Here is an 82,159-nt window from a genome sequence, read left to right as displayed (position 1 = left end):
CTGCGCAGGCTTGCATCCGGGAAAAATGGGAGTGGGAAGAAAAAGATGCGCTGATGCTTCCCCCGGATTTATTCCGGGGTCTGGCGGCGTTTCAGATGCAGGCTCAGCCGGGCCCCGGCGCGGAGGCCGGGGGAAGTGGAGCGGGTCGGGGAAGAAAGAGAGTGACGCTTTCCCCGGATTTATTCCGGGGTCAGGCGTGTTCCGCTTCCACCGTACCGTCCGGGCGCACGCCCGCCTTTTCCAGTTCGGCGTCGAGGCGGCCCGTCAGAAAGAGGCCGAACATGCGGTAGTCGCTGATCAGTGACCAGAGCGGATAGGTGAAGGTCGCCGGCTTGTTGCGCTCGACAAAGGCGTGGCTCACCCAGGCGAAGAAATAGCCCGCGACCGGAACCGCCAGCAGGCCCCACCAGGTCTGCGTCGCCAGCGCCGCGATCAGCACCAGGATGGCCAGGGTGGACCCGACATAATGCCAGTTGCGCGTCGCCGGACGGGCGTGCTCACGCAGGTAATAGGGCCAGAAAGAGCTGAAAGTCGTGTGTTCGCGCATCGTCACCTCCCCGTGTCGAACTCCCGTATCGAATTCGTGTATCGGCAGGACGAATCACTAGCACGGCCGGGGCCCGAACCGGAAACCGCGAAAAACATGGCTAACGAAATCTCTCCGGAAAGCGGCTCATTTCCATGAATCCATTAGGAAGCCGGCAAGGACGGTGAACCATTTTCCCAATTTTCCCGACCCCGTTAACTCCGCCTTAAGGGTTCTCAACCAATTCTGTACGCGTCTTCCCGTGAAGACACCCCACCATCCACCCAATGCCTTTTCGGGAGCCTTCGTGGCTCCCGATTTTTTTTGCAGGAAACCGGCAGGTCTTGAGCAGCAGGGTGCTTGCGCCCCGAACAGAAGCTCTGATAAAAGCCGGTCCTCGCTTGAGAGAACGGTATTCCCCGGTAGCTCAGTTGGTAGAGCAGGTGACTGTTAATCACCGGGTCGGCGGTTCGAGCCCGTCCCGGGGAGCCATTCTTCTCCTGATAGCGAATTCCCCCGTCACAGGCCGGTTTTCCGAACGCCCTGCGCGTTCTGATTCCGCACACTTGCCCCCGCCCGCAGAACCGGTGTTCCCGGCATGAAACTCGCATGATCCCTGCTGCGGCGCGGATAATTCCCGCACCGGCACACGAGGGGTGAGCGATGCGCGAGACATTCCAGCTGGTCGAGGCCGCCGCACTGAGCGAGAAGGACTGGCAGTCCCTCGAACGCCTGCGCGCGGCCTGCCCCGGCTGTGAAAGCCCCTTCCTCGATCCTGCTTTTGCCCGCGCCGTCGCGCAGGTTCGCCCCGACACTTTCATCGGCCTTGCCTTCGAGGACGAGACACTCGTCGCCGCCTGGCCTCTGCAGGTCGCCCGCGATGGCTGGACGCGGCCCGCCGGTGCACCCTTTGCCGACTGGAACGGCCCGCTGATCGCGCCGGGCAGCGCGCTGACCCCGGCCCGCCTGATCGATGCGCTGGGCCTGGCCGGTCACACCGGCTCGAACATGACCTGCCGCCCCGGCGGTCCGGCCCTGCACGAGGAAACAACGCGCTCGCTGGTCACCGACCTGACCGCCGGCGCCCGGGCCACGCTCGACGGTCTTGCCGGCCGTCATCCACGCCATTTCAAGAAACTGCGCCGCCTCGGCCGCAAGCTCGCCGCCGATCATGGCCCGGTCACCCTGACCCGTGCCGGACCGGACAGCGAGGCGCTGGGCCGGCTGCTCGACCTCAAGCGCGCCCAGCTGGTGCGCTCGGGCCTGCACGACGTGCTGGCGCCGGCCTGGGTCCGGGCCCTGCTGGAAAGCCTGCACCAGCCGCGCACCGGCAGTGATTTCGGCGCCGAGCTTTTTGTGCTGGAAGCGGGCGGTGAGTTCGTCGCGGCCGAGTTCAACCTGCGCTCCGGCCCTGTCATGCATGGCTGGCTGGCGGGATATGAGCCGCGCTTTGCCGCCTATTCGCCCGGCCATCTTCTGGTGATGCATCTCCTGCCCGAAATCGCCGCGCGCGGCATCGCGGAATACGATGCCGGCACGGCCGAGCACGGTTACAAGGATTATTTCGCCAATGGCGAACGCACCGGCGTGTCCGCGACCCTGTTCGCGGAAAGCCGCCGCACGGCCTTCCGGCCCGTGCACCGCACGCTGCACCGTCTGGAACATGCCGGTCCGGGCATGCTGGCCCGCCTGATCGGCCGCACCCGCCGCCGGCTCGACCAGATCTGTGCTGCGGAAACCAGCCTGCGCGGCCGCACCCGCGGCACACTCAGCGCCCTGCGGCGCTTCTTCCCGGCGGGGTAGGTGCGTCTGCGCCTTGTCATCCCGACCGAATGGCCTGCGCAGGCAGGCCGCAGGGCCGGGACCCATACGCTCGCTTTGGGCCGGAAGCCGGCTCAGTGTTCGCGATAGCTGGATATCACCGGGATTATAGGTCCCGGACTTGCGCCCCGCATGCGCGGGGCATTCATCCGGGATGACAAATCGAAGAAATTTCCCCTACCGCATCAAGCCCGGCGGCGTGCGGTAGGCGAAGAAATAGTCGGCATCGCCAGGGCGCGGCGTCCAGGCCTGGCGCATGGCGTCATCGCGGAACTGGACATGGCAGGGATCATAGTCGAGCTGGCGCGTCAGACACCAGCCGCCGGCCTGTGTGACAGCCTCGGGAACCGCGCGGGGGAAATGCAGCCGTACCTTGGCCACACCGGCCCGCCGCGCACACGCCAGGATATGCCGCAGGACCGCGATCTGGGCGGCAATCCCGTCCTCATCGTCAACGCCCAGCCAGTCGACAATCTCGACATGCTCCAGCCCGTCGGCCGACGGTTTGGTCAGCAGCGTCCCGGCCAGCAGCGCGGGCACACCATCGATGCGTGTGAGGAGATAGTCGAACCCGCCGGCCCGGTCGGGGTCGCGGCGGCGATAATCCAGGCGCTCACGGTCGAAAACCCGCACGGCTTCACCCGAAGCGGCCAGCCGTTCGGTCAGGCGGGCGAGATCGACATCGTCAGCCCGGTCCAGCGGCTCTACCGTGACACGCGGTGCCGGCCGGTCGGCGGTATCCAGGCCCAGCTCGAACACCCGGCTGAAGCGCTCGCGGTCCGGCGGCAGCCGGTGCAGCGCCTTCTGCAGACGCGTCAGCGCGATACGCAGCGGCGCGGTCGGCCATTCCAGCCACAACCGCCCCGCCTCGCCCAGCCAGGGCGCGGCGCCGATCCGCGGCAGGATGCGGGCAGACAGGCCGTTATTATTGAGGGTGGAATAGACGTCGACCCCGGTCTGGCGCAGGCCGTGACGCGCCAGGGTGATCCCGGCCTGACGCCCCGCGGAAAGGTCGGTCACCAGCGTGTGGCCGATGGCAGCGCGCAGCGTGCGCTCGCCGATCCGGTAGCGCGAGGCGAAATTGCCGATCAGGCCCACCACAACGCCGTCGCGCTCGCACACCCAGCCGGACGGGATGCCGTCCTGGTCGGGATTTTCGAACAAGACCCAGTGCCAGCCTGCTTCAGAGCGTTCGGGAAAGCCGCAATCGCGCACGATACGGGTGATCGCCGGAATATCGTCCGGTGTGACCGGACGGATGTCGCCGCGTGCCATGGCCCTCCCCTCCGGTCCGCGCACTCATGTTCCGGACGCTGCCGTCCGGTTGCTGATGACCAGAATGCCCCCCGAAAGTGAGCAAGCGCTTAAGCCGGTGCTATTCGGCCAGACGCTTGTCCAGCGCGCGGGCCGCCTCGAAGAAGCGGCGGCGCAGATCGGCCGCATGCGGGTTGTGCCGCTCGATCGCCCGGAACAGCGCGTCACTGTCCTGCGAGACCAGCCGGGCCGCCTCCGCCAGAAGCTCGAAGGAGCGCGTCGTATAGGGCGCGGGCGGCAGGTCGAGATCGGTGATCACCTTGGAGACGAGGTGGGTCAGCGCCTGCACGCTGGCCATGGTACGGTCATGCGTGTCGGCGTCGGAGAGGTGCACGTCCAGCGCCAGGCGTTCGCGCAGGAAGGTGGCGGCACAGTCCGGGTCTACGCCCGGCTCCGGACACAGCACGATCGACTGGCCCGCCACGCCCTGCGCCGCACTCTGCGGCCCGAAGAGCGGATGGGTGCCCAGGATGCGCGTGCCCGCCGGCAAGATCTCGCGCAGGATACGCATCGGCTCCAGCTTCACCGAGGCCACGTCGATCACCAGCGCGCCCGGCCGGATATGCGCTGCGATCGCGGCGGCGGCCTCGCCCAGCGCCTGCACCGGCACAGCCAGGATGACCACCGGCTGCGCTGCCGCCTCGGCCAGCGTCCCGGCCCGCACACCGTCCGGCATGGAGGCATGGGGATCGTGACCGGTCAGGTCGGCATGGGGCGCCAGATGCTGCGCGGCCAGCTGTCCGAACGCACCCAGACCGATGAGGCCGATGGCGGGACGCCCGTCAGGCATGGTTTGCGGGGCACTGGCCATGGCGTCTCCGTGGGACCGTGTAGAGCGGTCAGGCGAAAAGGAGACCGGCTCACCTGATCACGCGACCAATCGAGATTCTGCTCCAGGGTCCGATTATGCACGCCGACGCAGGCGTGTGAACGCGGCAGCACTGCGCGATCCCGGACGGGAGAAATGCTTCGCCCCGGCGACGCACAGCACGATCCCGGCTGCCGTGGCGAGCATCGCACCGCTGATCTGCTCGTGCAGCAGCAGGGCCGCCAGCATGAGACCGAAGAAGGGCATCAGCAATTGCAGCTGGCTGACCGCCGCAATGCCGCCCTGGGCCAGGCCGCGATACCAGAAGATGAAGCCGATCAGCATGGAGAAGACCGACACATAGCCCACGCTCAGCCAGACCGGCAGGGCGATGCCGTCAAAACTGGCCGGCGCGGTGAACAGCGAGAGGGCGAGCATGGCCGGCAGGGCCAGCACCAGCGCCCAGGAGATCACCTGCCAGCCGCCCAGATGCCGCGACAGGCGCGCGCCCTCGGCATAGGCCATGCCGCACAGGATCAATCCCGCCATCATCATGCCGTCGGCGATCAGGTCGGAACTGCCGCCGCGGCCGAGGGCAAAGCCGGCCACCAGTGCCGCGCCGAGGCCGGAGAAAATCCAGAAAACCGGATGCGGACGCTCGCCGGCCCGCAGAAAGCCGAAGATCGCCGTGATCAGCGGCAGGAGGCCGAGAAAGACCAGCGAGCGGGCGGCATCCACCCGTTCCAGCGCCAGGGCCGAGAGCAGCGGAAAACCGATCACCACGCCGGCCGCCGTCGCGGCCAGCGGCAGGAGATCGCCCCGTGCCGGCCGGCGCTCGCGCAGCACGACGAGCAACAGGAGGCCCAGCATGCCGGCAATACTGCCGCGCATGGCGGTCAGGAAAACCGGGTCGAAGCCCGATACCGCGATCCGTGTCGCCGGCATGGATCCGCTGAAGATCAGCATTCCGGCAAATCCGCTGGCCCAGCCGCGATACGCACCACTCATGACGCTCTCCTGTCTGTAACCACATCATGAGAGCGGCGTCGGACTGGAAAGGCGAGAGACACTCCGATACAATTTGGCAAAACCGTACTGGTACAAAGAGCAATACAGATGGCCGATGGCAGCCCCCTCTCCCACGCCGCAGACACCTCCCTCGTCGGCAAGGTCATGGCAACGATCGAAAGCCGGATCGCTTCGCGCAGCCTGACGCCCGGCGCCCGCCTGCCCTCGATCCGTGCCCTGGCGGAAACGCTGGGCGTGTCCAAATCCACCGTCGTGACGGCCTATGACCGGCTCGCCGCAGAAGGCACGATCCAGTCGCGACCCGGTTCCGGCTTCTATGTCGCAGCCCCGCTCGCCCCGCTCGCCGTTGCCGACCTCGGTCCCAGGCTGGACCGCGAGGTGGACCCGTTCTGGATTTCCCGTCAGGCGCTGGAAGCCGGTCCGGAGGTGCGCATGCCCGGCTGCGGCTGGCTGCCCGACAGCTGGATGCCGCACGCGGATATCCGCCGGGCGCTGCGTTCGCTCGCCCGGGCCGATACCAGCACGCTGGTCGAATACGGCTCGCCGCGCGGCCTGCCCGCCCTGCGCCAGATCGTGGCCCGGCGCCTCGCCGAGCGCGGGATCGAGACCTCGCCGGACCATGTCGTGCTGACCGATTCCGGCACCCAGGCGATCGATCTCGTCTGCCGTTTCCTGGTCGAACCGGGCGATACCGTGCTGCTGGACGATCCGAGCTATTTCAACTTCCAGACCCTGTTGCGCTCGCACCGGGTGAAGATTGTCGGCGTGCCCTACACGCCCGCCGGCCCGGATGTGAAAGCGTTCGCCGAGATCCTCGAGCGCGAGAAACCGCGCCTCTACATCACCAATTCCGGCCTGCACAATCCGACCGGCGTGACCCTGTCACCGACCGTCGTGCACCAGGTGCTCAAACTGGCCGAACGCGCCGGACTGACCATTCTGGAAGACGATGTCTATGCCGATCTGGAAGTGAACCCCGGCCCGCGCCTGGCGACCTATGACGGGCTGGAAAACGTCATCCATCTGGGCAGTTTCTCCAAGACGCTCACCGCCGCCGGCCGCTGCGGCTTCATTGCGGCGCGGCCGGACTGGGTCGAGGCGCTGGTCGATTTGCGCATCTCCACCACATTCGGCGGCGGGCGGATGACCTCTGAGATCGTCCTCCACCTCCTGCGCAGCGCCGCCTATCGCAAACATGTCGAAGGCGTGCGCACGCGCCTGGCCCAGGCCATGGCCCGCACCGCCGACCGGCTCGCCCGGATCGGCATCGATCCCTGGGTGAGACCGGCGGCGGGCATGTTCCTGTGGTGCCGCCTGCCCGGCGACACGGACGCGGCCGACCTTGCCCGTTTCGCCCTGAAACACCAGGTCGTCCTGGCGCCCGGCAACACATTCAGCCCGTCACAATCGGCCCGCAACTTCCTGCGCTTCAACGTCGCCCAGTGCGACGATCCGCATATCTATGAGGTGCTGCAGAAGGGGCTGGAGCGCGGCTAGAGCATTTTCAGCAAAAGTGGGAACCGGTTTTGCGGTTCGAAAATGCGACCACTCAAGAAGCAGAACTATTTCATCGACCGCAATGGCGATGAAATAGCTCTAACTCGCCGCGGTGTCTCCGGCATTCACCGGAAACGGCACGACACTGCCCTCGCCGGCCTCGCTCTGGCGGCGCCACATGGCGGCGTAGAGACCGTCGCGGGCGAGCAATTCGTCATGCGTGCCGCTTTCCGCGACCCGGCCATCGTCGAGCACGAAGATCCGGTCGGCCCCGGCAATCGTCGACAGGCGGTGTGCAACGGCAATCGTGGTCCGCCCGCGCGCAGCGTCGGCCAACGCCGCCTGGACCTCTTTCTCGGTCTGGCTGTCCAGCGCCGATGTCGCCTCGTCGAGCACGAGGATGGCCGGGTTTTTAAGGATCGCCCGCGCCACGCCGACGCGCTGCTTCTCGCCGCCGGAGAGTTTCAGTCCGCGCTCGCCCACCCGGGTCTCCAGACCATCCGGCAGGCCGCGCACGAAAGCGGCCAGATGGGCACGCTCCAGCACCTGCCAGATCTCGTCCTCCGACGCGTCCGGACGGCCATAAACGATATTGGAGCGCAGCGTGTCGTTGAACAGGACAACATCCTGCGGCACCAGGCCCAGCGCTTCGCGCAGGCTCTCCTGGGTGACATGGGCGATGTCCTGGCCGTCAATCTCGACCCGGCCGCTGTCGGGATCGTAGAAGCGGAACAGGAGACGCAGCACGGTCGACTTGCCGGCGCCCGACGGTCCGCAGATGCCGACAAAGCCGCCGGCCGGAACGTCCAGCTCCACACCATTGACCGAGCGCGAGCGGCCATCATGGGTGAAGGTCACATCGCGCAGCCGCACGGCCCCGCCTGAAAGACGCAAATCCTGCGCATCCGGTGCATCTGCGACCTCCGGACGGAGCGCCAGCGTGTCGAACACCCGCTCCATGTCGATCGCACCCTGCTTGATCTCGCGATAGGCCCAGCCGAGGATGTTGAGCGGCTGGTACATATTCATCAGCATCATGGTGACAGCGGCGATATCGCCCGGCTGCAGGACGCCATTCCAGGCCTTCCAGCCGGCCATCAGCGCCATCGCCAGAAGACCGCCATTCATCACGAAGGCCTGGGCCCCGTTGAGCAGGGCGAGCGAGGATTGCGACCGTGCCGCGGCGTGGGCATAGCGGGTCATCGCATCGTCGAACGCGTCGGATTCGCGCCGCTCGGCGGCAAAGGCCTTCACCGTCTCAAAATTGATCAGGCTGTCCACGGCGCGGGCCGAGGCCTCATTGTCGGCCTCGTTCATCTGGCGGCGGATGCGCACCCGCCACTCCGTCACCGACCAGGTCAGCACCATGTAGACCGCAACCGTTACCACGGCGATGGCGGCAAACTCCCAGCCATAGTTCACGCTCAGAACAATCGCCGCCAGACCCAGTTCCAGCAGGGTCGGCGCAATGTTGAAGATGAGGAAGCGCATCAGGAAATCGACGGCCCGCGCACCACGCTCGATGATGCGGTTGAGCGCGCCGGTGCGCTTGGTCTGGTGATAGCCGATCGACAGGGTCTGCACGTGGGCAAAGGCATTCACGGCCGTCAGGCGCTGGGCGTCCTGGCTGACCGGCGCAAACAGGGCGTCGCGCAATTGCGGTGCCCCCACCGACATGAAGCGCGCCGCGGCATAGGCGAAGAAGGCCAGACCGAATGTGCCGGCGAGACCGGACAGGAGGCCCGTCGCCGCATCGGCGTTCCCGCCTGCGCCGGCACTGCCCTCGCCCACCCGGGCGGAAATCAGGTTGATGCCGTCACCGAAAAAGACCGGCGCCGCGACGGCGAACAGTTTCGCCACCACGGTCAGCGCCAGCGCCACGCCCATGCGGAAGCGCCATTTCGCCATGTCCGGCGAGGCCAGCAGCGCGAACAGGCGCACCATGGTCTTGCCCAGCGAGCCCTGGGGCGCGGATTTCGCTTCGTCTTCGGTATCGCCGGGAAGAGGTCTCATCGCGACGAGACATAGGGCGCGCGGCCGCGCCGCGCCAGTGCGGGAGACTGCATGTCGATACTTCGAAAGCGCCCGCTTTCCCCGGACTCGTTCCGGGGCCTGCCAGTCAACGACAAACCGCGTCGGCTATCTGTGCAGTGCCAAGTGGCTCCAGGCGGCAACAGTTCTTCTTGAGCACGAGGCCCCGGAACGGGTCCGGGGGAAGCAGGATATCCTTGTCGCCCAAGCGCGCGTCCTACCCGTCGCCCTCGCCATCGGCACCGTCGGCGTCACGCGGGGCCTGGAAGACCTGGCCGGGATAGATCAGGTCGGGATCGCGGATCTGGCTGCGATTGGCCTCATAGATCACCGTGTACTGGATACCCTCGCCATAGAGACGGCGGGCCAGGCGCCACAGCGAATTGCCCGGCTGGACCACGACGGAATCGGGGCCCAGATTGAGCGCTTCCGGCGCGACGCGCTCGAAGGGCAGCACGATCACGGCGGAGACATTGCCGTCCGGCTCGACCTGGTCGATCTGAAGATCATAGACACCCGGCGCCAGGAGGGAGCCGGCCTGCATGTCCCAGCGGCCATCCCGGCCGACTTGGGTTTCACCGACCAGCGCGCCATTGGCGAATATGCGGACAGTCGTGCCGGTCTCGGCCCGGCCGGAGAAGATCACGGCACCGGTGGAATCATAATCGACGGTTTCCAGCACCAGCGTGCCCATTTCCGCATCCAGGCAGGACGGGCATTGCCAGACACGGCTGGCTTCGCCGGGACGGCCCACAACGACCAGCGGCGTCGGACCGCGCTGTTCGGGAATGGACACGACGACGACCTGTTCGGACATCATTTCCCGCCCGTCCGGCGCCACCATGCGCAAGGACAGCTCGACCGCGCCCGAGGGCAGTGGCTCGTCGGGAATGATCACCCATTCGCCGCGCTCATTGATGGTCTGGGTATCGGTGCGCTCACCCGCTTCGCCGGTGAATGTCAGGGGTTCGCCATCGGCCAGGAGCTGGATCGTCGCGCCGGGTTCGCCGCGGCCGGCCGTGACGGCAGAGCCGACGGGCGCGACGCGCACGATGTCGAAGACGGGCGGCGCGATCATGGCGGCCGGTGTGGTACCGCGCTCGCCACCGGTCTCGCCGGACCGAGCGGTCTCGGCCGGCTGTTGCGGCACACTCTGGTCGGCAGAAGGCCGGTACATGATGAAGGCCATCGCGGCAGCGATCGCCAGGGCGGCGAGTACGGCGGCTATGATGAACGACCGCGTTGCGGTCATGGCGGACCTCCTGTCATCGGCCGGCGGTGTTATGGCCGGCTGTCATGGCGTGCCGGCGCGGGCATTTCGTCAGACTGCTCTACCGGATGCAAGACCCGCGCCGCCGGAGCTGCGCGGGTCCCCCATTCCCGGACCTGCAGTATGAGCGATGTTCGATGGCAAAAGTAAGGTCTGCTTGTGCATTTTGCCATTCACATCCGGCGCGACAGCCCTAATCCGGCTCGCCATGCGGGTCGAACACGTCCTCGATTGTCAGTTCGAAGGCGTGTGCCAGGGCAAAGGCGAGGGTCAGCGAGGGGTCGTGCTTGCCGGTTTCGACCGCGTTGATCGCCTGGCGCGACACCCCGACCCGCTCGCCCAGCTCGGCCTGGCTCCAGCGGCGTTCGGCCCGTAGCACGCGCAACCGGTTCCTCACCGGTTTTCCCGCCAGTAGAGGTAACACTGTGCGACGCCGAACGAGCCGGCCAGGGCAGGCAATACCCAGATCAGGCTGATCTCGGGCACCTCCACGGCACCGGCCAGGAAGCCATAGCCGAAACTGGCAAAGCCGACGATGCCGGCGGCCCACAGGATGGCCTCTGTGGCGATGCGCCGCTGGTATTCGTCCATCTCGCGGATGCGCACGATGAAGGCCCTGAGGGCATAGAAGGCCGGGATCAGCGGGGTCAGCGAGGCGAGCCCCGCCGACCAGCCCGACAGCTCGCCATTGTTGATCGCCGTGATCGAGCCGAACAGCACCAGCATGTAGGCGAGCATCGCAACGCCGAAATGGACGACATAGCGCCTGTTCGCGGACGGTTTCCTGTCAGCCGCCATCATTCACCCTCCCCGTTTGCGATCACAGCCGCCAGGCGTTCGGCGAACGCGTCCGGCTGGTCGATCATGATGAAGTGACGCGATCCCTCGATCACGCCGACCTCAACCGATTCCAAGCCAGCGTACTGGCTGGAATAGACACCGGCCAGCGCCTCTGCGCCCACCGGCGCGCCCGGCGCCCAGGCGACCAGGACCGTCACGTCTGCCGTCACACCGGCGAGCACGGGCGAGAAGTCGCTGCCGGCCACTTCCCCGAACGCCGTGGCGACGGTGGCCTGGTCGGAGGCCTCCATCCAGGCCAGCACCTGCGCCTGGCCTTCGTCCGAGATCGACTGGATGGGCAGGCCCATGCGCGACTGGGCCAGATAGGTGTCGCGATCCATCGCCGCCATCTGGGCTGCGGTCGCCTGACCGAAGGCCGCGGCCTGGTCAGCCGTGATGGCCGGATTGAAAAGGCGGGCGAAGAAGGGCGCACTGTCGACGACGACCACATCGCTAACGGCATCCGGCCGGGCGGCGGCGAGCTGCAGCGCAATCTGGCCGCCCATCGAGTGTCCGACGACCACGGCGTCCGTCAGCCCCTCCCGGTCGATCAGCGCTGTCAGATCGGCGACCGCTGTCTCGATCACACCGGCGGAGCGCTCAGCCGGTGCCGCACCGCCAAACCCGGCCAGGGTAACGACATACAGGTCCGCCGTGTTTTCAAAATGCCCGGCCGTTCCGTCCCAGACTTCACCCGGCGTCGCCAGGCCCGGAACCAGGATCACCGTGCGTGCACCGGCCGTGCCGGCCCGCTCGACCTGCAGCGTCTCCTGGCCGCTGGCCTCAGCCGCCATCACGGCGGTCAGCGCGGTCGCGGCAGCAATCAGAGCGCCGATCGCCGGCGGCACGGGTTTGAACTTGAACATGGAAAGCTCCATCAGGTTGATATGACTTACTGTCACGTAAACCTGACATTACGAGGCGCGCGTGTCAAGATAACCTGACTTAAAGACAGAAACTCTCGACTTTTGCGCACACACAGGGCTTCCCCTGCGAAGCGGGGGAAGTGGCCGAGCCCGGCCCCTGGGGCCGGGTGAGGTCGATGGGGGTGAGTCGGTTGCGCGCTATCGCGCTCTGCGCTGCTTTGGCAGCGCCCCCTCAGTCCGCTGACGCGGACAGCTCCCCCGCAGGCGGGGCGAGCCCTTGGTGCGACTTAGGCCGTTTCGCCCTGCAGGCGCTTGAGCACCGTGTCGCGGCCCAGCAGCGGCAGGAGGACAGCCATTTCCGGACCGCGCGGCTCGCCGGTCAGCATCAGGCGCAGCGGCATGAAGAGCTCCTTGCCCTTGCGGCCGGTCGCGGCCTTGAGCGCATTCGTCCACTCGCCCCAGCTCGCCTCGGTGAGCGTGCCGGCCGGCAGGTGTTCGGCCGCGGCGGCGGCATAGCCGGCATCCTCGATCACCGGCGTCACCGGTCCCTCGACCAGCCTCATCCAGCTCTTGGCATCGTCCAGGCGTTCCAGATTCGGGCGCACCGCATTCCAGAAGGCCTCGCCGCCATCGGCGCCCAGCATGGCCAGGCGCGGCTGCGCCTCGGCATAGGGCAGCGTGTGCAGGAGTTTGGCATTCACGCGCTTGAGCTCTTCGGGATCGAAACGCGCCGGCGAACGCGACAGCTTGCCCAGGTCGAAGCCTTCGAGCAGGCCGTCGATATCGGCGAAGGCGTCGACCGGGTCGGAAGTGCCGATCCTGGAGAGGAGCGACATGATCGCCATCGGCTCGATGCCCTCCTCGTCGCGCAGCTCGGCAATCCCCAGCGAACCGGTCCGCTTGGACAGCTTGCCGCCATCGGCACCGACCAGCAGGGCCTGGTGACCGAATTTGGGGGCAGCACCGCCCAGCGCCTCGAAGATCTCGATCTGGGCGCCGGAATTCGTGGTGTGGTCCTCGCCGCGGATGATGTGGGTGATCTCCGCCTCGATATCGTCGACCACGCTCGGCAGGGTGTAGAGATAGGAACCGTCCTCGCGGATCAGGATCGGATCGGACAGCGACGAGGTCTCGATGGCGACATGGCCGCGCACCATATCGTCCCATTCCACCGGATTACCCGACAGCTTGAAGCGCCAGTGCGGCTTGCGGCCTTCGGCTTCCAGCTTCGCGCGGTCGGCCTCGGTCAGTTCCAGCGCGGCGCGGTCATAGACCGGCGGACGGCCGTTCGCCATTTGCAGGCGGCGCTTGCGCTCCAGCTCGTCACCGGTCTCGTAGCAGGGATAGAGCAGGCCCTTCGCCTTCAGCTTTTCCGCTGCCGCGCCATAGCGCTCGAAGCGCTCGGACTGCTTGAACGTGTCGTCCCAGGTGATGCCCAGCCAGGTCAGGTCGGTGCGGATGCCGTCCTCATGGGCCTGCGTCGAGCGTTCCGTATCCGTGTCGTCGATGCGCAGCAGGAAAGTCCCGCCCGCCTTGCGCGCGAACAGAAAGTTGAAGATCGCGGTGCGGACATTGCCGACATGAAGCTTGCCGGTCGGGCTGGGCGCAAAACGGACTTTGGTCATCGGTGCAGGCCTTGGCTCGAAGATGAGCCGCAGGGCTTAGCGCCGCGCGCGCGCCGGGGCAAGCGGGGGTTCAGTGCTTCCCCGCCACCAGCCGGTAGACCCCGCCGCCGACCAGGCCGACGCAGAAGAACATCACGGTGACCGGTATGGCGTCGGCGCCGTGCCGGATGGGAAAGCCGAAGAGCTGGAAGACACCGGCGCCGGTGAGCCCGCCGAACAGGGCGCTGGTATAGATCTTCTTCCAGCCCTGGCTGTGCATGATCCAGACAAAGATAAAGGTGGGGATGGCCGTCAGCACGATCATGAAGACACCGAAATAGAGGGTGCCGGGAAGGATCGCCGCTGCGAATTCGGCGATATCCGGCGCGCTCGGCCGTTCGCCCACGGCCCCGATCATGCCGAAGGCCGCCACCAGCGCCGCGCCGCTGGCGAAACAGGCGACCAGCCAGGCGCCGACGGGGCGGAGGATGGTGCGGGCGAGGGTTCCGGCGGCTCTCGTGGCAGGCGTTGCGACAGTCATGGCGGCCTCCTTTTCATCTATTTCTGTTTTGACAGAAATTTCGGAACAAAAGGATGGGGCGGGGTGTCGCAGGGGTGAAGGGGATCACAGCACCTCTCCCCGACCGGGGAGAGGTCCGAGCGCAGCGAGGGGTGAGGGGCGCGTCCGTCAGGACGCAATCAAAGGGTTCTCTTGGCCGCAGCGCGGCGCCCCTCATCCGGCCCTTTGGGCCACCTTCTCCCCCAGCCGGGGAGAAGGGGATATCGACCATCAATCCCCCGACTTGAACCGGTTGGTGATGGGGTAGCGGCGGTCGCGGCCGAAATTCTTGGAGCCGATCTTCACGCCCGGCGGCGCCTGGCGGCGCTTGTATTCGGCGCGGTAGAGCAGGTTCTCGATGCGGCGCACCGTCGCCTCGTCCTGGCCTTCGGCGACGAGGTCGCGCACCGAACGCTCCTCCTCGACGAGGGCGAAGAGAATGGCATCCAGCACGTCATAGGGCGGCAGGCTGTCCTGGTCGGTCTGGTCTTCACGCAGCTCGGCCGAGGGCGGTTTGGTGATGATGCGCTCGGGAATGACCTGGCCGACGGGACCGAGACCGGTCGCGCGCGGATGGGCATTACGCCACCAGGCCAGCTCGAAGACTTCCGTCTTGTAGACGTCCTTGAGCGCGTTATAGCCGCCATTCATGTCGCCATAGAGCGTGGCATAGCCGACGGCCATTTCCGACTTGTTGCCGGTGGACAGCACCATCGGACCGAATTTGTTGGACAGCGCCATCAGCACGACGCCGCGGGCGCGCGACTGGATGTTTTCCTCGGTCGTGTCGGGTTCCTTGCCGGCAAACACCCCGGCGAGGGTCGATCCGAACGCCTCGATGGTCGGCTCGACATCGATGATGTCGTAGCGGATGCCCAGCATCTGCGCGCATTCGCGGGCATCCTCGAGGCTTTCCTGCGAGGTGTATTTCGACGGCATCATCACCGCCCACACCCGCTCCGGTCCCAGCGCATCGACGGCAATCGCCGCCGAGATCGCACTGTCGATGCCGCCGGACATGCCCAGCACAACGCCCGGGAAACCGGCCTTGTCGACATAATCGCGTAGCGCCAGCACCATCGCCTTCCAGTCGGCCTCGAGCCCGGACACGACCGGCGCCCGCGCCTCGCTGTCGCAGGACCAGCCGGTTTCTGTGCGCTGCCAGACGGCGAGGTCCATCGCCTCCTCGAAAGCGGGCAGGCGCTGGACGGTCTCGCCGGCGCTGTCACGGGCAAAGCCGGCGCCGTCGAAGACCAGCTCGTCCTGGCCGCCGACCTGGTTGACGAAGATCATCGCCTTGCGGCCCTGCCAGCGGTCGAACCAGGCGGAAAAAGCGGTCTTGCGCTCGCGCTCGATCGTGCGGCGCCAGGGCGAGCCATTGATGACGATCATCATCTCGGCGCCCTGGTCGATCAGCGCCTGCGGCACCGTCTCGCGCCAGATGTCCTCACAGATCGGCAAGCCGAGGCGGATGCCGCGCCATTTGACGATCTCCGGCACCGGGCCCGGCTGGAAGACACGCATCTCGTCGAACACGGCGTAATTGGGCAATTCATGCTTGAAGCGCAGGGCGACGAGATGGCCGTCATCGATCAGCGCGACGGCATTGTGCAGCTTGCGCCCCTGGCGCCAGGGCAGGCCGACCAGCACGGCCGGGCCGGACTTGGTGTCCTCGACCAGCGTATCCAGTGCGCGCTTGCAGGCCTCGACGGCCGCCGGCTTGAGCACCAGGTCCTCGGGCGGATAGCCCAGGAGGAACATTTCCGGGAAGACGACAAGGTCGGCGCCGCGGGTGCGCCCGTCGGCCATCGCGGCGCGCGCCTTGGCCAGATTGCCCGACACATCCCCGACCACGGGGTTGAGCTGGGCCGTCAGAATGGAAATCCGGTCCGTCATGAGGGCGACTTAGACCGCGCCGTGCCCCGCCGCAAGAGGCTCACGATCCGTAGACACGCGCCCCGTCGATCGCCCGGGCCGCATCCAGCGCGCGCAGGCCGGCAATGCCCGGCACCGCGACCGGCTCGCCGTCCAGCACGGAGGCGATGAAGGCGTTGACATTGGCCCTCAGGGAATCGCGCGCAACCGGGGTCTCGGCGAAATCGGCATTGAGCGCGTAGGGCGTGGAATTCTCGAAGGTCTTGGCGACGAAATCGATCTCCAGAACGCCGGTTTCGTATTCCACCCGCATCTTGCGATCGCGTTCGTGATGGACCCGGCTGGCTTCCAGCTCGGCGACGCAGCCATTGTCGAAGACGAGCTTTGCCCGGGCGATATCCGGCGTGCCGAAACGGCCCTTGTCGACCTCGCCCTCGACGGATGTCACCGCCCCGCCGGCCAGCGCAATGGCGAGATCGAGATCGTGCACCATCAGGTCCAGCGTCACCGACACGTCGAGACAGCGCTCGGACGGCGGGCCCATGCGGCTGGCGACGATGCGCTTGGGACGGTCCGGCACCGCAAACAGGCCCATCGCGTTGAACACGAAGCGCTCCTGGTGACCCACCTGCAGCACGCAGCCATGCGTCGCAGCCAGCTGGATCAGCTCTCGCGCTTCCTCGACACTGGAGGCAATCGGCTTTTCGACCAGGACGTGGCGGCCGTTTGCCAGCGCGGCCGCGGCGGCTTCGAAATGGTGGACCGCCGGCGAGGCGACCGTGACGGCATCGCAATCGGCGATCAGACGGGCCAGATTGTCATAGGCCTTTGCGCCATGCTTGTGCGCCAGCGCCCGCGCCTTCTCGATATCGGGTTCATAGACACCGACCAGATCGGCCCGCTCATGCGCCGCATATTTCGAGGCGTGGAAACCGCCGAACACGCCTGCACCGACAACACCGGCCCGCAGGCGCTTGTTTTCCGAAACCATGATACGTCCTTGTCCGTCTGTCGGCTGAATACCCCGCCCGCCCCTGCGATCAAGCCGCTCCTGCATCAAGACGTGTTTCCGCGCATTGCAGCCCGCTGCCGCCATACCGCAGCGTCGAACCGGCTTGCACGCAGATCGAAGCGCACTACCATGCTGTGCAAGGGGGAGGATGCAGACGTGGATACCGAGGAAAAGCCCGCGGCGAAGGCAAAGCCGAACGACATTCTCGACTCCGTGTCGATCGCCGCCTTCGATCTGGACGGGCGCATCTTCCGCACCCTCTGGCATTCGCTGACCCGGACGCCGGATGTGGCACTGGCCGGCGCAAAAGGCGATTTCAGCCAATATCTCTCGCCCGTTCGCGTCTTCGTCGCGCTCTTTTCCTTCCAGTTTGTCGTCGCCTCGCTGTTCGGCACGCCGCTGGCGGGCTCACTGGACCAGCTCACGGTGAGTGTCGAACCGGAAGCGGTCGAGGCCTGGCTCGCTACCGGGCAGACTGCCAGCGGTGAGGTACCGACCCACGCAGAGGTCAACCAGACCGTCGAAAGCTGGGGCGCCATGCTGCTCTGGCCGATCACGATCATCACCGCCCTGCCCTATCTGCTGCTGCTGAAGCTCTACCGCCCCGGCGTGCCGCTCTGGGGGCATCTGCAATTCTTCCTCACCGCCACCAATGCGTCCTTCGTGGTGATGATCGCGACCATTCCGCTGATTCTCCTGGGCCTTGGCTGGTTCTCGCTGGGAATCGGCTTTGCCATGATCGTCTATTATTTCTGCACCGGCCGGATTATCGTGCGCTTCTACAGCCATAGTGCGGGTGGCGCGGCCCTGCGCCTGCTGGGCCTCGTACTGCTCATGCCGGTCACGCTCCTGATGACGGGGATCGGCCAGATTCTGGGCACCGCCTTCACGCTCGACACCAACTACGATCTCAGCCTGATCCGGCTCTATGCGCCGGATCTCGAATGATCCTCCCCAACCCTGAAAAAAGGAGAGACCGCCATGAAGTCTCGCGAAATCCACCTCCTGGAATATCTCAAGGGCGATCCCAAGCCGGAGAACTACAAGCTCGCCGAGGCCGATGTCCCGGCTCCGGGCGAGGGCGAGGTGACGGTGAAGAACCACTATATCTCGGTCGATCCCTACATGCGCGGCCGGATGAGCGGCATCCGCACCTATGTCGGCCCGTTCGAGCTCGGCAAGGTGATGGAAGGCGGCGCTGTCGGCGAAGTGGTCGAGAGCAATTACGAGGGTCTCAAGCCCGGTGATTTCGTCAATTCCATGTTCGGCTGGCGCGAGGCCTATACCGCGCCTGGCAAGGCCCTGCAGAAGATCGACACTTCCGTCCTGCCGCCGCAGGCCTATCTGGGCATTGCCGGCCTGACGGGCCTGACCGCCTATGTCGGTATCAAGCGCATCATAGACCTGCAGGAAGGCGAGACGATGTGGATGTCCGCCGGTGCGGGCGCGGTCGGCTCGGCCGGTATCCAGTTTGCCAAGGCGATGGGCGCCACGGTCGTCGCAACCGCCGGCGGCCAGGAGAAGTGCGACTTCGTCAAGTCGATCGGCGCCGATGCCGTGGTCGACTACAAGGCGGCCGACAATCTCACCGCCGCCATCCAGGAAGCCGCCCCCAAGGGCATTGACGGCTATTTCGAGAATGTCGGCGGCACGCATTTCACCGCCGCCCTCAACACGCTGAAACCGAAGGGCCGGATCGCCGCCTGCGGCATGATCCAGCGCTATAACGACGCCCAGCCGGCGATGATCACCGACAATCTCACCTTCATCGTCGGCAAATCGCTGAAGATCCAGGGCTTCATTGTCACGGATCACGCCGACATGATGGACGGCTTCGTGCGCGACCTGTCGGCCTGGATGGCCGCCGGCAAGATCAAGCCGGCCGAGACGGTCATCGAGGGTATCGAAAACGCTCCGGACGCCTTCATGGGGCTCTTCTCCGGCCGCAATACCGGCAAGATGCTGGTCAAGATCTGATGAGCGAAGACAGCAGCGCATTGCGCGACATGCTGAACGCACGGGGGGCCGGGCATCTGCCCGGCCATCTCGGCGTCGTGATCGAGACGGCGACGGCCGAAGAGGTTGCCGGCTTCCTGGACGTGCGCCAGGAATTGATGGCGCCGAACGGCTTCCTGCATGCCGCCAGCGTGATCGGCCTCGTCGACACGCTGTGCGGCTATGGCACGGTGGCCAACCTGCCCGAAGGGGCGAGCGGCTTCACCACGATCGAGCTGAAGGCCAACTATCTCGGCACCGCCCGCGATGGCCGTCTCAGGGGCGTGGCAACGCCGGTCCATCGTGGCCGCACCACCCATGTCTGGGATGCGCGTGCTTTCCGGGACAGCGACGGCAAGACGGTCGCCCTTTTCCGCTGCACGCAGATGATCCTCTGGCCGAGCGCCGGATAGTTCAGCGCCGCATCAGGCGGCCCAGCGTCCAGCCGGCTGCGCAGGCCGCGATCACCGGCGACCAGGTCTCTCCCGCACCCGCGAGAAAAGCGAGCGCATAGGCGCCCAATCCTGCTGCAAGTGCGAACGGCAGCAGGCGAATCGGGCGATTCGCGGAGGCGGCGTTAGGAGTCGGTTCACCCTGATACATGCTGCAAAATGTACGCAAAACGGGTGCCGAAGGCGAGAAATGGGACTTGTCCCAAGGAAATTGCAGTGAATCCGGCCCGATTCACCTGTTATGGCTTGCAAAGGCGCCCGGTTCTCGGCCTTGATGAGGCGTCCACGAACACGCGGCACACCGGCCGGACACGATGACCGTGTCTGCCGGCGCCGCGACTAAACGGGGGGAACCCTATGAACAAGTCTGATCTCGCCAAAGCCGTCAGCGACAAGACCGGCCTGTCCCGCGCTCAAGCGGGCGATGCGGTCGACGCCGCAATCGAAGCCGTCATCGCTTCGGTCAAGGGCAATGACAGCGTTCAGCTCGCTGGCTTCGGCACCTTCTACGCCAAGCACCGCGAAGCCCGCGAAGTCCGCAATCCGCGCACTGGCGAAAAAATGATGTCCAAGGCTCGCACCCAGGCGGCTTTCCGTCCGGCTGCTGCCCTGAAGGACATCTAATCAGTCCAAACGGGTTCTGATTACACGAACGCCGCCCGGAGCCATCCGGGCGGCGTTTTTCTTTGGGCGGAGGAGTCCATCAAGAGCGAGAAGCTGGCCTACCCGGTTTCCTTGAACACCGTCATCCCACGGTCGGTGCGCAGCAGCGATCCGGGGGACCTCAGCCATCCTGCCGACAGGTGAGCGCAGGTCCCCCGGATGCCCTGCGGGCACCGTGGGATGACGGAGGGGTGAGAGGCGGGAAGAAAAAAGGCGGAGCCCGGAGGCCCCGCCTGTGTTCGTTTCGCTGTCAACGCGCCTGTCAGGCCGCAGCAGCGGAATTATTGTTGCGCACGCGCTTGAGCGATTCCGCGATGCGGAAGGCCATGTCGAGCGCCTGGTCGGCATTGAGGCGGGGATCGCACTGGGTGTGATAGCGCGCCGCCAGATCGGCCTCGGTGACCGGTTTCGCACCGCCGGTGCATTCGGTCACGTCGCGGCCGGTCATCTCGAAATGCACACCGCCCGGATAGGCGCCCTCGGAGTAGAGCACGTCCATGAAGCTTTCCAGCTCGGTCAGGATGCGGTCGAAATTCCGCGTCTTGTAGCCGCTGGACGCCTTGACGGTATTGCCGTGCATCGGATCGGACGACCAGACGACCTTGCGGCCGGCCTCAGTCACCGCCCGCGCCAGCGCCGGCAGGTTGTTGCCGACATTGTCGGCGCCCATGCGCACGATCAGCACCAGGCGGCCGGCCTCATTGTCCGGATTGATGGTGTCGATCAGCGGCAGGAGCTCGTCCGCCGTCATGGTGGGACCGCACTTCACACCGACCGGATTGGCGATGCCGCGGGCATATTCCAGATGCGCCCCGTCGAGCTGGCGGGTGCGCTCGCCGACCCAGATCATGTGGGCGGAGGTCGCATACCACTGCCCGGTATTCGGGTCGCGACGCGTCAGCGCCTCCTCGAAGGGCAGGTGCAGGGCCTCGTGGCTGGTGAAGAAGTCGACGGCCTCCAGCGACGGGGTGGAATCCCGGCCGATGCCGCAGGCCTTCATGAAGTCCAGCGCCTCGGAAATCCGCACCGCCGTCTCCGCATAGCGTTCCGCCGCCGGGCTGTCCTTGACGAAATCCTGGGTCCACTGGTGGACATTGTGCAGGTCGGCATAACCGCCGGACGCAAAGGCACGCAGCAGGTTCAGCGTCGAGGCCGACTGGTCGTAGGCGCGGATCAGGCGCTTGGGGTCCGGCTCGCGGGCCTCGGCCGTGAAGTCCACACCGTTGACGCTGTCGCCGCGATAGCTGGGCAGGGTGACCCCGTCGATCGTCTCGGTATCGGAGGAGCGCGGCTTGGCAAACTGCCCCGCCATGCGGCCGACCTTCACCACCGGCTTGGAGGCGGCAAAGGTGAGCACCACCGCCATCTGCAGCAGGACGCGGAAGGTGTCGCGCACGCCTTCGGTGGAGAATTCGGTGAAGCTTTCCGCGCAATCGCCGCCCTGCAGGAGGAAGGCATTGCCGGCCGACACATCGGCCAGCTGGCGCCGCAGCTTGCGGGCCTCGCCGGCAAAGACGAGCGCGGGACGGGCGGAAAGCTCGTCGATCACGCCGGCCAGGGCGGCTTCATCCTTGTAGGTCGGCATTTGCTTGACGGGGAAGTCCCGCCAGGATTTCGGAGACCAGGTCATATCACTCAGCTGCTTTCAACTCGGGCGGTGTCCACTTCTCCTTCATGGTCACCAGTTCTTCGGCACTTGTCGGATGCACCGCACAGGCGGCATCGAATTGCGCCTTGGTCAGCTTCGCCTTCACGGCGATACCGGCCAGCTGGATCATCTCTGGCGCATCCGGCCCGACAATATGCACGCCCAACACCCGGTCTGTCTCCCCGTCGACGACAAGTTTCATCATCATGCGGGAAGCGTCGTTGGAGAAAGACGCTTTCATGGGGCGGAAGGACGTCTTGTAAATATCGACCTTGTCGAAGCTTTTCCGGGCCAGCGCCTCGGACAGGCCGACCGATCCGACCGGCGGCTGGGTGAACACGGCCGAGGCGATATCGTCATGATCATAGGCCAGCGGCTGGCCACCGAACACGGTCTGGGCGAAGGCGGCGCCCTCGCGGATCGCCACCGGCGTCAGATTGACCCGGTTGGTCACATCGCCCACGGCATAGATATTGTCGGCCGAGGTCTTTGAATACGCATCCACCTTGATGGCCCCCGCCTCGTCAAGCTCCACCCCGGCCTTGTCCAGGCCCAGATCGGCGACGTACGGATTGCGGCCTATGGCATACATCACGACATCGGTGTCCACGTGATGGCCATTGTCGAGATGCACCCGCTTGCGGCCATCCTCGAGCTGTTCGATCTTTTCGAAGACGGTATGGGTGACAACCCGCACGCCCGACCGCACCAGCTCCTCGTGCACGGTGGAGCGGATATCGTCGTCAAACCCGCGCAGCACGGTCTCGCCGCGATAGACCTGGCAGACCTCCGATCCCAGCCCGGCGAAGATCTGGGCGAACTCGCAGGCGATATAGCCGCCGCCGGCGATCACGACATGCTTGGGCAATTCTTCCAGATGGAAGGCCTCGTTGGAGGTAATGCCCAGCTCGGCGCCCTCGATATCCGGCACGAAGGGCGTGCCGCCGACCGCGATCAGGATCTTGTCGGCGGTCACCGTGCGATCCGACTTGATCAGGCGGATCGTGTGCGCATCTTCCAGCACGGCCCGGTCCTCGATCGTGTCGACGCCGGAATTGTTGAGATTGCGCTCATAGATGCCCGACAGGCGGTCGATCTCGTTGTCCTTGGCCGCGATCAGCTTTTGCCAGCTGAATTCGGTCTCGCCGACCGTCCAGCCATAGCCCTCGGCCAGTTTGAACGTCTTGGAGAACTCGCTGGCATAGACCAGGAGTTTCTTGGGCACACAGCCGCGGATCACGCAGGTTCCGCCGAACCGGTACTCCTCGGCAATCGCCACCTTGCCGGCACCATGCTGCTTGGCCATCCGCGCCGCACGCACCCCGCCGGACCCGGCACCGATGACAAAAAGATCGTAGTCGTATTGGCTCATGGGTCAGCGCCCTTGTCTTGCTGTCCATCCGGGGCGCTGTGCCCCGATCTGTTGTGTCTGCGGCCGTCTGTTTGACGACCGACAATGTCTGTCATCCCGGACGCATGCCCGGCCTTGAGCCGGGCGTAGATCCGGGACCCATAATCCCGGTGTGAAACCGCCTTTCGCCAAAGCCGAGCCTGCTTCCGGCCAGCATCGATGCGTATGGGTCCCGGCTCTGCGCCCCGCTTTCGCGGGGCATTCGGCCGGGATGACAACGCATCAATGGATGACCTACAGCTCCATCACCCGCGCTTCGCTGTCCTCGCCGACGATCACCACCCGGGCGAGGCCCAGGAAGAGACCGTGCTCGACGACGCCGGGGATCTCCTTGAGATACCGGTCGGCCAGGGCCGCGTCGGGAATGGCGCCGCAGGCGCAGTCGAGAATGTAGTGACCGCCATCCGTGATCAAAGGGGCCAGACCGTCCCCCTTGCGGCGCAATTGCACATCCGGCGCGTTCACACCGGCCTTTTTCAGCGCGTCATAGATCTGCTTGGCGGTCAGCGAGAAGCCGAACGGATCGACCTCGACCGGCAGCGGGAATTTGCCCAGCGTGTCGACCAGCTTGCTCTCGTCGACCATGACCACCATCAGATCGGAGGCATGGGCGATGATCTTCTCGCGCAAGAGGCAGGCGCCGCCGCCCTTGATCAGCTGGAAGCGTCCGTCGACCTCGTCGGCCCCGTCAATGGTGACGGCGAGATGGTCGACATGATCGACCTCGATCAGCGGCACACCGTTCTCGCGGGCGACCTCGGCGGTGCGCTGCGAAGTCGGCACGCCGCGCACATCGAGCCCGTCCTTGATGCGCTCGCCCAGCAGGCGCAGGAAAATCTCCGCCGTCGAGCCGGAGCCCAGCCCCAGCGTCATGCCGCTCTCGACATAACCCAGCGCCGCCGCCGCGGCATGGGCCTTCTGGCGTTCTGCGCCCATCAGCCAACCCCGCCGAGCAGCACGTATTTCAGCTCGGTGAACTCTTCCACGCCCCACTTGCCGCCTTCGCGGCCGATGCCGCTTTCCTTCACCCCGCCGAACGGGGTGGAGGCAGCGCCGACCATCGGCGCATTGACGCCGATCATGCCGTACTCGATGCCCTCGGTAAGCCGGTGCACGCGGTTGACGTCCTGGGTGTAGATATAGGCCGCCAGCCCGTAGGGCGTGTCATTAGCCAGCTTGATGATGTCGGCCTCGCTCTCGACGCGGTAGATCGAGGCGACAGGGCCGAAGATCTCGTTGCAGGCGACATCCATTTTCGGATCGCCGCCATCGATCAGGGTCGGCGCATAGAAAGCCCCGCCCAGCTCGCCGTCCAGACGCTTGCCGCCGGTGACGATGCGGGCACCGGCCTCGCGGGCCTGCTGCACCAGCTTGTCGACGCGGGTCACCGCTTCCATGTGCACGAGCGGGCCCAGATCGCTGTCCTCGGCAAAACCGTCACCGGCCTTGAGCTTGGACACGCGCGCTTCCAGCGCCGCGACGAGTTTGTCGGCAATCGCCGGCTGGGCGATGATCCGGTTGGCCGAGACACAGGTCTGGCCGGAAACGCGGAATTTCGAGGCGATCACGCCGTCGGCGGCCTTCTCGATATCGGCATCGTCCATCACGATGAAGGGCGCATTGCCGCCCAGTTCCAGCGCGACACGCTTCACGCCGTCAGCGGCCTGGCGCATCAGCAGCTTGCCGACCTGGGTCGAGCCGGTGAAACCGATCATGCGCACTTCGGGCGAACCGGTCAGCACCGGGCCGATCTTCTGGGCGTCGCCGCACACCACGTTGAACACGCCGTCGGGGATGCCCGCGCGCTTGGCCAGCTCGGCCAGGGCGAGCGCGGAGAGCGGCGTTTCCGGGGCGGGCTTGATCACCATGGTGCAGCCGGCCGCCAGGGCGGGCGCACACTTGCGGGTGATCATCGCATTGGGGAAATTCCACGGCGTGATACAGCCGACCACGCCGACGGGCTGGCGGATCGTCCAGCCGCGCGAGCCCGGGAAAGGCGTGGCGAGTGTTTCACCATGGACGCGCTTGGCCTCTTCGGCCGACCATTCGATGAAACCGGCGCCATACACCACCTCGCCCATCGCCTCGCGATAGGTCTTGCCCATTTCCAGCGTGATCAGCTTGGCCAGGTCGGACTGGTTGGCGAGGATGAGATCGTGCCATTTCATCAGCAGTTTGGCGCGCTCGAAGGGCGAGACCTTCTTCCAGGTCTCGAAGGCTTCCGCAGCCTTGGCGACCGCCTGGCGGGCACCGGCCTCGCCGACATCGCCAACGGTCGCGATGACCTGGTTGTTCGCCGGGTTGGTGACTTCGAAGACGGCCGAACCGGCCACCCACTCACCGCCGATAAAGCTCTCGGTGCGGAAGAGGCTCTTGTCCGTCAGGCGGTCCGAGACGGTTTCGGGGCGGTCGAGTACGGTCATCACAGGCTCTCCTTCTTGGCCTTGCGGGCTTCCTTGGCGGCGCGGAAGCGGGCCGCCCACCCGGATTTGGTGGTCATCGGCGTGCGCGCAAGGGCCAGCGCATCCGCCTCCACATTCTCGGTCACGATGGTTCCGGTGCCCGTGAAGGCGCCGGCACCGACGGTCACGGGCGCCACCAGGCAGGTATTGGAGCCGATAAAGGCGCCCTCGCCCACCACGGTGCGGTGCTTGTCGTATCCGTCGTAATTGCAGGTGATCGTGCCCGCTCCGATATTGGCGTTCGCGCCGATGCTCGCATCCCCGATATAGGTGAGATGCGAGACCTTGGCGCCCTCGCCCAGCTGCGACTTTTTCACTTCCACGAAATTGCCGACCTTGGCCCCGGCCCCCAGCTCGGCGCCCGGGCGCAGACGGGCATAGGGGCCGACGCTGGCGCCCTGCGCCACGCTGGCCCCTTCCAGATGCGAGAAGGCATGGATCACGGCGTCCTCGCCGATCGTCACACCGGGTCCGAACACGACATTCGGTTCGATGATCACATCGCGGGCAATCTGCGTGTCGTGGGAGAAGAAGACCGTTTCCGGCGCGACCAGCGTCACCCCGTCCGCCATGGCCTGTTTGCGCATGCGGGCCTGGAAGGCCGCCTCGGCCTCGGCCAGGTCGCCCCGCGAATTCACGCCCAGCACTTCGCCCGCTTCGGCCTTCACCACGACGGCTTTCAGCCCGCGCCCGCGGGCCAGGCCCACCACGTCGGTGAGATAGTATTCGCCATTCGCATTGTCGTTGCCGACCTCGCCCAGCAATTCCAGCAGCAGCGGCGCCGGGGCGGCCAGCACGCCGGAATTGACCAGGCGCACGGCACGTTCGGCCTCGCTGGCATCCTTGTATTCGACGATGCGGTCGAGATTGCCTTCGCCATCCGTGATCAGGCGTCCATAGGCGGCCGGGTCCTCCGGCTCGAAGCCGAGCACGGCGACCGAGGCCCCGCCTTCCAGCGCTGCAAAGACCTTCGCCACGGTTTGCGGCGTTATCAGCGGCGTGTCGGCATAGAGCACGATCGCCGCGCCCTCGACATCCGCCAGCGCCTCGCGCGCGGCCAGCACGGCGTGGCCGGTGCCCTTGGGCGGATCCTGCAGCGCGGTCTGGGTGCCCAGCGCCTCGGCGGCGGTCTTCACGGCCGGGGAATGCGCGCCATAAACCGTGACGATCCGGTCCGCCCCGCTCTTGCGCGCCAGGTCGACCGACCAGTCCAGCATCGGCCGTCCGCCGACACTGTGGAGCACCTTGACCGTCTTGGACTTCATCCGCGTGCCCTGACCGGCAGCGAGAATGATGGCGGCACGGGAATGAGACATGGACCGTCCTGTCGCGAGAATCTGCACCTGTGTCTGTCAGGCGCTATAGCCTATCGGGCCGGGGCACGTAACCATGCTTGCGAGCCCGTGAGGGGCAGAAGGATGCAGATCATGCTGGAGACAGGCCAGGCCGCCCTGTTCGACAATGCCGCCATTGCCTTCGACCTCGACGGCACGCTGGTCGATACGGCGCCCGATCTGGTGCGCGCCCTCAATGCCGTGATCGTGCCGCGCGGCCTGCCGGCCGTGCCGCTGGCGGATGTGCGGGCGATGGTCGGCCGCGGCGCGCGCGTGCTGCTGGAACGCGCCCATGCCCGCAGCGGCGCCGAGATGCAGGACGGCGACGCGCTGGTCGCGGAATTCATCGAGATCTACAAGACCGATGTCGCCGCCGAGAGCCGGGCCTTTCCCGGCGTCGAGGACACGCTGGCCTGGCTGAAGGATGCCGGCGCGCGCCTGTCGGTGTGTACCAACAAACCCTCCGTCCTGTCCGATCTTCTGATCGCGGAACTGGGGCTGGCGGATTATTTCGAGCGGATTGTCGGGCCGGAGCGCACCTCGGCGAAGAAACCGGATGCGGCGCATCTGCGCGATTCGCTGGGTGCGGACTTTGCGCGGGCCGCCCTGATCGGCGACAGCGCGCCGGATGTCGGCTCGGCCCGGGCGGCGGGCCTGCCCGTCATCGTGATGAGCTATGGCTATAGCGAAAACCCGGCCGGCTCGCTGGGAGCCGACCGGGTTCTTCATGCATTTGGCGATGTACCGCGGGCGCTGGCCGAAATCTGGCAGCGCGCCAGCTGATTACGCCGTGCGACGCTCGCGACCGGTATCGTTGGCCGGACGGGTCGGCATGCCGTTGACGAGGTTGGACCGGACGTCGGTGCGCGCAGAGCGCATGGCCGGCATGAAGCCGGCTTCGACGAGGTCGACACTTACATCATAGCCGCGCTCGGCCCAGTAGGCTTCAATTCGCGCTTTGAGACGGCGAGCGCCTTCGGGCGTGCACAGATCGTTGCTCATTAACAAAACCTCCTAGTCGACCGAAGCTTCCCTCGGCCGGGAATTGTGTCCAATCGAGTGATTGACAGGACGGGCCTTCAATGGCCCCGAACCCAGCTTGGGGCAGGCTGATATATGGGCCCGGCGCATATGACGAGACCATGACGGTGTGGCAAGTTGTCGCACCTGCGGCGTATCCGATCTGCACTTCAACTTCCACATGTAGTTGACCGGCGCCAAGAGCCTGCTTATACGGCGCCCTCCGACTATGGATCGGGCGATTAGCTCAGCGGGAGAGCACCTCGTTCACACCGAGGGGGTCACTGGTTCAATCCCAGTATCGCCCACCATCCTACGCTCGCTGGCGCGAGCTTCGGCTAGGCAAGCCGAACCCCATGATCGAGCGGAGGATGTCTCGCCGGAGCCTTTGGCGAAGGCGGACTGCCCGCGACACGCTCGACAATCCCCCCCTGCGTCACCCCACCGCACCGGTTTCCTGCGGCAATAACTTGCGAAACATTCGCAAGAGTGGCAGGGATGCGGAGACTGCAAGGAAAACGGGTGACTCATGAAATATGCCAAGCTCCTGGCCGCCGGCGCGCTCAGCGTTCTCGCCGCGGCCTGCTCCCAGCCTGACACCGCCGCCGGTGCCGGCAGCGAACAGGCCGACACGCCGCGCGTGGTGAACGTCTACAGCGCGCGCCACTATCGCAGCGATGCGGCGATCTATGCGGCCTTCACCGAGCAGACCGGCATCGAGATCAACCTGATCGAGGCCAGCGGCGACCAGCTGATCGAGCGCGTGCGCGCCGACGGTCCGCGCAGCCCGGCCGACGTCATCATCACGGTCGACGCCGCCCGCCTGCACCGTGCCGAGGAAGCCGGCCTGTTCGCCCAGAGCGATTTTTCCGAATTCACGCCTGAGATCGCCGACAATCTGATCGATCCGGACGGCTACTGGATCGCCATCGCCAAGCGTGCCCGCGTGCTGGCCTATTCGAACCAGCGCGTCCAGCCGGACGAGGTCTCCACCTATGAGGACCTCGCCGATCCGCGCTGGGAAGGCCGGATCTGTGTGCGCGAGAGCGGCAATGCCTATAACCAGTCCCTGCTCGCCTCCATGGTTGCGCGCCTGGGCGAGGAGGAGGCCGAGGCCTGGGCCGCCGGCATCGTCGCCAACATGGCCCGCCCGCCCCAGGGCGGCGACATCACGCAGATCATCGGCGTGGCCGCCGGCGATTGCGATATCGCGATTACAAATCACTACTACTACCTGCTGATGCAGAATTCCGGCGAGGCCGCCAATCGCGCTGCCGCCGAGGCCGTCACCCTGTTCTTCCCGAACCAGGACACCTCCGGCGCCCATGTGAACATTTCCGGGGCCGGCATCGCCGTGAACGCGCCGCATCCGGACGAGGCCCGCGAACTGATCGCCTTCTTCCTGTCGGACGAGGCCCAGCGCATGTTCGCCGAGATGACCAATGAAATCCCGGTCGTCGAGGGCGTGGAATGGGAGAATGAGCGTCTGGACGCCGTGATGCCCTTCACCGCGGATACCCGCAATGTCTCCGAACTGGGCGACCACAACGCCACCGCCCAGCGCATCTTCGACCGCGTCGGCTGGCAGTGACGCCAGCCAGGCAGGGCGGCCGGCTGCCGGATCGCGCGACGGCTCTCGCGATCCTGGCAGCCCTGGTCTGTGCAGCGCCGGTGTTTGCCGTCGCCTGGATCGCCGTGACCGGTGAGACGGGCGACTATCTCGCCCACCTCGCGCGCACGCGCCTGCCTGTCTATCTGGTCAATTCCGCCCTCGTCGCGGCGATCGCAGCCGGCGGTGCCGGGCTGATCGGCACGGTGCTGGGCTGGCTGGTGGCACGGACCGAGTTTCCCGGACGCGCCCTGTTCAGCTGGGTGCTGATCCTGCCGCTGGCCGTGCCGGCCTATGTCGCGGCCTATGCCTGGCTCGATCTCAGCCAGGCCGGCGGACCGCTGCACGCGGCCACGGCCGGGCTCTTCCCCACCGTGCGCGGCGCCTGGGGGGCGGGGCTGATGTTCGCCCTCGTGCTCTATCCTTATGTCTACCTGCTGGCGCGCGACACGTTTACCGGCCAGTCCGCCGACGCCTACAATGCCGCCCGCACGCTGGGCGCGGGACCGTTCAGCGCCTTTGCCCGCACCTCGCTGCCGATGGCGCGGCCGGCCCTGGCGGCGGGGCTTGCCCTGGTGATCATGGAAAGCCTGGCGGATTATGGCACCGTCTCCTATCTCGGCGCGCCGACGCTCTCGATCGGGCTGGTGCGCGCCTGGAGCGGGGCGGGATCGCTGGTCGATGCGGCCCGCCTCTCCCTCATCCTCGTCGCCGTCGCGCTGATCGTGTTCGGCCTGGAACGGGCCCAGCGCAGCCGTGCGCGCTCGCACGCCGCCTCGGGACGCCACCGTCCGGCGCCGCGCTTCCATCTCTCGCGGACACAGGGCCTCGCCGCAGCCCTGGCCTGCCTCATCCCGCTCGCCCTGGGCCTGATCGTCCCGCTGGCGCGTCTGGGCTGGCTGGCGCTGAACGAACAGCCCGCGCCCAACCTCCTGCCCGCCAGCTGGCACAGCCTCACCCTCGCCGCGATCAGCGCCGTGCTGGCGGCAGGCCTGGGCCTGTCGACCGCCTACGCCCTGCGCGGCCGGACCTTCATCGCCACCGCCTCGGCGCGCGCGGCGGGTCTGGGCTATGCCGTGCCCGGCGCGGTGGCGGCGGTGGGCGTGATCGCCATCCTGTCGGGCACCCAGGCGCTGATCGACCCGGCCTGGCAATCCTTCACGGGCGAGGTCTTCCCCGTCCTGCTGACCGGCGGCGCCGCCGCCCTGATCTTCGCCTATCTCTCGCGCTTTGCCGCCGCCGCGATCGGACCGTCCGAAGCCGCCCTCGCCCGCGTCACGCCGGCGCTGGACGGGGCCGCCCGCACGCTGGGCGCCACACGGGGCGAGACCGTGCGCCGCGTCCACTGGCCGCTGATCGCCGCGGGCATCACCTCGGCCGGCCTCCTGGTCTTTGTCGAAGTGCTCAAGGAATTGCCGGCGACAATGATCCTGCGCCCCTTCAATTACGACACGCTCGCCATCATCGCCCACAATTACGCCAGCGACGAACGCCTGGGCGAGGCGGCACTGCCCTCGCTCCTGATTCCGCTGGTCGCCCTGCTTCCCATGATCTTCGTCGCCCGCTACCTCTCCCGGGCACGCTCTTCTTCGGGCCAGGTCTAGGCGGGACGGCATGACGGATACGCACACGCGCAGGGGATTGAGCATACGCGGCGCCCAGCGCCGCTATGTGAAGGAGACGGCCGCCCTGGCCGGCGCCGATCTCGATCTCGAGCCGGGCCGCATCACCGCCCTCCTCGGCCCCTCGGGCAGCGGCAAGTCCACCCTGCTGCGCGCCATTGCCGGACTGGAACGTCTCGATGGCGGCGAGATCCGCCTGGGCGACACGCTGTGGGCCGGGCCCGGCCGCCACCTCGCCCCGGAACGCCGCCGCGTCGGCATGGTGTTCCAGGACTATGCCCTCTTCCCGCATCTCGATGCCCTGGCCAATGTCGCCTTCGGCCTCAAGGGCCCCGACGCCAAAACCATCGCCATGGCCCAGCTGGAGGCCGCCGAACTGGGACACAAGGCGAAAGCCTTCCCGCACGAGCTTTCCGGCGGCGAGCAGCAGCGCGTCGCCCTGGCCCGCGCCCTCGCCCCCGCGCCCGCCATCGTCCTTCTGGACGAGCCCTTCTCCGGCCTCGACCGCCGCCTGCGCCAGGAATTGCGCGAGCGCACCGTCGACACGCTGCGCCGCGCCGGCGCCACCGCCCTCATGGTCACCCATGATGCCGACGAAGCCATGGCCGTCGCCGACGCCCTCGCCCTGATGGACCAGGGCCGCGTCATCCAGACCGGCACGCCGGAACATGTCTGGACCCATCCGCACAGCGTCACCGCCGCCCGCCTTCTGGGCGATATCGAGGTGATCGAGGCCTTCATAAAGGCCGGCGCCGCAGACACCCCGCTGGGCCCGGTCGCCACGCCGGATTTCAAGAACGGCTGCACCGTCTACGTCCTGGTGAGACCCCAGGCCATCCGCCTCACCCCGGCCGCAGACGCCCCCTTCACCGTAACCCGCCGCCGCTCCGCCGGCACACACCTCGCCTTCACGATCGAGAACGCCGAAGGCCAGAGCTTCACGACGCACACACCGGTGCCGTCCAAGCTGGCTGTGGGGGACAAGGTGGGTGTGGAGTTGGACGAAGCGTTTGTGACTGTGGTGGGGGCGTAAGGGGGGCTTTGGTGCGGGAGGGCAGCCCCCTACCCCGCACTGCCGCTCATATCCAATGCCAACGATTTAAGAATTGGCGGGGTGTTGACAGACATGCCAAAAAGTAGTGAGCGGTTGTTAGGAAGAGACATCTACAGTTTTTAGCACCTGTTTATTGTCGCCCTCGCCAATAACGATCTGCCAACGAGGAAAGCAAACACCAAACCCTCCCTGTTGGGACTGGTCGGACCCGTATATCGGCCTTGTATAAGCCCTACCATGATTTCCCAACAAGCGTATTCTCGGCTCTGTACCAACTAGTATGATGCTCCCCGGCGGGCCTTTCCTAAAACTATCATCGATCACCTTTGCAGGATCTAACTCTATAGTCACATCAGGAAAAGCAGCGCCACTCCAATCATGGTAGCCGTGCTCATAGCACACAAACGGGTCCTGCCCAGACAGCACAATATCCCAAGGGTTATCTTGGGAACCAATCGTAAGTATATCCAAGTTATCGCCCCCAGTGGCGACAAAAAATGACAAAGGAAGAACCTCATGAAGGCTTCCGGAAAAAACTTGAGAAATACCAATCATGATGAGCCTCGAACTATTGGAGCGGAGCGATGAGCATTCCCCAGAAAAGCTCCGCCGCACCCTCTTGGGAGAGCTTGGCATCGCGCTCCCTTGACGCATTAAACATCGCGATACCCATGCTGGTGAAATAGAGCGACTGACCATCCGCTTCGACCCGCAAGGATTCATTCATTGAATTGCTCTCGCTTCTTTCCCCGTGGACGTAGTTGATTCCGTCGCCAAAACCACCTCCCATAAAAACTGTGCAACTTCCGACGTTGGCGCCAGCACGGTAGATGGCCGCAGTAAAGCGGTTGGCATCAATTTGGCGAAATACACCTTCAAGATCGCTGTTTCTGGTCGTCAGCTCTTCCAGCGAGTTTTTGAAAAAGCGGGCCATGAACGCGAATGTTTCAAGCTTGAATTTGTCTTTGTCGCGTTGAGAAAAGGTCTTAGCCACACGCAAATTGCTCGAACGCGGCGGTGCGGGCGCCGCCGGCATTTCAACTGGAGACGCTAGCAGTACAGGCTCTTTTGATGCTGAAGCATTGGCGGCGCCGACGTGTCTTGCGACGGCTCGAACTTCCTTCGCGACCTCAAGAAATGCCTCATCTGTGTCAGTCCATTGCTTGATCGGCCTACCATCCCGTGGCACGGCCTTGAGGCGTCCGAATGGCGCTTCTTTCCAGTCGCAATGTCGCAGGATCACCGGGATCACAACCGCTTCCCCTGCTTCGTGTCGTTCCATCGCACGCGTCATTTCGACTTCGCAGCAATAGTCCGAGGCAATGAAGTCAGGACTGATAAGCAAAAGTATAATATCATCAGTGTTTATGTGCTGGTCGATTTCGCGATTGATCTCTCCACCGGCTGGTATGCGGCGGTCATGCCAAGCTTCAATCACGCCTTGGCGCTTCAGCATGGCCAATTGGGTTTCGAGCTGATCGCGAAGTTCCTCATCCTTGTGGGAATAGGAAAAGAACAAGCTGGGCAATAAGGACTCCCACGTCTCTAGCTGGCTATTTGGTCACGGAGAATCTGACGTTACCCATCTTAACTCATCAGCCAGGCTCTTACATGTCGCCGTTGGCGCGGAAGGACACGCTACTGTTCGCTCAGTTCGCGCGTCCAGGTCGGAGCCTTTCGCGCAGCATGGTGATCCGCACCAAGTTCTATTCCAGATTGCGACGCACGCATGCGAACATACCCCCGAACCATATTTTCTTTGAACTGATACCAGCTCCGTCGAGGTGATTCCAATATAGTTCCGTGAGCTTCTGATTTTAAACGGTTCATTCGGTTGTGAAATGTCTGCTTGGTCACGGGGTCTACATTCAACCGCTGACAGATTGGCAAGTAAGAGTTTTCGAATATTTCCGTTGACGCTCGTTGGAAATCTGTCGAATCCGCAACGGCCCAAAGAACATGTTCATATTGTTTTTTGCCATCATACTTCTGAGTGGCCTGTTCGTACGCCTGCCTGAGCGAAGTTTGCGCGTCCTGAATGGCGCCCGTAACGCCTTCATGAAAGTGTCCAAGCGCGACGTTGGTCACCTTTTCCTGCGCTTCGTATGCAGCCCAAAACATATGTTGGCCGATCAAATGGACATAGTATGGAAAACCATCACTGATTTGACCAATCCGTATTAGCGTCTCGCGGTCTACCGAAACAGAGAGGGCCTCGGCAGCCCCTTCCAAAATTGCCCATCGGGCGTCATGGGATAGTGGAGAAAGTTCTACCGGAGTAAGATATCGATCGGTGGACAAATGGACCCCAATCAACTCCTGAAGCGATTTTCCAATTCCGCAGAAAACAAATCTGATTGGGACACTCGTATCAGAAACGTGCTTAATCAGATCAGCGAACAGTTTTTTGTCCCTGTCTTCGATGAGCTGATCAAACTCGTCCACGATAACGACGACTGGCTCTCGAAAAGGTGATGCAACCTCGCGCAGGAGCTGACCAGCGTCATTGATCGTGGCGAGGCCGGGAATAATTCCGCGCTGTACCTTCTCTGACACTCCCCCTTTCAGACCGCCCAACGCGAGTTCACCCGAAGTCGTGCGCTCCTTTCGCTCCACCATTGACGCTTCTGGTGCGAGCTTTCGTGCGATATCCTGCACGAGACCATAGAATTCCGTTTCATTACTGCATGAAACTACGATTTCATTTAAATCTAGGGACTGGTGCAAGGCGGATGCGGTTTGGGCAAGCGAGCTTTTTCCCACCCCTCTATCGCCATAGATAAATACATGTTGGCCGGGCGACATCATTGCACGTCGAATTTTGGTCAATTGCGTCGTACGTCCGTGTAGCAGCTCCTCGCTGTCAACAGGTCGCGCTGGCCGCAGAACGGTAGCAAGTTTTTCCCCGAATTCATGTTCGTCCAGTTGATCGATCATGTTTGTGGTCGTCCCTTCCGTCCCCCAAACTTTCTCAACTTTGCTTTTGCATGGCAACTCTGTCGACCTTAAGCAGCAATGGAAAAGGAAAATATTCTAAATCAGACAGTTATACTCCCGCGCCCCAACAACTGGAAGAAGCACCAGAGCGAGAACCATGCCTGAACAGCGATCTGAATTCACGCAATCGGAATAGCTCCGACCAGCCGGTGACGACACCTAGTTTAGCCCTGACTTCAAGCGCTCCCCACCCCAAAAAAATCTGCCGCACCCAGGCGGGCGCGGCAGATCAAACTCGCCATCAAAACCCCGGACGCCCTCAGGCGCCCGGCGCCAGAAACTACGCCACCTTGCCCAGCTTCGCGGCGCGCTTTTCTTCGATGCGCTGGCGGGCGATCTCGTCGGCGATGATGTTGGAGGGGCGGCCTTCATTGCTGGACTGGTCGAGGATCTCGCCCAGGGTCGCTTCCAGACCGCCCAACTTGCCCTTCACCCATTCCGGAAAATGGTGTGTGTCCCCTTTTTGATGTCCCCTTCTTGACTGTCCTCGCCATCAACGAGGCCGAGCGGGTTTCCGCAAAGCTCGACCCTGCATTCGTGACGGTTGCCGCGCCGGCGTAGAGTGCTCGCTTTCAACCCTGCGCTGCACTAGGCTCGGCCCATGACACACTCGGGGCAATCATGACTTTCGGCGCAGCCATTCGCTACAATCTTGAAAACCTGTCCAATTTCAACGGGCGGCAGGCACGCGACAGCTTCTGGCCTTATGCGGGCGTTGTTCTGGCACTCGCCTTTCTGGGGGCGATGCTGGCCATGGTCCCCGAAATCCTGTCCACCTTCGAACGGGTTGACACCTTCATTGCCGAGAATCCCGAACTCGCAACGGTCGATCGATCCGCGGGCCAGTATTCCGTTCGCATCGAAGGAAGCCACCCGGAACTTTTCCCAGACTTCACAATCATCGTCACCGCGATGAGTGTCGTTGTTGCCGTCACAGTCGCGCTTCTGGCCGCAGCTGTGACCCGGCGGTTGCATGATCGCGGCATGTCGGGCCTGTGGGGCATGGCTCCGGCGGTTCTCCTGTTGTCCGGCCTGGCCATCTTCGCCACACTCTTCGCTCAGATGATGGGCGATGAGGGAATTCCCAACCCGGCATTGTTCATGTTCGGCTTCGCGAACAATTTGCTCTACCTCGTCTCGCTGATCTTCCTGCTGGTCCAGCTTGCAGGCAGCAGCACGACGCGCCCGACACGGTTCGGCCCTGCGAACGGCGAGCTCTGACATCCACGCAAAAGAAAACCCCCGCCTGTTCGGGCGGGGGTTTTTGGTCGAACCGGATCCGGCGCTTGAAACCTAAGCCACCTTGCCCAGCTTCGCAGCGCGCTTTTCTTCGATGCGCTGGCGGGCAATCTCGTCGGCGATGATGTTGGAGGGGCGGCCTTCATTGCTGGACTGGTCGAGGATCTCGCCCAGGGTCGCTTCCAGACCGTCCAGCTTGCCCTTCACCCATGCCGGATTGAAGTCGCCGGCGATCTCGCCCATCACATTGATGATGCCGCCGGCATTGATGACATAGTCCGGCGCATAGACGATGCCGCGCTTGAGGACTTCCGCGCCCATCTCGCGCGTGGCGAGCTGGTTGTTGGCGGCGCCGGCGATCACTTTCGCCTTGATGCGGTCGATCGTGTCCGGATTGATGATCGAGCCGAGGGCGCACGGGGCGAAGACGTCGACATCCTGGTCGTAGATCTCGTCGAGACCGACAATGGTGGCGCCGTATTCCGCCTTCAGCTTTTCCAGCCCGTCCTGGTTGATATCGGTGACGAAGAGCTCGGCACCGGCCTTGGCCAGATGGCCGGCCAGATAGGTGCCGACATGGCCGGCCGCGCCCTGGATGGCGATCTTGACGCCGTTGAGGTCGCGCTTGCCCAGGCCGCGCTCGGCGGACACCATGATGCCGCGATAGACGCCCTCGGCGGTCACCGGCGAGGGATCGCCCGAGGCCGCCTTGCCTTCCGGCAGGCCGACCACATGCTCGGTCGAGCGGCGCACGGCCATCATGTCGTCCGGGCTGACGCCGACATCCTCGGCGGTGATGTACTGGCCGTTGAGGCTTTCCACCGCGCGGCCGAAGGCCTCGAACAGCGCCTTGCGGTCGAAGGCGCCTTCCGGCTTCATGATCACGGATTTGCCGCCGCCGATGGGCAGGTCGGCCATGATATTCTTGTAGCTCATGCCCTGGGACAGGCGGAGCACGTCGGTCAGGGCCGCGTCCGAATTGGGATAGGACCACATGCGGCAGCCGCCGCAGGCCGGGCCGGAGGCCGTGGAGTGCACACCGATGACCGCCTTGAGGCCGGTCGTCTCGTCGGTGGCGAACAGGACTTTTTCGTGATTGTCGAACGATACGTGCTCGAGAACACTCATTACGGGCATACCCTTTTCAACGGTGGCAGCCCGTCCGCGGGCTGCGAAGTCGGGCCGTGGAATACCCGTTCGCGAGCCGCCTTACAAGCGCGCGAAAACACCCCGAATGCCGCTCAGCGTAATAATTCTTTCATGCGGCAGCGCAACATGGGGAGAATTTTTTCTTCGAACCACGGATTTTTCTTCAGCCAGACATTATTTCGCCAGGAGGGATGGGGGAGCGGCAGAAATTCCGGCCCGTAATCCGTGCCGCGGCGGACGGTTTCGGTCAGTGTTTGCTGCATCCGCGAACCCAGATGAAAGCGCTGGGCATACTGTCCCACCAGCAGGGTCAGGCGCACATCCGGCAGGGCCGCGCGCACCCGTGCCTGCCACAAGGGCGCGCATTCCTTGCGCGGCGGCAGGTCGCCGCCCTTCGCGTCGAGACCGGGAAAGCAGAAGCCCATCGGCACGATGGCAATGCGGGACGTGTCGTAGAAGGTCGCCTCGTCCACCCCCAGCCAGTCGCGCAGCCGGTCGCCGGACGGGTCGGTGAAGGGCTTGCCCGAGGCATGCACCCGCGTGCCCGGCGCCTGGCCGACAATCATGATGCGGGCGGTGGAGGCGGCCCGGACCACCGGGCGCGGTTCATGCGGCATGGCCGCCGCGCACACGCGGCAGGCGCGGATCTCGTCGAGCAGCGGATCGAGATCAGGCGCGGCCAATCCGCCAGACTCCCTTGAAATTCTCCGGATCCTCGACCGGCTTGCCCTTGCGCAGGATCGTCACCTCGCCGCGCCGGGCCAGCCGGATCGCCGCCTGGCGCACATGGCCGAACTGGCGGTTGAAGCGTTCCGGGTCGATCGCCTTGGCGACATCCGCCGGCGAGACCGAGCGCCCCTCGGGCGCGGCCGCCACGAGTTTCACGATGATCGCCTCGATCGGATCGCTGCCTTCGGTCTCGCTCATCTTGCTGTCCTTCGCTCGGTGCGCGGGGTTATCACGCCGGAGTTATCTTGCAGGCGGGATGGAATAGGTCGCACTGGCCTGTGCGATCAAGTCGTCGCTGCCGTCCGCCGTGATGTCGCAATCGGTGACGACCAGCCGCTTGCCCAGTTTAAGGATGCGGCAGCGCGCAATCAGGTCGCCGGGGCCGGCCTTGGTCAGGAAGTTGATATTGAGATTGGTGGTCACCGCCAGCGCCTGCGGTCCGATATGGCCGAGGATCACCACATAGGCGGCAAAGTCGGCCAGGGAGAACAGCGTCGGTCCGGAAACAGTGCCGCCGGGGCGCAGATGTGTGTCATCCGTGCGCGCCCGGACGATGGCGCGGCCGGGTTCGATCGTGTCGATGGTGAAGATCCGGCCCGCGCGGTTCATCTCCGGAAAAACCTCCTCCAGGAAGCCGGTCACCGCGTCGGCCGTCATCGCGACCTCATATGTCACTGGGCGTTACTCCCGTGTTGCGCCTATGGGGCCCTTATGTACCCGCTGCGAGACAAGTATGAAGCGGTATTGTCTCATGGGCGTCCAGGCCGCGAAACGCCGGACGCCGAACGCGCCGGATGGATATAGGGAGCGCCGGGACAAAATGAAACGGGACCACCGCCCCTACTGGATGCACCGCGCCTGGGAAGCGTTCGAAAACGCCTGGACGGGCCATTTCCTCGCCCCCCACTTTGCCGCGCTGGGCATCGAGCCGAAAGTCGTATGTCCTTGGCATGTCGAGGTTTTCGGCCCCAACATCACCGCCGGCGACCGCCTGCACATCGTCGCAAACAAGGCCGATCCCGTCCGCCTCACCGTCTGGTCGCCGCAGACCCAGGCCGGGCGGATCGCGATCGGAAACAATGTCTTCATGGCCGGCGGAACCCGCATTCTCGCCGCCGGCGATATCGAGATCGGCGATGACTGCCTGATCGCCAACAAGGCCACGATCTCGGATTGCGACTGGCACTCCATCCACGACCGCGTCGACCCGGCACCGGCCTGGAAACCCGTGAAACTTCAACGCAATGTCTGGATCGGCGACGGTGCCTTTATCGGCAAGGGCGTGACCATCGGCGCCCATTCCGTCGTCGGCGCCCGCTCGGTCGTCACCCGCGATGTCGATCCCTGGACCATTGTCGCCGGCAATCCGGCCAAAGTGGTCAAGCGCATCGATCCGGACGCACCGATGAAGACCCGCAGCGATCTCTACGCCGATGCCGAAGGCCTGCACCGCTTTTTCGACACCGCCTATCGCCAGGCCCTCAAAGGCAATTCCACCCCCGGCTGGCTGCGCAGCCGTCTCTGGCCGAAACGCGGCGACTAGCCGAACAGGCCTGACGGCAGAACGCCCACGGCAGCGCCTGTCATCAGCGTTGCCAGCGTGCCGGAGATCAGCGCCCGCGGGGCCAGTTGCAGAATGTCCTCGCGGCGCGACGGCGCAATCGCCACCAGACCGCCGGTCAGGATGCCGACCGAGGAGAAATTGGCGAAACCGCACAGCGCATAGGTCATGATCAGGCGCGTGCGCTCGGACAGATCGCCGCCGATCCGGGACAGCTGATCATAGGCATAGACCTCGTTCAGCGCCGTCTTCAGCCCCATCAGCGAACCGGCCTGGGTGGCCTCGCTCCAGGGAATACCCGCCAGCCAGACGATCGGCGCGAAGACCCAGCCCAGGATCCGGTCGGCCGAAAGCGGCGCACCGAACACATCCGGGAAAAGCCCGAGCAGGACGTTCACCAGCGCGACCAGGGCGGTGAACACCAGCAGCATGAAGATGATGTTGAAATACAGGCGGATACCGTCCGACACGCCGGTCGTCAGCGCGTCCATGGAGGAGTGGTAGATCGGCGTCGGGATCTTCTCTTTCTGCAGCGCCTCCTCAGAGACCGGTTCGGCCGGCATCATCAGGCGCGACAGGAGCACCGCCGCCGGCACCGAGATCAGCGAGGCGGTGAAGATATGCCCGGCCGCACCGTCGATCACCCCGGTCAGCTGGCTGACATAGAGCGCCATCACCGAACCGGCGACCGTCGAGAAACCGACCGTCATGATGAGGAAGAGGTCGGGCCGGGTCATGTCCGGCAGGCGCGGCCGGATCAGCACCGGGCTTTCCGTCATGCCCAGGAAGATATTCGCCGCAGCGCCCAGACTGGCCGAACCGGACAGGTTCAAAAGGCGCCGGAAAGCCGCCGCGAAGCCGCGCACCAGGAATTCCAGGATCCGCCAGCGCCACAGCAGGGCCGACAGCGCCGACAGTACGATCACCATGGGCAGGGCCTGGAAGGCAAAGAGGAAACCGGAACCGCCGGCCGGGTCGGTCTCCCAGGGCGCCTCGCTGCCGGCGAGATAGCCGAACACGAATTGCGCGCCCTCATTCGTCACCTCCTGCAACACGGCGACGACGCCGGTCAGCGATTGCAGGAAGGCGCGGAAGGGCGCGACGGAATAGAGCAGCCAGGCGATCAGCAATTGCAGGGCGATGGCGCCGACCAGCAGGACAATGGAGATCTTCTTGCGCGGACCCAGCAGCCACGCCACGCCCGCAAGAGCAAAAAGTCCCACAAAGCTGCGGGCCTGCAGCACCAGATCGTCCATGAATGTCCCCAGGCAGATAAAGGCGGGACAATATTCCGGCAGGCCCCGCCGCCGCAAGCACTTGCCACAATGAAGACCACACGGAATGCTGCGATGCATGGACCGCACCCCGATCAAGACACCCTGTGTGAAAGTCTGTTTCGTCGACCCCAAGGCCGGCGTCTGCCTGGGCTGTTTCCGCACCATGGAGGAGCTGGGACGCTGGACCCGCTATTCAGACGCGGAGCGCGACGCGATCATGCAGGCCTTGCCGGAGCGGGAAACGGCCTATCGCGCGACCAGGGTCAAGCAATGCTAACGAGGCGAGCGAGGCGATGCGGCTTCCTGGACTGATGGCACGAATGGCGCCGCCGGCGCTGCTGCTGGGCCTGGCCCTCCTTTTCCTCCGCCTGGCTGGCTGGCCTCTATGGAGCCATGTGCCTCCAACCCTGCGCATCGCTCTGGCATGCGTAATCGTGGCTGCCTTGCTTGTTGCGCTCATCGGTGCCGGATTTGCTCACCGGGAGAGCCGCCATCGCAACCTGATCGCCTGGGTCAGCGTACTGGCAAGCTTCGCGATCATACCGGTTGCCGACCGGGACTATGACGACTGGTGGTGGGCGAACCATGACATCGAGATCGTGGCGATTGCCCCCCTTCAGTTACCCACCGTGCTGGCGCGCAGAGCGACGGCGTTGCGCGAGGGTGCGATCATCCTCAACCGCCAACAAGACGGACACTATTACGTCAACGTGATGATCGACGGGTCGGAAGTTGGTTTCCTCGTCGATACTGGCGCCAGCGGGATCATGCTTACCCCGTACGACGCCGAGCGGATCGGCCTGCATATGGACAGGTTAGATTTCACGGTTCCAGTATCGACAGCGTCCGGCCAGACGTTTGCCGCGCCGGTCGACCTCCGCAGACTGGACCTCCATGGTCAATATTTCGAAGAATTTCCGGCACTTGTCCTGCAAGGCGGGGATGTCTCGCTTCTCGGCATGTCGATCCTGGAGCAATTCAGCTCGATCGAAATCCGGGAAGACCAGCTGATTCTACGACCCTGAACCCGGTCGTTTTCTCACGACACGCGCCGCTGGAGCCACTCGTAGATCGCAAGCTCGACCGCCGGCGCCTGCAGCCCTAGCCGCCGATCACCGCTTCACGGACCAGCATGAAGCCGACCACGACCAGTCCGATGGCAAAGAGACGCTTCAGCGTCCGCTCCGGCAAATCATGCGCCAGCTTGGCGCCCAGCGGCGCGACGAAGAAGGCGCAGCTGGCCAGAAGCGCGAAGCCGGGCCCGTTCACATAGCCCAGCGACCAGGGCACGACTTCATGCCCCCAGCCATTGACGATGAAGCCGATCGCACCGGGCGCCCCGATCGCGACGCCGAAACCGGCAGCCGTGGCCACAGCCTGCCGGATCGGCTTGCCGCACAAGGTCATCAGGGTGACGCCCATGACGCCGCCACCGATGCCCATCAACGCCGAGAACGCCCCGATCGTACCGCCCAGACCGATGCGGGCGATCCCGCCGGGCATGTCCTCGCGCAACGTCCAGTCGGGCCGGCCGAAGAAGAATTGCAGCGAGAGCAGCATCGCCATGCCGCCGAAAATGCCGGTCAGCATGCGGCCGGAGAGATAGTGCGCGATCACCGTACCGATCAGCGTGCCGGCAATGATCCAGGGCGCCCATTCGCGCAGCACCTTGAAATCCACTGCCCCGCGCTTGGCATGGGCCGAGACACTGCGCAGCGAGGTCGCGACAATCACCGCCAGCGAGGTCCCGACCGCGACATGCATCACCCGCGGGTCTTCATAACCCAGCGAATTGAAGGCGAAATACAGCGCCGGCACCATGACGATACCGCCGCCGATACCGAACATGCCCGCGATCAGTCCCGCAAACGCGCCCGTGGCGGCCATCGCCAGGACCAGAACCCAGATATCCTGCATCGCTATGCCGCCTCGTCATGCGGCACGACCGCCGCCAGTGCCTCGTCGATCACTTCAAGCCCCGCGCCACGCCTGGGCGCCTTTTCCGACAGGATACGCCGCCACAGCCGCGCGCCGGGCTGGCCGGTAAACAGGCCCAGCATATGGCGCGTCATGTCGTGCAGTCGCGTCCCCTTGCCGAGCTGGCTTTCCAGATAGGGCCGGTAGGCGTCGACCGCCTCGACACGGCTGGCAACCGGATCGACCTTGCCGAACAGCCGGCTGTCGGCCTCGGCCAGGATCCAGGGCGTGTGGTAGGCGGCGCGGCCGAGCATCATCCCGTCCAGCGGCACCGTTTCCGCGAGCCCCTGGTCGAGCGTTTCCAGACCGCCATTGAGGATGATCTCGAGCTCCGGACGCTGCGCCTTGAGACGGCGCACCAGGTCATAGTCGAGCGGCGGCACCGTGCGGTTTTCCTTCGGGCTCAGACCTTTCAGCCAGGCCTTGCGGGCGTGCACGGTGAAACTCGTCACCCCGGCCGCCGCGACCGTCTCGACGAAATCGAACAGGGCCACTTCGGGATCCTGCTCGTCGACGCCGATCCGGCACTTCACCGTAACCGGTACCGACACCGCATCCTGCATCGCCTTCACGCAGTCGGCGACGAGCGCCGGTTCCTGCATCAGACAAGCCCCGAACCGGCCCGATTGCACGCGGTCGGACGGGCAGCCGACATTGAGATTGATCTCGATATAGCCGAACCCCTCGGCAATCCGGCTGGCCTTGGCCAGGTCGGCCGGATCGGAACCGCCCAGCTGGATGGCCACAGGATGTTCGGCGGGGTCGAACCCGATCAGCTTGTCCCTGTCGCCATGGATCACCGCCTTGTCGACGGCCATTTCGGTGTAGAGCAGCGCGCCTTTCGTCAGGACACGGTGAAACGCCCGGCAATGCCGGTCGGTCCAGTCCATCATCGGGGCCACGGAAAGGCGGCGGTCGGGCGTGCGGGCTGCAGTCATGCGCGCCATTTAGCGCGGACCGCCCGCCGAACCAAGTCACGGCGGCGCACAAAGCCGTCCAGCGTCACGCGCACCCGCAAGCAAAACGTTCAAATTCGATCTGTTCACTTCACGCCATTTCAATCCCGGTCTGCTTTCCTGCAACGGCGAGGGAGGCGTTTCATGGCCAAGGCAATCTATCACAAGCATCAGCGCGTATTCGTCCGCCCGGTAGGAACCTGGGCGCTTGTCGAACAGGTCAAGCCGCAATGGGTGAAGGATGTCGAGGAGCCCGTGCGGGTCTATTACGACTGCGGGCTGGGCCGCGACTTCGTGGCTGACGAGCTTGCCGCCGAACAGGCCGACGAGATCGACACGGCGAGCTGGCGCGTCCTGCGCGCCCGCAACAAGTGGCAGTCCGTCGAGGAATGCGGCCATCACCCCTATCCCGGCACCTTCCCGGTCGTGGTCACCGAAAGCATGGACTGGGGCGGCTGGCGCGTACCGGCCGCGGAATACGATCGCGACCCCTCGCGCATCGAGGGGCAGGCCCGGCTGATCGCCAATGCCCCGCACCTGATGGCGATTGCCGAGCAGCTTGCCCGGCTGGCCAGCGAAGACGGCGAACTGCCGCCCGCGTTAGCCAAGCTGAGCCACGATGCGAGTAAAACGCTTCGCGAAATCAACACGAAACCTTCTAGCAAGGATAACGGCAAGTCACGCCAGGCCGCCTAGACGACCGGTAAAAATTTAATCGCCTTCTAACGTTTAGCTGTGAATTTGAGCGTTCTGTCTTGAACGGGGTCGGGCCGCTCTCATGTCGCTTGTCGAACAACGCAATCGCTTTTTGTCCTTCGCCTTTGCTTCGGCCGATATTCTTGTCGAAACGGATTCGTCCTGCCGCATCACCTACACGGCCGGCGCGGTCGCGGCCCTCGGCTCCAGTCCCGCCGGCGCCGATAGCGACGGTGTGGGCGATCCGCTTGAAAGCCGTATCGACCGCACCTCACGCCCGATCCTCAAGGCGCTGGTGCGCCGGCTGAAACCCGGTCACCGGCTCGGGCCCGTCCGCATCACGATCGACGGCCGCGAGGCCCAGCTTTGCGGCTGGTCGCTGGGCGATGACGATCGCATCCGCTGGTCGATCTCCTTCAACGCCATGCATGCGCCCGACGATGTCGATCCCCAGGCCTTCGAACGCAGTGCCGAAGGCGCTATCGCATCGGCCCGCAATGTGGGCACCGACATGGCGATGTCGGTGCTGCGCATCGAGGCCGGCGACGATATCGAGCGTCTGATCGGTCCGGCCAATGCCGAACAATTGCGGACCTCCGTCGCGGCCTCCTGTGCGCTGGCCATCGGCAATGACGGCGTTGCCCGGCAGATCGACGCAGCACGCACCGCCCTGATCCATGCCCGATCCGTCGATCTGGCAGGCCTGCGCGACGAGGTCATGGCGACACTCAAGGGGTTTGACCTGGGCAAGGCCGATGTCCGGATCGAGTCGGTCTGCGATGCGCCCGAGCTGGAGCCGGAAATTGCCGTTCAGGCCTTCCTGCATGCGATCAACGAAGCTGCCGACAGCGGCAAGGCCCTCGACGTGATCTCGCTGCAGGAAACCGCCGACCGCCTGATGCACGAAACCCGCAAACGCATGACCGAGCTGCGCACGACGATTGCCGGCCGGGTGATCGAGCCGCACGCCCAGCCCATCGTCGACCTGGAAACCGGCAAGGTGCACCACTACGAGCTGCTGCTGCGCCTGCCCGGCGGTCGGCCGATCGAGGAGAGTGTGGGCTTCGCGGAAAGCACCGGCCTGATCCACGAAATCGACTATGCGATGACCGAAATCGCGGCGCAGTTCCTGCGCGAGGATTTCGACCGCCCTGCCCTGGCCGTCAACCTGTCCGGCAAGTCCCTGACCAACATGGCCTGGGCGAAGAAATTCCTGGCGCTTCTCGCCGATCTGAAGATCGATCGCAGCCGGCTCATGTTCGAGCTGACCGAGACGGCGTCGGTGAAGAACATCAAGGCCGCCAACAATGTCATCGCCAAGATCCGCGAGCGCGGACATGCGGTCTGCCTGGACGATTTCGGCGCCGGCGCTGCGGGCTTCCACTACCTGCGCGACTTCCCGGCCGATGTGGTGAAGATCGACGGTTCCTATATCCGCAACGCCTCGCGCTCCGAACGCGACACCATTCTGCTGCGCGGGATGATCGACCTTTGCAACGCCTTGGGCACGGAAACCGTTGCGGAAATGATCGAAAGCGAAGCGTCCGCGAAACTGATGCGCGAGCTTGGCGTTCGGTACGGACAGGGTTTCTATTTCGGTAAGCCTGTTGCGCTAAAAGAACTCAAGGATCCGCGAATCAACAAAACGCGGGCAGCTTGAGCCAAACCACGAGACCGCCGCCATGGCCGCAGATTTCAGCCGCGTCAGGACGCTTATCGTCGACGACAACACCTACATGCTGACGATCCTGCGGACGATTCTGCACGGGTTCGGGATCAAGCAGATCTACGAGTCGCGCGACCCGGCGGAAGCCTTCGACATGGTGCGCTCGGACTCGATCGACATCATCATCACCGACTACCAGATGGACATTCTGGACGGGCTGGACTTCGTGCGCCTGGTGCGCACGGCGGATGACAGCCCCAATCCGCTGGTGCCCATCATCATGCTGAGCGCCTATTCCGAGCGCTCCAAGGTCATGGCGGCCCGCGATGCCGGTGTGACGGAGTTCTGCTGCAAGCCGATTACCGCGAAGGAGATGTTCTCCAAGATCGCGGCGGTGATCAACGAGCCCCGTCCCTTTATCCGGAACCGTCATTATTTCGGACCCGACCGGCGCCGGAACGATCCGGACAAGTCGACCTACAAGGGGCCGGAAAGACGCAAGAGCCGCCAGAAAGCGGCCGCCAAGGACGAGGGTGGGGAAACAGAAGGAACGAAGCCGGCGCAGACCGGCTCGTGACGCCAAGCCCGGTGTCGACAGCACAGGCCGACACACCCTAATTTGAGACCATGAATCACATGCGGTTCGATACGCGCCCGTCCCCGGACAAGGCGACCCGCGCCCCTTCGCCGGGCGAGACGGGGAAGGTGCGTGCGTCGAAACGCGGAACCGGCGCGCTGTGGATCGTCATGGCGGTGCTGCTCTTCACCCTGGCCTATGGCGGCATCCTGCTGGTCAAGATCCAGCAGGAACGCGAAACGCTGATCACCGAGGCCGAACGCTCGCAGGCCAATGCCGCCGGCTATCTGGCCGAACGCGTCACCGCCCGCATCGCGGAAGCCCGCTATGCCCTCGCCTTCGCCAGCGCCGACCTGCGCGACACGCCGATTGACGAGATCGTGCCGGCTGCACGCGCACGGCTGATGGCGATCGGTGACTCCGACATCGTCGAGGACGTCGCCATCCTGCTGCCGGACGGCCGCACCATCGCGGCTGCCAATCCGGGCGACGGTCTGCGTGAGATGGCCGGCCAGGCGCTCGACGCACCGTCGGGCCTGACGGCGGAAATCGTCGACGGCCAGCCTGCGCACCTGGTGCTTGCCGTACCGGTGCAGCTGTCAGACGGCACGGTCGGCGCTTTCGTCGCCCGGCTCGCGACCGATCTCGTCCTGCCGGACTGGGGCGATGAACGCGTGGTCGCGCTGGCTGACAGCAATGGCGGCATGCTGGCCATCCGCCCGCAGATGCGCAGCGTTCGGGCCGGCACGCCGCTGGCCTCGCGCTTTGGCCTGGACGATGCCTTTGTCGACCGCCTGGCGGGCGAAGGCGGCGGTGCAACCTCGGACGCCCGCTTCGGCGAGGAGCGCGTGACCTTCGCCGTTGCGCCGATCGCCGGCACCGAACTGCGCGTCTACGCGCTCGGCGCGATGCGGATCAACCAGAACGCCTGGTACCGCACCATCTCCTTTTACGGTCTGATGTTCATCGCGCCGATCTTCGTCGCGATGGGCCTCAGCGCGCTCGTTTTCACGCAGATGGGCCGCCTGCGCTCGACCCGCCAGCAGCTCGAGGACAATGAACAGCGCTTCCGCGTCGCCATCGAAGGCGCACGCTGCGGTGTCTGGGACTGGAATCCGGAGGCCGATACCGTCTTCGTCACCGACAGCCTGGCGCGCATACTCGGCATGGAGACGGCCCTGGAATGCAGCGGCAGCGAATTCCTGCGTCTCTTCTCCAAGCCCGACCGGGAGCGCCTGCGGGCTGCCATGCGCGGGGCTCCAGCCGGTGGCGAGGTCGATCTGGAAGTGCTCGCCGCGCACGCCGCGGTATGGCTGCAGATGCGCGGACGCATCCTGCCCGGCGCCGTCGGCAGCGACCAGGCACGCATCGTCGGCGTGGCCATCGACATCACCGAACGCAAGGGCGCCCAGGCCCGCGTCGTCGCCGCCGAAAGCCGGCTGCGGGCAGCGCTGGAATCCATGTCGGAAAGCTTCGTGCTGTGGGACTCGCGCCACCGCCTGGTGTTGTGGAACCGCAAATTCCGCGACGCCTTCGATTTCTCCGACGGCATGCTGAAGCCGGGCATGAGCTATGCCGCGGTCGAGCAGGCCGCCGCGCGGGCCATCAAGACCGTTCATGGCGGCACGGAAAACAAGGCGGCCTACGAGATCGAGCTCGCCGACGGGCGCTGGCTGCACTATTCCGACCGCGCCACGGCCGATGGCGGCATGGTGAGCGTCGGTGCCGACATCACCGATCTCAAACACCACGAAGCCGCCCTGACCGAAAACCAGGCCCAGCTGCGCAAGACCGTCGAGGACGTGAAGCGCTCGCAGGCCCGGATCGCCGATCTCGCACGCAAGTACGAGGCCGAGAAGATCCGCGCCGAGGAAGCCAACCGCTCCAAGTCGGAATTCCTAGCCAATATGAGCCACGAGCTGCGCACGCCGCTCAACGCCATCAACGGCTTCTCCGAGATCATGCTCAAGGAGATGTTCGGGCCGTTGGGTGACGAGCGCTACACCGGCTACATGAAGGACATCCTGACGTCCGGCCAGCACCTGCTCGAGCTGATCAACGACATTCTCGACATGTCGAAGATCGAAGCCGGCAAGATGCAGCTCCAGCCGGAGCCGACCGATGCGAGCGAGCTGATCGGGCAATGCGTGCGCATCGTCCGCGGTCGCGCCGAAGAGAAACGCCTCCAGCTGCGCGCCGATGTCTCGGACCTGCCGGAGATGGAGCTCGACCCGCGCGCCTTCAAGCAGGTGATGATCAACCTGATCTCGAACGCGGTGAAATTCACGCCGGAAGGCGGACGCGTCACGGTGCGCGGTTTCCTGTCCGGCGTAGGCGTCGCCTTCCAGGTCTCCGACACCGGCATCGGTATCGCCAAGGAAGACCTGCCCCGTCTCGGCCGGCCGTTCGAGCAGATCGAGAACCAGCACTCCAAGAGCCACCAGGGCTCGGGCCTCGGCCTGGCGCTGTCCAAGTCGCTGATCGAGCTGCATGGCGGTACGCTGACCATCGACTCGGTGCTGGGTGAAGGCACGACGGTCAATGTCGTGATGCCGATCAGCCAGGATCAGCCGATAGACCTCGACGCACTCGCCGAGATCGAGGCCGACGCCTATTCCGACATCGACGACAATGACGATATCAACCGCGTCGAGGCACTGTTGTCCGAAGCGATGGATGACGGTTTCGATGCCGATGACGAGTTCGTCGACAGCGCCACGACGGCCCGGCTCGCGGCAGGCGAATAGCGAAGGCGCTGTGCCCGGGCTGGCGGCCTAATCCGGACGCGGGCCGTCGGGCGGCGGCGGGCGATCCCCTTGCGGACCTTCACCCCGGTCATCTCGAGGGCGGCGGTGGCCGTAGCCGTCCCGTTCCCGGGTCGCCTCGAGCATGCCAGTCCGGGTCTCTGCATCGAGTTCGGACATGAGATCGAGCATGACATCCTGCAGCCCCAGCTCCAGCGTCTCGCGCGAGGCGCGTAAGCGTTCGAGTGCATCGGCGGCGGCATCGCGATCGAAGGTTTCCGCGCGCACCGCGTTTTCGAAATCCTCCCGGGCCTCTCGGCTCCGGGCGAACAGGGCCCGGATCTCGTCGATATTGTCGCGCCCGCGCTGACGCGCTTCCTCGCGGGCGTCTTCAGGCAGGGCGAACAGCATGTCGCGCATGTCAAAGCCTGCACGGCGGGAATCGTGATGGCGGCGCTCACCGCGCCCACGGTCTCCATCTTCAGCCTGCCGCCAGTCCGGACCTTCCGTGGTCCGGTGCAAAAGGAAGCCGGCCATCACGCCATTGGCGAGAACCGAGACCAGAAGGGCGGCGATCCAGGGTGTGGACGGTTTCAAACGTCGTCTCCCAGCCAGGAGATCCAGTCTTCATCCAGACCGGCATAGGCATCGGCCGCGGCGTACAGCGTCGGGGTCACGGGCTCGGTGACTGTCAGGGCGCCACTGGCAAAGCCGATAAAGGCGCCCACCAGAAGAGCCGCCGCAGCCGCAGCCGGTATCTGCCAGCGCACAGGCGCAGCGACCGGCGCCGGAAAGCGGTTCAGGATACGGCGTTCGAGCAGTTCGGACGGTTGAGCGTCGGGTCCGCCGAGCCAGTCATCCAGCAGGGCCTCGGCCTGCAAGGCGGCGTCGGCGGCATCCGGATGCGCATCCGCAAAGGCCATCGCGGCCGCACGTTCAGTCTCGGGCCAGCGGGCCGGATTGGCGCCGTAGGCCTCCACGATCTGGAAAAAGCGTTCTTCGGTCATTGCGTTGCACCGTAGCGGGCATCTCGCTGCCCTGTATAGCTGGCCATCAGGTCCGGGGCATCCCCGGTCAGAATGGCCTTCAGTTTGCGCCGGCCGCGGGCCAGCAGGGATTCCATCGCCTCGACAGAGACCGACATGATGTCCGCCGCGTCGATATTGCTCATCTCCTGGAAGTGAACGAGCTCGAGTGCCTGGCGTTGCCGGTCGGGCAATTGCGCCATCGCAGCCGCGATCCGGTCGCCGCTTTGCGCTCGGGTCATCGCGGTCTCGGCATCCGGCGCACCATCGATCTGCTCGGGTGGCGTGTCGGTCAGCACCTCGCGCCGCCGGCGCAGCCGGTCATAGCAGAGATTGATGGCAATCCGGCACATCCAGGTCGAGACCTGGGCCGAACCGGCCTGCCAGCGCGGCGCGGCTTTCCAGACCCGTATGAAGGTCTCCTGCGCGATATCCTCGGCCTCCATCTCGTCATTCAGCATGCGACGAGCCAGGCCGAGAATACGCGGCAGGTTGCGCGACATGAGCAGGCGGGCGGCCGGCCGGTCACCGCGGCCGACGCGAACGATCAGGTCCGCATCGTCCGGTTCGCCGGCCGGATCGCGAACACGGCTTGAAGCCAGGCTTTCTCCAGCCGCCGTGTCGTCGTCCATGCCGCGCCCGTCAAACATCGCGATGGCGCTTAGTTGCGCCACCAGAAACGGCGATCCTGACGGCGCTCGAGCGAAGCGTCCAGCTCCGCCGGCGTCACGACACCGTTTTCGTCGGCATCGAGACGGTTGAACAGGCGGTTCTCGCGCTCCAGGAATTCGGCGCGGGAGATCCGGCCATCCTCATCGGCATCGGCACGCATGTAGCCCGGCCCGCCGTCCGGATCGCCCCGGCGGCCCCAGCGGCGGCCTTCGCCATTCTCGGCCCGTTCGGCGCGTTCCTCAGCCCGGATGGCACGCATGCGGGCATGGACCGGCGACTGGTCGGCCTCGTCGAGATAGCCGTCGGAATTGCGGTCCATCCAGGCGAACATTTCCGCCTGCAGGCTGTCAACTTCGGCCTGTGTGATGGAGTTGTCGCCATTGGCGTCGGCTGCGCGCAGCACCATCATGGCATTGCCGTGTCCGCCATCGCGGCCGCCGCCATGGCCGCGCATGCCGCCGGGACCGGCAGCCTCGGCTGCGGCACCGGCCAGCATCAGGGTCGAGCCGGCGAGCAGAACGATCATCTTGGTGTGTTTCATGACAGAATTTCCTTGTCCTTGATCACCTCGCTGACCCTTCAACGGCGGTGACAGGAGATTCCGTCGCGGACCCGTCGTCAGATTTTTCCGACATGGCGGCGGAAGCATTTCCGCACGCGCCCCGCCCGCGCATCGAGCGCGGTTTCGAGTTCCGGCAGACTGCCCACACTGGCCAGCCCCGCAAAGCGTTCGGCAAACCCGGCACTCGCCGCAGACGGATCGAAACCGGACCCGTGCGCACTTCTCATCAGCTGCAGCAGTCCGAGATAGAGATCCAGCGACGCGGTGAGAAATTCCGCATCCTCACCCGGCAGCACACCGCAATCCGCCAGCGCCGCCAGCGCGGCGCGGGTCGACGGCCGCAGCACGTCCTTCTTCGATGCATGGGCCAGCTGCAGGGTCTGGGCGATGAATTCGATGTCCTGGATGCCGCCCGCCCGTGCCTTGAGATCCCAGGGCCCGCGTGCGGGTTTCGCCTCCTCAAGGCGCTTGCGCATGGCCAGCGCATCCTCGCGCACACCCCGGCTGTCGCGCGGCTGGGTCAGCGCGTCGCGCATGGCCGCGCTCACCCGGTCTGACAGGGCCGCATCACCGGTGACGACCCGGGCGCGGGTCAGGGCCATCATCTCCCAGGTCCAGGCCTCGCCGGGATAATAGGTCTCGAAACGCGCCACACTGACGGCAACCGGCCCGGCCTTGCCCGACGGCCGCAACTGCATGTCGACCTCGAACAGCTCGCCTTCCTCGGTCGGCGCCGAGAGCGCCGAGATCAGACGCTGGGCGAAACGGCCGAACCAGGACTGGGCATCGCCCTCGCCCTCATAGACGATCATGATGTCCAGATCGCTGTCCGAGGCGAGTTCGCGGCCGCCCAGCTTGCCCATGCCCAGCACCACGAATGTGCCCGGCATCGTGCCGAAACGGCGCTCGGTTTCGGCCCGCGCCGCCTGCGCCATCGCGGCCAGGGAGATTTCCGCCATCGACGAGAAGGCCGCGCCGGCCTGTTCGGCACTGACTGTGCCCCGCAGGACCTGGGCGCCGATCCGGAAACGTTCCTCGCGCACCAGGCGGCGCGCCGTGTTCAGGGCTTCCTCATAGCCGCCGGCCCGCGCCAGCGCGTCGGACAATAACGTGCCGAAGGCATCGGGCCCATCGTCGGCCAGCGGTGCCGTGAAACGGCGGTCGAGCATGGCGTCGAGCAGGTTGGGCCGGCGGGCCAGGTCGGTCGCCATGCGCGGCGCCAGCGTGATGATCGAGACAAGATCGGCGGCCAGTCCCGGCTCGTTGGAAAGGAGGGAAAGCGGCTGCACGCCCATGGGCAGGTTCTCGAAGAAGCCGGCAAACCGGACCAACGCCGCATCGGGCTCCCCGGTCGCGGCCATCCGGTCGACGAGCTGCGGCGCGATGCGGGCAAAGAGCGAGCGGGCCCGCGCCGTGCGGACCGCGCGCACGCGGCCGGCGGCCCAGCCATTGAGACGTTTCCAGACGGCTTCGGGCTCGGCAAAGCCGAGCCGTTCCAGCGTGGCAAGCGTATCCGGCGTCGGTTCGACACCGGTCAGGATCAGCGATCCGGCTTCCGATGCCAGCGGTTCGTCATCCTCGAACTGGTCGGAAAAATGCCCGTGCACGCGCCGCAGGCAGGCCTCCACAGCGCCATCGAAAGCCGGAAGATCTTCAAACCCGGCCATCGCAGCGATCGCGGCGCGGCCCTCATCGCACTCCGGCAGGGTCTGGCTGGCTTCGTCCTGGCGCATCTGCACGCGGTGCTCCCACGCGCGAAGCCGGCGATAGTCGGCGGTCAGGGCCTCGACCACATCGGTCTCGATCACATCGGCCTCGCACAAGGCCTGCAGGGCATCCAGCGTTGCAGGCAGGCGCAGCGCCTCGTTTCGCCCGCCGAAAACGAGTTGCGGGATCTGGGCGTAGAATTCGATCTCGCGGATGCCGCCACGCCCCAGTTTCAGGTCATGCCCCGCAGGCCGCACCTCGGCCCGGCGGCCGACGGTCTGGATCTGGCGGGCAAGGCCGCGGATATCGTCGACGGCGGCGAAGTCCAGCGAGCGGCGCCAGATGAAGGGCTGCATAAAGCGCAAAAAGGCCTCAGCCGCCGCGAAATCGCCGGCACAGGCGCGCGCCTTGATCCAGGCGGCCCGTTCCCAGGTCTGGCCGAGGCTCTCGTAATAATTCAGCGCCGCCTCGGTCGAGATCACTACCGGTGTGGCACCCGGATCCGGCCGCAGGCGCAGGTCGACGCGGAAGACATAGCCGTCTGCCGTGATTTCCTGCAGGGTACGCGCCACGGCCTGGACGAGGCGGGGCAGACGCTTGCGCGGTTCCTGGTCCTCCGGCAACACCAGCGCATCGGCGTCGTAGAGCACCACCAGGTCGATGTCGGAAGAGTAGTTCAGATCGCCCGTGCCCATCTTGCCCAGCGCAAGGACGAAGAGGCCGGGCAGCGGATTGTCGGCGGTTTCCGGCGGAAAGGCCCGCCCCTGCCCGGCCAGCAGCCGGACATGCCCCGCCAGGGCACCCGCGACGGCCGCATCGGCAAAGCGGGTCATTGCCGCGGTCACCTGCTCGACGGACCAGATGCCGGCCAAGTCTGCGAGACCAATCACCAGATGAGCATCGGCTTTCGCCTGGCGCAGGGCCCGGTCCAGCGCCTCGGTATCCGGCGCGTCTTCACCGGCGATACGGGCATTGTCGATCGCGTGATCGATCAGGCTCTCCGGCGGCTCGACCGCGCACGCGGCCAGCGTCGCCGGGCGTCGCTGGGCCAGGCGCGCCAGATAGGGCGCAGCATCGAACACGGTGTCGAGAAAGGCCTGGGCGGGTGCGACGCGCGAACGGACGGCCTCGGGAAGTGCCTCGAATACATGGACACACCGTCCGGGCTTGCGGCCCGGCAGGGGCTTGCGCTCTGCATCGAGAATGGGTGCCGTGTGTGTCATCACAGGCAAACTGGCGCGATCCGCCCTGAAGGTGAAGTCCTGCTTTGCGTTACCGGATTATCCGGCTTCCCGCGGCGCCTTGGGAAAGCAGAGCGAAGCGCGCAGCCCCGGCCCGTGACCGTCCGCCACGACACCCGGGCCTTCATTCAGTTCAAAGCGGCCATTGTGGACATCGGCAATCGCCTGCACGAGCGACAGGCCAAGCCCGGAACCCGGTTGGGAGCGCGAATTGTCCAGACGCACAAAGCGCTGCACCACGCGTTCGCGATCGACATCGGGAATACCCGGGCCCGTATCGGTCACGGAAAACTCGATCATCCCCTCGCCCGTCTCGCGCAGCCGCAGGGTCACGGCCCCGCCGGCCGGCGTGTATTTGACGGCATTGTCGAGAATATTGGCGAGTGCCTGGGACAGCAGACCGCGATCGCCCAGCATCGCCAGGCCCGGCTGGATCTCGCTGGCGAAGGACAGGCCGTCATCCTCGCAGACCGGCTCGTAAAGCTCGGCCATGTCTGCCGCGATCTCGGCCGGATCGAGGCGCACGATCGACGCCCGACTCTCACCGGCTTCCAGGCGCGAGAGCGACAGGATGGCATTGAAGATGCCCAGCAGCTCGTCGGTATCGGCGACAGCGCGTTCGAGGGCCTGTTCGCGGGCATCGAGATCGCCATCCTCGCGCAGGGCCTCGTCGAGCCGGTTGCGCATACGGGTCAGCGGCGTGCGCAGATCGTGGGCGATACTGTCGCCGGTGTGGCGCATGCGATGCATCAGCGCCTCGACCCGGTCGAGCATGTTGTTGAAATTCTCGGACAACTCGTCGAGCTCGTCGCCGGTATAATTCCGGGGGGCTCGCGGCTGCAGGTCACCGGCCCGGACCCGGCGGGCGACATTGTTGATCTTGTCCAGGCGGCGCACGAAACGGCGGCTGACGAATATCCCCGCTGCCACGCCCAGCGCCAGCGCCAGGGCCGAGGCTGCCAGGATCGTGTTGAGCATGCGCGAGATCAGGCGCGTCTCGTCATCGACATCCAGGCCGACAAACAGGCGATAGCCGGACGGGAGTTCCACGATCTGGCCGCGGACAATCCTGTCTTCCTTCTCGTTGTCGTCATCCACGCCACCTGCGGGAGGCCGCCTGTAGGTGAACTGGACCCTGCCCTCCTCGTCCGGCTGGACGTCGGGCAGGAAACTCAGATTACCCAGGGTCCGTCCCGACGGATGGATAAGCAGGTAGAGATAATCGCCACCGCCCACCGTGCGCTGGAGAATATAGAGGCGGATATTGTCGATCCCGCCGGACTGGAACCGGTCATTGAGGACCTGAACCTCGTCATTCACGACCGCGTCCGCCCGGCGCACGACCATGCCGGCCGAGGCTGCATAGACGAAGCCCAGGATGACGAAGCTGGACAGGGCGAACAGCGCTGCCGACAGGAGGGTCTGCCGGAACGCTGTCGTCCTGAGAAAGGCGGCTCTGCGCTGGGTCACGCCCGATCAGGCCTGAAGGCGGTAGCCGGCCCCTCGCACGGTGTGCAGAAGCGCCCGCGGGAAGGGTTTGTCGATCTTCGAGCGCAGTCGTGAAATGTGCACGTCGATCACATTGGTCTGGGGGTCGAAGTGATAGTCCCAGACCTTTTCCAGCAGCATGGTGCGTGTCACCACCTGACCGGAATGCTTCATGAGGAATTCCAGCAGGCGGAATTCCCGCGGCTGAAGCAGGATCTCCTCGCCGTCCCGGACAACCGTGCGGGCAAGGAGATCCATCTCCAGATCGCCCACAACCAGCTTGGTGCGGACGGTCTCCGGGTCCCGGCGCCGGGCGAGTGCCTCGACGCGGGCCAGAAGTTCGGCAAAGGCGTAAGGCTTGACCAGATAGTCGTCGCCACCGGCCTTGAGGCCTTCGACGCGGTCATCGACCTCGCCGAGGGCGGAGAGGATGAGGACCGGCGTGCGATCCTCTTCCCCGCGCAGGGTTTCAACCATGGACAGGCCGTCCATGCGCGGCATCATGCGGTCGACGACGAGCACGTCGTAGTCCGCGGCGCGGGCCATTTCCAGGCCCTCTTCGCCGTCACCGGCGTGGTCGGCCACATGGCCGCTCTCGCGCAGGCCCTTGCGGATATAGCTCGCGGCCTCGCGATCGTCTTCGACTATCAGGATGCGCACCCCGGTCTCTCCTATTCGTCTTCTTCGTCCAGCTCGAGCGCGACATAGCGTTGGCCGCCACGCGTCTCGACCAGGAGCAGAACGGCCGTTCGGCCATCTTCGCGGGCGCGGGTCACGGCAGCCCGGAACGCGTCCGGCGACGCAACCGGCGAACCGCCGGCTTCCAGAATGATGTCGCCGGTCGTCATACCCTTGCGGGCCGGTTCGGAGTCACGCGCAAGCGCGGTGACCACAAGGCCGCTATCGCTGCCTGCCAGCCCAGCCCGCTCACGGTCCTCGTCCGTCATCGGGACGAGGGTCATGCCGAAATAGGATTCCTCTGCTTCGGCCTGACCGACATTCTGCATCGCGTTGAGATCGGTTTCGCTGGGACGGTCGCCGAGGCGCACGCGCAGGGTCCGCTCCCGGCCGTCACGCATGACAAGGAAGCGCACTTCCTCGCCGGCGGCGAACGATCCGACCCGGCGGGTGAGATCGCGCGAACCTTCGACGGCCTCGCCATTGACTTCCAGGATGACATCTTCCCGCTCGAACCCGGCGTCTGCAGCCGGGCCGCCTGCGGTGATGGAGCTGACGATCGCGCCGCGCGCTTCCTCCAGCCCCATGGCGCCGGCGATGTCGTCGGTGACATTCTGGATGGAGACGCCCAGCCAGCCGCGCGCGACACGGCCGTCGCTCTTGAGTTGCTCGACGATCCGGGCGGCGACATCGGACGGGATGGCAAAGCCGATACCCACATTGCCGCCGGTCGGCGAAAAGATCTGCGAATTCACGCCGATCACATTGCCGGCGAGGTCAAAGGTGGGACCGCCGGAATTGCCGCGATTGATCGGGGCATCGACCTGGATGAAGTCGTTATAGGTCGCATTGCCGATCGGACGGCCGATGGCGGAGATGATGCCGGCTGTCGCCGTACCGCCCAGACCGAAGGGATTGCCGACTGCGACAACCCAGTCGCCGACGCGGTAATTTGCGTCTTCCTCGAGTGTCACGAAGGGGAAGTCGACATCGGCTTCGACCTTCAGCAGTGCCAGGTCGGTCTGTTCGTCGAGGCCGACAATGCGCGCCTCGTATTCACTGCCATCGCTCAGGCCGACCGTGATTTCCTCGGCGCCGGCGACAACGTGGTTATTGGTGACGATGTGGCCCTCGGCATCGATGAAGAAGCCCGAACCGAGCGATTCGCGTCCGCGCGGCATGGCGGGGCCGTTATCGCCGAAGCGTTCGGAAAAGAATTCGCGCAGTTGCGGCGGCAGGCGCTCGAGATCCGGCGACATTTCGGTTTCCCGCTCGCGCGGCGGCGTGCTGGCACGGATTGTCACGACAGCCGGGCTGACCGTCTCGATCAGGTCGGCGAAGGACATCGGCGCGCCATTGGGCACTGCGGCAGCGAAAGGCGGGCGGATTTCCGTTTCCTGGGCCATGGCGGGCGTACCGAGCGGGAGCGCCAGGGAAGCGGCGGCCACGGTGGACAGGGCCAGAAGCGAGACACCGCCAAGGCGGCGCATGCGATCAACAGAAATCATGGGACAGAACAACCTTCCTCGTTGCGAATGTGTGCTGCGTACGAGCACGAACTTCACGCCTGACGGTTATCCGGCGCGTTTCTCGAACATTACAATAACATTACTTCCGGTAAGATGCCGGACATGTTTCACCCAACGCCCAGCCCCGGCAGGCGGTTTCGTGTCAATCACACCGGACGGGTGCGGATCACGACCGGATCGTTCAGGGTGCGGTGAACCGGGCATTTGTCGGCAATTTCCATCAGCCGGGCGCGCTGATCTTCATCCAGATCGCCCTCGATCCGGATCGAGCGGTCGATGATATCGACCTTGCGGGCCTCGCCTTCGACGGTCGCCTCGCCGTCCTCGGCATGCCCCTTCTCATGGTGCAGCGTCACCGTCACCCGCTCCAGCGGCCAGTCCTTGCGCTCGGCATACATGCGCATCGTCATCGAGGTGCATGCGCCCAGCGCAGCCTGCAAATACTGGTAGGGAGACGGGCCGGAATCATGACCGCCGACCCGCTCCGGCTCGTCGGCCAGCATGACGTGATCGCCGATCACGACATGATTCTCATAGCGCCCCTGTCCGGTCTCGGCGACCACGACCCCGCCCTCGCCGGCCGGTTCCGGCACGCGGTCATCCCGCTCGTCCGCCACATAGCGCGCAGCCCAGGCGGCAATCACATCGGCGATATAGGCGGCATCCCGGCGATCGCCGATCAGGTGATCGGCATGGTCCATGCTGACGAAACTCTTGGGATGGCGGGCTTCCAGGAAGAGGCGCGAGGCATTGTCGATCCCGACCACCGCATCGACCGGCGAATGCGCGATCAGGAGCGGCTGTTCCAGCGCCCGCGCAGCGGCCTCGACATTCAGGTCGGCGATGTCGTCGAGAAACTGGCGTGTGACGGTGAAGGTGCGCCCGCCGAGCGTCGCCTCGGCCTGGCCGTCGCGCTCGATGGCATCCGTATCGACGCCCATCGACTGGATGATATGACTGGCATCGGCCGGCGCAGCGAGTGTAGCAACCGCCTTAACGGACGCGATCCGTCCGGCCGCCACGATCACAGCGGCTCCGCCCAGGCTGTGTCCGACAAGGAGCGCCGGTGCCTGATACTCGCGCTTCAGGAAGTCCGCCGCCTTTTCGATGTCGGCGACGTTCGAGGAAAAGCTGGTCTCGGAGAACGTGCCTTCCGATTCGCCCAGGCCGGTGAAGTCGAAGCGCAGAACGGCGAAGCCGCGATCGGCAAGCCGGCGCGAGATCCGGCTGGCGGCGAAATAATCCTTGGAGCAGGTGAAGCAGTGGGCAAACAGCGCATAGGCCCGCGGCGGGCCGGCTGGCATTTCCAGACGGGCGTCCAGCGTGTCGCCGCCGGATCCTTCGAAACTCACGCTCAGTGTATGCGCCATGCTGCGCCTCCGGTTCGCTCGCTCAACAGGTAGAGCCTGTGCGCCGGATCGCAAGCACCCGCGAAGACCGGTCAGTCAGTCCCGGGCTCGCCCGCAGCCGTTTCGCCTTCGCCGTCACCCTGCCAGACGCCCGCCTCGCGCAGCGCCTCGGCCACCTCGGGCGGCATGTAGGTCTCATCGTGTTTGGCCAGCACTGTCTCGGCGGACAGGAGGCCATGCTCGACAAACCGGCCCTGCACGATCACGCCCTGCCCCTCGCGGAACAGGTCCGGCAGGATGCCGGCATAACGCACGGTCACATTTGCGGCACCGTCGGTGACGACAAAGCGGATCGTGCCGTCGCTCTCCTCGTCCACACTGCCGGTCTCGACCAGCCCGCCGACACGGACGCGTTCATCGAAGGCGGGATGCTCGGCCATCACCTCGCTGGGCGAATAGAAATAGACGATGGCGCTGCGCATCGCGGTCAGCCCGAGCCCGACGGCCGCGGCCAGCACGATCCCGGCAGCGGCAATGGTGGCCAGACGGCGGTTACGGTGACGCATCACGAAGCCTCGCGCTTTCGGAAAACCAGGGAGAGATTGTTGGTCGGCATGCCGGTGCGGCTTTCAAGAACAAAGCCGGCCCGGTCGAACACCGCGACGACATCCGCCAGCGCCCGCACGCCCCAGTCCGGATTGCGGGTCTTCAGCGAGCGGTCGAATTCCAGATTGGACGGCGCCGTGGCGTCGCCCTCCTGATAGGGTCCGTAGAGATAGACCGGAGCCCCGGCCGGCAGCAGTGCGGCGGCACCGGCGGCCAGATGCTCGGTCACGATCCAGGGCGAGATGTGAATCACATTGATGCAGACGAGCGCATCCGGCGCTCCGGCGTCCGCGAACCAGTCCGCCTCGCGCAGATCCAGCGCCAGCGGCGCGGAAATCCGCCCGTCCGCCTCGCTCGCCCAGGCGGCCTGGCTGCGGCGCGACTGCGCGTCCGGATCGCTGGGCTGCCAGCGGATATCGGCACGGGCCTGACAGGCGGCGACGGCATGTTCGCCCGTGCCCGAACCGATCTCCAGAACCTGCGCGTTTTCAGGAAGAATTCCCGCCAGCAGCTCGGCAATCGGCGCACGATTGCGCGCCGCGCTGGGCGACATCAGGCGATCGGCATCGCTATCCCGCGTCTCGAGCGCGATGGTCTGAGAAGAGGACAGGGAAGAGGACGGCGTCTTCATACCGGTCGAGGTAGTCCGGCCGGGCGTGCCGTGCAAGCCGGGAGTGCCGGGCGGGACGCTATGCCGCGGCGGCGAGGCCGCGCCGGCGCAGGATGTCGGCAAGGTCTGCACGCCCGGCCGCATCGAGCAGACGCGCGGTGATTTCAAGCCCGTCCTGGGCGGTGGTCCGGTTCTGCCCCTCGCTGTCCGCGATCAGGTCCACCAGCATGGCGCCGGCCTCCTGGAGACGCTTCTCGGCCGCGTCGGCAATGCGCTTCTGCGTGCTGGCAATGGCCGCCGCCGTCGCGTGGGCCCGGCAATTGGAGAGGAAGTAAAGCAGGCCCTCGGCCCGGTCGATCGCCTGTTCCGGCGGCAATTGCGCCGGAATGATCCGCCCGCTGCGTCCACGGCGCGGTTCCGGCAGGCCGGTATCCAGCGACAGCGGCACCTTGTTGAGCGTCTTCTCGACATTGGACGAGGCCTCGGCCCGCAGGCTGAACAGGACCTGCCCCCAACGCCCGGCCTTGCGGATGCCGAACTCCTTGGTCATGCCGGTGGAGTGCGCCACGAAACGGTCGAACAGGTCGAAGGCCGCCTTGGCTTCTTCCAGGGTCTGGGGCGGCTGTTTCAGCTTGGCAGCGAAATAGCCCGTATCGGCCAGCACGGCGTCGCCGACCGCGGCCATGTCGGTCTTCGAGACGACGAGATCGTCTTCGCGATTGCCGATCTTCGCGACCGCCCGGAATATCTGCCAGGGATAGTCCAGACGTCCGATCGTCAGCAGCAGGGTCCACAGGGCCGCTTCCGGGCTCTCGGCCGACAGGCGCTCGTAATTGTCCTTGAGCGTGTAGACGATTTCCTCGTCCAGCTCCTCGATCCGCTCGGGAATATCGATCATCGCCTCGGCGATTTCCTGCGAACAGCTGAGCAGCGTCGCAGCATCGGTCAGCATGCCCTTGCCGTCGGGCCCGAAACGCTTGGTCAGCGCCGTCATGTCCTTGGGTACGCGGTCGGCAGCCTGGATAGCGGTCTTCAGGGCCTGACCGGCTTCGCGGCGGAACTCGAACCAGACCGGATCCTTCTCCGGCTTGCGGCACTTCTTGGCGCGCTCGACCGTGTCCTTTGCCAATTCCCGCGCCAGCCAGCCCCAGATCTTCGAGAGATCGTCGGGAGAGAAACGGAAGCGCGAGGGCGGCGTATCGCCGGGCGTGCCCACCATCGGGCGCAGGGGTGCCAGAATAAAGGGTTTCGCCAGCTCGCCGGCCGGCTTGCCGACGCTTTCTTCCAGGCTGGTCAGGATTTCATGGAGTGCCGCGGCCTGCGGATCGGCGTCCTTGCCAGCCTCCACCGCCGAGCACAGGGCCGCTCGTGTGTTCGCAGGCATCCTGCGCCACAATTCTTCGAGCTGAGCCCGCTTGCTTGGCGATAAAGTCACCATAGGCCAAAATAAATCCGCCTTACCCGTCCCTTACTTTTGAACACGCAAGGTTAAAGACAGTTTATCGACTGGTCGCAGGCAAGTCGATACGGGCAGAGAGCCCGCCGAGTTCTGACCGCGACAAGGTCAGCTCTCCGCCATAGGCATGGGCAAGGTCGGACACGATCGCCAGGCCCAGCCCCGATCCCGGCGCCTTTTCGTCCAGCCGGACACCGCGTTGCAGCGCCGATTGCGCCTCGCCTTCGTCAAGGCCGGGGCCGTCGTCTTCGATCAGGATTGCCAGGTTCCGCTCATCCGTGCGTTCGGCACTGACCCGCACGGTTCCGCGCGCCCACTTGCAGGCATTGTCCATCAGATTGCCGACCATTTCCTCGAGATCCTGGCGCTCGCCGCGAAAGCGCAAGTCCCCGGGAACATCGGCTGTGATCGTCAGGGCGCGGGCAGCGTTGATCTTGCCCAGCGTGCGCACGAGATCGTCGACCGTGGGGGCAATATCGGTGCGCGCACCGACCGCCTTGGCATGCGCGGCCGCCCGGGCCCGGCGCAAATGGTGCTCGACCTGTTCCGCCATGATCCCGGTTTGGCGTTCCACCAGATCGGCCAGCGGCCCCTGCGAGGTTCGCGCCTCATTGGTCAGCACGGCGATCGGCGTTTTCAGCGCATGCGCCAGATTGCCGACATGGGTACGCGACCGCTCGACGAGCTCGCGGGAATGATCGAGCATGGCGTTGAGTTCGTCGGCCAGGGGCTGGAGTTCGGCCGGGAAGGTCCCGTCGACCCGTTCAGCCTGCCCCTCTCGCACCTCGGCCACCCGGTCCCGCATGCGCAGGACCGGTGCCAGACCGATCCGCACCTGGAAGAAGACGCCGGCGGCGATCGCCGCCGCAAAGCCCAGAAACATCAGGCCGGACGTGATCGCGAACGTCCGCACATCGCGGTCCGCCGGCCGGCGGTCCTCGGCCGCCATGAAGACGACCAGGCCCGGGCGGTCGGACAGTTGCACGGCCTGGCCTGTCAGACGCAGGGGTTCGCCGCTCGGCCCCTTGGTGTCCATGATGACAACCGCGCCGGGCTCTGCCCGCAGCCGGTCGAGCAGCGCATTGCCGGGTACCAGGACCTCGTCCCAGAGCGAGCGGGACACGGCCAGCACCTCGCCGCCATCCGCGCTGCCGTCATCATCGACGATCTGCCAGTAACGGCCGGAAAAGACCCGGCCATAAGCAGGGTCCGATGGACGCCGCGCCAGCAGCACATCCCCGGCAGCATCGACTTCCACGGCGGCGACCAGCGCGCCGACGACACTCGTCAGCCGGTCGTCCAGCGTGCGCAGGATCGAACGCTGGTAGAGCGTGGTGAGCGCGATGGCGCCGAGCAACAGCAGGACCAGCGCCCAGGCTGCGGCGCCGGCAAACAGTCTGAAGGCCAGGGAGGACCGGCGTTCCGTCACGAAACCGGCCGGGCCTCCGGATCCACCAGGCGATAGCCCAGCCCGCGCACGGTCTCGATCCGGTCATTGCCGATCTTCTTGCGCAGACGGCCGACAAAGACCTCGATCGTATTGCTGTCGCGGTCGAAATCCTGGTCATAGATGTGCTCGACCAGTTCGGTGCGGGAGATCACCCGGTCCTGGTGGTGGGCCAGATAGGACAGCATGCGGAATTCGTGCGACGTCACCTTCACCGGTGCGCCATCGATGAAGACCCGCGCGCCGCGCGTGTCGATCGACAGTTCGCCACACTCGATGGTCGAGGTGGTGTGACCGGCCGCCCGGCGGGTCAGCGCGCGCAGACGAGCCAGCAATTCTTCGGTATGGAAGGGCTTGGTGAGATAGTCGTCCGCGCCCGCGTCGAAGCCGGCGACCTTCTCCGACCAGCGGTCGCGCGCCGTCAGGATCAGCACGGGAAAGCCCTTGCCGGCCTGGCGCCAGCGCTCCAGCACCGTCACCCCGTCCATCTTGGGCAGGCCGAGATCCAGCACGACGACATCATAGGGTTCGGTATCGCCCAGGAAATGGCCATCCTCGCCATCCAGCGCGGTGTCCACGGCATAGCCGGCATCCTCAAGGGCACGCCCAAGCTGGCGGTTCAGGTCCGGATCGTCTTCAACGACAAGCGCACGCATCTCTTCCCCCTAACGTTCGTAGAGAATCCGCCCGTTGCGGGCATCGGCCACAACATCCACCCGCCGGCCATCGCTCGTCAGGATCTTGATGACGTAACGCGGCGCAGCCCCGCCTTCGAGCTCGGCATCGAGCACGTCGGCACCGGGATAACGCTGGCGCACGGTATTGATCACGCGCAGGGCCGGCACGATATTGCCTTGCTGGCGCTCGTCGCGCGCCTCATTCGGCGTGTAACGGCCCCGCGGGTCCTGGTCCTGCTTCTGCACCATCGCGACCGATGCATCGGCATCGGACACTGTGGCCAGAGGCACCAGAACGCTTGCGAAGGCGCCGGCAATTATCAGCAGATGTCTCATCATGGCCCTTACTCTCGCGGACATCCCCTGAACCCGCGCTGAACAGGTTACTACCAAATCGTTCAGGTCACGACCGCATGCCCTTGCGCGGGTCGTAACCGGAGGGCGGCGTCCAGGTTTCCAGGAAATCCCGGAGTGCCTTGTCGCTCGCCGGCAGGGCCACCATCAGCCGTACCAGCTGGTCGCCGCGCTTGCCTTTGGACGTCGCAAATCCGCGGCCGCGCAGCCGCAACAGCGTACCGGAAGACGAGCCCGCCGGCACCTGCAGATCCACAGGGCCATCAATCGTCGGCACGCGCACCTTGGCGCCCAGCGCGGCTTCCTTGACGGAGATCGGCAGTTCCAGCCGCACATCATCCCCCTCGCGGGAGAAATATTTGTGCTCGGAGACTTTCACCTCGATATAGGCATCGCCCGCCGGGCCGCCCGCCGCCGATGCTTCGCCCTGCCCGCGCAGGCGCAGCACCTGGCCATCGGCCGCTCCGGCCGGCACGGCGACTTCCAGCTTGCGGCCATCAGGCAGCACCACGCGATGCTTGCCGCCCTGGGCGGCCTGCATGAAATCCACCGTCAGCGAGTAACGCACATCGGCCCCCTTGCGCGGCGGAGGCTGTCGCGTCTGCGTGCCGAAATCGGTGAACAGGTCGGAGAAAATATCGCTGAAATCGGCGCCCTGGTGGCGAGACTGGCGGAAATTGAACGGACGCCGTCCGCCAGCACCGGCCGCGCCGCCCATTCCCGCGCCGAATCCGGCCCGCGCAGCCGCATCGTATTCGGCGCGCTTTTCCGCATCGGACAGGAGTTTGAAGGCCTGAGAGACCTTCTTGAAACGCTCTTCCGCATCCTTGTTGCCCGGATTGGCATCGGGGTGCAGCTCCTTGGCGAGCTTGCGGTAGGCCTTGCGTATCTCCTCGGCCGAAGCGGTCTTGGAGACGCCCAGCGTCTTGTAGGGATCGTCCATGCTTCCTGTTACCACACCGGTCGGGGTCTACACGCCTTTCATGTAAGCGGGTTTGCCCCGGTTCGCAAAGCCACCTCACAGGTCGAGGCTCAGCGACACCGTCTCGCCGGGGCCGTAGCGGTCGGACACTTGGGCAACATTGACGGTGAGCGCTGCCGGACGACCGCCGAATGCGTCGTCTACGGCAGCCAGCGGCAGGGACAGGACAGGCTCAGCGGTTTCCAGCTCCAGCCCGGTTTCCCCGTCTGCCGAGACCGTGACACGGTAGCGCTCGAATGTCTCGCCCAGCGGCACATCGCCGGCCGCCCAGCTGTCCCCGCCTATGCGTGTCTGGCGGATCCAGGCCAGCTCGAGTGCATCGTCTGTTTGCCGTGCGCGCAGATGGACCGGTGCCAGCGGGCGCAGATGCCGCTGCTGCGGCACGAAATCCACCGTTCGCGCCTGGCTGTGATGCACCGGCAATCCGTCGGGCACAGCCGTGACGGACAGCGGCGCACCGGTTTCGTGCACGGCGACAGGCAGGACATCGCTCACGCCGGCCAGCACAACCACCTGACTGCCTGCGACATGATCCAGGCACCGGCTTCCGCCGAGACCGCGCAGCAGCGTGCGCACACGCCAGGTCTGCGGCGAAACGAGTTCGGCATCGGCAAAGGCGAGGATTTCCCATGCCCCGTCGGCTGCTGCGACAGCTAACCGGTTGCCACCGGCCAGCACGGTCCCGGGCGGCAGTGAAGCGAGCGCCCCCGAATAAAGTTCGATCCCCGCCGTGTTCGCCCGGTCCCAGCGCGCGGGCGGCCCGGCCGGCAGATCGTCGGCAAGGGCACCGATCCGTGCCGGCTGGCGGCTTTCCGCCCGGGCAGCACCGCCGGCATGATAGACGATCCGCCCCGGCCAGGGTTCGGCATGGGCCGCCAGCAAAGGCCCGGCCCGCGTCTCCGCCCCGGCGAAGAGGGGAATATCCAGCACTGCAACCAGCGGCCGCGAGGGCAGAGCCGGTCCCGGTGCATCGACGCCGCTATCCGCGCCGCTGACCGCCGCTCGGCGCAGGGATGGCGCGCAGGCCCGGGTCTGGCGGATATCGCCTCCATCGAGCGCAACCACCTGCAGGGCGTGCGTGTCGAGCCGAACCGTATCGCCCGCTTCGACAGCCAACGCCGAGGGCGGCAGGCCGAACCCGGTCACCGGTGCCTGATGGGCAAGATCGGCCAGTACCGCGCCGCACCAGCTGCGCGCCAGGGACGGGTCGGCAACGACGCAGACCTGCTGCGCCAGGGTGGTCACAGTGCCAAAGGCTTCGCGCACCGAAACCCGGCCCGGCCGGTAGGCGGCCGTGTCGTCGAAAAAGCCCAGCGCCACATCGCGCGGCAGTTCGGCCGGCGGCAGCGACGTCCAGTGCCGGTCGCCGTCCGGCCCCGCTACAGGCTCGGCCAGCGCGAAGACCGGACCGGAACGCCCGGCCGACACGAAATGCATCCCGTCCGCGCGCTCGAACACACCGAAGCCCAAGAGGCCGGCAAGCGGCTCCAGGGCCGCCCGCACGCTCATCGGCCGGTCGACCGTGTAGCCGGAGACCAGATCGTCCAGCGCCGACACGTCGAGCGCCGGCATGCCGGCATCTTCCGCCAGCTCGGCGACGATGCCCGCCACAGGCACCTGGCCGGCGCGACCGTTGAGCCAGTGGCCGCGCTCCCAGTTGGGTCCGTCCGACCAGATATCGGTGCGCGTCGGGAAATCCGGCCAGGGCCGGGCGTCCCATGTCCATATGTGGATCAAGTCCGGATCGACCATCGGCCCGCCATAGACCGGCGAAACGGGATTGTTCGCACCCGCCTCCCAGTGCGACAGCAGCGCCTCCAGATAGCGGCGCTGCATCAGGTCGTCGCGCGTGCCGGTGGAGTGCCAGGGCAACGCGCTTTCATCGCTCTTCGGATCGAGAAAGACATTGGGCCGGTTCGCGCCGAGATCGACGGCGGGACACCCCACTTCCGTCAGCCAGAGCGGTTTGGAACGCGGCTCCCAGCCGGTCGGTACAGCGTCACGCACGCCGCCGGGCCGGTCATGATGCGCATTCGACCACCAGCCATGCAGATCCTTGACGCGCCAGATCCAGTCCTCGCCATGGGCGCCATCGGCGATCGGCGTGCGGATCTGGTCTTCGCGATCCGCGTCCGAGGCATAATACCAGTCATACCCCTCTCCGCCGGCCACGCCCGCGGCGAGATAGGCCGGATCGTGGGGACCGGTCGCGATGGCGGCATCCGCCTCATCCGCGCTGCCGGTCCAGTCGCTCAGCGGCACATACCAGTCGATCGCCACAGCGCTTATCGCCGGGTCGCTCCACAACGGATCGAGATGAAAGACCTTCGCGCCGCCGCCGGGCTGGTGACCGTGATACTCGGTCCAGTCGGCGGCATAGGACAGGCGCACACCACTGCCCAGCAGGCTGCGCGCGGCGCCCGCCAGATCGCACAGCGCATCGACGGCAGGATAGGTGCCGGCGGCATCGCGCAGCGTGGTCAGTCCCACCATTTCAGACCCGATCAGGAAACCGTCCACCCCGCCGGCCGCCTTCGCCAGGGCGGCGCAATGCAGGATGAAACGCCGGAAGCGCCACTCGCCCGGCCCGGCATATGTCACCGCATCCCCCGAGACCGCATAATCCTCCGCCGCAGCCGTGCCGAAAAAGGCGGCGACATCGTCGGCGGCATCAGGACTGCCATCGGGGCCGGATATCCGGCCGCGCCAGGGATAGCCGGGCATGTCCATCAGGATGAAGGGATAGAGGGTGACGGCATAGCCGCGCTCCTTGAGATGGCGGATTGCGGCAATGACAGAGGCATCGTCCGGCGTACCGCCATAGACGGGACGGCCATCGGCCTGCGAGATCAGGTGCGCGCCGGCCCGTCCGGTCCCGGCGACCGACCAGTCCAGCGGCCGTGTGACCTTGTCGCGCGTCTCCACACCCGGACGGATCTCGCAGGTACCGCAGTCCAGACTGGTGCCGAACCAGGCGACGACCAGCTGGACCGAGCGGCAGGCCGGCAGGTCGCGCTCCAGATCGTCCAGCGCAGCGACGATATCGGTCAGGCCGCGGCCATTATGGGCGTTCTCGGCGGCCTCATGGCCCGGCCCCAGTTCGCGCATCACCGGCTCGACGGCATAGGCAAACTCGCCCGAGCCGGGGATGAGATTGACCGCCCGCACCTGCCGCTCCAACCCGGCACCACGCACGGGACGGAACACCTCGAAAGAAAGATTGGGGATGCGATTGCCGAAGGCGTCGAGCGGCCAGTCCTCCATCACCGCATAGCCGGTGCCCCGGAACGCCGGCGCGTCTGCGCCCTCAATGGTCTGGATCAGCGCATCGGGTGCCTGGTCCTCGGCCCCGGTGTGCAGGCGGACCGGGTAGCGCGAGCGGTCCAGCAGGGTGCCATTGGCCCAGATCCGGCCGATGCCGGAAATCTCGCCCTCACACAGGCCGACGGCAAAGGAGATGGAGTAGCTGTAATCGGTGCGCGTCGGCCCGCCCTTGCCGCCACCGCTTTCGCTTCGATGCTCCGAGAAGCGCGACGCCCAGATCACCTGGCCGGCGATCCGCCCCCGCCCCCAGATCCGCGCCATCGGCGCACCGTCGGTCGAGGTTTGCACCGGCAATTCGCTCAGCCGCGGCCCCTCGCGATGCGGCGCCAGCAGCGCATTCACCGCCGCATTGGCCGCCGTCGAGGCCAGCGCCGGTGCCAGCGCCTGCACCCCGTTCAGCGCGGCCTGCCCGGCCGTCACAACAAGTTGCGCCATGGGTTTCGTGTCCTGTGCTTTTGCGAGATTGCGCGCTGACGCGCTCTGCGCCGCTTCGCGCCGCCCCCTCAGTCCGCTCACGCGGACAGCTCCCCCGCAAGCGGGGCGAGCCCTGTGCCAAGGCTTCCCCTGCGTCAGCGGGGGAAGTGGCCGAACCCGGCCAGAGGCCGGGTGAGGTCGAAGGGGGTGAGTCTAGGAAGGGCCAAACACCCGCTCGGCCAGCGACCGTGCAGGCTGGTCAGCCTCGCATTCGGGGAAGGCGAAGGCCGCCACGCAGCGCCGCTGCCACCAGGGCGACAGCGCGGTCTCGGCAACCGCCCGCCCCCAATAGGCATGGATGATGCGGTCGCGGGCGGAGAGGATGGCGCAATGCTTGGCAGGACCGGCCAGATCGGGCCGGAAGAGGAGGACATCGCCCGGACGGGCAGTATCGCGATCGATCTCCACGAGATGCCGCATGGCTGCGTCGCGCAGCGTTTCCTCGCCCGCCACTTCGGCCCAGTCCGGCGTATAGGCCGGCACACTCTCCGGCTCGGCGCCATACAGCGCCCGCCAGACACCGCGGATCAGGCCCAGACAGTCACACCCCGCCCCGCGGCGGCTGGCCTGGTGGCAATAGGGCGTGCCCAGCCAGGTCCGCGCCTCCTTCAGCACCTGCGCCCGGCTCATGACACAAGCCCCCGCGACCCGCCATCGCGGACCGGTTCGCTGGCGGGCGAGGCCTGCAGCATGTCATTGCCGACCATGTAGGGAAAGCCACGGAAATTCAGCGTGTTGGCAAACCGGTCGCGGCAGGTGGCAAAGCGCTTGTCGCAGCCCAGCGCAAACCCGCCATGCCCCGCATCGACACCGCAGTGCGCATCGCCCAGTTCCGCATCGCAGCGGCGGGCGAACACCCGGCCCGTCATCGTCTCCAGCCGGTGGGCCGGCCCCAGCAGGTCCGCCTCGAACCGGCCGTCACGGCAGCGGATCTCGCCCAGCTCGCCCCGGCCGGTCCGCACGAAAGTCTCCGGCGCCGACCAGTCCACCCGCAGGATGTCCACCTGCGCCCCGGACCACAGCCCGGCCTCCAGATCGGCCTGTGTCACCGTCTCCGCATCCAGCGCGCCGGCAAGCCCTGTCTGGCCCGGCGCAAACCCGGCCGCGCACTCGCGATCTGCGCCGCCAAAGCCGGACCCGGCCAGGAAAACCAGCCCGTCCACGCTCAGCTCGCGATCGTGATCGGTAAAACCGAACACCGCCCCGTCCCGGCGCGTCACCCGCCAGCACCAGCACAGCGTCGTCACCCCCGAAGCCAGCGCGGCCTCGAGCGCAGGAGAAAGCGTGAGCATGGGATGTCCTTTCGGAATACGGCGCACTCACCCCCTTCGACCTCACCCGGCCTCTGGCCGGGGTTCGGCCACTTCCCCCGCTGACGCAGGGGAAGCCTTGTTCAGGGCTCGCCCCGCTTGCGGGGGAGCTGTCCGCGACAGCGGACTGAGGGGGCGGCGCGAAGCGGCGCAGAGCGCGGCAGCGCGCACTGCTAAATCAGCTCCACCAGCGGCACATGCGGCACGGCCCCGGCCCCGACTGTGTCGAGGGCGATGTCGAGGCGGTCGGTGTCGAAGCGGACCGGGCAGTCGAAGGCGAAGCCGGCGGTGACCACGGCGCCCGGTGCGGGCGGGGTGTCGAAAATGACGAGGCCGGTCGTGTGATCGGTGACGACGGGCGTTTCCGCACCGTCGATGGCGGCGCGCACCGATCCCTCGACCGGTTTGGCGATGATGCGGGTCCAGCTCTGCGCACCGCTGGCATAGTGTTTGACCAGCTGGAAGGCAGCCGCCCCGCCATCGCCTGTCCCCAGAACCTGGTCCGCCGGGGATGGCTGGATCGAGGGCGCACAGGAGCGGTTGTCCAGCGGATCGCGGAAGCGGAAACCGTGCAGCCGGCCCCGTCGCGCCTCGAAGAAGGCCAGGAGGGTGTGGATATCGTCCAGCGAGGCAATACCCGGCCCGGCATCCCAGCGACGGCGGGAATTCGCCCAGGGCGAATTGCGCTCCTCGCGGCCGGACACCAGCGTGACGATCTCGGTACGCCGTTCCGGCCCGCCCGATGCGCCCAGCCCGATGGCGAAGGGAAAGCGGATCTCGTGAAACGCGCTCATGACCAGCGGCTCCCCCGGGCAACGGCTCGGGCCAGTGCCCGCGCGATGCGGGTCTGCGAGCCTTCGACGGCGCGGGCGTCACCGCCCGGCGGCAGGACAAGATTGACGGTGACATTCGGCGCCCCGGCCGGGCCGACCTCGCCGGCACTGGCGGGCGTGAAAAGCTCCGGTCCGCGCTCGCCGACCAGATAGGCACCGCCCGGTGTCACCGGTCCGCCCCCGGCCCTTGCGCCGAACAGGTCGAGACCGGACAGGGCGCGATTGATGGCGCCTTCCAGCGGTTTCTCGATCAGCTGTTCGGCGGCCAGGCGCGCCAGATCGCGCAGGATGGCGTCGGTCATGCGCGAAAAACTGGTCTCGCCCGAGCGCGCCGCCCGGCCCAGCGCCTGTTCGATGGTCTCGCCCGTGCGTTCGAAGGCGGCGGAAATGGCATCGGCTGCCTGGCGGGCGGGACCGTCGGCCAGCGTCTGCAGGGCCTCGCCGGCCCGGTCGGAATAATCGGTCATGATGAAGGGTCCGGATAGCGTTGAAGAAGGGCGTCAAGCGCCGCCCGGTCGAGCGACGGCGCGGCGCCGCCGGTCAGGGCGCGCCATTCCGCCAGGCTCAATTGCCAGAAGGCGTGCGGCGTCAGGCCCAGCCGCACGGCCAGGCGCAGCGCGGCCGGCCAGTCCATGGCGCCGGTCACGCGCCCGCTCGTTCAAAGCAGGCCGCGACGGCACCGGCAACGGTCTCCATGTCCAGCGGCAGGGCGCGGATCTCGCTGGCCGTGAGGCTCGACCCGCCGCCACGCATCAGCGCGCCCAGCACGGCGAGAAGGCGGGTCGCCGTCATCGGTGCGCCATCGGCACAGATCGTCTCGATCTCGGCGAGCGCACCCAGCGTCAGGCAGAGGCGATACGTCTCGCCGCCGGCCACCAGCTCCACCTCGCCGCGCACGGGATTGGCCATCAGAGCGCCTCGAAAGTGAGCGCACCGGCCGAGGCCAGGGTCATCGCCCAGGCCGCCTCGCCATCATGGCGGCCGGAATAATCCAGGCTCGCCACCAGGAAGGGGCCGGTGATCGTGCCGAAACCCGGGATCACCAATTGCCAGTCGCGCGCCGCCTGGTCGAAAAAAGCCTGGCGCACCTGGGCGTCTGCGGCCGCGTCGACGAAGACGCCCGCGCCGGAGACGGAACAGGATTTCACCCCCGCCCCGGCCAGCAATTCGCGCCAGCCATCGGCACTGTCGGCATGGGTGACATCCACCGTCCGCGCATTCAGCGAGATCGTCTTCATGCGCAGCCCGGCAGCCGCGGCAAAGGCCGGCGGCTCGCCGCCATCGCCGATCCGCAACAGGACATCGCGCCCGGATTGGAGGGTCATCAGCATATCTCCACTACGTCAGAAATCTGTTTTCCCCGGACCTGTTCCGGGGCCTCGTTGAGGCTGAAAGGCAATGTCCGGCAGGCCCCGGAATGCGCTTCGCTTATCCGGGGAAACCGGGTTCGGAGCCTGTCATCCCACCCGCCCCATCACCGCCTTCAACCGGATCAGGCCGCGGCGGATATCGGTGTCGCGCGTGGCGAAGACATCGCTGTAGGCGGGCAGAAGCGAGAGCAAAGTCCAGGGTTCCGGCAGGTCGATATCGAGCCCGGCCAGCGCGGTGCGCAGCGGGCCGAGAAGCTCGGCCGGATCGGCATCGCGGCACCAGATGTCCAGGCTCAGCCGGCATTCCAGCAGCGACACGCCGTCGGCGCCGGTTTCCACGGTCTCGATCCGCCCCCAGCTGGCATTGGGATAGGGCGTGCGCCGGCCACGCCGGGCGGTCAGCCGCACCGGATCGCCCAGCACCGCCTGGATCGCCGGATCGGCCTTGAGGGCGGCATCGATCACGGCGCGCAGGCCCGCTTCCGGCCCGCTCACAGCGTCACCCGGCGATAGGGCGCCATCAGGCTGCCGGCGACCGGCGGCAGAGCGTCGCCGCCCTCGGACATGGCTTTCACCAGCTGCAGGATCGCCTCGCGCAGCGGGGCGGGGACATCGGCAGGCTGGTCACCATAGCCTGCGCGGAAGCGGATCTCGATCCCGCCCACGGCGCGGCCCGGCTCGGGCCAGACCGTGTCCGGTTTCAGCGCGATGCGCCCCGGATCGGCCATCGTGTCCACAAAAAACGCCGCCGGATCGTGATCCGACGGCGTGCCGTCTGCATCGTATGTGGTGACCGCCTCCAGGGCGATCAGCGGCGGTCTGGGCAATCGGAACTGCGTCCCGAACGCCATCAACCGCCCGTCCCCGTCCCAGCGGTCGCGCCGCTCGACCCAGGTCTGGGCGAGAAGCGCCCGCCCCGTTTCCCGCTCGACGCGCTCACGGGCCGCGGCTATCCATTGGTTGATCGCATCGTCATGCACATCATTGCCGATGCGCAGCCGCAGCTTCGCCTCGGCCAGCGTGACAGGCTCCGCGGATGGCGGAGTGTGGAGTGTGAGGGACATGGGAGATTTCTCCTCGATCTTTTTGAAGCGCGCCGACTGGCCCGACGCGATGCGGACCAGCTTTGACGCCGAAGCGACGGTCCATGCCGTCGCAGCACTCGCGGCGATCCCCAGCGGATACGCCGCCTATGCTCTTGTCGCGCCGGGTCCGGTCTACGGTTTCTTCTGGGCGATGATCTGGTCGGTGATCGTCATCAGCCTGATCCGCCCGCTGGTCCGAAATCCGGTCCGGCGCGCTTTCGGCCTTGGACCGGATACACTGCCCTGGTGGTTCAAACTCCGGTTCGTACGGGCCACCCCGGATCTGGTTCGGGAGACGGCACCGGACTGGCACGTGTACAAGGACCGGGTTTATCTGCCCGGCGTCGGCCATGCGATCGGCGCGCTTGTCAGCTACAACCTCGCAACACTCGGGCTCATCCTGATCCTGCCGGATGTCCACCGCGGCTTTGTCATTGTGCCTTTGACCGGACTGGCCGGCCTGGCCATACCGTGGTTCCGGGCGGTAATCATCCGCGACTACACGCTTCCGGCGCCCGGACAGTCTGACCGGTTTTTCTTTTTTCCACCCCGGTGACCGCGCTGCGGGCGGAACAAGATGTGTGAGGGACATGGACATCGTCTCCCGAAGAGTTGCAGGCCTGGTTTCGCCCAATGCAGTCCGCCCATTCTGGTCGGAAGTGGCGGTCCATGCGGCAGGGGCAATGCTTACGCTGGCGCTTTGCGCGGCGGTGACATGGCGGCAATCCGGGACGGGCAGCGCCTTGCCCATCCTCCTGATTTTCGCTCTGCCGATCTCGGCGACTGCGAGGACGTTGATCCGCAATCCCATCCGCCACTGGCTTGGCCTCAAGCGCGATATCGTACCCTGGTGGTTCAAACTCGGATTCATCGGCTGGGCACCTGAAAAGGCCCGGAGCATCCTGCCTGCCTGGCAAGTCGACGGGGCTGGCCTCTATCTCCCTGGTCTCGGCGACCAGATCGGTATCTGGCTGGGCACCGCTGCAATGCTGGCCGTTTATTGGGGCGTGTGGCATCGCTTCGACGGCCTGGGAACGCTGTGGCCCGTCATTCTGGTCGTCGCGGCAATAACGCTCTTCTTTTCCATTGCCTACGCCATGCTCTGGATGCGCCTTCCCGAACCGGGCAAGAGCAGATGGTCCTTCTGGTAAAGTGCCTAGACGATCTGCGCTGTCGTGCCGCTTAACCCCCTTCTCCCCCGGGAGAAGGTGCCCCGGAGGGGCGGATGAGGGGGAAATCCCGGTGCTGGCGCCTAGAACGCCAGGGGCGGTGTCTTCCCCCTCTCCCTCGATCCCTCTCCCAAGGGAGAGGGAGGTTCAGAACAGGCCAAATCAACCCTTTTCTTCCCCACATCGTGGGGAAGTGGGCCCTCCGCAGCTTCAGCGAAGGAGGGGTCGAAGGGGCCGGCGCGCCGCGCCGGAAGGACGGTCGGGGTCCTGCGGCGCCCTTCCGCCGCTGACGCGGCGGCCCCTCCACCGCGCCTGCGGCGCGGTCCCCCTCCCCACGCAAGTGGGGAGGAAAGCCTCTACGACGTCCCGAACTTCAGCAGTTTGATGGCTTCGAAGTCCTGCACGCCGCCGCCGACGCGTTTGGTGGTGTAGAAGAGGACGTAGGGTTTGGCGGAATAGGGATCGCGCAGCACTTCCACGCCCTGGCGGTCGACGACGAGATAGCCTTTCTCGAAATCGCCGAAGGCGATGGCAAAGGCGTCCGAACCGATATCGGGCATGTCTTCCGCCTCGGTGACGGGATAGCCCAGCAGGGTCGACGTGCCCGCCTCCGACAGCGAGGGCTGCCAGAGATAATTGCCGTCCGCATCCTTGAAGCGGCGCACGGCGGAGACGGTCTGGCGGTTCATCACGAAACGGCCGCGGGCGCGATAGGCGGTCTTGGGCGCATAGACGAGATCGATCAGCGCGTCGGCCGGATCGCCGGCGTCGAAACCGCCATCCGTTCCGGTCGCGACATAGCCCATCTCGCCCCAGGCCTGTGTGCCTTCGGCGGCCTTGGTATAGTTGAGGAAGCCGCGCGGCTTGCCGGAACCATTGCCGTTGACGAAGGCCGCGCCTTCCTGGACGGCGAAGACATCCCGCACCTCCTCGGCCAGCCATTGCTCGATATCCACCATGGCATCGTCCAGCAGCTGCTGGGTGGCAGCCGGCATGGCGTAGAGCTCGGCGCAGGGGAAATCGATCAGGTCCAGCGTCGGGCTGTCGGTCTCCGGCCGCGCGGCGGTCTCGGCGACCCAGCCCGTGGCGGCGCCGCCTTTCGACACCGGCTTGCGGAAAATGCCCGCCGAGGTCTGGCGCACCGAGGCGATGGCGCGGATCGGCGAGGCTTCGGTCAGGAGGCGATCGATGCGCGCCTCGGTCTCCGCCGGCACGACATAGCCGCCATCGGCGTCCGAGCCCGCGCTGGCCGACTTGCCCTCATGGAGCCCCGCCGCATCGCCGCGGCGCATATAGTCCGACCAGGCGGCCGAGCCGGCATTGGCCGGAGCGCCGTCGAGACCGGGGCGGGCCCGGTCGAGCAGGAGGCGGTCGAGGGCGGATTTCTGCTGCGTCAGGGCCGCATCGATGCGGGCGACCTTGTCGTCCAGCAGCACGTCGGAGGAGGCCTTGGCGTCGAGCTCGTCGAGCCGGGCGTCATTGGCCTCCTTGAAGGCCTCGAACGCAGCCAGCACTTCGCCCAGCGCGGCCCGGGTTTCCGCCGAGACCGGCGTCATCTTGGTTTCCTTGGTCATGGATTTTCCCTTTTGAGTGAAGGAGATCAGGCGGCCACGGCAGGCCGGACAAGCCGCAGGCGGGCCTGCGGCAGCATGGGGAAGGTCACGATGGAGACCTCCCAGAGATCGATGTCGAAAAGATCGCGGCCGCGCGGCTTGCGGGCAGCGGAGCGGCGGGTGCGAAAGCCGATGGAAAGACCGTTCACCGCACCGCGGGCCACCAGGCCGGCCGCCGTGCGTCCGCGCGGGCCCTCGGCCAGGATCTCGCCGGTGACGAAGAGCCCGCGCCGGTCCTCGCGCAGCCCGGTCCACACGCCGACCGGTTCGGCCGGATCGTGCTGGAACAGCATGGGCACGGACGTCTTCGCCCGCAGCGTCCGGGCAAACGCGCCGCGATGCACCACATCGCCGGCCAGGTCCGCCAGCCCGAACAGGCTCGCATGACCCTCGATCAGGAGGGGTTGGGACATGATGAAATCTTCCTTGAATTTGCGATGTCATCCCGGCCGGATGGCCCGCGCAGGCGGGCCGCAGGGCCGGGACCCATACGCTCGCTTTTGGCCGGAGGCGGATCCGGTTTCAGCGGCAGCTGGAAGCGCACCGGGATTATGGGTCCCGGACTTTCGCCCCGCCTCCGCGGGGCGTTCATCCGGGATGACAATGACGGGTCTGGTGAGGCGCCCCGCCTACTCCTCCATCCGGCGCTCGATGCGCACCAGACTCTCCCTTGCCAGGCGCATTTCGGCTTCCAGGCGGGCCAGGCGTTCGGCGAGCGGACCGGCGCGGTCGTTGGCGTATTCCAGCTGGTCGAGGCGTTCGGCGACGCGGCCGGACCAGATCAGCGCGCCGGCGCTTTGCAGGCCGATGGCGAGGAGGACGCCGGCGGTCACCTGGCGCTGCAGCGTCCAGCGGGGCATCTCGCTCATGGCGTCGCCTCCGGACCGGGCAGCTCGGCCTCGATGGTCAGCGTCCCGCCGAACCAGGGCTGCAGCCAGACCGACAGCGCCCGCGCGGTCTTGCGCACCAGCGGCGTCACGGTCTGGCGGATGAAGGCGAGATTGGCCTCGCGATAATTGGCATAGGTATTGTCGCCGGGCAGGCCGAGGATGAGCGGCGGCACGCCGAAGGCCAGCGCGATCTCGCGTGCGGCCTCGCGCCGCGCCTCGATGAAGTCCATCTCCGCCGGGCTCATCGCCATCGGCTTCCAGTCCAGACCGCCCTCCAGCAGCAGCGGACGTCCGGCATTGGCAGCACCCGTGTGCGTGTTGGCCAGCTCGCCCTTGAGGCGTTCGAACTGGTCCTCGGTGAGATGTCCGTCGGCGCCGTTGAAGACCAGCGCACCGGAGGGCCGCGCCGCATTATCCAGCAGCGCCCGCGCCCAGTCGGCCCCGGCCGTGTGCAGATCGACCGCCCGGCCCGCCGGTTCCAGCGGCGAGAGGCCGTAATGATCGTCGGACGGGTGGAAGAGCCGCATGTGGAAAACCTGTGAACGGCCTGTGGACGGATCGCGCTCGAAGCGGCGTTTATAGCCCCCGGCGCCATACTCCCACCCGGTCGGCCAGCCCGTCGGATCGGCCAGCACACGCATGCGATCCGGGCGCAGGCTGAAAAGCTCGCGCGGTTCGCCGTCCAGGGTGACGAGCTCGAGATAGCCGTTTCCCGCCAGCTGTAGATAACCGTAGAGTTTTTCCCACAGCTCGGGCCCGGAGGTCTCGGCATTGGGCCGGTCGAGCAGGCGCTGCACGGCCGGATCGGAGGCCCGGAACGGCACGTCGGCGGCGGCCTCGGCGATCAGCCTGACGCAGCGATTGGCCACCGCATTACGCGCATAGCCCGCCTCGATCTGCGCCGGCAGCGCCCGCGGCAGCCAGCGCGACACCCGCCCCGCCGCCAGCGAGACCAGCCGGCTCGTCGCAGCCGTCTTCACATCCCGGCCGAAAAACCGGGAAAACCAGTTGGACATGGCGTGTCCTTTCTTTGTGTTCGAAAGTTTTGCTGTCATCCCGGATGCACGCCCCGCTGAGGCGGGGCGAAAGTCCGGGACCCATAACCCCGGTGGTTCCGGGTTAGCGCGAATCTCGCGCCTGCTTACGGCCTGCAACAAGGATATAGGTCCCGGCCCTGCGGCCTGCCTTCGCAGGCCAGAAGCCTGCGCCCGCGAAAGCGGGTGGCCGGGATGACAATGCGTAAATTCCCTACATCCACCGCATGCGCGGGGCGCCGCGGGTGCCGACGAGGAGGTCGGTCAGGGCCCAGACGAGGGCGTCGACGCGGTCGGGGCTGGTGCCGCCGGCCTCGGGTGAGCCGAAGGCGCACATCTGGTCTTCCAGGGCGGCAAAGCGGCCGGCATGCCTCACCCGCCCGGCGGCATAGAGGGCGGCGACCGGTTCGGCGCGGACATGCTTGCCGCGTGTGGCATGGACCAGCCTGACCGGCAGGGCGGCATCGGCGGCCTTGAGCACCGAGCGCACCATTTCCCCGCCCTGATTGGCCTCGGCGATCACACTGTCGGCGCTGAAACTGTCGAAGGCCGACGCCACACGCGCCGCCCAGTCGGCCGGCATGGCAGGCCCGAAGGACATGTCCGCCAGCACGACACCGCGCCGGCCCGGCCCCTCGCCGGCCGCGCCTGCCACCACGATGCCGCACTCGTCCGAGCGCGGTCCGCCCGAGGCCGGCGGGTCGACGGCGACCACGATCCGGTCGAGATCGGGCACGGTTTCGGCAAAACAGGCCTCCACCTGGCCGCGGCTCCACAACGCGCCGGGCGGATCGTCGATCAATATGCCCTCGATCTCCTGCCGCCCCAGCGCGGACCCGCCATAGGCGGCCGTCATCGCATCGAGAAAGCCCGGCGCCAGATTGGCCGCATTGTCGGCGGTCGGCTGATGGCTCAGCTGTACACCGGCCTGTTTCACCAGGCGTTTCAGCGCCGGGATCGGCCGCGGTGTGGTGGTCAGCATCAGGCGTGGATGGTCGCCCAGGCGCAACCCCATGCGCAGCGTGTCGATGACGCGCTGCGGGTTCGACCAGGCGGCCATTTCATCGCCCCAGGCAAAATCGAATTGCGGCCCGCGCAGCCCGTCCGCATCCTCGGCCGAGAAGGCATAGCCCACCGCCCCGCCGGGCCAGACGACGCGTTTGCGGCTGGCCTCATAGCGCGGCCGCCCCGCCTCCGGTCCGATATTCATCAGGCCGGACGGGCCCTCGATCATCACTTCGCGCACATCGTTGAAGGTCGGCGCGACCAGCGCGATCCGCTGTGCCCCGCCCTCCACAACACCGCGCACCCATTCGGCCCCCGCGCGGGTCTTGCCCGCACCGCGGCCGCCCAGGAAAAGCCAGATCAGCCAGTCGCCCTCAGGCGGGATCTGTGCCCTGCTTGGTTTCCAGAGCGCCCAGTCGCGGCGCATCTGCGCCAGCTCCGCTTCGCTCAGACTGTCCGTCCAGCGCTTTTGTACGTCGCAGTCTTGCGTGCTCAGCAAGTCGCGCAAGTAGTTCGGCCCGGGCTGCGGCGGGTGAGATCTCGTCATGCTGGCCCCCTGCTGCCGGTCGTGTCGTGTTCGGTTTCATCTCGTCCTCCATGGCTTCGAGCAGCCGCCGGACCGGCTCCAGTCCGCGCGCCTGCTTGCCGGCCTCGTCGATCCGGCAACGCAGGGCATCGGACTCGATCCGTGCCGCCAGCCGGCGGAAAGCCTGCCGCCGCAGATCGGCCCTTTCCTCCGGCGCAAGCGCCGAGAACCAGGCCCAGTTGCGGTAGATCGTGTTCCGGCAACAGCCGGCCTCGGCGGCGAGCGCGCTTGCGCTTTCGCCCGCCTCGTAGCGCACCATCCAGGGATACCAGTCGACCCGGTCGCGCCGTTTTCTCTCGGTTTTCTCAAGCATGCCGAACCATAGCCCGGCGCCGGCACCGGTCTGATTTCCCGCAGCGTTTTTTTGGGAAGAGGTTGAGAAAGCTGGAGAAATTATTTCGCGATGCGGGGATAACGCGCGGCTTATCCGCGGTTTGTGCTTTTGAGCGCCGCTGTCATCCCGGCCGGATCGCCCGCGAAGGCGGGCTGCAGGGCCGGGACCTATACGCTCGCTTTTGGCCGGAAGCAGGCTCGATGTCAGCGACAGCTGGACAATCACCGGGGTTATGGGTCCCGGACTTTCGCCCCGCCTGCGCGGGGCGTGCATCCGGGATGACAATGCCTGATTAACAATTTATAATTGCATTTATGGAAAACTGCTACTTTGTCTACCTGCTCGCTTCGCGCAGATACGGAACGCTGTATTGCGGCGTCACCAATTCGCTGCTGCGCCGGGTGTTCGAGCACAAGATCCGGCAGGTTCCCGGGTTTACGGCCAAATACGGTGTCGACCGGCTTGTCTGGTACGAACCTCACCAGGATATCAATGAAGCGATTACAAGGGAAAAGCGCATCAAGCGCTGGCGGCGGCAGTGGAAGATCAATCTGATCGAGAAAGACAATCCCGACTGGAATGATCTCTACCCGGGTCTGGGCGGAACCGATCCGGCCGAACTGGCACCGGAACACCAGCGCAATTGGTAGAGGAACAACACTTGTCATCCCGGCCACCCGCCTACGCGGGCGCAGGCTTCTAGCCCGCGAAGGCAGGCCGCAGTGCCGGCAACTGTGTTTATGGGGCGTATGGCTTTTGGTCTCTGAGCATGGCGTTGAGGGTGACGAGGAGTTTTCGGGCGACGGCGATGAGGGCGAGTTTCTTGGGTTTTCCGGCCTCGACGAGGCGGTTGAAGACG

The 82,159-nt window shown here is 66.0% G+C and carries 83 protein-coding genes, 2 tRNA genes and 1 pseudogene; 23 read left to right on the top strand and 63 right to left on the bottom strand.

The window, feature by feature from the left end:
- Nucleotides 1–190: 190 nt before the first annotated feature.
- Nucleotides 191–547 (bottom strand): DUF962 domain-containing protein, encoded by a 357-nt coding sequence (locus JJ918_RS13020; protein WP_291888008.1) that lies wholly within the window; start codon nt 545–547, stop codon nt 191–193.
- A gap of 395 nt (nt 548–942) precedes the next feature.
- Here JJ918_RS13020 and JJ918_RS13015 point away from each other — a divergent pair.
- Nucleotides 943–1,018 (top strand) — tRNA-Asn (locus tag JJ918_RS13015).
- A gap of 171 nt (nt 1,019–1,189) precedes the next feature.
- Nucleotides 1,190–2,329: a GNAT family N-acetyltransferase gene (locus JJ918_RS13010; protein WP_291888005.1), complete on the top strand. Its 1,140-nt coding sequence runs from the start codon at nt 1,190–1,192 to the stop codon at nt 2,327–2,329.
- A gap of 195 nt (nt 2,330–2,524) precedes the next feature.
- Here the strand turns inward: JJ918_RS13010 and JJ918_RS13005 are convergent, their stop codons facing one another.
- From JJ918_RS13005 to JJ918_RS12995, 3 genes are all read right to left on the bottom strand, one after another.
- On the bottom strand, nt 2,525–3,622 hold the full coding sequence (locus JJ918_RS13005; RefSeq protein WP_291888002.1) for a hypothetical protein: 1,098 nt from the start codon (nt 3,620–3,622) through the stop codon (nt 2,525–2,527).
- 100 nt (nt 3,623–3,722) lie between these two features.
- Nucleotides 3,723–4,472, bottom strand: a complete 750-nt coding sequence (locus JJ918_RS13000) for a prephenate dehydrogenase/arogenate dehydrogenase family protein (RefSeq protein ID WP_291888000.1) — start codon at nt 4,470–4,472, stop codon at nt 3,723–3,725.
- 93 nt (nt 4,473–4,565) lie between these two features.
- On the bottom strand, nt 4,566–5,477 hold the full coding sequence (locus JJ918_RS12995; RefSeq protein WP_291887997.1) for a DMT family transporter: 912 nt from the start codon (nt 5,475–5,477) through the stop codon (nt 4,566–4,568).
- A 108-nt stretch (nt 5,478–5,585) separates the two neighbouring features.
- On the opposite strand from JJ918_RS12995, the gene JJ918_RS12990 reads away from it, so the two are divergent.
- Entirely contained in the window at nt 5,586–6,995 is a 1,410-nt protein-coding gene (locus tag JJ918_RS12990; RefSeq protein ID WP_291887995.1) for a PLP-dependent aminotransferase family protein, read from the top strand.
- Between the two features lie 99 nt (nt 6,996–7,094).
- Here JJ918_RS12990 and JJ918_RS12985 read toward each other — a convergent pair whose 3' ends face one another.
- From JJ918_RS12985 to JJ918_RS12945, 9 genes are all read right to left on the bottom strand, one after another.
- Nucleotides 7,095–9,008, bottom strand: coding sequence for an ABC transporter ATP-binding protein/permease (locus JJ918_RS12985; protein ID WP_291887993.1), 1,914 nt, complete (start codon nt 9,006–9,008; stop codon nt 7,095–7,097).
- Nucleotides 9,009–9,243: 235 nt separating this feature from the next.
- Nucleotides 9,244–10,278, bottom strand: coding sequence for a LysM peptidoglycan-binding domain-containing protein (locus JJ918_RS12980; RefSeq protein ID WP_291887990.1), 1,035 nt, complete (start codon nt 10,276–10,278; stop codon nt 9,244–9,246).
- Nucleotides 10,279–10,489: 211 nt separating this feature from the next.
- Nucleotides 10,490–10,693, bottom strand: a complete 204-nt coding sequence (locus tag JJ918_RS12975) for a helix-turn-helix transcriptional regulator (protein WP_291887988.1) — start codon at nt 10,691–10,693, stop codon at nt 10,490–10,492.
- Nucleotides 10,690–11,097 carry a hypothetical protein gene (locus JJ918_RS12970; RefSeq protein WP_291887985.1) on the bottom strand — a complete coding sequence of 136 codons (408 nt, stop codon included), beginning with the start codon at nt 11,095–11,097 and terminating at the stop codon, nt 10,690–10,692. The genes JJ918_RS12975 and JJ918_RS12970 overlap by 4 nt, the downstream gene beginning before the upstream one ends.
- Nucleotides 11,094–12,002, bottom strand: coding sequence for an alpha/beta hydrolase (locus JJ918_RS12965; protein WP_291887982.1), 909 nt, complete (start codon nt 12,000–12,002; stop codon nt 11,094–11,096). The genes JJ918_RS12970 and JJ918_RS12965 overlap by 4 nt, the downstream gene beginning before the upstream one ends.
- A 287-nt stretch (nt 12,003–12,289) precedes the next feature.
- Complete coding sequence (gene gltX / locus JJ918_RS12960; protein ID WP_291887979.1) at nt 12,290–13,627, bottom strand: glutamate--tRNA ligase; 1,338 nt, start codon at nt 13,625–13,627, stop codon at nt 12,290–12,292.
- 70 nt (nt 13,628–13,697) lie between these two features.
- Nucleotides 13,698–14,147, bottom strand: coding sequence for a hypothetical protein (locus tag JJ918_RS12955; protein WP_291887977.1), 450 nt, complete (start codon nt 14,145–14,147; stop codon nt 13,698–13,700).
- 249 nt (nt 14,148–14,396) lie between these two features.
- Nucleotides 14,397–16,061, bottom strand: a complete 1,665-nt coding sequence (locus tag JJ918_RS12950) for an NAD+ synthase (RefSeq protein WP_291887974.1) — start codon at nt 16,059–16,061, stop codon at nt 14,397–14,399.
- A gap of 40 nt (nt 16,062–16,101) precedes the next feature.
- Nucleotides 16,102–17,031 (bottom strand): Gfo/Idh/MocA family oxidoreductase, encoded by a 930-nt coding sequence (locus JJ918_RS12945; RefSeq protein ID WP_291887972.1) that lies wholly within the window; start codon nt 17,029–17,031, stop codon nt 16,102–16,104.
- A gap of 177 nt (nt 17,032–17,208) precedes the next feature.
- Here JJ918_RS12945 and JJ918_RS12940 point away from each other — a divergent pair, with 177 nt between their 5' ends.
- The 4 genes from JJ918_RS12940 to JJ918_RS12925 all read left to right on the top strand — a co-directional run bounded on the left by JJ918_RS12940 (nt 17,209) and on the right by JJ918_RS12925 (nt 20,123).
- The gene (locus JJ918_RS12940; RefSeq protein WP_291887971.1) at nt 17,209–18,000 is read left to right on the top strand and encodes a hypothetical protein; all 792 of its coding nucleotides are present in this window, start codon (nt 17,209–17,211) and stop codon (nt 17,998–18,000) included.
- 33 nt (nt 18,001–18,033) lie between these two features.
- On the top strand, nt 18,034–19,029 hold the full coding sequence (locus JJ918_RS12935; protein WP_291887968.1) for an NADP-dependent oxidoreductase: 996 nt from the start codon (nt 18,034–18,036) through the stop codon (nt 19,027–19,029).
- A complete protein-coding gene (locus JJ918_RS12930; protein ID WP_291887965.1) occupies nt 19,029–19,460 on the top strand; it encodes a PaaI family thioesterase in 432 nt (143 codons plus the stop codon). Before JJ918_RS12935 ends, JJ918_RS12930 begins: the two co-directional genes overlap by 1 nt.
- Before the next feature lie 396 nt (nt 19,461–19,856).
- Nucleotides 19,857–20,123 carry an HU family DNA-binding protein gene (locus tag JJ918_RS12925; RefSeq protein WP_271185153.1) on the top strand — a complete coding sequence of 89 codons (267 nt, stop codon included), beginning with the start codon at nt 19,857–19,859 and terminating at the stop codon, nt 20,121–20,123.
- Between the two features lie 301 nt (nt 20,124–20,424).
- Here JJ918_RS12925 and JJ918_RS12920 read toward each other — a convergent pair whose 3' ends face one another.
- From JJ918_RS12920 to glmU, 5 genes are all read right to left on the bottom strand, one after another.
- Nucleotides 20,425–21,792, bottom strand: a complete 1,368-nt coding sequence (locus JJ918_RS12920) for a class II 3-deoxy-7-phosphoheptulonate synthase (RefSeq protein ID WP_291887961.1) — start codon at nt 21,790–21,792, stop codon at nt 20,425–20,427.
- A 1-nt stretch (nt 21,793) separates the two neighbouring features.
- On the bottom strand, nt 21,794–23,182 hold the full coding sequence (gene gor / locus JJ918_RS12915; RefSeq protein WP_291887957.1) for a glutathione-disulfide reductase: 1,389 nt from the start codon (nt 23,180–23,182) through the stop codon (nt 21,794–21,796).
- A gap of 273 nt (nt 23,183–23,455) precedes the next feature.
- On the bottom strand, nt 23,456–24,157 hold the full coding sequence (gene rpiA / locus JJ918_RS12910) for a ribose-5-phosphate isomerase RpiA (protein WP_271185150.1): 702 nt from the start codon (nt 24,155–24,157) through the stop codon (nt 23,456–23,458).
- Nucleotides 24,157–25,644: an NAD-dependent succinate-semialdehyde dehydrogenase gene (locus JJ918_RS12905; RefSeq protein WP_291887954.1), complete on the bottom strand. Its 1,488-nt coding sequence runs from the start codon at nt 25,642–25,644 to the stop codon at nt 24,157–24,159. Before JJ918_RS12905 ends, rpiA begins: the two co-directional genes overlap by 1 nt.
- Entirely contained in the window at nt 25,644–26,999 is a 1,356-nt protein-coding gene (gene glmU, locus JJ918_RS12900; RefSeq protein ID WP_291887951.1) for a bifunctional UDP-N-acetylglucosamine diphosphorylase/glucosamine-1-phosphate N-acetyltransferase GlmU, read from the bottom strand. The genes JJ918_RS12905 and glmU overlap by 1 nt, the downstream gene beginning before the upstream one ends.
- 111 nt (nt 27,000–27,110) lie before the next feature.
- Between glmU and JJ918_RS12895 the strand changes: the two genes are divergently transcribed.
- Nucleotides 27,111–27,800 carry an HAD hydrolase-like protein gene (locus JJ918_RS12895; protein ID WP_291887948.1) on the top strand — a complete coding sequence of 230 codons (690 nt, stop codon included), beginning with the start codon at nt 27,111–27,113 and terminating at the stop codon, nt 27,798–27,800.
- Here JJ918_RS12895 and JJ918_RS12890 read toward each other — a convergent pair whose 3' ends face one another.
- Nucleotides 27,801–28,019 (bottom strand): phosphoglycolate phosphatase, encoded by a 219-nt coding sequence (locus tag JJ918_RS12890; protein WP_203294309.1) that lies wholly within the window; start codon nt 28,017–28,019, stop codon nt 27,801–27,803.
- Between the two features lie 254 nt (nt 28,020–28,273).
- Between JJ918_RS12890 and JJ918_RS12885 the strand changes: the two genes are divergently transcribed.
- From JJ918_RS12885 to JJ918_RS12870, 4 genes are all read left to right on the top strand, one after another.
- Nucleotides 28,274–28,348 (top strand) — tRNA-Val (locus tag JJ918_RS12885).
- A gap of 218 nt (nt 28,349–28,566) precedes the next feature.
- Nucleotides 28,567–29,628 (top strand): extracellular solute-binding protein, encoded by a 1,062-nt coding sequence (locus JJ918_RS12880; RefSeq protein WP_291887945.1) that lies wholly within the window; start codon nt 28,567–28,569, stop codon nt 29,626–29,628.
- A complete protein-coding gene (locus JJ918_RS12875; RefSeq protein WP_291887943.1) occupies nt 29,625–31,250 on the top strand; it encodes an iron ABC transporter permease in 1,626 nt (541 codons plus the stop codon). The genes JJ918_RS12880 and JJ918_RS12875 overlap by 4 nt, the downstream gene beginning before the upstream one ends.
- 10 nt (nt 31,251–31,260) lie before the next feature.
- A complete protein-coding gene (locus JJ918_RS12870) occupies nt 31,261–32,301 on the top strand; it encodes an ABC transporter ATP-binding protein (protein ID WP_291887941.1) in 1,041 nt (346 codons plus the stop codon).
- A gap of 117 nt (nt 32,302–32,418) precedes the next feature.
- Here JJ918_RS12870 and JJ918_RS12865 read toward each other — a convergent pair whose 3' ends face one another.
- The 4 genes from JJ918_RS12865 to JJ918_RS12850 form a co-directional block, all read right to left on the bottom strand.
- Entirely contained in the window at nt 32,419–32,877 is a 459-nt protein-coding gene (locus tag JJ918_RS12865; protein ID WP_291887939.1) for a hypothetical protein, read from the bottom strand.
- Between the two features lie 13 nt (nt 32,878–32,890).
- Nucleotides 32,891–33,850: a toll/interleukin-1 receptor domain-containing protein gene (locus JJ918_RS12860; protein ID WP_291887937.1), complete on the bottom strand. Its 960-nt coding sequence runs from the start codon at nt 33,848–33,850 to the stop codon at nt 32,891–32,893.
- 110 nt (nt 33,851–33,960) lie between these two features.
- Entirely contained in the window at nt 33,961–35,259 is a 1,299-nt protein-coding gene (locus tag JJ918_RS12855; protein WP_291887935.1) for an AAA family ATPase, read from the bottom strand.
- Nucleotides 35,260–35,599: 340 nt separating this feature from the next.
- Nucleotides 35,600–35,752 carry a hypothetical protein gene (locus JJ918_RS12850; protein WP_291887933.1) on the bottom strand — a complete coding sequence of 51 codons (153 nt, stop codon included), beginning with the start codon at nt 35,750–35,752 and terminating at the stop codon, nt 35,600–35,602.
- Between the two features lie 188 nt (nt 35,753–35,940).
- Between JJ918_RS12850 and JJ918_RS12845 the strand changes: the two genes are divergently transcribed.
- On the top strand, nt 35,941–36,540 hold the full coding sequence (locus JJ918_RS12845; protein WP_291887931.1) for a DUF805 domain-containing protein: 600 nt from the start codon (nt 35,941–35,943) through the stop codon (nt 36,538–36,540).
- A 72-nt stretch (nt 36,541–36,612) separates the two neighbouring features.
- Here the strand turns inward: JJ918_RS12845 and JJ918_RS12840 are convergent, their stop codons facing one another.
- The 4 genes from JJ918_RS12840 to JJ918_RS12825 all read right to left on the bottom strand — a co-directional run bounded on the left by JJ918_RS12840 (nt 36,613) and on the right by JJ918_RS12825 (nt 39,111).
- The gene (locus JJ918_RS12840; RefSeq protein ID WP_291887928.1) at nt 36,613–37,686 is read right to left on the bottom strand and encodes a Glu/Leu/Phe/Val dehydrogenase dimerization domain-containing protein; all 1,074 of its coding nucleotides are present in this window, start codon (nt 37,684–37,686) and stop codon (nt 36,613–36,615) included.
- A gap of 113 nt (nt 37,687–37,799) precedes the next feature.
- Complete coding sequence (locus JJ918_RS12835; RefSeq protein WP_291887925.1) at nt 37,800–38,390, bottom strand: uracil-DNA glycosylase family protein; 591 nt, start codon at nt 38,388–38,390, stop codon at nt 37,800–37,802.
- Nucleotides 38,377–38,634, bottom strand: coding sequence for a DUF3253 domain-containing protein (locus tag JJ918_RS12830; RefSeq protein ID WP_271185138.1), 258 nt, complete (start codon nt 38,632–38,634; stop codon nt 38,377–38,379). The genes JJ918_RS12835 and JJ918_RS12830 overlap by 14 nt, the downstream gene beginning before the upstream one ends.
- Nucleotides 38,635–38,676: 42 nt before the next feature.
- Nucleotides 38,677–39,111: a PaaI family thioesterase gene (locus JJ918_RS12825; protein WP_291887921.1), complete on the bottom strand. Its 435-nt coding sequence runs from the start codon at nt 39,109–39,111 to the stop codon at nt 38,677–38,679.
- A 145-nt stretch (nt 39,112–39,256) separates the two neighbouring features.
- Between JJ918_RS12825 and JJ918_RS12820 the strand changes: the two genes are divergently transcribed.
- Nucleotides 39,257–39,979 carry an acyltransferase gene (locus JJ918_RS12820; protein ID WP_291887919.1) on the top strand — a complete coding sequence of 241 codons (723 nt, stop codon included), beginning with the start codon at nt 39,257–39,259 and terminating at the stop codon, nt 39,977–39,979.
- Here the strand turns inward: JJ918_RS12820 and JJ918_RS12815 are convergent.
- Nucleotides 39,976–41,253 carry a nucleoside transporter C-terminal domain-containing protein gene (locus JJ918_RS12815; RefSeq protein ID WP_291887916.1) on the bottom strand — a complete coding sequence of 426 codons (1,278 nt, stop codon included), beginning with the start codon at nt 41,251–41,253 and terminating at the stop codon, nt 39,976–39,978. The genes JJ918_RS12820 and JJ918_RS12815 overlap by 4 nt on opposite strands.
- A 97-nt stretch (nt 41,254–41,350) precedes the next feature.
- On the opposite strand from JJ918_RS12815, the gene JJ918_RS12810 reads away from it, so the two are divergent.
- Nucleotides 41,351–41,551, top strand: a complete 201-nt coding sequence (locus tag JJ918_RS12810) for a DUF1289 domain-containing protein (RefSeq protein ID WP_291887913.1) — start codon at nt 41,351–41,353, stop codon at nt 41,549–41,551.
- 43 nt (nt 41,552–41,594) lie between these two features.
- The gene (locus JJ918_RS12805) at nt 41,595–42,299 is read left to right on the top strand and encodes a TIGR02281 family clan AA aspartic protease (RefSeq protein WP_291887910.1); all 705 of its coding nucleotides are present in this window, start codon (nt 41,595–41,597) and stop codon (nt 42,297–42,299) included.
- Between the two features lie 76 nt (nt 42,300–42,375).
- Here JJ918_RS12805 and JJ918_RS12800 read toward each other — a convergent pair whose 3' ends face one another.
- Together JJ918_RS12800 and dusA are read right to left on the bottom strand one after the other, a co-directional pair.
- Nucleotides 42,376–43,191: a sulfite exporter TauE/SafE family protein gene (locus tag JJ918_RS12800; protein WP_291887908.1), complete on the bottom strand. Its 816-nt coding sequence runs from the start codon at nt 43,189–43,191 to the stop codon at nt 42,376–42,378.
- Between the two features lie 2 nt (nt 43,192–43,193).
- Nucleotides 43,194–44,189 (bottom strand): tRNA dihydrouridine(20/20a) synthase DusA, encoded by a 996-nt coding sequence (gene dusA, locus JJ918_RS12795; RefSeq protein ID WP_291887906.1) that lies wholly within the window; start codon nt 44,187–44,189, stop codon nt 43,194–43,196.
- Between the two features lie 162 nt (nt 44,190–44,351).
- Between dusA and JJ918_RS12790 the strand changes: the two genes are divergently transcribed.
- The 4 genes from JJ918_RS12790 (at nt 44,352) to JJ918_RS12775 (ending at nt 49,893) form a co-directional block, all read left to right on the top strand.
- Nucleotides 44,352–44,903: a hypothetical protein gene (locus JJ918_RS12790; protein WP_291887903.1), complete on the top strand. Its 552-nt coding sequence runs from the start codon at nt 44,352–44,354 to the stop codon at nt 44,901–44,903.
- Nucleotides 44,904–44,985: 82 nt separating this feature from the next.
- Complete coding sequence (locus JJ918_RS12785; protein WP_291887901.1) at nt 44,986–46,563, top strand: EAL domain-containing protein; 1,578 nt, start codon at nt 44,986–44,988, stop codon at nt 46,561–46,563.
- Nucleotides 46,564–46,585: 22 nt separating this feature from the next.
- Nucleotides 46,586–47,146 carry a response regulator gene (locus JJ918_RS12780; protein ID WP_291887898.1) on the top strand — a complete coding sequence of 187 codons (561 nt, stop codon included), beginning with the start codon at nt 46,586–46,588 and terminating at the stop codon, nt 47,144–47,146.
- A gap of 59 nt (nt 47,147–47,205) precedes the next feature.
- Nucleotides 47,206–49,893, top strand: coding sequence for a PAS domain-containing sensor histidine kinase (locus tag JJ918_RS12775; protein ID WP_291887895.1), 2,688 nt, complete (start codon nt 47,206–47,208; stop codon nt 49,891–49,893).
- 27 nt (nt 49,894–49,920) lie between these two features.
- Here the strand turns inward: JJ918_RS12775 and JJ918_RS12770 are convergent, their stop codons facing one another.
- From JJ918_RS12770 to JJ918_RS12645, 26 genes are all read right to left on the bottom strand, one after another.
- Complete coding sequence (locus JJ918_RS12770; protein ID WP_291887893.1) at nt 49,921–50,487, bottom strand: periplasmic heavy metal sensor; 567 nt, start codon at nt 50,485–50,487, stop codon at nt 49,921–49,923.
- Entirely contained in the window at nt 50,484–50,897 is a 414-nt protein-coding gene (locus tag JJ918_RS12765) for a hypothetical protein (protein WP_291887891.1), read from the bottom strand. Before JJ918_RS12765 ends, JJ918_RS12770 begins: the two co-directional genes overlap by 4 nt.
- A complete protein-coding gene (locus JJ918_RS12760) occupies nt 50,894–51,589 on the bottom strand; it encodes an RNA polymerase sigma factor (protein WP_291887889.1) in 696 nt (231 codons plus the stop codon). The genes JJ918_RS12765 and JJ918_RS12760 overlap by 4 nt, the downstream gene beginning before the upstream one ends.
- The gene (locus JJ918_RS12755; RefSeq protein ID WP_291887887.1) at nt 51,577–52,128 is read right to left on the bottom strand and encodes a hypothetical protein; all 552 of its coding nucleotides are present in this window, start codon (nt 52,126–52,128) and stop codon (nt 51,577–51,579) included. The genes JJ918_RS12760 and JJ918_RS12755 overlap by 13 nt, the downstream gene beginning before the upstream one ends.
- Before the next feature lie 77 nt (nt 52,129–52,205).
- Nucleotides 52,206–55,079, bottom strand: a complete 2,874-nt coding sequence (locus tag JJ918_RS12750; RefSeq protein ID WP_291887885.1) for a bifunctional [glutamine synthetase] adenylyltransferase/[glutamine synthetase]-adenylyl-L-tyrosine phosphorylase — start codon at nt 55,077–55,079, stop codon at nt 52,206–52,208.
- A gap of 57 nt (nt 55,080–55,136) precedes the next feature.
- Nucleotides 55,137–56,567, bottom strand: a complete 1,431-nt coding sequence (locus JJ918_RS12745; RefSeq protein ID WP_291887883.1) for an ATP-binding protein — start codon at nt 56,565–56,567, stop codon at nt 55,137–55,139.
- Between the two features lie 6 nt (nt 56,568–56,573).
- Nucleotides 56,574–57,245 (bottom strand): response regulator transcription factor, encoded by a 672-nt coding sequence (locus JJ918_RS12740; RefSeq protein WP_271185120.1) that lies wholly within the window; start codon nt 57,243–57,245, stop codon nt 56,574–56,576.
- Nucleotides 57,246–57,256: 11 nt separating this feature from the next.
- The gene (locus tag JJ918_RS12735; RefSeq protein ID WP_291887881.1) at nt 57,257–58,771 is read right to left on the bottom strand and encodes a Do family serine endopeptidase; all 1,515 of its coding nucleotides are present in this window, start codon (nt 58,769–58,771) and stop codon (nt 57,257–57,259) included.
- Between the two features lie 167 nt (nt 58,772–58,938).
- Nucleotides 58,939–60,162: a bifunctional alpha/beta hydrolase/OsmC family protein gene (locus JJ918_RS12730; protein ID WP_291887879.1), complete on the bottom strand. Its 1,224-nt coding sequence runs from the start codon at nt 60,160–60,162 to the stop codon at nt 58,939–58,941.
- 71 nt (nt 60,163–60,233) lie between these two features.
- Nucleotides 60,234–60,707 carry a cytochrome c maturation protein CcmE gene (gene ccmE, locus JJ918_RS12725; RefSeq protein WP_291887877.1) on the bottom strand — a complete coding sequence of 158 codons (474 nt, stop codon included), beginning with the start codon at nt 60,705–60,707 and terminating at the stop codon, nt 60,234–60,236.
- Nucleotides 60,707–61,378: a DUF938 domain-containing protein gene (locus JJ918_RS12720; protein ID WP_291887875.1), complete on the bottom strand. Its 672-nt coding sequence runs from the start codon at nt 61,376–61,378 to the stop codon at nt 60,707–60,709. The genes ccmE and JJ918_RS12720 overlap by 1 nt, the downstream gene beginning before the upstream one ends.
- 58 nt (nt 61,379–61,436) lie before the next feature.
- Nucleotides 61,437–62,741 carry a hypothetical protein gene (locus JJ918_RS12715; protein ID WP_291887873.1) on the bottom strand — a complete coding sequence of 435 codons (1,305 nt, stop codon included), beginning with the start codon at nt 62,739–62,741 and terminating at the stop codon, nt 61,437–61,439.
- A 115-nt stretch (nt 62,742–62,856) separates the two neighbouring features.
- Entirely contained in the window at nt 62,857–64,242 is a 1,386-nt protein-coding gene (locus tag JJ918_RS12710; protein ID WP_291887871.1) for a sensor histidine kinase, read from the bottom strand.
- The gene (locus tag JJ918_RS12705; protein WP_291887869.1) at nt 64,239–64,916 is read right to left on the bottom strand and encodes a response regulator transcription factor; all 678 of its coding nucleotides are present in this window, start codon (nt 64,914–64,916) and stop codon (nt 64,239–64,241) included. The genes JJ918_RS12710 and JJ918_RS12705 overlap by 4 nt, the downstream gene beginning before the upstream one ends.
- Nucleotides 64,917–64,925: 9 nt before the next feature.
- Nucleotides 64,926–65,276 (bottom strand): PepSY domain-containing protein, encoded by a 351-nt coding sequence (locus JJ918_RS12700; protein ID WP_291887867.1) that lies wholly within the window; start codon nt 65,274–65,276, stop codon nt 64,926–64,928.
- Nucleotides 65,277–65,340: 64 nt separating this feature from the next.
- Entirely contained in the window at nt 65,341–66,234 is an 894-nt protein-coding gene (locus tag JJ918_RS12695) for a J domain-containing protein (RefSeq protein WP_291887866.1), read from the bottom strand.
- A gap of 75 nt (nt 66,235–66,309) precedes the next feature.
- Nucleotides 66,310–70,032, bottom strand: a complete 3,723-nt coding sequence (locus JJ918_RS12690) for a glycoside hydrolase/phage tail family protein (protein WP_291887864.1) — start codon at nt 70,030–70,032, stop codon at nt 66,310–66,312.
- A 192-nt stretch (nt 70,033–70,224) separates the two neighbouring features.
- A complete protein-coding gene (locus JJ918_RS12685; RefSeq protein WP_291887862.1) occupies nt 70,225–70,701 on the bottom strand; it encodes an NlpC/P60 family protein in 477 nt (158 codons plus the stop codon).
- Nucleotides 70,698–71,363 (bottom strand): DUF2163 domain-containing protein, encoded by a 666-nt coding sequence (locus tag JJ918_RS12680; RefSeq protein ID WP_291887860.1) that lies wholly within the window; start codon nt 71,361–71,363, stop codon nt 70,698–70,700. The genes JJ918_RS12685 and JJ918_RS12680 overlap by 4 nt, the downstream gene beginning before the upstream one ends.
- A gap of 191 nt (nt 71,364–71,554) precedes the next feature.
- Nucleotides 71,555–72,175: a DUF2460 domain-containing protein gene (locus JJ918_RS12675; RefSeq protein ID WP_291887858.1), complete on the bottom strand. Its 621-nt coding sequence runs from the start codon at nt 72,173–72,175 to the stop codon at nt 71,555–71,557.
- Nucleotides 72,172–72,681, bottom strand: a complete 510-nt coding sequence (locus tag JJ918_RS12670) for a phage tail tape measure C-terminal domain-containing protein (protein ID WP_291887856.1) — start codon at nt 72,679–72,681, stop codon at nt 72,172–72,174. Before JJ918_RS12670 ends, JJ918_RS12675 begins: the two co-directional genes overlap by 4 nt.
- Complete coding sequence (locus tag JJ918_RS12665; RefSeq protein ID WP_367277709.1) at nt 72,678–72,848, bottom strand: phage tail assembly chaperone; 171 nt, start codon at nt 72,846–72,848, stop codon at nt 72,678–72,680. The genes JJ918_RS12670 and JJ918_RS12665 overlap by 4 nt, the downstream gene beginning before the upstream one ends.
- Before the next feature lie 8 nt (nt 72,849–72,856).
- Nucleotides 72,857–73,123 (bottom strand): GTA-gp10 family protein, encoded by a 267-nt coding sequence (locus JJ918_RS12660; protein ID WP_291887855.1) that lies wholly within the window; start codon nt 73,121–73,123, stop codon nt 72,857–72,859.
- Nucleotides 73,123–73,539 (bottom strand): phage major tail protein, TP901-1 family, encoded by a 417-nt coding sequence (locus tag JJ918_RS12655; protein ID WP_291887853.1) that lies wholly within the window; start codon nt 73,537–73,539, stop codon nt 73,123–73,125. The genes JJ918_RS12660 and JJ918_RS12655 overlap by 1 nt, the downstream gene beginning before the upstream one ends.
- Nucleotides 73,540–73,671: 132 nt before the next feature.
- The gene (locus JJ918_RS12650) at nt 73,672–74,079 is read right to left on the bottom strand and encodes a DUF3168 domain-containing protein (protein ID WP_291887851.1); all 408 of its coding nucleotides are present in this window, start codon (nt 74,077–74,079) and stop codon (nt 73,672–73,674) included.
- The gene (locus JJ918_RS12645) at nt 74,076–74,648 is read right to left on the bottom strand and encodes a phage head-tail connector protein (protein WP_291887850.1); all 573 of its coding nucleotides are present in this window, start codon (nt 74,646–74,648) and stop codon (nt 74,076–74,078) included. The genes JJ918_RS12650 and JJ918_RS12645 overlap by 4 nt, the downstream gene beginning before the upstream one ends.
- Here JJ918_RS12645 and JJ918_RS12640 point away from each other — a divergent pair.
- Nucleotides 74,647–75,225 (top strand): hypothetical protein, encoded by a 579-nt coding sequence (locus JJ918_RS12640; RefSeq protein WP_291887848.1) that lies wholly within the window; start codon nt 74,647–74,649, stop codon nt 75,223–75,225. The two genes, JJ918_RS12645 and JJ918_RS12640, sit on opposite strands and share 2 nt — an antisense overlap.
- Nucleotides 75,226–75,259: 34 nt before the next feature.
- On the top strand, nt 75,260–75,820 hold the full coding sequence (locus tag JJ918_RS12635; protein ID WP_291887847.1) for a hypothetical protein: 561 nt from the start codon (nt 75,260–75,262) through the stop codon (nt 75,818–75,820).
- A gap of 374 nt (nt 75,821–76,194) precedes the next feature.
- On the opposite strand, the gene JJ918_RS12630 is transcribed toward JJ918_RS12635, so the two are convergent.
- The 6 genes from JJ918_RS12630 to JJ918_RS12605 form a co-directional block, all read right to left on the bottom strand.
- The gene (locus JJ918_RS12630) at nt 76,195–77,412 is read right to left on the bottom strand and encodes a phage major capsid protein (RefSeq protein ID WP_291887845.1); all 1,218 of its coding nucleotides are present in this window, start codon (nt 77,410–77,412) and stop codon (nt 76,195–76,197) included.
- 26 nt (nt 77,413–77,438) lie between these two features.
- On the bottom strand, nt 77,439–77,864 hold the full coding sequence (locus JJ918_RS12625) for an HK97 family phage prohead protease (RefSeq protein ID WP_291887843.1): 426 nt from the start codon (nt 77,862–77,864) through the stop codon (nt 77,439–77,441).
- Nucleotides 77,865–78,080: 216 nt separating this feature from the next.
- Complete coding sequence (locus JJ918_RS12620; RefSeq protein ID WP_291887841.1) at nt 78,081–78,320, bottom strand: hypothetical protein; 240 nt, start codon at nt 78,318–78,320, stop codon at nt 78,081–78,083.
- Nucleotides 78,317–79,357, bottom strand: coding sequence for a phage portal protein (locus JJ918_RS12615; RefSeq protein WP_291887839.1), 1,041 nt, complete (start codon nt 79,355–79,357; stop codon nt 78,317–78,319). Before JJ918_RS12615 ends, JJ918_RS12620 begins: the two co-directional genes overlap by 4 nt.
- Nucleotides 79,358–79,589: 232 nt before the next feature.
- The gene (locus JJ918_RS12610) at nt 79,590–80,807 is read right to left on the bottom strand and encodes a terminase family protein (protein WP_291887838.1); all 1,218 of its coding nucleotides are present in this window, start codon (nt 80,805–80,807) and stop codon (nt 79,590–79,592) included.
- Nucleotides 80,755–81,279 (bottom strand): hypothetical protein, encoded by a 525-nt coding sequence (locus tag JJ918_RS12605; RefSeq protein ID WP_291887835.1) that lies wholly within the window; start codon nt 81,277–81,279, stop codon nt 80,755–80,757. The genes JJ918_RS12610 and JJ918_RS12605 overlap by 53 nt, the downstream gene beginning before the upstream one ends.
- Before the next feature lie 335 nt (nt 81,280–81,614).
- On the opposite strand from JJ918_RS12605, the gene JJ918_RS12600 reads away from it, so the two are divergent.
- Nucleotides 81,615–81,950: a GIY-YIG nuclease family protein gene (locus tag JJ918_RS12600; protein WP_291887833.1), complete on the top strand. Its 336-nt coding sequence runs from the start codon at nt 81,615–81,617 to the stop codon at nt 81,948–81,950.
- A gap of 88 nt (nt 81,951–82,038) precedes the next feature.
- Here JJ918_RS12600 and JJ918_RS12595 read toward each other — a convergent pair.
- A pseudogene (locus JJ918_RS12595) lies at nt 82,039–82,159 on the bottom strand (IS110 family transposase); the annotation flags it as partial.

This window comes from Maricaulis sp., from assembly GCF_017642925.1.
GTDB lineage: Bacteria > Pseudomonadota > Alphaproteobacteria > Caulobacterales > Maricaulaceae > Maricaulis.
This window is presented reverse-complemented; position numbering and strand designations above follow the sequence as displayed.

Coding starts and splice junctions, on each gene's coding strand:
- JJ918_RS12805 (WP_291887910.1), top strand. CDS start 41,595: ATGGCGCCGCCGGCGCTGCTGCTGGGCCTGGCCCTCCTTTTCCTCCGC.
- JJ918_RS12675 (WP_291887858.1), bottom strand. CDS start 72,175: ATGAGCGCGTTTCACGAGATCCGCTTTCCCTTCGCCATCGGGCTGGGC.
- JJ918_RS12840 (WP_291887928.1), bottom strand. CDS start 37,686: ATGAGTGTTCTCGAGCACGTATCGTTCGACAATCACGAAAAAGTCCTG.
- rpiA (WP_271185150.1), bottom strand. CDS start 24,157: ATGGGCGCAGAACGCCAGAAGGCCCATGCCGCGGCGGCGGCGCTGGGT.
- JJ918_RS12755 (WP_291887887.1), bottom strand. CDS start 52,128: ATGAAACACACCAAGATGATCGTTCTGCTCGCCGGCTCGACCCTGATG.
- JJ918_RS12830 (WP_271185138.1), bottom strand. CDS start 38,634: ATGAGCGAGACCGAAGGCAGCGATCCGATCGAGGCGATCATCGTGAAA.
- JJ918_RS12645 (WP_291887850.1), bottom strand. CDS start 74,648: ATGTCCCTCACACTCCACACTCCGCCATCCGCGGAGCCTGTCACGCTG.
- JJ918_RS12815 (WP_291887916.1), bottom strand. CDS start 41,253: ATGGACGATCTGGTGCTGCAGGCCCGCAGCTTTGTGGGACTTTTTGCT.
- JJ918_RS12995 (WP_291887997.1), bottom strand. CDS start 5,477: ATGAGTGGTGCGTATCGCGGCTGGGCCAGCGGATTTGCCGGAATGCTG.
- JJ918_RS12890 (WP_203294309.1), bottom strand. CDS start 28,019: ATGAGCAACGATCTGTGCACGCCCGAAGGCGCTCGCCGTCTCAAAGCG.
- JJ918_RS12690 (WP_291887864.1), bottom strand. CDS start 70,032: ATGGCGCAACTTGTTGTGACGGCCGGGCAGGCCGCGCTGAACGGGGTG.
- JJ918_RS12870 (WP_291887941.1), top strand. CDS start 31,261: ATGACGGATACGCACACGCGCAGGGGATTGAGCATACGCGGCGCCCAG.
- JJ918_RS13000 (WP_291888000.1), bottom strand. CDS start 4,472: ATGGCCAGTGCCCCGCAAACCATGCCTGACGGGCGTCCCGCCATCGGC.
- JJ918_RS12670 (WP_291887856.1), bottom strand. CDS start 72,681: ATGACCGATTATTCCGACCGGGCCGGCGAGGCCCTGCAGACGCTGGCC.
- JJ918_RS12920 (WP_291887961.1), bottom strand. CDS start 21,792: ATGACCTGGTCTCCGAAATCCTGGCGGGACTTCCCCGTCAAGCAAATG.
- JJ918_RS12635 (WP_291887847.1), top strand. CDS start 75,260: ATGGACATCGTCTCCCGAAGAGTTGCAGGCCTGGTTTCGCCCAATGCA.
- JJ918_RS12895 (WP_291887948.1), top strand. CDS start 27,111: ATGCTGGAGACAGGCCAGGCCGCCCTGTTCGACAATGCCGCCATTGCC.
- JJ918_RS12640 (WP_291887848.1), top strand. CDS start 74,647: ATGGGAGATTTCTCCTCGATCTTTTTGAAGCGCGCCGACTGGCCCGAC.
- JJ918_RS12625 (WP_291887843.1), bottom strand. CDS start 77,864: ATGTCCCAACCCCTCCTGATCGAGGGTCATGCGAGCCTGTTCGGGCTG.
- JJ918_RS12785 (WP_291887901.1), top strand. CDS start 44,986: ATGTCGCTTGTCGAACAACGCAATCGCTTTTTGTCCTTCGCCTTTGCT.
- JJ918_RS12905 (WP_291887954.1), bottom strand. CDS start 25,644: ATGACCGTACTCGACCGCCCCGAAACCGTCTCGGACCGCCTGACGGAC.
- JJ918_RS12720 (WP_291887875.1), bottom strand. CDS start 61,378: ATGAAGACGCCGTCCTCTTCCCTGTCCTCTTCTCAGACCATCGCGCTC.
- JJ918_RS12685 (WP_291887862.1), bottom strand. CDS start 70,701: ATGAGCCGGGCGCAGGTGCTGAAGGAGGCGCGGACCTGGCTGGGCACG.
- JJ918_RS12945 (WP_291887972.1), bottom strand. CDS start 17,031: ATGGTTTCGGAAAACAAGCGCCTGCGGGCCGGTGTTGTCGGTGCAGGC.
- JJ918_RS12660 (WP_291887855.1), bottom strand. CDS start 73,123: ATGGCCAATCCCGTGCGCGGCGAGGTGGAGCTGGTGGCCGGCGGCGAG.
- JJ918_RS12680 (WP_291887860.1), bottom strand. CDS start 71,363: ATGCTCACGCTTTCTCCTGCGCTCGAGGCCGCGCTGGCTTCGGGGGTG.
- JJ918_RS13005 (WP_291888002.1), bottom strand. CDS start 3,622: ATGGCACGCGGCGACATCCGTCCGGTCACACCGGACGATATTCCGGCG.
- JJ918_RS12845 (WP_291887931.1), top strand. CDS start 35,941: ATGACTTTCGGCGCAGCCATTCGCTACAATCTTGAAAACCTGTCCAAT.
- JJ918_RS12855 (WP_291887935.1), bottom strand. CDS start 35,259: ATGATCGATCAACTGGACGAACATGAATTCGGGGAAAAACTTGCTACC.
- JJ918_RS12655 (WP_291887853.1), bottom strand. CDS start 73,539: ATGACCCTCCAATCCGGGCGCGATGTCCTGTTGCGGATCGGCGATGGC.
- JJ918_RS12630 (WP_291887845.1), bottom strand. CDS start 77,412: ATGACCAAGGAAACCAAGATGACGCCGGTCTCGGCGGAAACCCGGGCC.
- JJ918_RS13020 (WP_291888008.1), bottom strand. CDS start 547: ATGCGCGAACACACGACTTTCAGCTCTTTCTGGCCCTATTACCTGCGT.
- JJ918_RS12780 (WP_291887898.1), top strand. CDS start 46,586: ATGGCCGCAGATTTCAGCCGCGTCAGGACGCTTATCGTCGACGACAAC.
- JJ918_RS12800 (WP_291887908.1), bottom strand. CDS start 43,191: ATGCAGGATATCTGGGTTCTGGTCCTGGCGATGGCCGCCACGGGCGCG.
- JJ918_RS12930 (WP_291887965.1), top strand. CDS start 19,029: ATGAGCGAAGACAGCAGCGCATTGCGCGACATGCTGAACGCACGGGGG.
- ccmE (WP_291887877.1), bottom strand. CDS start 60,707: ATGCGTCACCGTAACCGCCGTCTGGCCACCATTGCCGCTGCCGGGATC.
- JJ918_RS12935 (WP_291887968.1), top strand. CDS start 18,034: ATGAAGTCTCGCGAAATCCACCTCCTGGAATATCTCAAGGGCGATCCC.
- dusA (WP_291887906.1), bottom strand. CDS start 44,189: ATGACTGCAGCCCGCACGCCCGACCGCCGCCTTTCCGTGGCCCCGATG.
- JJ918_RS12615 (WP_291887839.1), bottom strand. CDS start 79,357: ATGTCCAACTGGTTTTCCCGGTTTTTCGGCCGGGATGTGAAGACGGCT.
- JJ918_RS12735 (WP_291887881.1), bottom strand. CDS start 58,771: ATGATTTCTGTTGATCGCATGCGCCGCCTTGGCGGTGTCTCGCTTCTG.
- JJ918_RS13010 (WP_291888005.1), top strand. CDS start 1,190: ATGCGCGAGACATTCCAGCTGGTCGAGGCCGCCGCACTGAGCGAGAAG.
- JJ918_RS12665 (WP_367277709.1), bottom strand. CDS start 72,848: ATGGACTGGCCGGCCGCGCTGCGCCTGGCCGTGCGGCTGGGCCTGACG.
- JJ918_RS12990 (WP_291887995.1), top strand. CDS start 5,586: ATGGCCGATGGCAGCCCCCTCTCCCACGCCGCAGACACCTCCCTCGTC.
- JJ918_RS12925 (WP_271185153.1), top strand. CDS start 19,857: ATGAACAAGTCTGATCTCGCCAAAGCCGTCAGCGACAAGACCGGCCTG.
- JJ918_RS12705 (WP_291887869.1), bottom strand. CDS start 64,916: ATGCGTGCGCTTGTCGTTGAAGACGATCCGGACCTGAACCGCCAGCTT.
- JJ918_RS12985 (WP_291887993.1), bottom strand. CDS start 9,008: ATGAGACCTCTTCCCGGCGATACCGAAGACGAAGCGAAATCCGCGCCC.
- JJ918_RS12810 (WP_291887913.1), top strand. CDS start 41,351: ATGGACCGCACCCCGATCAAGACACCCTGTGTGAAAGTCTGTTTCGTC.
- gltX (WP_291887979.1), bottom strand. CDS start 13,627: ATGACCAAAGTCCGTTTTGCGCCCAGCCCGACCGGCAAGCTTCATGTC.
- JJ918_RS12955 (WP_291887977.1), bottom strand. CDS start 14,147: ATGACTGTCGCAACGCCTGCCACGAGAGCCGCCGGAACCCTCGCCCGC.
- gor (WP_291887957.1), bottom strand. CDS start 23,182: ATGAGCCAATACGACTACGATCTTTTTGTCATCGGTGCCGGGTCCGGC.
- JJ918_RS12790 (WP_291887903.1), top strand. CDS start 44,352: ATGGCCAAGGCAATCTATCACAAGCATCAGCGCGTATTCGTCCGCCCG.
- JJ918_RS12880 (WP_291887945.1), top strand. CDS start 28,567: ATGAAATATGCCAAGCTCCTGGCCGCCGGCGCGCTCAGCGTTCTCGCC.
- JJ918_RS12695 (WP_291887866.1), bottom strand. CDS start 66,234: ATGGACGATCCCTACAAGACGCTGGGCGTCTCCAAGACCGCTTCGGCC.
- JJ918_RS12820 (WP_291887919.1), top strand. CDS start 39,257: ATGAAACGGGACCACCGCCCCTACTGGATGCACCGCGCCTGGGAAGCG.
- JJ918_RS12700 (WP_291887867.1), bottom strand. CDS start 65,276: ATGATGAGACATCTGCTGATAATTGCCGGCGCCTTCGCAAGCGTTCTG.
- JJ918_RS12980 (WP_291887990.1), bottom strand. CDS start 10,278: ATGACCGCAACGCGGTCGTTCATCATAGCCGCCGTACTCGCCGCCCTG.
- JJ918_RS12775 (WP_291887895.1), top strand. CDS start 47,206: ATGCGGTTCGATACGCGCCCGTCCCCGGACAAGGCGACCCGCGCCCCT.
- JJ918_RS12715 (WP_291887873.1), bottom strand. CDS start 62,741: ATGCCTGCGAACACACGAGCGGCCCTGTGCTCGGCGGTGGAGGCTGGC.
- JJ918_RS12970 (WP_291887985.1), bottom strand. CDS start 11,097: ATGATGGCGGCTGACAGGAAACCGTCCGCGAACAGGCGCTATGTCGTC.
- JJ918_RS12600 (WP_291887833.1), top strand. CDS start 81,615: ATGGAAAACTGCTACTTTGTCTACCTGCTCGCTTCGCGCAGATACGGA.
- JJ918_RS12865 (WP_291887939.1), bottom strand. CDS start 32,877: ATGATTGGTATTTCTCAAGTTTTTTCCGGAAGCCTTCATGAGGTTCTT.
- JJ918_RS12605 (WP_291887835.1), bottom strand. CDS start 81,279: ATGCTTGAGAAAACCGAGAGAAAACGGCGCGACCGGGTCGACTGGTAT.
- JJ918_RS12610 (WP_291887838.1), bottom strand. CDS start 80,807: ATGCGCCGCGACTGGGCGCTCTGGAAACCAAGCAGGGCACAGATCCCG.
- JJ918_RS12730 (WP_291887879.1), bottom strand. CDS start 60,162: ATGGCGCATACACTGAGCGTGAGTTTCGAAGGATCCGGCGGCGACACG.
- JJ918_RS12950 (WP_291887974.1), bottom strand. CDS start 16,061: ATGACGGACCGGATTTCCATTCTGACGGCCCAGCTCAACCCCGTGGTC.
- glmU (WP_291887951.1), bottom strand. CDS start 26,999: ATGTCTCATTCCCGTGCCGCCATCATTCTCGCTGCCGGTCAGGGCACG.
- JJ918_RS12750 (WP_291887885.1), bottom strand. CDS start 55,079: ATGACACACACGGCACCCATTCTCGATGCAGAGCGCAAGCCCCTGCCG.
- JJ918_RS12765 (WP_291887891.1), bottom strand. CDS start 50,897: ATGACCGAAGAACGCTTTTTCCAGATCGTGGAGGCCTACGGCGCCAAT.
- JJ918_RS12965 (WP_291887982.1), bottom strand. CDS start 12,002: ATGTTCAAGTTCAAACCCGTGCCGCCGGCGATCGGCGCTCTGATTGCT.
- JJ918_RS12620 (WP_291887841.1), bottom strand. CDS start 78,320: ATGAGCGAGATGCCCCGCTGGACGCTGCAGCGCCAGGTGACCGCCGGC.